Genomic DNA, 112,167 nt, shown 5'->3' on the forward strand with positions numbered 1-112,167 from the left:
CGGCGGCGTCGGCTCAGGGCCGCAAAGCCCCCATCCCAACCTTCCCCCGGCGGGGGAAGGAGCAACGCCACCCGACCGCTTCAAATCCGCCGCCGGCCTGCTTCGCACCGCCCTGTGCGTCGAGGCCCGCGACCCGCGTCGCGCCAACGGCCCCAAGGCGGAATCCACCGGTAGCAAGAGCGGCCAGCTCTATGTCTTCATGCCGCCGCTGGCCAACATCGAGGACTATCTCGATCTGCTGGCCGCCGTCGAAGCCACCGCCGCCGAACTCAAGGTCAAGGTGATCCTCGAAGGCTATCCGCCGCCACGCGATCCCCGCCTGAAGTTGCTGCAGGTCACGCCCGATCCGGGCGTCATCGAAGTCAACATCCATCCGGCGCACAACTGGTCCGAACTGGTCGAGCACACCGAGTTCCTCTACCAGGCGGCGTTCGAGACGCGCCTGTCGGCAGAGAAATTCATGACCGACGGCCGCCACACCGGCACCGGTGGCGGCAATCACTTCGTGATGGGCGGCGCGACGCCGGCCGACTCGCCGTTCCTGCGCAAGCCCGAACTGCTCGCCAGCCTGCTGCTGTACTGGCACAACCATCCGTCGCTCAGCTACCTGTTCTCGGGCATGTTCGTCGGCCCGACCAGCCAGGCCCCCCGCGTGGATGAAGCACGCAACGACCAGTTGTATGAACTGGAAATCGCGCTGCGCGAAATCGAGAAAAGCCGCGCCCTCCATGGCGAGCACATGCCGGCATGGATGGTGGACCGGACGCTGCGCAACATCCTGGTGGACGTCACAGGCAACACGCACCGCAGCGAGTTCTGCATCGACAAGATGTATTCGCCCGACTCGGCCACCGGTCGCCTGGGCCTGCTCGAATTGCGCGCATTCGAAATGCCGCCGCACGCGCGCATGAGCGTCGCGCAGCAGTTGCTCATTCGCGCACTCGTGGCGCGTTTCTGGAAAGAGCCCTATCGCGCACCAGCAGCCCGCTGGGGCACCGAGCTGCATGACCGGTTTCTCTTGCCGACGTTCGTGCAGATGGACTTGCACGATGTGCTGGCCGAAATGCGCGAAGCGGGCTACGCGTTCGACGACGCCTGGTTCGCGCCGCACTTCGAGTTCCGCTTTCCGTTGCTCGGCGCGGTGCAGTCGCACGGGGTCGAGCTCACGCTGCGCAACGCGCTGGAGCCGTGGCATGTGATGGGCGAAGAAGGCTCGGCCGGCGGCACGGTGCGCTATGTCGATTCTTCGCTGGAGCGCATCGAGGCGCGCGTGACCGGCATGAACCAGAGCCGCTATGTGGTCACGGTCAATGGCAAGGCCATGCCGATGCAACCTACTGGCACTGTTGGCGAATATGTATCGGGTGTCCGCTACAAGGCGTGGGCTCCGCCATCGGCGCTGCATCCGACGATTGGTGTGCATGTCCCGCTGGTGTTCGACATCGTCGATACCTGGATGAACCGTTCGCTGGGTGGATGCCAGTACCACGTCGCGCATCCGGGTGGGCGCAACTACGACACCTTCCCGGTGAATTCATACGAGGCCGAGAGCCGCAGGCTCGCGCGATTCTTCCGCATGGGTCACACGCCGGGCAAGCTCAAAGTGCCGCCTGCAACGATCCATGTACCGGGTAGCCGCGAGTTTCCCTACACGATGGATCTGCGGCAACCGCCTGGTGCATAAATAAATTTGCAAAAAAAATCGCGCCCGGTACGATAAAAAAATCGTGCCTCTGCGCGATATCTATCCACCGCGCCTGTGGATAAACCTGTTGGTTAATCCCATGAGTCATGCGGGGATGCAGCATTCATGCGGCCCGGAACACAGTGCCCGCGAAACGGGCAGCCGCGTTTCCAGACGGCATGGCGCTACTTGACAGACGAAAAACCGGGGCGTTTGGCCCGGTTGTCAAAGGGGCGAAATTCGCCGTCTGGCTTAACCGCCAGTCTTGCCCTGCTGCTTTTCCTTGGCCGTGGTGACGTCGATCGTCGGCACTTCGATGGTCTTCTTCTCGGTCTCGATGGTCGGCACGGTGACCGTGGCGTCCTTGCTACCGATCTTCACGTCAGGCGTGGTGACGTCGTACTTGGGCAGCGTGACATCGCCTTCAGCCTTCTTTTCGACTTCGTACTTCGGCACGGTGACGTTGCCTTCCTGGGTCTTCTTGACATCGCAGCCGGTGAGGCCGATGGCGCCGATTGCAACGAGGGTAGCTACGAGTGTGGTCTTGATCATTTGGGGCTCCGATTGGTTGGTGAATGACAGGACGAATTGTTGGGTGACTGACCCAAGCGCGGCTGTAGGAAATCGTCCTGACCCCGTGTGCGGTCCTGGCGTCTGGACGCGTCGCCCAAGCCCCCGCGAACTCATGCAGACGGATGTATTGCGGGCACTCTTTCCGTCGTCGCCCTGCAACATCGGCGACCCTGCCTGAGAGCACCGGGACAAATGGGGTGGACAATGCACAGCAGTGGAAACGCCTAACGACATTGCCGGCTCCCTCTTCGGGCGCGACCCCCAGGAAACCCCCGCCGCGCTGGCTGCCGCGCTGGCGCCACCTGCTGCCGTCGGTCACTTTGACGAACTGCGTGGCAGCGTCTCGGCGCCCGCAGGTGAAGTCGCCCGTCACGCGCAAGAGCCCAGCGCACTGCCCACAGAACACTGGACCCGTTTTTTCGACACGCTCGGGCTGGACGGCTTCAACGACCTGAACCGGCGCACGGTCAACCTGCAGCGGCAGGTCCGCGACAACGGCATCACCTACAACGTCTACGCCGATGCCAACGGCCCGCAGCGGCCCTGGTCGCTCGATCTCTTTCCGTTGCTGATCTCGCCCGAAAGCTGGCATCAACTGGAGGCGGGCGTGCTGCAGCGCGTCAAGCTGCTGGACCGCATCATGGCGGACGTCTACGGACCGCAAGAGCTGCTGTCGCGCAACCTCCTGCCGCCGGCGCTGGTACAAGGCCATCCCGGCTACCTGCGTGCCATGCACGGTGTCAAACCCGCTGGCGGCATGCACCTGCACATTGCCGCCTTCGACATGGCGCGCGACCCCAACGGCGACTGGTGGGTGGTGTCGCAGCGCACGCAGGCACCCTCGGGCCTGGGCTACCTGCTTGAAAACCGGCTGATCACCTCGCGCCTGTTTCCAGAAGCGTTTCGCGACCTCAAGGTGCAGCGGCTCGCGGCAACCTACCGCGCGCTCATGGAGAGCATGCGCGCCATGTGCCCGACAACCGACGAGCCGCGCATCGTGCTGCTGACGCCCGGCCCCTATAACGAAACCTATTTCGAGCACGCCTATCTCGCACGCTACCTGGGCCTGACCCTGGTCGAAGGCAGCGACCTCACCGTGCGTGGCGAGCGCTTGTACCTCAAGACCTTGCAGGGCCTGGAGCCGGTGCACGGCATCCTCAAGCGCCTGGACGACGAATTTCTCGACCCGCTGGAACTGAGGTCCGATTCACGGCTTGGCGTACCCGGCCTGCTGCAGGCGATACGCGCGGGCAATGTGCTCGTGGCCAATGCGCCCGGCTCTGCGTTCCTGGAATCGACCGCGCTGCTCGGCTTCCTGCCTGCACTGTCGCGCCATCTGCTGGGTGAAGAGATCAAGCTGCCGTCGCTACCCACCTGGTGGTGCGGCGAGCGTGCTGCGCTCGAAGCCGTGTTGCCGCACCTGGCCTCCAGCGTCATCAAGCACACCTATGCAGGCGCGGGTACCAGCGCCGTTCTGGGCCAGACGCTGTCCCGGCGCGAACTCGACGAAATGGCGGGGCGCATCGTGCGCGAAGCGCAGGAATACACCGTGCAGGCCTACCTGCCCCTGTCGCAGATGCCGACCTGGAAACAGGACCGCACCGCCGACCGCATCCTGCCCCGCTCGATGATGGTGCGGGTTTTTGCCGTGTCCGACGGCCAGCAATCGTGGCGCGTCCTGCCCGGAGGCCTCACGCGGATCGCAAGCGCCACGCTCGAGATCGCATCGATGCAGCGCGGCGGCAGCAGCGCGGACACCTGGGTGATCACCGATGGCGAGGTCGACGCGACCAGCCTGCTTCATTACGAACAGCCTGCCGTCGATATTGCGCATCGCACGCGCAGCGCGAGCAGCCGGGCCGCAGAAAACCTGTTCTGGCTGGGCCGCTACACCGAACGCACCGAAAACACCGCACGCCTGGCGCGCCTGTGCCTGGAATCGCTCAATGGCGAAGACCAGTCCTCGCAACCGCTCATGGCCTGGCTGAGCGAGATGGCCGTCGACAACGGCCTGGTCTTGCCCGCAGTGCCACCGGCCACACAGGCGCGCCGCGTCTTTGAACGATCGCTCATCGCGAGCCTGGGAAACACCGAAGAGTCCACCAGCGTCGGCTACAACCTGGGCGCGTTGCGCTCGGCCGCTTCGGCCTTGCGCGAGCGACTGTCGCAGGAACAGTGGAACGTCATCCTGCGTGCCGAGCAGAGCTTCATCAAGGGCTGCAAGGCGATGGCCGAAGATGGCGATTACTCCTCGGTCGAGGCACTTCGCGTTCTCGAAACGCTGTCCGGTGCCACGGCGGCGATGACCGGCGCGCAGACCGACCGCATGACGCGCGACGATGGCTGGCGCCTGCTTTCCAGCGGCCGCCACATCGAGCGGCTGGGGTTCCTGGCTTCGGCGCTGGGATGGGCATTCGAGACCGGCGCGGTTCTGGACGAAGGCGGCTTCGAAGCGCTGGTGGCGCTGTTCGACAGCACCATCACCTTCCATGCGCAATACCAGCAACGCCACGACATCCCTGCCCTGCTGGACCTGCTCGTGCTGGACCGCGACAACCCCCGCTCGCTCGGCTGGGTTGCGCAGACCTTGCGCGGGCGCCTGGCCAAGCTCGCCGGCAGCGCGCCGGGCGAAGTACCGGACATCGCGCTCACCGTTCCCAATCCGCAGGACTGGTCGCTGGAAGCCATGTGCGAACGCGATGCCGACGGCACCTACACCCGCCTGCTCGAACTGCTGCAGCAGTGCACCGACGCGGCATACCGGCTCTCGGATGACCTGGGCGCACGCTACTTCACCCACTCCACCGATTCACGGCGCAGTGTCGGCGCCTGAACGGCAGATTTCCCCATGCTGCTTCACGTCATCCACGAGACACGCTACCAGTATTCGCCTGCGGTCAAGACGGCGCAGCACATGGCGCACCTCAAGCCCGCGCACAACGCGCAGCAGCAACTGCTTCACCACGAACTCGTGATCGATCCCGAACCCGACCAATGCGTGGAAGCAGTCGACGTCTACGGCAACACGCGCGCCTTCTTCAGCCTGAAGGCGCGGCATGAGGCGCTCAAGGTGACCGCACGCAGCCTGGTCTCGACCAGCGCGCCGCCGATTCCCAAGTGCGACCTCACCTGGGAAGAAGCGCGCGAGCGGCTGCGTTATCACCGCGGTGCGGCCTACGACCCGGCATCGGAATTCGTCTTTGCATCGCCCTATGTGCCCCGGCATGAAAACTTCGTGGCCTATGCGCGCGAAAGCTTCACGCCCGGGCGCAACCTGCTCGATGCGGCGCGCGACCTCATGCACCGCATCTACGCAGATTTTGCGTACGAAACCGAGGCTACCGATGTGAGCACGCCGGCCATCGAAGCGCTCGCGCTGCGCAAGGGCGTGTGCCAGGACTTCGCGCATGTCATGCTCGCGTGCCTGCGCAGCCTGGGGCTGCCGGGGCGCTACGTCAGCGGCTACCTGCTGACCGAGCCGCCGCCCGGCAAGGCGCGCCTGATCGGAAGTGACGCATCGCATGCCTGGGTATCGGTCTACCTGCCGCGCGATGGCGGACCGGGGCAATGGGCAGACCTGGATCCAACCAACGACAGGGCGCCGGGCGAAGACTACGTCACGCTCGCGACCGGCCGCGATTATTCCGATGTGTCACCCGTTCGCGGCGTGCTGCACGGCGGCGCCAATCACAAGCTGCATGTGGCCGTCACCGTCATGCCGGCGGATGCGGCAGACGCCATCACTGCGCAGGCGCTCGCTCCTACAATCTGACGCTTCCCTGTGAGCCGTCCTGGAAGGAAACCGTCATGAGCGTTTACGACAAGCTGAAAGAACTCGGCATCACCCTGCCGCCCGTCGCCACACCTGCTGCGGCCTACGTGCCATTCGTGCAGACAGGCAACCTGGTATTCCTGTCCGGCCACATCGCCAGAAAAGACGGCAAGCCCTGGGTCGGACAGCTGGGCAAGAACATGACGACCGAAGAAGCCAAGGGCGCAGCGCGCGCGATTGCCATCGACCTGATGGGAACGCTGCATGCCGCAGTGGGCGATCTCAACAAGGTCAAGCGCATCGTCAAGCTGATGAGCCTGGTGAACTCGACCGGCGATTTCACGGAGCAGCACCTGGTCACCAATGGCGCGAGTGAGCTGATCGGCGAGGTGTTCGGCACGGCAGGCGCCCATGCGCGCAGTGCGTTCGGCGTGGCGCAGATCCCGTTGGGGGCTTGCGTGGAGATCGAGATGATTGCGGAGCTTTGAGCATGCGAGTCGAAGGGGTCGCCAGACGAAACTTCATTTTCGCGGGCGGCGTGACTCTTATCGGGTTGCCGGCAATGTCCCAGGCCCAGGCCCACCCTATCTGGATTTCCAATGAGCCGCCTTCCATGTGGCATCGGGCGATCAATCTCGTCCCAGCCCGCAAAAGCCAACTGGCGTTTGAAGGAAGAATTCAACTCGTCCCTGGTGGTGTCGGCCTGATGCCATCTGCCAGCCTATCCAGCAGCACCGGTGCATTGGTTGCGCATCCTTCGTTCCAGAACCTCACCTTTGAAACGGAGTTCCAACTCGCAGTTGCCGACTACTCGGCACTGCCCGGCGCGCACCCCATGGTAGCGGTTGCGCTCGACAAGCCGGGCGTGTCACGCATCATGCCGACTGTCGTGTTTCAGGAGTGGGCCCCGGGGCAGGCGCGACTCAAGTTGACGGCGCGGGCGGAGGTCGAGCATGCCCGCTCACGCAACACGTCGTGGGAGTGCCACTCCGAAACATTGACGGTACTTCCCGTCAGCGGACCTGGTAGCTGGACCGAAGAGGGAAGTCTGGCACTGAAGACGGCGGTGAGGCACCACGCCCGCGACATCGTTCAGTGCGTGGCCGTCGAGGCGGCGATGGCAGCTGGCGGCCTTTGGAAGGATCCTGTGGATCCTTCAACTCTGATTGAACTCAGGCTGAAGATATGGCCCGAAAACATGTACTACAGCTGTTTGCAACTGGGTGAGACCGCCGAATCTCTCATCATTGCAAGTGCGAACAAGAGCTTGGGACACTTGGGCCGGCGCGGTGTCTTTGACAAGCGCCTCATCGCAGACCTGCGCAAACCGTCGTAGAAGCACCCAAGTCTCACACCCTTTCTCGGCCTCAGGCCGATGACCAGCTGTCTCGCAGTTGCCGCTTCAGCACCTTGCCGATGTCACTGCGTGGCAGCTCATCGACATAGCGAATGGCCGAGAGGCGCTGGGTCTTGCCCAGTTGCGCGTTGGCCCACGCGCGCAGTTCATCTTCTTTCGGCGCGCCCGCGTTCGCAACGACGAAGGCAACCGGCGTCTCGCCCCACTCCTGGGATGCCACGCCCACCACCGCCGCATCGGAGACGAAGGGGTGCTGGCGCAGCACCGCTTCGAGATCGCTCGGGTAGATGTTGAAACCGCCCGAGATCACCATGTCCTTGCGGCGGTCCATCAACGTCAGAAATCCCTCTTCATCGAACCGCCCCACATCGCCCGTGCGGATGAAGCGATTGCCCTGGCCGTCATACCACTCGGCGTCGCGCGTCTTGGCCGGCTGCTTGTGATACGCGGTCATCATCGCGCCCGAACGCCCGACCACTTCGCCGATTTCTCCCCTTGCCACTTCGCGCTCGTCCTCATCGATGAGACGAATGTCGTGGCCTTCTACCGGCTTGCCGACGGTGTGCAGCTTGTCCGGAAAGTTATGCGCTTCCAGGATGCAGGTGCCACCGCCTTCGGTCATGCCGTAAAACTCGACCAGGCCGCCCGACCATCGGTCGAGGATGTCGCGTTTGAGCTGCGCATGGAATGGCGCACTCGTGCAGAACTTCATGTGGAATGAAGACAGGTCGTGCTGCGCAAAAGACGGCAGCGCCATGATGCGCTGGTACTGGACGGGCACGAGCATGGTGTGAGTGGCGCGCTCTTTCGCTGCAATTGCCAGATAGCGCGCGGCATCGAACTTCGGTGGCGCGAGCACCACGCAACCACCACGCGCAATCGTCGGAAAGACGCAGACCAGCGTCGTGTTGGAGCAGAGCGATGTCGCAATCAGCGTTGTGCTGCCCGGCCCATAGCCGTAACTTTCGGCGCGCGCCACATGGAGCCAGCGCATGCCGTGCGGCTGCACGATGCCCTTGGGTGTGCCGGTGGTGCCCGACGAATAGATGATGTTGAACGGCCACTCGGGTTTGACCGTGACCGGCTTGGGTTTTGCACCCTCGGGCAACAACCAGCTTTCGAGCGACGGGGCCGACGAGGCATCCATGAAGATGCGGCGCGCCTTTGTCTTGAACGCCGGTACTTGCGCATCGACGAAGAAATGCGATGCACCGCAGTCACTGACCATCGTTGCGATCTGCCCGGGCAGCGCGCCTGCGGGAAGAGGCGCCACGGCCACGCCCGCACGCAGGCCGCCGAGAAAGACCGCGACATATTCGAGCGAGTTGTGGCCGCAGATTGCGATGCTGGACTTGGGCTTGACGCCGTCGCGCTGCAAGGATGCCGCGATGCGGTCGACCATGGCGTCGAGCTGGGTCCATGTGACGCTTCGGTCTGCTTGCACGAGTGCGCGTTGGGTGGGGCGTGCGTGCGCGTGTTCGCGGATCAGATCGGAGATCGCGCGAAAGGCTGGCGCCGCTTGCCCCTCACCCCTGCCCTCTCCCCAGGGGGGCGAGGGAGAAAAAGCAGTTGTCGTTTTCATTCGACGCGCTCGATTGAAGTGGGTTTGAAGCCCAGATCAGCGGCCTTGCCCTTGCGGCCACGACCTGCCCTGGCGTTATTCAGCGAACGGATTTCCAGCGTCTCTTCGCGGTCCTTGCCACCTCGTCCGACGCCGGTGATCCTGATGCTGCGCGTGTATGCGGCCGCACCTGCGAGCGTGTCCTTGTCTTCCAGGTCGATCAGCATCAGGCCGCGACCGCCGTTGCTCATCGGCTTCAACTCGCTGATCTCGAAGGTGAGGATGCGGCCGTTGGCCGAAGCGCAGGCCACATGCGTCGCGGGAATCTGCGGCGGCACGTTGGCCGGTGACGGACGGCACACGGTCTCGCCCTCGCCCACGCTGATGAAGGCCTTGCCCGCTTTCAGGCGCGACATCATGTTCTCCACTGTCGCCAGGAATCCGTAGCCGCCCGATCCGGACAGCAGCAGCCACGCGCCCGGCGCACCAGCGAAGTAGTGCGACAGTTGCGTTCCGGCTTCAAGCTCGATCATCGTGGTGACTGGCTGGCCGTCACCGCGCGCACCCGGCAGCGTTGCAACGGGAACGGTGTACACCCGGCCATTGCTGCCGAAAGCCAGCAGCGTGTCGATGCTGCGGCACTCGAACGCGCCATACAGCCCATCACCCGCCTTGAAGACGTATTCCTGCGCGACCGAAGCCCCGGTCGCCTTGTCACGCGCCCAACCTTTCTGCGCACGCACCCAGCCCTTTTGCGAAACGATCACCGTGACAGGTTCATCGACGAGCTTGATCTCGGCCACGGCCCGCTTTTCGGCCTGGATCAGGGTGCGGCGTGCATCAGCAAACTGTTTGGCGTCTTGCTCGATCTCCCGGATCATCAGGCGGCGCAGCGCTGCGGGGCTGCCCAAAATCTCATCGAGCTTCTTCTGGTCTTCGCGCAGTTCCTTGAGCTCCTGCTCGATCTTGATCGCTTCCAGCCGCGCGAGCTGGCGCAAACGCAGGTCCAGAATGTCATCGGCCTGCCGCTCCGTCAGCCTGAACCGCTCGATCAGCGCGGGCTTGGGCTCGTCGCTCTGTCGAATGATGCGGATCACTTCATCGATATTGAGCAGCACCAGCTGCCGGCCTTCGAGGATGTGGATGCGGTCCAGCACCTTGGCCAGACGGTGCTGCGAGCGACGCTCTATCGTGGCATGGCGAAACTCGATCCATTCCAGCAGCATCTGGCGCAGCGACTTCTGCACCGGCTTGCCGTCCAGCCCGATCGATGTCAGGTTGATCGGCGACGAGCTTTCCAGGCTGGTTTGGGCCAGCAGCGTGGTGATGAGTTCCTGCTGCTCGATGCGGCTGGTCTTGGGCTCGAACACAAGGCGCACGGCTGCATCCTTGCTGGACTCGTCGCGCACGGCATCGAGCACGGCGAGCATGTTCTGCTTGAGCAGCACCTGGTCCTGGCTGAGCGCCTTCTTGCCGGCCTTGACCTTGGGGTTGGTGAGCTCCTCGATCTCTTCGAGCACGCGCTGCGAACTCACGCCGGGCGGCAACTCGGTCACGACCAGCTGCCACTGACCGCGGGCGAGTTCCTCGATCTTCCATCGAGCACGCACCTTGAGCGAGCCGCGCCCGGTGCGATACGCATCGGCGATATCGGCTGCGGGGCTGATGATCTGGCCGCCGCCCGGATAGTCGGGGCCGGGCAGGATTTCTGCAAGCTCGATGTCGGTGAGCTTGTGGTTCTTGATCAGGGCGACGCAAGCGTCCGCGACTTCACGCAGGTTGTGTGACGGGATCTCGGTGGCCAGGCCCACCGCAATGCCGCTCGCGCCATTGAGCAATGCAAAGGGCAGGCGCGCAGGCAGCTGCTGCGGCTCCTGCGTGCTGCCGTCGTAGTTGGGAATGAAGGTGACCGTGCCTTCGTCGATCTCGTCAAGCAGCAGGTTGGTGATGCGAGACAGCCGCGCTTCGGTGTAGCGCATGGCGGCGGCGCCATCACCATCGCGGCTGCCGAAGTTGCCATGCCCGTCGATCAGCGGGTAGCGCTGCGAGAAATCCTGGGCCATGCGCACCAGTGCGTCGTAAGCCGCCTGGTCACCGTGCGGGTGAAAACGACCCAGCACATCGCCCACCACGCGAGCGCTCTTGACCGGCCGCGCCCCATTGGCACCTGCAAAGCCCAGCCCCATGCGGGTCATCGAATAGAGAATGCGCCGCTGCACCGGTTTCTGGCCGTCGCATACATCGGGCAGCGCCCTGCCCTTCACGACAGAAAGGGCGTATTCCAGGTAGGCGCGCTGCGCGTATGCGGCGAGGTCGGGCTGGCCGTCGTCACCGTCTCCGGTGTCCAGGGGAATGAGTTCTTGCTCCATGATGCAGACTGTTTTTTTGCTTTGCGTGGGATGAAACGGGGATGGGTATCGCAGCCGATCAGGCGACCAGTTCTTCGTGGGTCAGCGTGATGATCCGCCGCTCGGTCGGCGAACGCACATGGTCATCGAGCCTGTCGGACATGCGCTGCAGCAGTGCCTTGGGCGGCAGGTCTTCCACCGGGACGGCCGCCAGCACGATGCGAAAGTGCAGGAATTCGGTGGGCGCCAGGGGCAAGGGCTCTTTCATCGCCGCCACCAGAAAGCGGCTGGCGACACTGCCGGCCGCCTCTGCAGGCGCCATGCCTTCGACGAGGACGGCAATGCGCGAATGGGACAGCCGGGCAGCGACATCGCCGTCCCGAAGCGCCTCGCGAATGCGGTTCGCTGCAAGCGGCAGCGCGGACTCTGCTGCCTCGGGACCGAATTCGGCCGCGAGCTTTTGCAGCTGTTCGATGTGGACGAGCACGATGACGCTGGGGTGTCCATAGCGCAGCATCAGGTTGCGCACGGCGCGCACGCGGTCATAGAAGATGACCGGCATCGACAGGCCAGTGAGCGGGTCGATGGTGTTGCGCGCGTCGATGCGCACCTTGGTGTCGCTGTAGATGCGGTTGCGCCAGGAGGTCGCCAGAAAAACGGTGGTTGACCACAGGGCAAGCAGCGCTGCCGTCGGCAAGATGGATCCCGTCTCCTCGACCAGATGACGCCAGCCGGTGTACAGGGCCGCCGCGGCGAGAGCGGCCTGGCCAGCGACGAGCCAGCGCGCCCACGGCTGGCTCTGCGGCCAGGCGCGGAACATGATCAGCACGAGGCAGATCATCCAGAACAGCGCGCCGGCCAGAAGCAGGTGGATCTTCAGCGCAAATCCGGCGACGGCCAGCAAGGGCAAGACCACCAGGCTCGTGCCGATCATCAGGCGTCGGGGCTGCCGCAAGGCACCGGCATGGCTGACCAGTTCGAGCAACTGAAGGCCATCGACGGCCAGCAGCATCAAGAGCGCCGATTGCGCGAGATAGGCATTGCCGCCGACGATGAGTTGAAGCGTGAGAAGCGCGAGCGTGGCCGCTGCGCCGTGGACCAGCAGCGCCCGCTCGCGGTAAGCATTGGCAATGACAACGCTCAGGCAGAGGATCAGCAGCTGGACACCGGCAAAAGCGCCCAGCGCAACCAGCTCGTCGGGATCGACCGGCAACACGGTCATCGACTGCGGCCCCCTAGCAGGCCGGTGGGTACTGCGAAAGGATGGATGGCGTCATTCACGCTCGATCTTGGAGTCGGATTGCTGCGCCGCCGCGATGGGCTGCGCGATGAAGCTTGCGGCAGGCAGATTGCCCCTGCCGACAGCACCCCCCGCAGGGATCTCCATGCGCACGCGCCCAGGCACTCGCCCGCCAGCGCCTGACATCATCGATGGCGGTTTGAGCAGCGTGTAGAGCTGCATCACCGTCTTGACGTAATTCTGCGTCTCGCGGTAGTTGGGGATCTTGTTGCCCGCGCGCTGCACTGCGCCCTCGCCTGCGTTGTAGGCGGCCAGGGCCAGTTCGATCTTGCCGGGGAACATGTCCAGCAGGTAGCGCAGGTAACGGGTCCCCGCCTTGATGTTGGTGCCGGGATCGGTGAGCTTCTTCACGGCCGCTGTCCTGGCATCACCCATGACGCCGTAGCGCTCTGCCGTCGCAGGCATCAACTGCATCAGCCCGATGGCGCCCTTGGGAGACACGGCCGACGCATCGAAACCCGATTCGGTGGCGATCAGCGCCTGCAGCAATTCGTAATCGACCGAGTGCTTGAGCGACGCTTCACGCAGGTGATGCTTGACGACCTTGTAGCTGGGCGAAACCTCGAAGAACGCGATCAGCTTGGGCGCGGAGGTCGGTACCGTGACAGCGCGCGCAGTCCCCAGTCCCCGCGCCGTATCGAAGCTCTCGCCGCCCCGAAAGAAAAGCTCATAGCGCTCGTCGACCTTCTCGGCCGAAAAGTGCGCAACACCCTTGGCATCAACATAGCCCCAGACCTCGGCGTGGGCCGCAGCGGTAAACGTCAACGCCATGAGCATCGCGCCAACCCAGCCAAATCCACCCAGTAATTTGAAGAACTTCACGCGCTCACCTCCAGGCCCAGGCTGCGACGCCCGGTGAATTCACTTCGCAGCATGGACATGACATGCAGCGACTCGAAGCCCTCGGCCTGCTTCACTGCGTCGCGCAAAGTACCTTCCATGACAAAGCCCTCGCTGTCATAGAGCGACTTCGCACGGGCATTGCGCGACTTCACGTCAAGCCAGAAACGGTGTGCATGCAGATCGTCGAATGCAATTTTCTTGGCGGCTCTCAAGGCCGCACGCCCAAAACCACCGCCCTTGCCCTGCACCACCATGCGCTTGAGCTCGATGGACTGGTTCTGGCTGCGGCAGCCGATCAGGATCAGGAACCCGGCTGCCTGCAGCTGCGGCCCGGCTTCGAGGATGAAATGCCGGAAATCCGGAAAGCGAATCGCCGCCTCGTGCTGGGTGCTTTCCCAGGGCGTGATGAAGGGCAGGTTTTCCGGGTCACGCTCCAGCGTCAGCACGAAGTCGATGTCGCTCGTCATGGTCGGGCGCAGCCGCACGCGCGCACTGGTGCGCTCGGTCGTCGTGGCGGAATCATTGGCAGCGGTCATCGGCGGGCGGTCAACAGTCGTGTGGTCCGGTTGTCTAGATATCGATTTCGACGGCGTCGCCGTGCAGTTCCATGAGCTCGCGGCGGGCAGCAGCTTCGCCCTTGCCCATGAGCTTGGTGATGAGGGCCTCGGTGGCCAGGAAGTCCGAGCGCCCCAGTTGAACAGGAAGCAGGCGGCGCGTGTCGGGATTGAGCGTGGTATCCCACAATTGTTCCGCACTCATTTCGCCCAGACCCTTGAAGCGGCTGATGTTCCAGGTGCCTTCGCGCACGCCTTCCTTGCGCAACTTGTCAAGAATAGCCACCAACTCGCCCTCATCGAGCGCGTACGTCTTGGAAGCAGGCTTTTTACCACGGGGCGGCGCGTCCACGCGAAACAGCGGGGGACGTGCCACATAAACATGGCCGGTCTCGATGAGCTTGGGAAAGTGGCGGAAAAACAGGGTCAGCAGCAGCACCTGGATATGCGAGCCGTCCACATCGGCGTCGGACAGGATGCAAACCTTGCCGTAACGCAGGCCCGAAAGGTCCGGCGTGTCGTCAGGCCCATGCGGATCGACGCCGATCGCGACCGCGATGTCGTGGATTTCGGTATTGGCAAACAGCCGATCGCGCTCGACCTCCCAGGTATTGAGCACCTTGCCGCGCAGCGGAAGAATCGCCTGGCATTCCTTGTCGCGGCCCATCTTGGCGCTTCCACCTGCCGAATCGCCCTCGACCAGAAACACCTCGTTGTGCGAGATGTCGCGGCTTTCGCAATCGGTGAGCTTGCCAGGCAGCACAGCCACGCCCGAGCCCTTGCGCTTTTCGACTTTCTGACCGGCCTTTTGCCGGCTCTGCGCGGCCTTGATCGCCAGTTCCGCGAGCTTGCGACCGTACTCCACGTGCTGGTTGAGCCACAGCTCCAGCGCAGGGCGCACGAAGCTGGACACCAGCCGGACGGCATCACGCGAATTCAGGCGCTCCTTGATCTGCCCCTGGAACTGCGGATCGAGCACCTTGGCCGACAACACATAGGAAGCCCGTGCAAAGACGTCTTCAGGCAGCAGCTTCACGCCCTTGGGCAACAGCGAATGCAGATCGACGAAGCTCTTGACCGCCGTGAACAGGCCGTCGCGCAAGCCGCTTTCATGCGTGCCGCCTGCGTTGGTGGGGATCAGGTTGACATAGCTTTCGCGCACCGGCTGGCCGTCTTCGGTGAAGGCCACGCACCACTGCGCCCCCTCGCCTTCGGCGAAGTTGTCATTGTTCTGGGCGAAGCCCTCGCCCTCGAAAAGTGGAATCACCGGCTCGCCATGGAGCGTCTGCATCAGGTAGTCGCGCAGGCCGCCCTTGTATTGCCAGCTCTGCGTTTCCCTGGACTTCTCGTTGACCAGCGACACCGTGACACCGGGCATCAGCACGGCCTTGCTTCGCAGCAGGTGCGCGAGTTCAGCCATCGGCAATTGCGCTGTCTCGAAATACTTTGCGTCGGGCCAGACGCGGACGGTGCTGCCCTGGCGGCGATCGCCTTCAACGGCCTTGCGCACGGTCAGTGGCTCCACCACGTCGCCGGCGGCGAACACGATGCGTGCAACTTGCCCCTCTCGATGGGTCGTGACTTCCAGCCGCTTGGCCAGCGCATTGGTCACCGACACGCCCACCCCGTGAAGACCCCCGGAGAAGCTGTAGGCCCCGCCCTTGCCCTTGTCGAACTTGCCGCCCGCGTGCAATCGGGTGAAGACCAGCTCGATCACCGGGGCGTTTTCTTCGGGGTGCATGCCGAACGGAATGCCGCGCCCGTCGTCTTCGATGCTGATCGAGCCGTCGCCGTGCAGCGTGGTCTTGATCCGTTTGCCGTGGTTGGCCAGCGCCTCGTCCGCCGCGTTGTCCAGCACTTCCTGGATGACGTGCAGCGGGTTGTCGGTGCGGGTGTACATGCCCGGCCGCTGCTTGACGGGCTCCAGCCCCTTGAGCACGCGGATGGAGCCTTCGGAATATTCGGGTGGTTGCTTGGTCGCCATGAGAGGGTCGGATTGTAGTCGCGGCGCGATTGAATACTGTGTTTATTTACAGATTGGCTGAAGGTGGGGTTGGCATACATGCGCAGCTCGCATCAATCGCCCGCAAAACTTTCACCGCCGCCGTCAGCCTCGCTACAAGCAATGCATGAGGTGTTTGGCTAAAGTCGGTGCATGCAGACCCAAGCCACGCAGATGACGACAACTCCCGGACTTTCAATGTGGCAGGTGCTTGCCTGTGGCGCCGCCATCGTGACCCTGTCGATGGGTATCCGGCACGGCTTCGGCCTGTGGCTGCAGCCGATCACGCAGGCGCAGGGCTGGACCCGCGAAACCTTCGCATTCGCCATCGCCATCCAGAACCTGGCGTGGGGGACCTTCGGCATCTTCGCCGGCATGGTGGCTGACCGGTTCGGCGCCTTTCGCGTCATCATCATCGGGGCGGTGCTCTACGGGCTGGGCCTGGTGGGCATGGCGCTTTCGCCCGATGCATTCACATTCACATTGACGGCCGGCGTGCTGATCGGCGCTGCGCAGGCAGGCACCACGTACGCCGTGATTTATGGGGTGATCGGCCGGCAGATCGATCCGGCCAGGCGGTCTTGGGCGATGGGCGTTGCCGCCGCCGCGGGCTCGTTCGGCCAGTTCCTGATGGTGCCGGTGGAAGGCTTTCTGATCCAGGGCTTCGGCTGGCAACAGGCGCTGCTGGTGTTGGCCATGGCGGTGCTCCTCATCACGCCACTGGCCTTCGGCCTTCGCGAGCCGGGCTTTGCAGGTGGCGCAGCGCCCGAACGCGACCAGACCATCATGCAGGCGCTGCGGGAAGCCCTCAAATATCCGAGCTTCCAGCTCCTGATGGCCGGGTACTTCGTGTGCGGCTTCCAGGTGGTTTTCATCGGCGTGCACATGCCCAGCTACCTGAAGGACAAAGGCCTGTCGCCCGAAGTCGCGAGCTACGCGCTGGCACTGATCGGCCTGTTCAATGTGTTGGGCACCTACATCGCGGGCAGCCTCGGCCAGAAGCTCGCCAAGCGCAAGATCCTGGCGGCGATCTACATTGGCCGCGCCGTCGCGATTTCGATCTTCCTGTGGGCACCGCTATCGCCGACGTCGGTGTATATCTTCTCCGGTGTCATGGGCCTGCTGTGGCTGTCGACAGTGCCGCCCACCAATGCCACGGTCGCGGGCATTTTCGGTGTCGCGCATCTCTCGATGCTGGGCGGGTTCGTGTTCTTCAGCCACCAGATCGGCTCATTCATGGGCGTCTGGCTAGGCGGCCTGCTGTATGACCGCACGGGCAGCTATGACATCGTCTGGTACATCTCGATTGCGCTGGGTATTTTTGCGGCACTGATCAACTTGCCGGTGCGCGAAACACCGATTCATCGCGGCCCTGCGCCAGTGGCGGCCTGACATGACGCAACAGGCGAAGAAGCTGCTGGCCTACGCAGGCGTTGTTGCCGTGTTGCTGGCCGTCTTCACCCTCTACTCCCATCCGACGGTGCTGGTGGCGCTTTCCGAGCAGATCTGGGCCTGCTTCAACTAGCCGGTTGACTGGCCCGTTCGCAGGTACAGTGCCCAGCCATGAAAGTCTTCATCATCACCGGCGGCTCCGACGGCATCGGCGCCGAGATGGCCCGCCAGCTGGCGGCCACGCACAAAGCCGACGCATCACTGGTGATTGCGGGGCGAAGCCAGGACAAGCTCGATGCCGTTGCAGCGCAATGCGAAGCGCTCGGCTCGCAGGTGCTCACAGTCGCCATGGATGTTTCCGACGAAGCGCAATGCCGCGACATGGTCGCGCAGGCGACAGCACGGTTCGGCCGCATCGACGCGCTCGTGAACAACGCAGGCATCTCGGCGCAAGCCCTTTTCGAAGACGTGACCGCCCAGGATCTGCACTGGTACGAGTCGCTGATGAAGGTCAACTTCTGGGGCGCGGTGTGGTGCACCCATGCGGCGCTGCCCCACATCAAGGCCGCCAGGGGCCACATCGTCGCCGTAGGTTCGCTGGCGGGCCTGGTTGGCGTACCGGGACGCACCGCCTACAGCGCAACCAAGTTCGCCATGACCGGGTTCTTTGAATCGCTGCGGATTGAAATGAAGGGCGCCGGCGTGAGCGTCACCACGGCATTTCCCGGCGTGGTCGCAACGCAGATTCGCTATCGCGGCTACAACGCAAAGGGCGAGCCTGCGGGCACAAGCGGCCTCAAGGAAGACAACGCCATGAGCGTGCAAGAATGCGCCCGCCTCATCATCGACGGCATGAATGCCCGCCAGCGCGAGGTGGTCATGACCGCGCAGGGCAAGGTCGGCCGCTTGCTGAAACTGATCGCACCGGGCGTTGTCGAGCAGCTCGCACTGAAGGCGCTCAAGAACGAGGTGCGCCCTCGGTGAGCGCACGCGTCATGCACGGAACCGAAGCGCCATCCACCTGGGTACAACGCTGGTCGCACCTGGTGGCGCCCGGCGCACGCGTGCTGGACGTCGCCTGCGGCGCGGGCCGTCACATGCGATGGTTTGCTTCGCGCGGCCATCCCGTGACCGGGGTCGATCGCTCGGCCGAAGCAATCGAACACCTGGCTTCCATCGGCGAGGTGCTGCAGGCAGACATCGAAAGCGGGCCGTGGCCGTTTGCAGGGCGCACGTTCGGAGCCGTCGTCGTCACCAATTACCTGTGGCGTCCGCTGCTTCCCCTGATCGTGCGAAGCGTCGCCCCCGGCGGCGTCCTGCTCTATGAAACCTTCGCCACCGGCAACGAGACCGTGGGCAAGCCATCGCGTCCCGACTTCCTGCTGAAGCCCGGTGAACTGCTGCGCGCGTGCGCCGATCTTCGCGTGGTTGCCTACGAAGACGGATTCATGGAGCAGCCATCCCGGTATGTGCAGCGGATCGCAGCGGTGCGGCCGCTGGCAGCGCAACCACCGGCGCGTTACGTCCTCTAGCTACAATCGCCCTTTCCAGCCAGATTCCACCCCCGACAATGACACCGATTACAGGCAGCATCGTGGCCCTCGTGACCCCGATGCACGAAGACGGCAGCGTGGACTATCCCACCCTGCGCAAGCTGATCGACTGGCACATCGCCGAGGGAACAGATTGCATCGGTGTCGTCGGCACCACCGGCGAATCGCCCACGGTCAGCGTGCAAGAGCACCAGGAGATCATCCGGGTCTCGGTCGAACAGGCCAACAAGCGCGTGCCTGTCATGGCTGGGTGCGGCGCCAACTCCACTTCCGAAGCCATTGAGCTCGCCCGTTACGCCAGGGCCGTGGGGGCAGATTGCCAGCTGCAGGTCGTCCCGTACTACAACAAGCCGACGCAAGAAGGCCAGTACCTGCACTTCAAGGCCATTGCTGAAGCGGTGGGCGACCTGCCCATCATTCTTTACAACGTGCCCGGCCGCACCGTCGCCGATATGGCGCATGACACGGTGCTGCGCCTGTCCGAGGTGCCAGGCATCGTCGGCATCAAGGAAGCCACCGGCAACATCGAGCGTGCGCAATGGCTGATCCGCGATGTGCACAAGGGCTTTTCAATTTACTCCGGCGACGACCCGACGGCTGTGGCGCTGATGCTGTGTGGCGGCCAGGGCAACGTGAGCGTGACGGCCAACGTGGCCCCTCGCCTCATGCATGAGCTGTGCGTTGCCGCGGTCAAGGGCGATGCCCGCTCGGCGATGGAAATCCAGCGCAAGCTGATGCCGGTGCACCGCCATCTGTTCGTGGAAGCCAATCCGATTCCGGTGAAATGGGCGATGGCGCGCATGGGCCTTTGCGGTCCGGCGATGCGTTTGCCAATGACTCCGCTGGCGGCGGGTTTTGAGGCAGGCGTCGAAGCGGCGCTGCGCTCGGCCGGCCTGGTTTCCTGATTCCTGAATTTTTCGACGTATCCAATCCTGAGGGGATGAAGTGAAGCAATCTGCAAAACTGGGCCTGCTGGCGATGTGCGCCGCGCTCTCGGCCTGTTCGGTCCTTGACGGCGACAAAGTCGACTACAAAAGCGCAGGCCGTGGCGTCGCGCTGGAAGTGCCGCCCGACCTGAACCAGCTCTCGCGCGATTCGCGCTACCAGGTGCCCGGCGGCGCTGTGACTGCCAGCGCATTCGCCGTTGGCCAGGCTGCGCCCGGCGCACCCACAGCCACCAACACGCTGGGCGATGTCCGTATCGAGCGTTCGGGTTCGCAGCGCTGGCTGGTGGTCAACCGCCCCGCCGACCAGCTGTGGGGCCCTGTGCGCGAGTTCTGGCTCGAAAACGGATTCCTGCTGACGCTCGACCAGTCGAGCCTGGGCATCATGGAAACCGACTGGGCTGAAAACCGCGCCAAGATTCCGACCGACTTCATTCGCAACACGCTGGGCAAGCTGATCGATTCGGCGTACTCGACGTCTGAGCGCGACCGCTTCCGCACGCGCCTGGAGCGTTCGGCCAATGGCGGCACCGAAATCTACGTGAGCCATCGGGGCATGGTCGAGGTCTACAACAACAAGGAAAAAGACCAGACGGTCTGGCAACCGCGTCCGAGCGACCCGGAAATCGAAACCGAGTTCCTGCGCCGCCTGATGGTTCGCCTGGGTGTGCCGCAAGAGCAGGCCAAGGCGCTTGCCGCGTCCGGACCCGCGAAGGCATCGTCGCGCATCGCAGTCGTGAACAACTCGCCTGTCGTGCAGATCGACGAAGGCTTCGATCGCGCCTGGCGCCGTGTCGGCCTGGCACTGGACCGCACTGGCTTCACGGTTGAAGACCGTGATCGCACGCAGGGCACCTACTTCGTGCGCTACGTTGAGCCGAGCGCGGACAAGAAAGAAGGCAGCTTCCTGTCCAAGCTGTTCAGGTCCGACAGCAGCGATCCGCCGCTCAAGTTCCGCATCACGCTGCGCAGCCAGGGCGAATCGACGACGGTGTCCGTGCTCAATTCGCAGGGCGCACCAGAAACCTCGGTCAATGCGCAGCGCATCGTGCAAGTCATTGCGGACGACCTGAAGTAACTCCGCGGGGCTAACACGAGCGCGATCCGATTCAAGAGCCTGGGCAGCGGCAGCAGCGGCAACGCCACTGTCGTCCAGGCGCGCAGCGGAACTTCGATCACGCACCTGCTCGTCGATTGCGGACTGGGTATACGCCAGTTGGATCTTCGGCTGGCCCAGGCCGGCATGATGGCCGACCAGCTGGATGCCATCTTCATCACGCATGAGCACGCCGACCACATCGGCTGCGCACGGCAAATCGCCTTGCGCGAGCGCATTCCGGTATGGATGAGCCACGGCACGTATGTCGCCATCGGTGAGCCCGACTTTGGCGGGTTGCTTCGAATTGCATGCGACTCCATCGCGATGGATCTCGGTGCAATGGAAGTCATGCCGTTCACCGTACCCCACGACGCGCGCGAGCCACTGCAGCTCACCTGCAACGATGGGGATTCGCGGTTGGGCTTGCTGACGGACCTGGGTCACGCAAGCACGCATGTCCTGGCACAGCTTGCGGGCTGCCGCACGCTGGTGCTGGAATGCAACCACGACCCGGCCAAACTCGCCGAGTCGAGCTACCCGGCTTTTCTCAAGCGCCGCGTGGGAGGCGCTTATGGCCACCTCTCGAACCAGGCGGCCGGGGAAATCGCTGCTGCGATGATTCCATCAGGCCTGAAGCAGGTAGTGGCGGCCCATCTGAGCGAACAAAACAACCGGCCGGAGCTCGCTCGACGCGCGCTTGCATCGGCGCTGTCTTGTGGTGACGATGACATCCATGTCGCCGATGGCCCTAGCGGTTGTGGCTGGCTGACCGCCTAGCGGCACACGCCGTGCAGACGCAAAAAAGCCGCCCGAGGGCGGCTTTTTTGCGATCGCTTGCCGAATTACTTCGATGCAGCGGCAGCAGCGCCAGAGGCAGCAGCAGCGGAGCTCGAAGCAGCAGCAGCGGAGCTGGATGCAGCAGCAGCAGCGCTGGAAGCAGCTGCAGCAGCAGCGTCAGCAGCAGGTGCGGGAGCCGGTGCAGGTGCCGGAGCAGGCACAACCACGGGAGCAGGAGCCGGTGCCGGAGCTTCGGTCTTGCTGCAAGCGCCGAGGGCTGCAGCGGCAATCAGGGTCGCCAGTACAAGCGATTTCTTCATTTCAAGGTTCCTTCTGTGGGAGATAAAACGTGGGATAACAATTTCCGGAAATTGTCAGCGCGGCAATCCTGTCCGCATGACAGAACAGCAAGCACTCGAGCTCTTACTGCTCAGCCCGCAATTATATGTCGTTTCCGTCAATGGGGTCGACCCGTAGCCAATAGCTACAACTGAATGCAATATGGCTACAGATGGGCACGGGCTACAGACCCAGAGTCACCGCAGGAAACGAAGGCGAACTCTTCTGAAGCCAGGTGTTGAGGTTCTCGCGCAGCAGTACGCGCCTGTCGGGCTCCCCCCCGCAAACACCGTTGCAGTGTTCGGGGTCCAGCCTGCGCAAGACCCACCCCGGGCTCCAGATGGCGCTGGGCAATTCGAGTGGGTCAGCCGATGAGCATGCACGCGCATCGATGATGTGCGACCACGTCCTTCGCCATGTCACAAACCTCGCATGGTTTCGCTGCACCACGTCGTACTTGCGTGCCAGCAGCGTCATGTGACGGCCGCTCGCAGACCACGCCTGCAGGGACTCGGCAACGGCGCGCTCGCCCAGCGGCCAGTCCGCAAAATCCGCGTCGCACAGGATGATCTGGCGCCAGCCTTCGTGCGCAGCGCAGGCCAGCGCATCGCGGATGAGTTGACGAAACTCTTCGCGGCCGGTGAAGCGGCGCGACGGCAGTTGCGGGGCGCTCTTGCTCGGGTCCTGTTCGGGTTCAGTCATGGTGATTTTTCCTTTCAGTCCCTGTCGGGCACAGGGATCACGAAACTTGCGCGTGCGCCCATCCTGCCTCGCACCACGATTGGATCAACGCCTGCGCGTCATCGCTGGCCCTGGCCAGCTGCGGCCCCGACAGCGACCTGCGGTCTGCGAGCATTCGCATCAAGGTCGCGTCGCGCCCCGATGCCAGATAGCTGTCGCCGTTGATGAAGACGTGTTTGTCGTCGTACATCATTCGCGTGCCCTGGTCGAGGGTCACACGCTGCAGGGGCCAATCAAACTCGCGCGCCTCGAACCACACATTGGCCTTGGGCTCGGTCAGGTACTCGCCCAGCGCGCATTCCAGCGCCAGCGGCTCCTTGAGCGCTTCGCGCACGGCATTCAGTGCGAATTCCTGCAGGTGCCCGGGGATGGAGCCGGGTGTTTCGGTCGCGTCCTGACGGGGGTCGCTGTAGATCGCTTCGCGGATGTTGTCGGCGGCATCTTCCGCCACGCGCTGGAGCAGCTCACGTGCGAGCTCACCGCGAGCCGGCGCCCGAAAACCGATCGAATAGGTCTGGCACTCGTTCATGGCTTCGCCGTCGTGCGCATAGCCCGGCGGCAAGTACAACATGTCGCCTGCCTCCAGCAGGTACTCGGCTTCCGGCTCGAACCGCGCAAGAATCTTCAGTGGCACGTCATCGCGCAGGCTGAGGTCTTTCTGCCTGCCGATGCGCCAGCGGCGCTGTCCCTGTGCCTGCAACAAAAACACGTCATAACTGTCGAAATGCGGGCCGACGCCGCCGCCCTGGGTGGCATAGCTCACCATCAGGTCGTCGAGCCGCGCATGGGGCACGAATGCAAACTGCTGCAGCAATTCGTGGCCGCGCGAGTCATGCAGGTCAACGCCCTGCACCAGCAGCGTCCACAGCGGCTTGGTCAGCGCGGGCAAGGCGCGGCGCGTGAACGGCCCCTGCCGCATCGTCCAGCGCTCGCCCTCGCGCATGACGAGGCGGGATTCGACCTCGTCGCGGGCGGCAAGCGCAAAGAGTTCGCTGCGCTCCAGCAGGGGTTGCAGGTGCGGCATGGCGCCGCGAACCAGCAGCGGCTTTTTCTGCCAGTGCCGTTTCATGAATTGGGCTGGCGTGAGGCCGCCGAGCAGGGGGAGCGGTATTGTTGTGTCCATGTGAGTGAGACAATTCTCCTATGGAAATCAAACCGCAATGCGTCGTCGCGCTGACATGGACGCTCAAGGACTCTTTGGGCGAAGTACTGGACGAACTGGAAGAACCCGTCGAATTCCTGGTCGGCGGAGGCGACCTGCTCGCCCGGATCGAGGAAGCCCTGCAGGGCCATGAAAAAGGCGCGGAACTCGACCTTCACCTGGAGCCCGAAGAAGCCTTCGGCGACTTCAACGACCAATTGATCTTCCTGGAGCCGCGCACGCTGTTCCCGAAAGAAATCGAAGAGGGAATGACGTTCGAGGGACTGCCGCCCGGCACCCATCCCGATGCGCCGAAAGACGTTCTGTACACAGTCACCGAAATTTATCCGGAGCATGTCGTGCTCGACGGAAATCACCCGCTCGCAGGCATCTCGATCCGCCTTCACGTGAAGGTCGAAGATGTGCGGGAGGCGACAGAAGAAGAAATCGGTGCCGGGTCAGCCGGCACCGGATTTTTCAAGCCGCCGGGCGGAGCCGGCGACTCGACGATCCACTAAAGGACCCAGGGGCTCAGCCCATGTAGATCACGCCGTTTTCGATACGGACGCGATCACCCACACGCAGGTCGCTGCTTGCGCTGACGTCGTACTCGCGAGTCATGCCCTGGTCGGTCGTCACCGAGACGCGATGAACCGGGCCGGCTGTGTTGTACATGCCGTTCTGGTTGGCTTGCAGGCGGCTACCGATGGCAGCGCCGCCGACAGCACCCAGGATGGTCGCCACGGCACGGCCGGAGCCGCCGCCGATGGTGCTGCCCAGCACGCCACCCACCACGGCTCCAGCGATGGTGCCTGCGGTCGTGTTGCCCGCAACGCGCGTGCCCGGGTTGATCATGCTCACGTTGGTGATGCGGCCGTACTCGACATAGCTGGACGGTGCGGACTGGATCGGCGTCACGCTGGACGTCGGGTAGTAGTTCGGGCCGTACGGGTCGGAGGCGCAGGCAGACAGGCCGGCGACGAGAACGGCGGAAGTAGCAAGAGTGGCGAGACGGAATTTCATGAGTGATCTCCTGATGGACATTTGGCGCAGCCGACAGGGCCGCCTTCGAATACCCATTAGAGATACAGGGCGCGCTCAAACACCCCGGCAATTGCCGCAGGTCCACGTAGGACCTGGCTGATCGCCTGTGTAATCAGCCCTTGCCGGTCGAGCCGTAACCGCCCTCGCCCCGCTGCGTGGCAGGGAACTCATCAACGACATTGAACTGGGCCTGCACCACGGGAACCACCACCAGCTGGGCAAGGCGCTCCATCGGTTGCAGCGTGAACTCGGTATCGCTGCGGTTCCATGCGCTGACCATCAGCTGGCCCTGGTAGTCGCTGTCGATCAGCCCCACCAGATTGCCCAGCACGATGCCGTGCTTGTGGCCCAGGCCCGAGCGCGGCAGGATCATCGCGGCGTAGCCTGGATCCTTCAGCCAGATCGCGATGCCCGTCGGCACGAGGCGCCACGCGTTGGGAGCGAGTGTCAGAGGCTCGTCGATGCACGCGCGCAGATCGAGTCCCGCGCTACCGGGCGTTGCATAGGCAGGCAACTGGTCCGCCATGCGGGGGTCAAGAATTCGAACGTCGATTTTCATAGTCGGCTGGAGATTTCGGTAACGAGCTGGCGTGCAAGATCCACTTTTGAAGCGCGCGGCATTTCAACAGCGCCTTTTGCATCCACCAGCAGCAGTGCATTGTCGTCGGCCCCAAAGGTTGCAGGCCCGATGTTGCCAACCAGCAGCGGCACACCCTTGCGGACGCGCTTGGCTTGCGCGTTGGCCAGCAGGTCGTGGCTTTCGGCGGCGAAGCCCACGCAGTAGAGCGCGCCCGATTGCGCACGCGGCGACTGCGCAATCGCAGCCAGGATGTCGGGGTTCTCGGTGAATTCGAGCTGCGGGGTTTTGCCCGAGCCATCCTTCTTGATCTTCTGGTCGGATGCATTCGCCGGGCGCCAGTCGGCAACAGCGGCTGTCGCAACAAAGATATCGGCCGACTGCGAAAGAGGTAGCGTGGCATCGTGCATCTGCTGCGCCGATTTCACGTCGACGCGCGTCACACCGCGAGGGGTCGCCAGGCTCACCGGCCCTGCGACCAGCGTGACGACAGCGCCCGCTTCACGAGCGGCTCGCGCAATGGCAAAACCCATCTTGCCGCTGGAAAGATTGGTGATGCCGCGCACCGGGTCTATCGCCTCGAATGTCGGCCCCGCCGTGATCAGCACGCGCTTGCCTTGCAGGCGTTTGGGCTGGAAGAACGCAACGATATCTTCGAGCAACTCATTGGGCTCCAGCATGCGTCCATCGCCCGTTTCGCCGCAGGCCTGGAACCCCGAACCCACGCCCAGGATATGCGCGCCGTCGGCAGTGAGTTGCATCATGTTGCGCTGTGTCGCCGGATGCGCCCACATCTCGCGATTCATCGCAGGGGCAAGCAGCAAGGGGACTGTGTCAATCGGTCTGGCCAGACACATCAGGCTGAGCAAGTCATCCGCGCGACCGTGGAGCAGCTTGGCCATGAAGTCCGCGCTGCATGGCGCAATCAGGATGCAATCAGCCTCGCGCGAGAGGTTGATGTGCGGCATGTTGTTGGGTTCGCGGCTGTCCCACTGCGAGGTGTACACCGTGCGGTTGGACAGCGCCTGCATGGTGACAGGCGTCATGAACTGTTCTGCCGCCTCGGTCATCACCACCTGCACGGTGGCGCCCTGCTTGATGAGGGCCCTGCACAGCTCGGCTGCCTTGTAGCAGGCGATGCCGCCAGAGAGTCCGAGGACAATATGCCTGCCGGCCAAGTCATTCATGCGCGCAATGTATCAGAGCAAGTACGAGGGCCCCAAAAGCCGACCCGTATAATCTCGCTTTACCACCTACCGGCAGCTCTGCTTGTCGGCCCTGACATGACCAAATTTGTCTTCGTCACCGGCGGTGTGGTGTCTTCCCTGGGCAAGGGAATCGCCTCAGCCTCCCTTGCAGCGATCCTCGAATCGCGAGGCCTCAAAGTCACTCTCATCAAGCTCGATCCGTACATCAACGTTGATCCGGGCACGATGTCGCCCTTCCAGCATGGCGAAGTGTTTGTGACCGACGACGGCGCCGAAACCGACCTCGACCTGGGCCACTACGAGCGATTCGTCACCACGCGCATGGCCAAGGTGAACAACTTCACCACCGGCAAGATCTACCAGTCCGTGCTCGAAAAAGAGCGCCGCGGCGACTACCTGGGCAAGACCGTGCAGGTCATCCCGCACATCACCAACGAAATCCAGGAATTCATCAAGCGCGGTGCGGGCTACGGTGAACCCGGCGCGGCTGATGTAGCCATCGTTGAAATCGGCGGCACGGTGGGTGACATCGAATCGCTCCCGTTCCTGGAAGCCGCGCGCCAGATGAGCCTGCGCATGGGCACGAATGCAACCGCGTTCGTCCACCTCACCTACGTGCCTTGGATCGCGGCCGCAGGCGAGCTCAAGACCAAGCCGACCCAGCACACCGCCAAGGAACTGCGCGCCATCGGTATCTCTGCAGACGCACTGCTGTGCCGCGCCGATCGCAAGATTCCCGACGACGAGCGCGCCAAGATTTCGCTGTTCACCAACGTGCCCGAATGGGGCGTGATCTCCATGTGGGACGTGAACACGATCTACAAGGTGCCGCGCATGCTGCACGAGCAGGGTCTGGACGGCCTCATCTGCGACAAGCTGCGCCTGAACACACCGCCTGCCAACCTCAAGCGCTGGGACGACTTGGTCTATGAGACCGAGCACCCGCAAGGCGAAGTCAACATCGCGATGGTCGGCAAGTACGTCGAGCTGTCCGACAGCTACAAGTCGCTCAACGAAGCGCTGCGCCACGCGGGCATGCGCAACCATGTGCACGTCAAGATCGATTACGTCGACTCCGAAACCATCACCACCGACAACGTTCGCCAGCTCACCAAGTACGACGCCGTGCTGGTGCCCGGTGGCTTCGGCAAGCGCGGCATCGAAGGCAAGATCGCCGCCGCGCGCTTTGCCCGCGAGAACAAGGTGCCCTACCTGGGCATCTGCCTGGGCATGCAGGTCGCGACGATCGAATACGCGCGCGACATGGCCGGCCTGAAAGACGCCAACAGCACCGAATTCGAGCCCGACACCCCGCACCCCGTCATCGCCCTCATCACCGAGTGGAAAGATGCGGACGGCACGATCAAGACACGCGACGAACACTCCGACCTGGGCGGCACCATGCGGCTCGGCGCGCAAAGCTCCGATGTGGCCAAGGGCACGCTGGCGCATCGCATCTATGGCGATGTCGTGACCGAGCGCCATCGCCATCGTTACGAAGCTAACGTCAATTACCTCAACAAGCTGCGGCAAGCCGGCCTGGTAATTTCCGCGTTGACGCAGCGCGAACAACTGACCGAAATCGTCGAGTTGCCGCAGGACGTGCATCCGTGGTTCATGGGCGTGCAGTTCCATCCTGAATTCAAGTCCACGCCGTGGGACGGCCACCCGCTTTTCAATTCCTTCATCAAGGCCGCCATCGACCATCAGGCGGCAGGCAAGAAGGCCTTGAAGGCTGTCGCATGAGGATCCACCCATGAAACTGTGCAACTTCGAGATCGGCCTGGACAAGCCCTTCTTTCTCATCGCAGGTCCCTGCGTGGTCGAGTCCGAGCAATTGCAAATGGACACGGCCGGCGCGCTCAAGGAAATCACGGCGGCGCTCGGTATACCGTTCATCTTCAAGAGCAGCTACGACAAGGCCAACCGCTCTTCGGGCACGAGCTTTCGCGGACCCGGCATGGAGCGCGGACTCGAAATCCTCGCGAAGGTGAAGAAGGACCTGGGCCTGCCCATCCTGACCGACGTGCACTCTGAAAGCGAAATCGCCCAGGTCGCCAAGGTCGTCGACGTGCTGCAGACCCCTGCGTTCCTGTGCCGCCAGACCGACTTCATCCGCGCGGTTGCGCAATCGGGCCGGCCTGTGAACATCAAGAAGGGCCAGTTCCTCGCCCCCGGCGACATGAAGAACGTGATCGACAAGGCGCGCGCTGCGGCGAAGGAAGCAGGCCTGCCCGAAGACAACTTCATGGCCTGCGAACGCGGCGCGAGCTTCGGCTACAACAACCTCGTGTCGGACATGCGCTCGCTCGCCATCATGCGAGAGACCGGCGCTCCAGTCGTTTTCGACGCGACGCATTCGGTGCAGTTGCCCGGCGGCCAGGGCACGACTTCCGGCGGTCAACGTGAGATGGTGCCGGTGCTGGCACGCGCTGCGGTCGCGGTCGGCATCTCGGGGCTCTTCATGGAAACCCACCCCGACCCTGCAAAGGCGATGAGCGATGGCCCCAATGCCGTGCCGCTCAAGCACATGAAGGCGCTGCTGGAGACGCTGGTGGCGCTGGATGCCGTGACGAAGAAGAATGGATACCTTGAAGACAACTTTTCGGCATGAAGACCTCTGTTCCCTCGCCCCTCTGAGGAGAGGGTTAGGGTGAGGGGCAGCGCATTGATCAGTCCCCTTCCCTGTGACACAAAACGAATACCAAACTTCTGAGAGAAACCTGCAATGAGCGCAATCGTTGACATCGTCGGCCGCGAAATCCTGGACTCGCGCGGCAACCCCACCGTGGAATGCGACGTCCTGCTGGAGTCGGGCACCATGGGCCGCGCCGCCGTGCCTTCGGGCGCATCGACCGGTGCGCGTGAAGCCATCGAACTGCGCGACGGCGACAAGAGCCGTTACGGCGGCAAGGGCGTGCTCAAGGCCGTCGAGCACATCAACACCGAGATCTCCGAATCGGTGCTCGGCCTGGACGCATCCGAGCAGGCTTTCCTGGACAAGACGCTGATCGACCTGGACGGTACCGACAACAAGGGCCGCCTGGGCGCCAACGCGACCCTGGCTGTGTCGATGGCTGTGGCCCGCGCGGCGGCAGAAGAGTCGGGCTTGCCCCTGTACCGCTACTTCGGCGGCATGGGCGGCATGCAATTGCCGGTGCCGATGATGAACGTGGTCAACGGCGGCGCGCACGCCAACAACAACCTCGACCTGCAAGAGCTGATGATCATCCCGGTCGGCGCACCGAGCTTTCGCGAAGCAGTCCGCTATGGCGCCGAGGTGTTTCATGCGCTCAAGAAAATCATCCACGACAAGGGCATGAGCGTCGCCGTCGGCGATGAAGGCGGTTTCGCGCCGAACGTGGAAAACCACGAGGCGGCGATCGGCATGATCCTGCAGGCGATCGAAGCTGCGGGCTTTCGTCCGGGCGAGCAGATCGCCCTGGGCCTGGACTGCGCCGCGAGCGAGTTCTACAAGGAAGGCCGCTACAACGTCGAGGCCGAAGGCAAGGTGCTGGACGCCGGCGAGTGGACCGACATGCTCGCAAGCTGGGTCGACAAGTACCCCATCATCAGCATCGAAGACGGCATGGGCGAAAGCGACTGGGACGGCTGGAAGACGCTGACCGAACGCCTGGGCAGCCGCATCCAGCTGGTGGGCGATGACCTGTTCGTCACCAACACCAAGATCCTGCAGGAAGGCATCAACAAGCGCATCGCCAACTCGATCCTGATCAAGATCAACCAGATCGGCACGCTGACCGAAACCTTTGCCGCCATCGAGATGGCCAAGCGCGCGGGCTACACCTCGGTCATCAGCCACCGTTCGGGCGAAACCGAAGACTCGACCATCGCCGACATCGCGGTGGGCACCAACGCCGGGCAGATCAAGACCGGCTCGCTGTCGCGTTCGGACCGCATGGCCAAGTACAACCAGCTGCTTCGCATTGAAGAAGACCTGGGCGACATCGCCAGCTACCCCGGTCGCGCTGCGTTCTACAACCTCAGGTAGCACGCATCTCGTGGGCTCCCGGCTCGTTCCACTACTGCTTCTTGCGCTGCTCCTCGTCGTTCATGCGCAGTTGTGGTCCGGCCGGGGATCGGTGGCAAACGTGACCGAGATGGAGCGCAAGCTAGAAGCCCAGAAGGCCGCCAACGCCCGGGCCCAGCAGGTCAACGATCGGCTTGCTTCCGAAGTGCGCGACCTCAAGGAAGGCCTGGAGACCGTGGAAGAAAAAGCGCGAAGCGAACTCGGCATGGTCAAGCCCAACGAGATCTTCGTCAACGTGCAGAAGTGACTCACCCCAGAAGCGCCTGAAGGTCGTTCATGCCGGAATTCCTGTTCGCCCAGGCGTTCACCCTCTGGGGAACGCCGACCACCTGGCTGGAGATCGCCGCCGTCGTCATTGCACTGGTAATGGTCGGCTGCAACATCCGCGAAATTCACTGGGGCTGGCCGCTCGCCATCATCAGCTCGCTGATGTACTTCGCAATCTTCTGGCGCAGCAAGATCTATGGTGATGCGTCACTGCAGATCTTCTTTGCGGCGGTGGCCTTGTGGGGCTGGTATCAATGGCTGCGAGGTGTGCGGCCCGATGGCACGGCGATCAAGGTCAGCCGGCTGTCTCGACGCGGGCTCGCATTGACCATCGCTGCCTGCGCCGTGCTCTGGCCGGTGACCGGCCTTTTCCTCAAGACCTTCACCGACACCGACGTGCCGTGGTGGGACGCGTTCCCCACGTCGGTCAGCCTCGTCGGCCAGTACCTGCTGGGCCGCAAGTACATCGAGAACTGGGCTGCGTGGATCGCGGTCAATGTCGTCAGTGTCGGCCTGTTTGCATACAAGGGCCTGTGGCTCACGCTCGGCCTCTACACCGTGTTCATCGCCTTGAGCGTGGTCGGCTGGCGCGAGTGGAGCAAGCGGCTGTGAAGATCGCGCTGCTAGGCGCCGAGAGCACAGGCAAGACGCAGCTCGCAAGCGACCTGGCTGCGCACTTTCGAGCGCAGGGCAAGAACGTGACCGTGGTCAGCGAGGTGCTGCGCACCTGGTGTGAGCGCGAGGGCCGCACGCCGCGTCCCGAAGAGCAGATGCCCATTGCGCAAGAACAGGAGCGGCTGGTCGATGAGGCCGCTGCGGTGTCCGACATCGTGATTGCCGACACGACTGCGGTCATGGTCGCGATCTACAGCGCGATGCTGTTCGAGGACGGAAGCCTGTATCAGTTCGCGCTGGCCCGGCTCAAGACCTACGACTTCACGCTGCTGACCGGGCTGGACCTGCCCTGGGTGGCCGATGGCTTGCAGCGCGACGGGCCGCATGTGAGGGAGCCGGTGGATGCGCTGGTGAGGGCAGCGCTGGCGAAGGCGGGGGTGGGGTATCGGGTGGTTTATGGGAGTGGCAGAGAGAGGCTGGACAACGCGTTGCGTGCGATTGGTGAAGCGGATGCCCTCACCCCCACCTCCACCCCAGAAAGCAAGCTTTCTGGGGACCCCGTTACCCTCTCCCAGAGGGAGAGGGAGAAAGTCAAGTGGCAATGGGTCTGCGACAAATGCAGTGACCCCGACTGCGAGCATCGGCTGTTCACCGGCCTGGGCAAGAGCTAGCACTCAGCTCGCGCGCCTGAACCTCGAAGTGGTTGTCCCAATACGGGCTGCGACCGCGAATCAACTGCCAGAGGCCGGACAGGCCATAGGCCACGAAGAACAGCGGTCCCCAACGCTCGTACTGCTGAACGTGAATGCGTTCGTGCGGGCCGATGCGTTCAAGCTCCTCGGCCGTCACGGCGAGGATGACGTGACCGAACACGATGCCGCGAAACGGCAGCTGTCGTGCAATAGCGCCGCAGCGGGCAAGGTCCGGGCGATACGTGACCTCCAGCGCACCCGCAGTCCACCGCGCCCTTGCGCCCAGGGCGACCGGCAGCGCAGCCAGCAGCAGGCCGATGAGCGAGCATGGCGCAGCCCACATCCATTTCAACAACCGGCACGCAGCAGGCATCCAGCTTCCTTTGCAGCTTGCGAAACAAGCAGATGAGGCAAACCCTGGACGTTGCAACGAGCAGGTAAGCGCAGCATCTTCCTACATTGCAACTGCGTGTGCGACCACATCGCCGTGAGGCGCGCCAGCTGTACGGTTTGCTGATACCCAGGAGCAATCCATGACTCAACCAGTTGACCTTCAGACAACCCCATCAATCGACCCGGACGTGGCCGATCAGGCCAAGCCAGGCTACGGCATTCCTTCGCAAGACCCTGATCCGGCTGCGCAGGTGCCCATCAGTCAAGCGGAAGCTGAGACCGAGGGCAAATCTGTGTTCGTAGGCGCTGGCGTGCTGGCCGGTGCTGCGACAGGCGCTGCCGTCGGGACCGCAATCGCCGGGCCAGTGGGCGTGGTGGTTGGCGGGACTATCGGAGCCGTGGCGGGCGCCGTCGGTGGGGCTGCTGCGGGGTCTGTGAGGCAGGCGGGCAAGTAGTTCAGCGGGCAATGAACTCCAGCACCTCATCACCGGCCTCGTCGAATGCCCCTGTCGATGTCCATCCCAGGTGACGGTAAAACCCATAGGACCGCGTCGCGGGATCGGCCGAGCAACCCAGAAAGAGGCGGCGGTGTCCGGCCGCGATGAGGCCGTTCACCACGAGATCCAGCAGGTGCTTGCCGGCTCCGCGCCTTTCGCAATCGGGCAAGAGCGCCAGAACAATCACTTCGCCGGATTGGGTGTCGCCGAAGCAATACCCGACGACGCGGTCATGCTCAGTGCAAACGTGGCCTGCAAGCTGGCCGGCGCGCACGCTGCTGGACCACGCTTGCACAGTGATCCCCATCGCGTCCAGCCGTTGGGCAGAAACAGCGTTCTCCCGAGTCTGGCCGCGCATCGCGTGACAGGCTGTGATGTCGGATGGAAGGGCTGGGCGAAAGTGCAGGGGCATGACTATCGGTTCCACTCCCGATCATCACCGCCCTGCGACACCAACTGCTCGCGCCGCTCGCGGTACCAATCCACCAGGCACTCGCGATCGCGGCATTCCGACTCGCGACGTCGCCATTCGCGGTCGCTCACGCGCTGGAAGGCCTGAGGGTCCGCGGCCGCGCGCTTGGCACGCGCATACACGCGGCCCAGGTCGCGGTCCATGCGTGCAAGCTGGGGATCGGCGCAGATGATCTTCTCGGGTTGGGAGCGAGCACGGGAGCAATCAAAGCTGGGGCGCTGATCAGACTGCGTGTCATTTTCGGCAGGCCTCTCGATCGGCTTTTCGGCAGTTCGCACAACGGGCTTTTCAACGGATGGTTCCACCGGCTCCTTTGCGACATTCGAGGGTGCCGTCACCGGTGTCGCGGCGGAAGGCCGGGACACGGCGGCGACCCGCTCCTTGCGACGCGCCGCTTCGCCATCCCCGTCGTTCAACAAAGCCAGCGCCTGGGTCGCAAAGCGCACCTTCTCATGCTCGCCGCCAAGCTGCGCTTTGTAAACCGCGAGGCTCTCGGAGAACAGCGACGACGCGCGTGAGTTCAACTCGTTGCGATTGGCCGCGCCCTCCTGCGCGAGGCTGGCGTAGTGCCGGGCCAGGTTGTATTTGGCGTCTGCGCGCAGGAGAACGGCAGCAGCATCCTTGGTCGGCGATTCCAGTTTGCATGCGGCGAGGAAGGCGGCTTCGGCATCCCGGTCTCGTCCAGCGGCGGCAGCTTCCTTGCCACGCACGATCAAAGCCGCGCCCGGCCCGGTCGATCCGAACGCAGCTGAGCCATCGGTCTTGTCTGCCGCCTTGACGATCGCGTTGAACCCGCACGGCTCATTGACGATGGGTTGAGGGACGGCAGCCGCCTCAGGACGCGAAGCTTGAGGCGTCTCGGGCCGCATGACAAAAACCAAAGCGATTGCGAGCGCAACACCGGCGACAAGGCCACCGGCAAATAACGGCATGCGTGACCGCGATGGCTCAGCCATGACGATGGGCGGGAGTGATGGACGGCATGGTGGGCACTGGAGTTGGCACGGTCCGTTGTACGCGTGAAGAACGCGTGATGCTGTCGGATGCAGCCCTGTCTGCGGTAGGACGGAGGCGGCGACTGTTGCTCAGGTCAGCAACCGTGCTCGGCCGCAGGCGTCGTTGCGGAACGACCCGTCAAATCGATGCATCCCGAAAGGCCCGAAGCACCGTATTGATACGCGTCTGGTAGCCGGGGCCTTGTGCCTTGAACCATTCGAGAACGTCTTGATCGACCCGCAGCGACACTGCGGCTTTCGACGGCAAAGGAGCGAGTCCTCGCCGCACGACTCCACGCACAACATGTCGAACCTGCGCCTCGGCATGGTCATCGCTTGGCACGGCGGCTTCGGCTTGAAGCCGCGCCCAGTCAGTTTTGGACTTCACTGAAATAGATTTGCGCTTCGCGCTTGGTGGCTTTGCGGAACGAGATGACGCGGATTTCATATTCACTCTCCGTATGAACTACTGAAACGGGAATGCCAGCGAGCAGGCCGAGTGTCACAAAGCGCTGCTCTGCATAGGAGAACCGGTCATCTTCAAAAGTGAATGTCACGCCTTCGAAAACCAACGGTGCATCGACGAAGTCGAGTCCATGCTTTTCCAGATTTGCATCCCGTTTCGCTTCAGACCAAATGAACTCCATGACGAAATGTATATACGTTTTGTATGTACGTCAATGGCGTCGCTCCAACCACACAGTGAGTGCGACTTCCCCTTCTCGACCGGACTACGTCTCTGGCGCTGACGAGGCCCGCTCGGCGAAGTTTCGCCGAGGCGCAGCAAGTCCTTCGTCGCACGCTAGACACCTCCCCCGATGTGGCGGGCCGGATCACGCCCGGCCCTACAGAGGTATAGGAGCGGCAACAGACGTGAACAACGCGGGTACAAAGGTTTGGCCCAGCGATGCTGGCATTCATCAAACCGAGGACCCAACCATGATTCCAGAGAGAACCATCCGCCCCGTCACTATTCACGGGCCAACCGAGACTGCACCAGGCACCCCTTCGCCGGTCATTGCGCAAGACACACTGTCGATCCCGCCCGCAGCACCCGCTGAATATGGCCACGAGCTGGCTCCATTGACGGCATCGACCCGCCCTCACTCCAAGCTGGAGCTTCTGCCGGAAGGGCCGATCTCAACGGTGGCCGACTTCCTGCAGGCGCGCGAAACAGTCGCACCGAGCCAAACCTCCCAAACGATGCACGCTGCGTTCGCACCGGAGATCCTGCGCCGCCGCAAAGAGGAATTGATCGCCAGGTGGGAGCGCGATTGCATGAAGCAAGTTGCGAAAGCACAGCATGCATTCGCTTCCCCATGGACGAGGAAGAGCCTGGACGTGATGCCAGGAATCCTGATGTCCCTTGGCATGTGCGCGCAAGCAGAGGCGTTTGTGAGTCAACTTCGTGCTCACCCGGTGGGGAGCAGACTCCCGACCACAGGCCAGCTGCTCAAGATTCTGATCCTTGCGGGGAAACATCAAGAAGCATTGGACATGTTCAAAAACCTGTCCTTCATCGATCGCGATATGTACGGCTTTCTAGCTGTGATTGCGAAGTTGCAGACGGGCGACCCGCGTGGCGCAGAAGCGCTCTCACGTTCGCAATCCGGCCTCTCCGGTCAAGCAGTTCTAGCGATGTCGCTCATCGCGCTTGGTGAAAAAGACAGGGGTCGTGCGCTGTTGATGAAATTGGATCAAATCAGCGCAGTTCATGGCACAGAGCTGGAAGGAGAAATCGTGGCCGCGGCCTGGGCCTATCTGGGTGATTCTGCTCGGGCGTTGAATCGCATTGACAACAAACTCGACGACAGGTTTGAGGACGAAGCTCTCAGGCTGCTTGCTCCCAGATGGATCGCTGCAACTTCTGTCCAAGCTGATGCTGACTGGCAAGCCGCGTTCCGTCGCGTGAGTGAGCACGCTTCACGCATCACCTGCCGAATGCCAACATCCAACGAAATCAGCGCAACGATAGAGGCGTTCGTTCCGGGAACCCGTGGCCGTGGAGTCGTGTTCCGCGACTAGTGGATCGAAGCCGCCCCCGACCTACTGCACCTTCGAAGTAGAAGGCGGCTGATCCCCCGCCGACGTGAAAATCTGCGCCGCATCAACCGCATCAAACCGGTACTGCTGCCCGCAGAAATCACATCCCACCTCGATATCTTCGCGCTCGGCAAGAATGCTCTCGGCCTCCTGCACGCCCAGCCCGCGGATCATGTTCGCGACGCGCGTGCGGCTGCAGGTGCATGCAAACTTCGGGGTCTGCGGCTCGAACCGCAGCACGCGTTCTTCCCAGAACAGGCGATGCAAGATCGTCTCTACATCCAGCTCCAGCAATTCCTCGCGCTTGAGGCTGCGCGAAAGAATGGAGATACGGTTGTAGTCTTCGTTCTTGCCGATCTCGTCTTCGTTCTCGCGGCTCACCATGCTGCCGGCCAGGTTGCCCTCGCCCTTCACAGGCAGGCGCTGGATCAGCAGGCCGGCAGCCACCTTGTTGTCCGCCGCCAGAATCAGCGTCGTATCGAGCTGCTCGGACTGCAGCATGTAGTGCTCCAGCACATCCGACAGCTTGTCGAGTTTTTCATTCTTGTCGCCGTGCAGCGGCACCACGCCCTGGTACGGCTGCTGACCGGGGAAACGGTCCTTGGGGTCTAGCGTGATCGCGCAGCGGCCCTTGTTGTCCACGTTCACCAGGTCAGGCAGGCGCGCATTCACGCCGACATCGCCCACCACCTTCGCGGTCACCCGCAGCCCCATGTCGTGCTGCACTTCGGCCACTGCAACCTTCACCGGTCCATCGCCGAATATCTGCAGCACCAGCGCGCCGTTGAACTTGATGTTCGACTGCATCAGCACACCAGCCGCAGCCATCTCGCCGAGCAGTTCGGCGACCGGTGGCGGCCATGCGCCGGTGTTGTTGTTGGCCTGGCGACGCGCGAGGATTTCGGTCCACGAGTCGGTCAGGCGCACGATGCTGCCGCGTACCGGCAGGCCGTCAAAAATAAACTTGTGCAGTTCAGACATTCAATCAATCCGTTTCAGGCTTTTGGCAAAAATCTTCGCATTGCCAACATAGTGTTCGGCCAGGTGAGACATCTGCTCGATCTGGGCTGCGTCCAGCGTGCGGATCGCGCGCGCGGGCGAGCCGACGATGAGCGTGTTGTCGGGGAATTCCTTGTTCTCGGTGACGATGCTGCCGGCGCCCACGATGCAGTTCCTGCCGATCTTTGCGCCGTTGAGCACCACCGCCTGTATGCCGATGAGCGCGCCGTCGCCGATGGTGCATCCGTGCAGCATGACCTGGTGGCCGATGGTCACGTTGTCCCCCAGTACCACCGGCGTGCCGAAGTCCGCATGAATGACCGACAGGTCCTGCACGTTGCTGTTGCGCCCTATCGTGATCTTGTCGCAGTCGCCGCGCACCACCGCGCCGCACCAGACGCTTGCGTTCTCGCCCATCGTGACTTCGCCGATCACTTCTGCGCTCTCGGCGACCCACGCGCCCGCGCCGATCTGCGGGCGCTTTCCATCCACTTCGTAAATCGCCATCTCGTGCTCTTTCGTCAGGTTTCGCGGGCGCTTGCCTGCGAGTTCTAGAATTGTAGGGATGGAGCTTCGTCAATGGGCGCTGCAGGCCCTGTGCATCGCCGACCCCGTACAAAAGGCCGCGCAAGCTCGCCTGATAGATGAGGCCGCCACGTCGATTTCAATAGCCCCGGTCGCGCCGATCCCAACAGTAGCACTGCCCGGCCGCCCCGCCCGCCCCGAACTCATCCACCCGAACAAGGTCGCCAAACGCTCGCCCTTCAAGCCCGAAGGTCTCGCCGCGCTATTGCATGCCATCGCCCACATCGAGTTCAACGCGATCAATCTCGCCCTCGATGCGGCATGGCGTTTCGATGGCATGCCGCGCGAGTTCTACCTCGACTGGATTCGCGTTGCGGCTGAGGAAGCGTTTCACTTCACGATGCTGCGCGAACACCTCCAATCGCTGGGCTACGCATACGGCGACTTCCCCGGCCATGACAACCTGTGGGCCATGTGCGAGAGAACCAGTGGCGATGTGGTCGCGCGCATGGCCCTGGTGCCACGCACACTGGAAGCGCGAGGCCTGGATGCCACGCCGCAAATCCAGGAACGGCTGCGCAGGGTCGCAACGCCTGCGGCGGAGCGCGCGGTGGAGATTCTCGACATCATCCTGCGCGATGAGATCGGGCATGTGGCGATTGGGAATCACTGGTATCGATGGCTGTGCGAGCGCGAATCCGCCGATCCTGAAGCGCTCTACCAGGTGCTGGCCGAGCGCTACAACGCCCCGCGCCTGTATCCACCGTTCAACGAGGATGCCAGGCGCCTCGCAGGTTTCAGCGAACTGGAACTGGCGCGCCTGCGAAGCTGAGGCACCGTGCCGTCACGCTGCCGGCCCCGGCACGAAAACATCACTGAAGAAGTGATGCGGGTCCAGCCCACGCTCTTGCACGCAGGCGCTCTTGACCGAAGCCACCATCCCCGGCGAGCCGCAGCAATACACCTCATGCCCCGCGAGTGACGGGCAGTTGGCACGCACCGCATCATCCACCCGCCCCGCAAATCCACCCAGCGCCGCGGCGTCGGCGGGGTCTTCGATGGCAGCGATGAAGTTGAAACCCGGCAGCATCTTTTTCCATTTTTCGACTGCCGGCATCAGGTAGAGACCCGCGCGGTTGCGTCCACCCCAGATCAGCGTGACAGGCCGCTTGATGCCCTTCTTCAGCATGTCGTCGAGCAGCGACTTCACCGGCGCAAACCCGGTGCCGCCAACCACGCACAGCATCGGACCCTGCGCTTTTTCCTTCAGCTCGAAACTCCCGTAAGGCAGTTCAACCTGCAGCAGGTCGCCGCTCTTGAGGTTGGGCACGATCTGAGTGAACCGCCCGCCCGCCACGTGACGGATGTGCAGCTGCAGCATGTCGCTCTCGTGCGGAGGATTTGCCATCGAATACGAGCGGCGGCTGCCGTCTGGCAGAGCTACCTGCAGGTACTGTCCTGCCTTGAAGCGCGCGCGCTGTCCAGCGGGCAACCGCAGCTGCAGCACGTTCACGTCTTGCGCCGCCAGCGTGTTGCGGAACACCTTGACGGTGAAGGTCTTGCGCGCGTCGGGGTCCACGCGATGCCAGGCCTCGGGCACGATTTCCAGGTCTGACTGTGGATGGCACTGGCAAAACAGCTGCTTACCAGGCGGCGTGACATCACCGGCGGGTGGGCACTCCACCTCCCCGGCGGAAACCGCTCCCGCGCAGTTGCCGCACACGCCCTTGCGGCACGAGTAAGGCATCTCGATGCCGGCCTTCAGCGCGGCGTCCAGGATGTTCTGGTTGCCTTCGCAGGCGAAGCTCACGTCAGTGCCGGCGATGCGGATTCGATAAGTCATGCGCTCACCCCGCCCAGCAACCGCAGGCTGCGCAAAAGGGCATCGGGCTTGGCCAGGCCCTTGCCGGCAATGTCCATGGCACTGCCATGCCCGGTACTCGCCAGCACGACTTCAGCCCCGATGGAGATTGCGCTGGCCGCCTGCGGCGCGAGCATCTTCACCGGAATATGCCCCTGGTCATGCAGCATCGCGACGTACAGGTCGTGCTTGCGGTCGGCCAGCAGCACGTCGGCGCCCAGGGGGCCGGTGATGTCAATGCCCGACTCCCGCAATTGCCGCGCGGCAGGGACCACCAGGTCTTCATCCTCGGGGCCGAACAGGCGTCCTTCAGAGGCGTGCGGATTGATGCCGAAAAGCGCCACTTTGGGCTGGTCCAATCCGAGCATGTGGCAAGCGCGCAGTCCGGCGTGTGTGGCCGCCATGACGAGTTCAGGTGTGATGCGAGCAAGCGCCGTGGAGACACTCTCATGCAGCGTGACATGCACGATGCGCAGCCCTCCACCCACCAACATCAGGAAAACGCTGTCCTGCGGCTGCCCGCACGCTCGCGCGAGCAGTGACGGATAGCCACTGAACTCGATGCCTGCCTGCGCGATTGCGGTTTCGTGGTGCGGCCCCGCGACGACCGCGTCGAACTCACCGCTGCGGCACGCCTGGATCGCGGCCGTGGCGGAAGCCACGGTGCTTTCGCCTGCGGCAGCGTTGATCTCACCTGGCTTGAATGCCGACGCCGGCAATTCGCCCGCCGGACGCACTCGCGCCTCGCGCAGCACCTCGCCCAGTCCCAGTCGCGTGGCTGTCTGCGCCAGCACGTCGGCAGGGCCGAACACGGTGATGCTCAACGCGCGCTCGTCTTTCAGCGCGGCCAGCGCCTTCAACACGATCTCGGGCCCGATCCCGTTGGGATCGCCGACCGAAAGCGCAATGCGGCGTGCAGGACCTGTCACAGCGGCAGCGCCAGCAGCGTGTCGGTCACCGTGCTGTCGCACACAGCGACGCGTTCGGCCAGCAGCAGCTGTCCATTGGTGAACACAAAGCGGTCCAGGTACTCGCCAGTGACGAACAGCGAAGTCTCCCCCGTGTGCATGATGCGCGCCACCATGAACGGCGTGCGAGCCGTGGCGGCCTTGTCGTCCGCGGTCTCGATCAGCGGGATGCCCAGCAGATGCCGGTAGCGGTGAGCCTCGTAAATGTTGGCTTCGCGCAGTGCTGCGATACGGTCTTCCAGCATGGCGCGCGAATCGGCATAGACGATGCCGGCAGGAAGGCCATCGCGCTCGTTCTCGACGTTGGTGATGCGGTACTTGCACTGCTCGCAGAAAAATCCTGGCCAGAGTTCAAGCGCGCCACTGTCGATCGCCTGCGCATAACGCGCATTGAAGGCGCAAAGGGACATGAGGTCGATCATGGTCATGCCTCCATGTGCGCGCGGTAGGCTTTCCAGAAGCCGCGCACGGATGTCTCGGTAGCGCGACCTTCGCTGGAACCCGTGTCGTCGCCACCCATTTCAACCACCGCGTCGCGGTCATGCGCGCCGGCGATGCCGCGCTGCACGAAGCCGCCCACGGCGCCGTCTTCCATCGAGATGAACCCTGCCGGTCCCACCAGGTTCAGCTGCTTGAGCCGCACGGTGCGCTGCTCGGGCGTGTCGTCCGTGTAGCCGATGTAAGTCCAGTTCAGCTCGGAACGCTCGACGCTCTTGGGCAGAAGCTGGCGCACCGCCAGGCAGTTCTGGATCTGCTGCAGCACGAAGCCGGGAAACACCGACAGGATCTGCAGCGTGATGCCGTCGTCGTACTCGGTAAAGCCGGCCAGCACACTGGGGTCCTTCAGCCGGTACTGCGCGTCATCCGAGCGCAACCCCTGCTCCTTGTACGAGGCATCGGCTGCGCCAGGATCGATCATCGAGAAGCTCACATGGTGGCCGCCCGACTCATCGACGATCACGCCACCTTTTTGCGAGAGTCGGTTGAGCTCGAATGTGGTGAAGAACAGGTGCAGCAGGCTCGCGTGGTAGCTGTCCTTGACGTTTTCGAAGTACAGCTTCCAGTTGTTGGGCAGCGCCTGCGTGAACCGGCCGATCACTTCCACCGGCTTGTGCAGCACGCGTTCGATGCGCGCGCAGATCTCAGGACCCAGATATTCCTCGATCGGCGCAACATCTTCGCTGAAGCTGCCGAACACCAGGCCGCAATAGACCGCCACCATCAGCTTGCGCGGGCCGTGTTCTTCCTTGCAGAAGGTTGCCGGCATGCCGCCCTGCCCCTTCACGCCCTTTTCGAATGCGACGCCGGTCAGGTCCCCCTGTCGGTTGTAGCTCCACGCGTGATACACGCACTGGAAATTCTCGGCCGCCTTCCCCGACTTTTCCAGCACGATCAGCGCGCCGCGGTGGGCGCAGCGGTTCTCGAACGCATAGATCTCGCCGTCGTCGTCCCTGACCACCACCACCGGCGTTTCGCCGACGAAAGTGGTCCGGTAGTCGCCAGGGCCGGGCAGTTCCGCGTCCAGGCAAAGGTAGTTCCAGGTCGCGCCGCGGTAGATGCGCTCCTGCTCGTCGTGCGCGGTCTGCCTGTCGCTGTAGAGCTCGAATGGCACGCGGGTCAGGCCCGGGCTCTTCCAATGGATGGTCTGTTCTTGCATATGGGGTTACTCCACGGTCACGCTGGCGCTCTTGACGACCTTGCTCCACTTGTCCGATTCATTGCGTATGAACTGCGCGGTCTTCTCGGGTGTCCAGCCGCCGGGAACCGCGCCCTGTTCGAGGAATCGCTGCCTCACGTCGGGCGCCGCGAGGGCCGACGAGAAATGCCGGTGCGCATATGCCACAGCGTCCTTGGGCGTGCCCGGTGGCGCCACCATGGTGAAGAACGTGACAGCTTCCATGTTCACCCCGGATTCGCGCAAGGTGGGCACTTGCGGCAGGATCGGCGAACGCTCCTCATCGGCCACTGCCAGTATCCGCAACTTGCCGGCGTTGTGGTGCTGCGCCGAGGAGCTGATGTTGTCGAAGAAGATGTCGACATTGCCGCCCAGGATGTCCACCAGCGCGGGTGCGGTGCCCTTGTAAGGCACGTGGATCATCTTCACGCCCGTCTGCTGCATGAACATGCTGGCCGTCAGGTGTGATGTGGACCCGTTGCCTTGCGATGCATAGCTCACCTTGTCGGGATTGGCCCTGGCGTACGCGACGAGTTCGGCCACGGTCTTGACCGGCAGCTTGTTGCTCACGGCCAGCACGTTCGGCACGGTGGCGATCACGGTCACCGGCACCCATTTGGTGGGATCGAACGCAAGTGACTTGTACAAGTGGTGATTGATAGCGATCGGGCCGGGCGGCGAGACCAGGAAGGTGGTGCCGTCCGGATCGGAACGGGCCACAAACTCTGCGCCGATATTGCCGCCTGCACCCGTCTTGTTCTCCACCACGACACCTGCGGGGAAGGCTGCGCGCACCTTTTCGGCCAGGATGCGCGGCAGCACGTCTGCCGTGCCTCCTGCGGGAAAGGGCACGATCAGCCTGACCGGCTTGGCCGGCTGTGCAAATGCAAATCGACCGATGGAAGCGGCTGCCACCGAGGCGCCAAGCGCCAGGATGGTTCGTCGCGGGAAGTATCGGTTCATGGTTGAGTCCTTTTCTTGATTGAATGTCCGGGTCATACGCCCAGGTGCTCGTTGAGCAATGCGGGCTGGGCGCGCAGCGTGATGGCGCGCCAGAGAGCCGCGAGTTTCCTTTCCGCTTTGATATAGGTCAATGAAAACGGTAGTATTGTTCGTATACCGAACTCTTAGATCGAAATGAACGATTCACAGTACCAAGAAGGTCCTCAATCCGTCAAAAGCGATGACAAGGAATATGTGATGGGGCTTGAGAAAGGTCTCGCGGTCATTGAAGCCTTTGGCATCAACAAGGGCCCGCTCACGCTGACGCAGGCATCGGAGATCACGGGTCACACCAAGGCCGCCGTGCGCCGCAGCCTGCTGACACTGTGCAAGCTCGGGTACGCGGTCCAGGCCGGACGGTATTTCCGGCTGGCGCCGCGGTCGCTGCGCCTGGGTCATGCCTACGTGGCTTCGGACCCACTGGCGAAAGTGGCACAGCCGATCCTGGAGATGACCAGCGAACGCACACAGGAATCCTCCTCGATCGCTGTGCTCGATTCACAGGACGCCGTGTTCATCGCACGGTCGACGCATCGGCGAAGCCTGTCGAGTGGTCTGGGCGTTGGTGCGCGACTGCCGGCGTATTGCAGTGCAACCGGCCGGGTGCTTCTGTCGGAGAAGGATCCGTCGGAAGTCGAGTTCATCCTCAACCGGATGTCGCGTCCCACGCTCACGCCGCACACGCAGACGCGCGTGCAGTCGGTCCTGGACGAAATCTCACTCGTTCAAACGCGCGGGTACTCGATCAATGACGAGGAACTGGAACTCGGCTTGCGGTCCATCGCAGTGCCGATCCGAAACGGGCAGGGCGAGCTGATCGCAGCCATGAGTCTGTCGGTGTCGACCAGCCGCATGACCAGGCAGGAGGTTGTGGACCGCCTGCTACCCGAGCTGGAAAATGCGCGCCGCAACTTCGCCACAATTTTGTAGCCGGGACCCGTTTCAGGCCGGCACATAACGCTGGCGCAGCACCCGATGCAGGATCTTGCCGGTAGCAGTGCGCGGCATCTCCGCGTCGCCGATAAAACTCACCACCACCGGACACTTGAAACTCGCCAGGCGCTGCTTGCACCACGCGCGCAACTCGTCCGCCGTGGCCGTCTGGCCTTCGTGCAGTACCACCACCGCCTGCACCGCCTCACCCCACTTCTCGTGCGGCACACCGATGACGGCCACGTCTTTCACCGCCGGATTCGCACCGAGCACGCCTTCCACTTCTGACGGATACACGTTCTCACCGCCGCTGATGATCATGTTGCTCTTGCGGTCCACCAGCCAGATGTAGCCGTCGGAATCGCGCCGCGCCATGTCGCCCACGGTGCACCAGTCGCCGCGAAACGCCTCTGCGCTTTTCTCGGGCAGCTTCCAGTAGCCGTCGAACACATACGAGGTGCGCGAATAAAGCTCACCGACTTCTCCGTCAGCGACTTCATTGCCTTCAGGGTCGAGCAGGCGGATCGCACCCGTGCCCGCCCACTCGCGTCCTACCGAACCCAGCTTTTCCAGCTGCTCGTGCGGACGCAGCAAGGTCACCCAGCCATGCTCGGTCGATCCGTACAGCTCGTAGAGCCGGCTGTTGCTGAAGTAGTTGAGGACGCCGCGCTTGGTGTCGGCCCGTGCCGGGGCCGATGAGATGAGCAGCTTGCCCACGCTGGACACGTCGTATTTGCTGCGCACCGCCTCGGGCAACGCCAGCACCATGATGTAGTGGGTCGGCACCAGCGATGTAAAAGTCACCTTCTCTTGCGCGAGCGTGCGCACCAGCGCTTCAGCGTCAAAGCTGCGCCTGTCGTCGATCACGATGGTCGCGCCCAGGTGCATGAATGTCGTGCCGAAGTACAGCGAATTCGCGTGGCACAGCGGCATCACGAGCAAGCCGGTGTCGTCGCGCGTGAATCCCATCTCGAGCGCAGTAGCCAGTGCGATCAGGCTGCTCCCGCCATGCTTGCGGATCGCGCCTTTGGGCCGACCTGTGGTGCCCGATGTGTACATCAGCGCGCACACGTCATCTTGCGTCACGGTCGGCAGCGCGCGCGCCACATCGCCTTGCGCGATCACCGACTCATAACTGCGCCAGCCGTCGTGAGGCGCATCGCCCAGCGCAATGAAGCGCTGCGTCGCCTGCCCAATCAGGTCGCGGCTCGCATCCACCGCCTCGCAGAACTCGATGCCGGCGATCACTGCTGCAGCTTCGGCGTCCTGCAGGATGTAGCCCATCTCCGGCGCGGAAAGCCGGAAGTTCACCGGCACCGCGACCAGGCCGGCACGCGCCAGCGCGACGTACATCTCCAGCCATTCGATGCTGTTTGCCGCGACCAGCCCCACGCGGTCGCCTTTGGCCAGGCCAAGCCCCAGCAGCCCGCGGGCCAGGCGGCTTGCGCGTGAATCCCACTCGGCAAAGGTCAGGCTGCGACGTGAATCGCGGCCGCCGAGCTTGTTCGGCGTGAGGCGTGCGTGGGCGGAAATGGCGTCGGCAATCGTGAGCAGGCGAGTCATTTGAAAAGTCGATCCACGGTTGAATTTATGGAACTCTGAATTCAGAGTTCGGTTATGATACGGGCCAGCCCGGCGTTCTGGCAAGTGCCGGCCATCGATCCACCCGAAGGAGACTTGCAGTGCCGCTGATGCCCATCCACGAACAGTCCGCCGCCGCCGTCATCGCGCGGTTCCTCAAGCAGCGCGGCGTCAAGCGCGTCTATGGTCTTTGCGGCGGGCACATCATGCCGATCTGGATGCGGCTGGACGCCGAAGGCATCCGCATCGTCGATGTGCGCGACGAGCGCGCTGCGGTCTACATGGCGCACGCCGAAGCACAACTCACGGGCGGATTCGGCGTGGTGCTGGTCACTGCCGGTCCTGGCGTGACCAACGCGATGACCGGCATTGCCAACGCGCACGTCGCGCGCGTGCCATTGCTCGTGCTCTCGGGCACGCCTCCCCGCCAGCAGGAAAATCGCGGGGCGCTGCAAGACATGGTGCACACGGACCTGGTGCGATCGGTGACGCGTTATGCGCGCACGGTTCGCGAGCCGTCGCTGGTCTTGCAGGAACTGGACGAGGCCGTCTCGCGTGCGCTTGGAAGCGGCGGCGAACCGGGCCCGGTTTACCTCGACTTCCCGGTAGACACACTGCGCGCCGAGGTGCCGCGCGCCGTACAGTTGCCCGAACACTTTGCGACCAAGCGGGCACCGCGCATCGCACCCGATCCGGCGCAGGTGCAAGCGGCTGTAGACCTGCTGTGGTCGGCCAAACGCCCGCTGTTCATCTCGGGGCGCGGGGCGCAGGGCGCGGGCGAACCACTCGCGCGACTGCTCACGGCGTTGAAGGCGCCCTACCTCGACACGGGTGAAAGCCGCGGCCTCGTGCCGGAAGATCATCCATCCGTCGTTGCAGCCATGCGCGGCTCGGTCATGAGCCAGGCCGATGTGGTGGTGACGGTCGGTCGCAGGCTGGATTTCCAGCTCGCTTACGGCTCGCCGGCTGTGTTCGGTGAAGCGAAATTCCTTCGCATTGCCGATGCCGCATCCGAGATTCGAGACAACCGGCGAGGGGCGGTGGAGCTGTTTGCCACACCCGCGCTCGCGCTCGAAGCCATCCTTGAAAAAGCGGGCGATCGCCAGGCGGCCACTGATGTGGAATGGTCAACACAACTGCGCCGCCAGCACGTGGAGCGATCGGACAAACTCGTCACCAGCATGCGCAACGCGCCTGCTGGCAACGACGGGCGCATGCATCCCAACCGCGCACTGGCTGCGCTGCGTGACGCGCTGCCATCGGATGCGATCGTGGTGGCCGATGGCGGTGATTTCCTGAGCTTCGCACGCGTCGGGCTTCCCGCTGCGACCTATCTCGATCCGGGCCCGCTCGGCTGCATTGGCGTGGGCACGCCGTTCGGTATCGCTGCATCGCTGGCCTGCCCTGATCGCACCGTCGTCGTGGCAACCGGCGATGGCGCATTCGGCTTCAACGCGATGGAGATCGACACCGCCGTGCGCCACAAGGCCCCGCTGCTGGTCGTGGTCGCAAACAATGGCTCCTGGGCCATCGAAGTGCGCGACCAGATCGAAACGCATGGCAAGGTGGTCGGCACGCGGCTGCAATTTGCCGACCATGCCGCCATGGCACGCGCGTTCGGCATGTATGCCGAGCGCGTTGAAAAACCCGAAGACCTGCCCGGCGCCATCAAGCGCGCGCTGGCAAACCGCCCTGCCCTGCTCGACGTGGTGGTCACGCCCGAGGCCGTGTCATCGGACGCGAAATCGGGCCTTGCCTGGGTGCCGGACCTGCAGCCGCTGCAGGCGTGGGACGAAGCCGAGCGCAAGTGGCGCGAAGCCGGCGCCGATCCAGTCAACTAGTATCGGGCGATGAAAATTCTCGCCGCCCAACCCAAGCTGGTCGAGCTGGTGCAAGGCGCAATCCTGGCCGAGATCGCGTCGGGCAAGCTGCCGCCAGGCGCGCGCATCATCCAGGAGCAGATCGCGCAGGAACTCGGCGTGTCACGCCAGCCGGTGCAACAGGCGCTGCTGGTGCTGCGCAACCTGGGCGTGCTGCGCGATGCGCCCGGACGTGGATTGCAGGTCGCGCCGCTGGACCTGGACCATGTGCGTAACATGTACGACATGCGCGCTGTGATTGAAGGCCTCGCCTTTCGCATGGCCGCCGAGCGCAACGCCAAGCGCGCCGCAAAGGAAGGCCCCGCCTTCATCAAGCAGGGTCGCGAAGCCGTGGCGCGCGGCGACGTCGCGCGCATGATCGAAATCGACATGGCGTTCCATGCATTCATCTATGAGTTGTCGGCCAATCCCTTGATCGCCCCGGCGATGGACACGCACTGGACCAACACCCAGCGAGTCATGGGCGAGGTGTTGATGCGCGATGAACGCCCCCGCGACATCTGGGACCAGCACGAAGCCTTGCTGGCTGCAGTCGCTGCGGGTGATGGCAAGAAGGCCGAGAAACTCGCCCGCGAGCACATCGCGCAGGCAGCGGATTTCATGTTCCACCGCTTGCAGCGCGAACGGGAGCCGGAGCCGGGTTGATCGTGTCGGCAGAGCCCGCAGGAGGCATGGATTGCGGATCAAGTCCAACGCATGGATTGCGGATCAAGTCCAACGCATGGATTGCGGATCAAGTCCAAGGCATGGATTGCGGATCAAGTCCGCAATGACAGCCGAAGAATGGATGTCATGCCGGACTCGATCCGGCATCCACCGCGCAGCGGCCCTCACCTTTTACGCGAACACCGACGCCAGCTTGCGCACCACCTCTTCCGACGACGCGCGATCGGGTCGCGTGTCGTCGTTGTTGTAGTCATTGGGCCCTTGCGCCTGCACCAGCAAGCCATCGCGGCGCGGCACCATCGATGCGTTCCTGCCGCGCAGGTACAGCATGTAATCCACATCGGGCTGGGGAATGAGTCTTGCGGTTTGACCGCGCACCGGCACGATGGTTGTGTCACCGAACAGCGCACGCGCACCGTACCCGGTGCAGTTGACGATTGTGCGTTCCCGCAGGCCGGCAAGTTGCCGCCTGTGCTCGAAATCGCGCCGCACGATCTCGCCGCCTTCGCGCAAAAAATCGTCCATCAGCAGGCGCTGGTAGCTGGCCAGGTTGAACACCATCTGCGTGAAGCGACGTGCATGCGCGACCTTGAACGGATGCTCGTCCGGTCGCAGGCTGACCGGACGCGGACGCAGGTCGCGGATGCGTGCTTCCAGTTCTGCATATTCAGGCTCGCCGTCGGGCCCGGAATCAGGCAAGTCCTGGTCGAAGGGAATGTCCGACAGGAAGTAGCCGTCGTGCCAGGCGACCGGATCGCCGGGCAGGCCCAGCATCGACTGCCAGGTCTTGAACGACGCACGCGCCATGGCCTCCCATACTGCAGCAACAGGCTCACTCGCGTGCTCCGCGGTGAGCAGGCGAGAGTCGGGCGTCCACACGCCGGTAGCCGCAGACGACGCCACGGAAGGGGGCCGCTCCTTGCAGTAGATTCGCACGCGAAGGCCCGCGCGCTGCGCCACGCGCGCTGTCGTGAGCCCAATCGCGCCGCAGCCGATCACGGCAATGTGTGACTCGCGCGTGGCAAGCACCAGCGGCATCGCGCGCATCGCAGAGCCCCACGACAGCGACCATCCGCTGCCGCCGTGACCGTAGTGATGCACCACGGTCCTGCCGAACATGCGCTGCGCCTCGATGCGCGGCCCGTTCGGCCTGAAGGGCCTCGTGCACACCGAAATATCGATGATGCGTTCAGGCTGCGCGCGCATCGGTGCAATCTGCGCTGGCGCGCGAAACGAAGGCCTTAAAGCAGCGCCCCCTTCATCGGCCCGAGCGGCCAGCGATGAAAGACCGCCGAACGCGAGCGGGATGGACTGGAGGAGTTGCCGGCGCTGCATGGACGGCGAGTTTATCTGCGCCGGATACGAAGTTGATGCCAATTCACCCTCTGGGATGATGCTGCGCATGCAACTGCTTGAGCCGCTCGCGCGCAACGTGCGTGTAGATCGTCGTCGTTGAAATGTCGGCATGCCCCAGCAGCATCTGCACCGCGCGCAAGTCAGCGCCGTGATTGAGCAGGTGCGTCGCAAACGCATGGCGCAAGGTGTGCGGCGACAGCGGCGCCGTGATGCCGGCTCGCGTGGCGTACTTCTTCACGATCACCCAGAACATCATCCGGGTCATGCCCTGTCCCCGCGCGGTGACGAACAGGTCTTCGGTCTGCTGGCCGCCCAATATCAGCGGACGTGAATGCGCGAGGTACTTCGTGATCCAGTCGCTTGCCACCTGGCCGAACGGAACCAGCCGCTCCTTGCTGCCCTTGCCCATCACACGCAGCACACCTTCGTTCATGCCGACGTTGAAGGTGCGCAGGCCGACCAGCTCGCTGACCCGCAGGCCGCTGGCGTAGATCAGTTCGAGCATGGTGCGATCTCGCAGCCCCAGCGGCGTATCGACATCGGGTGCATCGAGCAGCGCCTCGACTTGCGATTCGGTCAGTGTCTTGGGGACGCGCAGAGGTTGCCGCGCAGCCTGCAGGCGCAGCGTCGGATCAGCAGTGATCAGGCGTTCTCGCAAGGCCCATCTGAAATACCGCTTGAACACCGTGAGCCGCCGGTTGGCCGTGGTGGCGCGGCTCTCGGCGTGGCGCGCTGCGAAGTACGAATTGATGTCGTGCTCGGTCGTGCTGTCGATCGCGCGGCCCTGCGCTGCGAGCCACTCACCGAACAAGGTGAGGTCGCGCCGGTAGGCGGACAGGGTGTTGCGCGAGAGGCCCTCTTCGAGCCAGAGGGCATCGATGAAGGCGTCTACGCTGGTCTGGACGGCGGCGGGGGAGGTTTGACTCACCCCGCGAAGATAGCAAACCGGCATCCACTGCGCAGCGGCGACTGCGCCCGATCTCCCACGCCCCCCAGGCGAGATCAGTCGAGCTTGAGCTTGGCCTGGTCGACCACGCGCTTGTACACCGCGTACTCGGCCTTGATCTGGTCGGCGAACTGCTGAGGCGAGTTGGCCACGATGATCGAGCCGGTGTCTTCGATGCGCTTGCGCACCGCCGGGTCCTGCAGCGACTTCACGACCGCATCATGGATCTTGGCGACGACATCAGCCGGCATGCCCTTGGGCCCGTAGATGCCGTAGTACGCCATGCGATTCACCGGCTCCAGGCCGACTTCCTTGAAGGTCGGGACGTTGGGCAATGCGGCCAGTCGCTGCGGCGCGGCGACCACGATAGGCACGAGGCGGTTGTCCTTGATGAACGGCAGCGCGGACGGCAGGTTGTCAAAAATCATCGGGACCTGGCCGGCCACGGTGTCGTTCAGGGCCGGGCCTGCGCCGCGGTACGGGATGTGCGTCACGAAGACGCCCGACATGCTCTTGAACAGCTCCATCTGCAGGTGGCCGATGCCGCCCGTGCCCGACGACGAATACGAGTAGCGACCCGGCGAGCGCTTGAGTTCGGCGAGGAAGGCCTTGTAGTCGGCCTTGCCCGGATAACTCGGATGCACCGCAATGACGTTGGGCGTTGCGGCGATGTTGATGATGGGCGTGAAGTCCGTCAGCGGGTTGTACGGAATCTTCGGGTTGATGGCCGGATTGGCAGCGGTGGTGGACACCGTGGCCATGCCCAGCGAATAGCCGTCAGGTGCTGCGCGCGCCGTTTCGGTCGCGCCGATCACGCCGCCGCCACCGGCCTTGTTTTCAACGACCACCGGCTGGCCCAGGGCCTTGCCCAGCGCGTCGGAGATCACGCGGGCAATGATGTCCGTCGTGCCGCCCGGCGCAAACGGCACCTGCAGCTTGACGGGTTTGTTGGGATAGGCCTGCGCGAGCACGGAACCGGATGCCAGGGCCAGTGCAGCGACGGCCAGTATCGAACGAGTCTTCATAGAGTTCACTCCTTGAATTGAAGGGGCCTGCGGGCAGGCACTTGCCGAGCATCGTACAAGCGCGATGCCTGTGCTCCGGTGTGGAATACCCATAAGGGCTAACCCTGAAATTCCCCGCGAACTTCACGTATCCTCGCCCGGTGAATTTCGCGCAACTACTTTTCCCCGATTTCTCGCTCATCCTTTGCGGCTACCTGATCTGCCGCTACACGGCGCTCGATCGCACCGTCTGGGAGCAGGTCGAATCGCTGGTGTACTACGTCCTGTTTCCGGTGCTGCTCTTCCATTCGATTGCCAGGAGTCCGCTTGACTGGGGCGCGGCATCGGGACTCATCGCTGCCGGCTTGCTGCTGGGGCTGTCGGGTATCGCGATGGCGTATGTGCTGCCCTATCTGCCCTTTCTGGGCAAACACATCGACGCGCGCGAGCATGCGGGCAGCGCGCAGGTCGCTTTCCGGTTCAATTCCTACATCGCGCTTGCGCTGGCTGAGCGGCTGGCGGGCGCGCAGGGCCTGCTGCTGATCGCCGTGCTGATTGGCGTGTCGGTGCCGCTGCTCAATGTCGCGGCGGTATGGCCGATGGCGCGCCATGCCAACACCGGCTTCGCCAGGGCGCTGCTGAAGAATCCGCTGATCATCGCAACCGCATTGGGCCTGTGCGCCAACGTCGCGGGCCTGAAAATTCCGGTCTGGATCGATCCGACATTGGGGCGCATCGGCGCCGCCTCGCTCGCGCTGGGCCTGATGGCAGCCGGTGCGGGCATGCGCCTGGGTTCGCTGACCGAGAGCAAGGCGCTCAGCGTCAGCCTGTTGTGCATCAAGCACCTGTTCATGCCGCTGGTGGCGTTCGGGCTGTCGCGCGCGTTCAAGCTGGATGCCACGCAGACGACGGTGTTGCTGGCGTTTTCGGCATTGCCGACAGCGTCGAGCTGCTATGTGCTCGCCTCGCGGATGGGCTATCACGGGGCGTATGTGGCGGGGCTGGTGACGGTGTCGACGGTGCTGGGGGTGGCGAGCTTGAGTCTGGCGTTGGGGTTGCTGCGGTGATGCGTGCGCGCCGCTTCGCGATGGATGCCGGATCGAGTCCGGCATGACAGCCAAAGACCGGCTGTCATTGCGGGCTTGACCCGCAATCCATGTCTTCGACGGCCGTATCCGCTTCGCGGTGGATGCCGGATCAAGTCCGGCATTACAACCGGCACACATCCGCCCTCAAACCCGCGGCAGGCGATATCTGCTGGCGGCGAATTCTGCGGTGGCTGTGTGAATTGGCCCGGGGTCGGGCGCGCGAGTGCGCGCTTCGTGCTCTGACTCGCGAAAACTGTTTGAGCGCAGGGGCCTCAGGGCCCGGAGCGAGTTTTTTCGCGCCGACCCCGGGCTGATTCGCACAGCGAAGCCGTAGCAAAGCGAAGGCCGCCGCAGCATGAGCCGCCAGCAGATATCGCCTGCCGCGGCGCGCGCGCCCTGAACACAACAAAATGAAGTCATGGATGCCGGATCGAGTCCGGCATGACAGCCGTTTGAGACAGCGCCCAGCTCACATGCTCTCGCACCACTTCGCTGCCATGACCGGACCTTGCGTCCAATGCAGCACGAATGGCAACATCATCTGAAACCCGCAGCGCATTGCCCATCGCCACCGCAATATTGCGCAGCCACCGCTCATGCCCGATCCGCCGGATCGGGCTGCCTTCGGTGAACCGCAAGAACTCCTCTTCGGTCCAGCCGAACAACTGAACCATCTGACTGCCCGAAAGCCCCGCGCGCTCATCGAAATCAGGCAAGGCACTGCGCTGCGCAAACTTGTTCCAGGGACACACCAGCTGGCAATCGTCGCAGCCGTAGATCCGGTTACCCATGAGTGGCCGCAGCTCGACCGGAATCGACCCGTGATGCTCGATGGTCAGGTACGAAATGCACAAGCGCGCATCGAGCTTGCCCGGCGCCACGATGGCCTGCGTCGGGCAGATGGCTATGCACGCACTGCAACTGCCGCAATGCTCGGTCACGGCAGCGCTCTGCGGCAACGCGAGATCCACGAAGATCTCGCCCAGAAAAAACATCGACCCCGCCTCGCGCGACAGCACCAGCGTGTGCTTGCCCCGCCAGCCCTGACCGCTGCGCGCGGCAAGCTCCGCCTCCAGCACGGGCGCCGAATCGGTGAACACGCGATGCCCGAACGGGCCGACGCGCAATGCAATCCTGTCGCTGAGCGACTGCAGGCGCTGCCTCAGCACCTTGTGATAGTCGCGCCCCCGCGCATACAGCGAGACGATGCCTTCCTGCGGGCGCTGCAGCCGCGCAAACTCCAGTGATTGCCAGGCATCCGGCGTCCTGGCAGGCAGGTAATCCATGCGCGCGGTGATGACGCTCACGGTCCCCGGCACCAGCTCCGCGGGGCGGGCGCGCTTCATGCCGTGGGCCTGCATGTAGGTCATGCCGCCGTGGAATCCATCCGACAGCCAGGCGGAAAGTCCGGCCTCCGCAGAAGAAAGATCAACACCTGTCACGCCGATTTGGGAAAATCCCAGTTCACGGGCCCAGGCCTGTATTTCTGAGACCAGATGAGGACCGTCGATCTGACCGCTGTTGAACATCACCCGCCGATTGTAGAAAGGGCCAGCCGAACCCTCGCCTGGCGCACCGAGGACGACACGCGCGCCTTCGCTGCACGCCTGGCCTCACACCCGGCCATCAACAACGCTTTCATCGAACTGCACGGCGACCTGGGCGCCGGCAAGACAACACTGGTGCGGCACCTGCTGCACGCCCTGGGCGTACAGGGCCGCATCAAAAGCCCGACCTACGCGGTCGTCGAGCCCTATGAGTTGCCGGGGCTGTCGGCCTGGCATTTCGACTTCTACCGCTTCACCGACCCGCGCGAATGGGAAGACGCCGGTTTCCGCGACATCTTCGCAAGCCCAGGCCTCAAGATCGCCGAGTGGCCCGAAAAAGCAGCGGGCCTGCTGCCGGTGGCCGACCTGGTGATCCGCATAGGCGCAGACGCCGACGAAACGCGCCATGTCACGCTCCACGCCCACACGCCAATCGGCCAGGAGCTGCTCGGATGAAGCGGCGCGACATCGTTCGCGGCGGCTCGCTGGTGTTGCTGCTGGGCGCATCGCAGATCGCGCGGGGCGCAGGCATCGTAGCCGTGCGCGTCTGGCCCGCGCCGGAATATTCGCGGGTGACCATCGAATCAGACACGCAGCTCAAGACCAAACAACTGGTGATGATCGACCCGCCGCGCCTGGCCGTCGATATCGAAGGCCTGCAACTCAGCCCGGAGTTGCGCGAGCTGGTCGCCAAGGTCCGGGCCGACGATCCGTTCATCGCAGGCATTCGCGCTTCGCAGCAGCTGCCCGGTGTCGTGCGCCTGCTGGTCGAGCTCAAGCAACAGGCGGTGCCGCAGGTGTTCACGCTCGCGCCGGTCGCGGCATACCAGCACCGGCTCGTGTTCGACTTCTACCCGGTCAAGCAGGTGGACCCGCTGGAAGTGCTGATCAACGAGCGGCTCAGGGACTTCGACAAGCGGCCCTCGATCGCACAGACGCCCCCGTCAACACCCCCTCAAGTTCAAGTCGACCCCCTGGGCGACCTGATCGCACAGCGAGCGGACCGGCCCCGCGCTGCGCCAGCACCCGCACCTGTTGCAAGCACACCCCCCGCGGCCACAGCACGCGCGCCTGCGCCGCTGGCACCGCCCATCCCCGAACGCACCGACCGCCTCATCATCATCGCGCTCGACCCCGGCCATGGCGGCGAAGACCCCGGCGCTGTCGGCCCGGCCGGCACGCGCGAAAAAGACATCGTGCTGCAGGTCGCGCATCGCCTGCGCGACCGCATCAATGGCGCATCGGTCAATGGCAACCCGATGCGCGCCTATCTCACGCGCGATGCCGATTTCTTCGTGCCGCTGCAGGTGCGGGTGCAAAAGGCCAGGCGCGTGCAGGCCGACCTGTTCGTGAGCATCCATGCCGATGCATTCATCACCCCCACGGCTCGCGGCGCGAGCGTGTTTGCGCTCAGCCAGGGCGCCGCATCGAGCGCTGCGGCACGGTGGATGGCCGACAAGGAAAACCGCGCCGACCTGATCGGCGGCATCAACGTGCGCACGCAGGATGCGCAGGTCGCGCGAATGATGCTGGACATGAGCACCACCGCGCAGATCAACGACAGCATGAAGCTCGGCGGCGCGCTGCTGGGCGAAATCGGTCGCGTCGGCAAGTTGCACAAGGCGGCCGTCGAGCAGGCCGGCTTCGCCGTGCTCAAAGCGCCCGACATTCCAAGCGTGCTGGTGGAAACCGCCTTCATCAGCAACCCCGAAGAAGAGCAGCGCCTGCGCAGCGACGACTACCAGGAAAAGCTGGCCGACGCCCTCATGCGAGGCATTCAGCGTTACTTTGCGCGCAATCCGCCGCTGGCCCGCAGCCGTTCGGTCTGACCCCCGTAGATATTTCCATAGACGAGCTTCGCGGCTTTGGGTAGTGTCCAGTTGCTTTTGGCGCAACTTCTGGAACCCCGCATTGCCCTCCAATAACTCGAACATGGCCCTGCCTGCTGCGCCCGCCATTCCACCGCGCAGCTGGCGCGGCAGCGTCGGGTCCGCGATGGAAGGCTCGGCATTCCTCATCCCGGGGAGCATCGGCAGCGCGGTCCTGATCTTCAGCCATGTGTCGCCCGACATCCTGGGCAGCGCGGTACTGGCCCTGATGCTGGGCCTGCTGCTGATTCACCTGTCGCAGGCGTTCAGCACCCGCCCCATCCTGTATTCGGCCCGCTTTTTTGAATCGACAACCCTCGCGGCCATGATGGACCAGGTGGTGATTCACCTGCCGGTCTGGGGTGTCGCCGACACACCGGGCACGCGGCTCGCCTTGCTGTGCCTGATCGGCGGCTGCGCGGGCCTGTGGGTCGGGGCGCTCTACCTGATGCGGGCCGACCGGCTCACCCGCTACATTCCTGCACCCGTGTTCGCGGGCTTTTCCAACAGCATCGCGCTGGCCCTGCTGTTCAGCCAGACCGAGATGCTGCTGGACCTGGTGATGGAACCTAACGCGATCATGCCGGTGGTCACCATGGTGGCCGTTGTGCTGGCCACCGGCCTGGCACTGCGGCGCTGGCGGCCCCGATGGCCGGCTGCGGCGCTCGCCCTGAGCACGGGCGTGCTGGTGGGATTGGGGTGGAAATTTCTGGGCACGGCCATGCCGACGGTGGGGGCCGGCGGGACCCTCACCCTCGTGCTGCCCGTGGCGTTGGCCGACTTTCAGGCGCTGCGCCAATCGGGAGCGCTCTGGTCCATTGCGGTGTCGGTCGCAGGACACTCGGCCATCCTGGGCGCAGTGATCTTCATCAATACCACGATTGCCGCGCAAGTGATGACGCTGGCAGACGGCCGCAGGCGCGATTCGCGCGCGTCCACTGCGATCGGCACCGCCGCCTTGCAGTTCGTCATCGGCATGATCGGGTGCGCCCCGCTCTCCGGCGCACCGCAGGCCTCCACCGCCGCCACGCGCTACCAGCCCCTGGGCGCACAGGCCCTCGTCTTGTGCGGACTGGCTGCGGCCCTGGTGTACCTGAGCGGCGCAACGACCTGGCTTCCCGTCGCTGCCCTGTGCGCCGCGCTGCTGTGCGAAGCCTGGTTCATGGTCAATCCGCGCTCGCTCACCCTGATGGGCAACTGGATCATGCGCAGGCCGATGGATCCCAACTCGCGCGAGGACCTGGCCCTCATCACGGCAGTGACCGGGGCCGCTGTCCTGTTCAACATGGTCGCTGCGCTGCTGGTGGGGCTGATGCTGGGCCTGGTCCTGTTCGCGGTGCGCAATGCACGCAAGCCGGTGCGCAACGTGTGGACCGGCGCGCAGCTGCATTCGAACTGCGCGCGATCGACCGGCGACATGCGTGTGCTGGCCAGGCATGGCGGGGACATCCTGGTCTTCCAGCTGGAAGGCGACCTCTTTTTCGGGGCGGCGGACCAGCTCGAAACCGAAGTGATTGCGGGGCTCGCACCGGCGACATGCGCCGTGATCGACTGGACGCGCGTGCGCCATATCGACAGCAGCGTCGCGCACGCCGCGATGCGCATCCATCAGGCCGCGCAGGCCCGGTCCATGCCGCTGTGGCACGCGGGCGCTGACATGCATGGCGGCAATGTCGCCAGCGTGCTGGAGCGGCAACTGCCCGGCGCGCGCTTTGTCGACGACCTGGACCACGCGCTGGAGCAGGCAGAAAACCATGTGCTCCAGGTCAATACGCCGCAAGCTTCCGATGCCGAGGCCACTGCGTTCATCCAGGCGGTCAATCTCTTTCGCGGTCTTGACGAGAGGGAGCAATCGTTCCTGATGGACACCATGCAGCACCGCCAATACCAGCCCGGCGAGCGCATCGTGTCGGCGGGCGATCCGGGTGACGAGTTGCTGCTGGTGCTGCACGGCACGGCCAGCGTGATGGTGCAGGATGACGAGGGGCGGCATGTGCGACTGGCCGGTGTGCGACGTGGCGCGAGCCTGGGCGAGATCGCCTTCCTGGATCGTTCGCCGCGGTCGGCTTCGGTGGTTGCGCACGACCATGTCACCGTTGCATTCCTCAGTCGCGACGCATTCGACGCGATGTGGCTCAGCAGGCCCGAGCTGGTTCGCAAGCTGCTGGCGAACATTGCTGTGGACTTGGCGGCGCGCCTGCGATACACCAATCGGCTGGCGATAGCGCGTCAGGGCCAGCGTTGAATCGGGCCTTTTGTCCTCCATTACCGCCCTGCGCTCGCGCGTCGTGCCGACCCATCAGCGCAGGCTTCTCCTACAGCCGCGGCACGCTTCGATACCTACAGTGAGTTCACAGGTTAACCAAGGCGTCGCCATCCGGCAGACGCGCCTGCAGTCCAACACTAGAGGTATCAAAATGAACACCAAGATGATTGCTGCGGCCGCTCTCGCCGCTTCCCTGATCGGCCTGACTGGCTGCGCTTCGATGGATCGCAACACGGCCGGTACGGTCGGCGGTGCGGTGGTTGGCGGTGTGGTCGGCGACGCGCTGATCGGCGGCCCGGTCGGCGTGATCGGCGGCGCTGCTGCCGGTGCCTACATCGGCAACAAGGCCACCAAGTAAGCCTGAAGCTGTCATTGCGGGCTCGACCCGCAATCCATGTCTTCAACGGCTGTCGCCGCTGACGCGGCGATCAGACCGGGTAGATCAGCGAGTTGAGCACCATCTCGCTGTCATACACGCAACGCCGGCTGGATAGTTTCAATCCAGCCGGCGTTTGCACGAACTCATCGATATAGCGGCCCACGTTGTAAACCTCGGATGCGTCACCGGGACGCGTACGGAACACCGCGTAGTTGGCTTGCGCGCTCACCACGCCTTCAGCCTGCGCCACCACACGAGCCGGGCCAACCACATGCCGGGTGTAATACGGCGCGTGGTAGATCGTTTGCGTGATGCCATACACGCGATCCTTCATCATCCCCTTGCTTTCCAGCGCAATGAGCGACAGCGGCAAGTTGCGATCGAAGTTCTCGCGCGCCTGCACGAAGTAACGGCCATCGTCTGCAAAGAACTCAGGCCAGTCGTCAAAACGCTTTTCATCCAGCGCGGCAGCGTAGTCGGCGTTGAAGCGATCGATTTCCACCGCGAGCATCAGGACCGCAGTGGTCATAGCGACATCACCTTGCGCCAGTACGCGTACATGCTGCGAATCAGCGTCTCGGTCACCATATGCTCTGTGCCTCCGGTGCCGGTGCCACCCAGTTCGCACAAGGTGCTGCCGTCTTCGCCCCATTGATCAAAGCCCTGCTGGCTCAGCTCGATCACCTCGCCATCATCCGCACTCACAAAACCAGCAGGCCCGAACAGGTTGGCCTGGCGCAAGCGCCGCTGCGTCATCTCGGGCGAGTCGTGCGCAAACCCAAAATGCGTCCACACAAAATCGAACTCACCTTCGCCGCGCGGAACGATGTGCCGGGTGGACAGCGAGTTCACCTGCTGCTGGATGATGAGGCCGGGAAACAGCGTGATCATCGTTACCGTGGGCGTGATCTCTGCGCCGGGGTTGGAAGGATCAGCAATCTTCCACCACGGCTCGCCCACCACGTCGAGCAGGCGATCGTCATTGAGCGTCATGTTGGCCTTGAACGAGGTCACGCCCTCGGTCACTGCCGCGTTCTGCCCACCCTCGTTGCGGCGCGAAATCATCACCGCGTGACGCCCCTGGTCGTCCATCACCATGCGGCTTTTCTGGTCCGCACGCCACAGGCCGAAGGTGACGAACCAGGTGTGCAGCAGACCCGGGTGGTAGGGGTCCTTGATGTTTTCCATCATCAGCTTCCAGTTGCCCGGAATGCGTTGGCGGTTGTAGCCCAGCAGCGTCAGCTCGCGTCCCTTGAAGATCCGATCCAGCCACGGCATGACGTTGGGGCCGAGGTAATCCTGCAAAGGCTCCACCGTGTCGCTGAACGTCGCGAACACCAGGCCATGCAGCACGGCCACACGCAGCTTGGTCAGGCCGTGCTGCTTCAGGTCGAAGTCCGCAGGCATGCCGCCGTTGACACATTCAGCCCCGGCTTCGTCAAGCGCCTTCACACCCTCCTTGAAGGGCAGCCCCGCGAGGTCGCCGTTGAGCTTGTAGGTCCACTGGTGATAGGGGCACACGAAGCTGCGCGCATTGCCCTGCGGCTGCTGGCAGAAGCGCACACCACGGTGCGCGCAGCGGTTTTCGACCACGCGGATGCCGGTGTCCACGCCGCGATCTTTCGGCGCAACGCGATCGCGCACCATGATGACCTGACGCTCGCCAACAAAGGTGAGCTTGAAGTCGCCCGTGTTGGGAATTTCGACTTCGAGGCCGACGTAGTTCCAGTGCGCGCCGTAGAAGATTTTCTGCAACTCCTGCTGGTAGAGCTGCGCATCGGTGTAGGCCCAGAAGGGCACGCGGCTGGAACCCGGCTGGCTCCAGCGTGAAAGAGTGACAGGCGCGTTCATGGTGCTAGGCCGCCGACGCGTCGATCTCGATCACGGTGCGGCCCTTGATGCGGCCCGAAGCCACGGCATCGATCATCGCGGGCAGCTCGTTAAAGGGCTTGACTTGCGCAATGCGCGCAAGGTGCCGCGGTCGCAGGTCGGTGCCAAGACGCTTCCACAGATGGTCACGCAAGGCTTCATCGTTGTCAGAGTTGACGCCCACCAGACGCACTCCGCGCAGGATGAACGGCATCACCGTGGTGGTGAACTCGACACCCAGCGCATTGCCCAGGCTGGCGATCACGCCGTCGCGCTGCATGGTGCGGGTCAGCGCCGCCAGCGCTTCGCCACCCAGCGAATCGACTGCGCCTTGCCAGAGCGCTTTCTCCAGCGGGCGGGTGCCGGCATTGAGTCCATTGGCGTCAACCACTTCGGCGGCGCCCAGACCCATCAAATAGTCGCGCTCATTCATCTTGCGGGTGGCCGCGACCACCTGAAAGCCACGCTGCGACAGCATGTCGATCGCGACGCTGGCCACGCCTCCCGATGCGCCGTTGACCAGCACTTTTCCGTTGGCGGGTTTCAGGCCGTTCAGCTCCATCAGTTCCACCGCCAATGCTGCTGTGTAGCCCGCAACACCGATGGTGATGGCTTCGAGTGTGCTCATGCCATCGGGCACGCGGTTGACCCAGGCAGCCGGCGCTCGCAGGCGCGTTGCATAGCCGCCGTGGTGCGAGACGCCAAAGCCGTGGCTGTGCACGATGACCTTGTCGCCTGCCTTGAATCGCGGTGAGGTCGAGCTTTCGACCGTGCCCGACGCGTCGATGCCACCCACGCATGGAAACCGCCGGATGATCGGCGCCTTGCCGGTGGCTGCCAGCGCATCCTTGAAGTTGATGCTGGCGTAGGCGGTCCTGACGACGACATCGCCGGCGTCGAGCGCTGCGTCGTCCATCTCTTCGAACCCGGCGCCGATGGCACCGTCTTTTTGCGAAACAACGTATGCACGAATCATGTGGATTGCCCCGTCTGCAAAATTGTTGGACTCAAGCCTAGAGCGCGCCTGCAGCCGCCTTGCGCCTGCCCTTCCAGGCGCCGAACAGCACCAGCACGCCCGGCAGCAGGATCATGGCCCAGATGATCTTGTCCAGATTGGCCTTGACCCACGGCACGCTGCCGAAAAAGTAACCCGCCGTGATGATGCCGCCCACCCAGAGCGCACCACCGGTCACGTCATAGAAAGTGAACTTGCTGCGCGTCATCTGCGCCACGCCTGCCACGAACGGCGCAAAGGTCCGCAGGAAAGGCATGAAGCGCGCAGCCACGATGGTGATGCCGCCGTACTTTTCATAGAAATCGTGCGCCTGGTTGAAGGCCCGCTTGTTGAAAAAGCGCGAGTCCTCCCACTGGAACACCTTGGGCCCGAAGTAGCGGCCTATCGTGTAGTTGCTCTGGTTGCCCAGCACGGCCGCAACAAACAGCAGGCCCACCGTCAGGGGATAGCTCATGAGCCCCACACCGCACATGGCGCCCACCACAAAGAGCAGCGAGTCGCCCGGCAGGAACGGCATGACCACCACGCCCGTCTCGACAAAGATGATCGCGAACAGCAGGGCGTAAACCCAGGGGCCGTAAGCGACAACAAAAGCTTCCAGGTGCTTGTCGACATGCAGGATGAAGTCGATCAGGTAGGCAATGATTTCCATGCGGGCGATTATCCGGCAGGCGGGGTGCTCATCCCTACAATCAACCTCGTGAACGCCGTGCTTTCCCCCCTCCCCCATCGCCCCATCCGGGACCTGCCTGATGAGCTGGTCAGCCAGATCGCCGCAGGCGAAGTCGTCGAGCGGCCTGCCTCTGTCGTGCGGGAACTCGTGGACAACGCGCTCGATGCCGGTGCGACCCAGGTCACCGTGCGATTGCTGGCGGGTGGCGTTCGCTTGATCTCGGTCGAAGACGACGGCAGCGGCATCGCTCGCGAAGAGATGCCGCTGGCCTTGCGCCGCCATGCCACCAGCAAGATCACGTCGCTGGCCGACCTGGAATCGGTGGGCACCATGGGTTTTCGTGGCGAGGCGCTCGCTGCGATCGGCTCGGTTTCGGAGATGGGGCTGCTGTCGCGCACACAGTCTCAGGCCAACGCATTTCACCTGGACGCCCGCACCGGTGAGCTGCGTCCTGCGGCGCGGGCGATCGGCACGACGGTGGAGGTCAAGGAGCTGTTTTTCGCCACGCCTGCGCGCCGCAAGTTCCTCAAGACCGACGCGACCGAGCTGGCCCATTGCATCGAAGCTGTGCGCCGCCATGCGCTCGCGCGGCCGGATGTGGGCTTTGCGATCTGGCACGAGGGACGGCTCGTCGAACAGTGGCGAGTCGCCACACGAGAGCAGCGCCTGGCCGATGTGCTGGGCGAAGAGTTGCTGGAGCAAAGCGTCGCCATCGACCACACGGCCGGGCCGATTCGCGTGACGGGTCGTGCGGGGGTTCCCGATGCGGCGCGTTCGCGTGCGGACCAGCAGTTCGCCTACGTCAACGGCCGCTACGTGCGCGACAAGGTCATCACCCATGCGGCCCGCAGTGCGTACGAAGATGTGCTGCACGGCCATCGCCAGCCGGTGTATGCGATCTACATCGACATCGACCCGACGCGCGTCGATGTGAATGTGCATCCGACCAAGATCGAGGTGCGCTTCAGGGACAGCCGCGAGGTGCATCAGGCGGTGCGTCATGCGGTGGAGAACGCGCTGGCTGCGCCACGGGCTGGGGTGATGGCGGCGGGGTTGTTGCCGGCTGCTGCCCATCCTGTCGGTGCCGCTGCTGCCGCCCCTGCCTTTGCCGAACCCGGTGCCGGCAAGCCGCAGTCATTCACCTGGTCTCAACCCGCGATGGATTTGCGCCCGGCGGGGCATGCGGTCTCGGACCTGGGTGCGCTGTGGCAACCGTCCACCGTGCGCCCTGAGTCATTGCCAACCGTTCGCCCTGAGCTCTCCTCGACCGTTCGTCCTGAGCTTGTCGAAGGACTTCCCGCTCATCACTCCCCCCACGACTGGCCCCTGGGCCGGGCCATCGCCCAGATCCAGGGCATCTACATCCTGGCCGAGAACACCCACGGCCTGGTCATCGTCGACATGCACGCCGCTCATGAGCGGATCGTCTACGAACGCCTGAAGCGCCAGCTCGACCAGACCCAGGCCGAGTCGGGTGTGTCTCGCATTGCCAGCCAGCCCTTGCTGATCCCCGCGACATTCGCCGCGACACCGCAGGAAGTCGCAACAGCTGAAGCCAGCACCGAAGTGCTCGAAACGCTGGGCCTGGACATCACGCCGTTCTCGGCAAAAACACTGGCCGTGCGAGCGGTTCCGACCAGCCTGGCGCAAGGCGATGCTGTCGAGCTGGCCCGCAGCGTCCTGGCAGAGCTGGCGCTGCATGACGCCAGCACGGTGATCCAGCGCGCGCAAAACGAAATCCTGGGCACGATGGCCTGCCACGGCGCCGTGCGCGCCAATCGCAGGCTCACGATCGACGAAATGAATGCGCTGCTGCGCCAGATGGAAGACACCGAGCGGTCGGACCAGTGCAACCACGGAAGGCCGACGTGGCGGCAGCTGACCGTGCGCGAGCTCGATGCGCTGTTCATGCGGGGACGGTGACCGGCCTGTCATTGCGGGCCGAGACCGGAGGAATCCTGCGAATCCCCCGCAATCCATCTTCGATCAAACGCAGCAGCCGCTTCGCGGTGGATGCCGGTTCGAGTCCGGCATGACAACCTGAAACTTCACAAATACGGGGTCTTTGCCTGCGCGCAACAATGCAGCCTGAACTTTTTCGAGCTCAACCGATCAGTCACCCGATGAAGCGCTGGACCCTCCTCACCGCCGCCGCACTGAGCCTGGCGGCACTCGTCAACGTGGGTTGCACCTCCCTGGACGAGCGGCAGCGCGCCTGGATCTTCCAGCCGAGCGACCGCAGCTGGGGTGGATCGGCCGACCTGGCGCGCGACATGACCGATGTCTGGATCGAGTTCGACTCCAAAGTCACTTCCCAGCCTACCAAGGTTCACGGCCTCTGGGCCGCAACCGGCAAGGCCGCCGCGGACGGCCCCATCCTGCTCTACCTGCACGGCGCGCGCTGGAACGTAGCAGGCTCCGCCCCACGCATCCGCCGCATGCAGGAACTGGGTTTCTCGGTGCTGGCCATCGACTACCGCGGTTTCGGCAAGAGCACCCCCGGCCTGCCGTCCGAAGAGATGGCGTATGAAGACGCCCGTGCCGCCTGGGACTGGCTGGCCCGCACCTACCCCGACCGGCCACGCTACATCTTCGGCCATTCGCTGGGCGGCGCAGTCGCCATCGACCTGGCAGCCAACGTGGACGACGAGCGCGGCACCATCGTCGAAGGCACTTTCACCTCCATCCCCGATGTCGCGAGCAGCATGAAGTGGGGGTGGCTCCCGGTCGGGCCGCTCATCACGCAGCGCTTCGAGTCGATTCGCAAGGTCGCCAAGGTCGGCTCGCCCCTGCTGGTGGTCCACGGCGAAGACGACAACCTGATCAACAACGCACTGGGGCGCAAGCTGTACGAAGCAGCCACCGGACAAAAACGCTTCCTGCTGGTGGAAGGCGGCTCGCACCACAGCACGATGAGCGTGGGCCTGGCCAAATACCGCGAAGCGCTGGCCGACCTGTTCAGCTTGCGGCCGCTGGTGCGCTGAACCTGCGACTGTCATTGCGGACTTGATCCGCAATCCATGTTTGATCAAGCGTCGTCGCCGCTTCGCGGTGGATGCCGGATCGAGTCCGGCATGACAGTCATGGGGAGGCTGTCGCGTGTCGTGGATCGGCGTGACAACCCCCGGTGGCTGTCATTGCGGGCTTGACCCGCAATCCATGTTCGATCGAGAGCAGCAGCAGCTTCGTCCGCAATTGCGTCATCACAGGGACGCAGGAACCTGCGCAAACGTTTCGTTGACGATCTTGCGATCCTCTTCGTCGGCTATCGCGGCAATCGCCTTGACTGCCTCCTGATACGCCGAGCGATGCGCAGCCTCATCGCCCGCCACATGCGCAGCGTGCGCATAAATCGCATGGGTGAATGCCAGCTCCCAGTCGGGCGTATCTGCACGTGGCAGGAAGTAGTCGCGCATCTCTTGCGCCATCGCGAGCGCCGTCTTGCCGTGACCGAGCAAGGCATGAACCAGCGCCAGGCACATCGTGGCCCGCATCCAGTTCTGTTCGACGCCGACCTGGCCCCAGTGATACGCCGACGCATGCGCCGCGTTGAGCATCTCGCGATCTTGCGCAGGCGTCCGGCCGGCCTGCGCTGTCAGGGCCCACGCGCGGTTGTTGCAACGCATCGCAAACTTCTTTGCCAGTGCGAGTTCATCAGGGGTGAGGTCCGGAGTCGTCATCTCAAAGCACCTTGGTCATGAAAACACTGTGAGGGTCCTCGGTGTAGTTGCCGAACGGCCCGCAGTATTCAAAGCCGAAACTTTCATAGAGTTTTTGCGCAGGATAGAACGCATCGCCCGAGCCCGTCTCCAGGCTGAGCCGGGTGTAGCCGCGCTTCTTGGCGACCTCGATGATGTGCTTGAGCACCGCGCGCCCTGCGCCCGTACGGCGCATCACGGCAGGCGTGCGCATCGATTTCACCTCGCCGTGGTCGGGCGAGAGTTCCTTGAGCGCGCCGCAGCCGAGCAATGCGCCGGGGCGGCCCTCGTGATCGTCATCCCACACCGTCCAGAACGTGATGTCGGGCGACTTCAGCTTGGACACGTCGAGTGCATGCACGCTCTCTGGCGGCGACAGCTCGTACATGTTGGTCAGGTGTTCGTTGAGCAGCGCCAGGATGGCCGGGCGCGTCAGGTCGTCGATTTCAATCTTCATGTGTGCTTGCAATGGGCGTGTCAGTCGTCGTTGAATTACTTTAACGCAGGGAAACTCAAGCAGGTCGAGTCTGCGTTCCGGCGCCGAGTGTCACATGCAGCATCCGGCTGGGCTCGTGAATTTTTGCGGTGTGCCAGATGCCTCGCGGCACGATGACCGCAGCGCTGCCACGCAATTGCAGGGTTCGCACACCCCCCGGTTCATCGAGCAGCAGATCGGCGCAACCCGACAGCAGATAAACAAACTCATCGCCGTCAGGGTGCATCTCCCACGTCGGCCAGTCGGCCGCGAATTCGTATTCCGAAATCAGCCAGCCACTTCCTGCCGCCTCGACCTCTTGCGGGGGCAGCAACCAGAAGGCATCGCCGCCGGGCACTGCGGTTGCGACCCCGCTGGACTGAAGCTGCACGTAGGTGGACAGGGGATCGAACGGCATGCGCGGGGTTCCTTGGCGCAGGGATGCGCTGCGGCGTTTATACCCGCGCTTCTGCTACCCTCCCCGGCACACCATGCCCGCGCCAATCGTCGTCCTCATCCTGTCCCTTCTGCTGGGCATACAGCCTGTCACCACGGATCTCTACCTGCCGGCCCTGCCCTCGCTGACCGAGGGCTTTGGCGCGCCGGTCTCGCAGGCACAGCTGACGTTGACGGTGTTGCTGCTTGCATTCGGCACGTCGCAGCTGGTGTGGGGACCTTTATCGGATCGATTTGGCAGGCGGCCGATCCTGCTGCTCGGGCTGGGCGCTTACGCCCTCGCATCGATCGCCTGCGCGCTCGCGCCTTCGATGCTCATGCTGATCGCGGGACGCATGGTGCAGGGCGCGGCGATGGGCGCGGCCGTGATGGGCGCACGCGCGATCGTCCGCGATCTCTACACCCCGGAAATCGGCGCCCGCATGATGTCCAAGGGCCTCACGGGCCTGGGCATCATTGCCTGCACCTGCGCGCCCATGGGCGGCTTGCTGTCGGACCTGCTGGGATGGCGCTACACACTGGGTGCGACGGCCGTGTTCGGCGTCGTTGCGTTCACCGTGGTCGCCCTGCGATTCCAGGAAACCGTGCCGCGGAAGAACCCGCTCGCGCTGCAACCTCGCACGCTGGTTTCGACCTGGCTCACCATCTTGCGGCATCCGACGTTCCTGGCGTGGTCTGCGCTATCGACGGCTTCGTATGCCGGCCTGTTCACCTTCCTCGCATCGTCATCGTTCATCTTCATCCAGGTGCTGGATTTCACGCGCACGCAATACGGCCTGGCGATGTTCTCGATGGCCTTCATCTACATCCTGGGCACGTTCTGGTGCCGCTGGCTGCTGCCACGGCGCGGCGTCAAACGATCCGTGGCGATCGCAGGCGGCTTGACGCTTGCAGGCGGCACGCTGATGGGCGTGCTGGCACTGGCCGGCATGCACAACACCTGGGCCATCCTGGTGCCGTTCTGGATCTTCATGTTCGCCCACGGCGTGCACCAGCCCTGCGGGCAAAGCGGTGCGGTGGCGCCGTTTCCGCATGCAGCGGGCGCGGCTTCTGCGCTCAATGGATTCCTGATGATGGTCGCCGCGTTCATCGTGGGCGGATGGATGGGCGGGCGGCTGGACGGCACCGTCTTCCCCATGGCCAACGGCGTGTGGTTCTGGAGCGTCTGCATCGCGGTTGCGTCGTGGACGCTGGTGCAGCGATACGGTGATCCGCGGCATGCCTGAGGTGAAGTCATCTACGCTGCGAGCGATTGCGCTGGCGGGGCCCACCGCATCGGGCAAGACGGCTGCCGCACTGGCCATTGCACAAGAGCACCCGTGCGAAATCATCAGCGTCGATTCCGCGCTGGTGTATCGCGGGATGGACATCGGCACCGCAAAGCCCTCTGCGCAGGAGCTGGCGCAGGTGCCGCATCACCTGGTCGACATCCGCGACCCGCTGCAGGCGTACAGCGCGGCTGAGTTTGTCCAGGATGCGAAAGCGCTGATCGACGAGATCAACTCGCGCGGCAAGCTCGCGCTGCTGGTGGGCGGCACGATGCTGTACTTCAAGGCGCTGTTCGAGGGCCTGGATGCGATGCCGCCTGCCGACCCTGAAGTGCGTGCGCAGATCGAAGCGCGGGCCTTCGATGAAGGCTGGCCTGCCTTGCATGCCGAGCTGGCGAAGGTTGACGCCCCGACCGCCGCGAGACTGAGCCCGAACGACTCGCAGCGCATACAACGGGCGCTGGAGGTGTATCGCATCTCGGGGCGCGCGCTGTCGTCGTTCCATGCCTCGCCAGACAAGCAGGTGCAGGGCGTTGCAGGCATTGCGCTGGTCTCGCTGGAGCCGATGAATCGGGCGTGGCTGCATGAGCGCATCGCGCAGCGTTTTGACGCGATGCTTTCGGCGGGGTTTCTCGATGAGGTCAGGGCCCTGCGCGCGCGCGGTGACCTGCATGCCGACCTGCCCAGCATGCGCTGCGTCGGTTATCGGCAGGCGTGGGAACTGCTGGACCGGCAAGAGGCGAATCCGGGCTCGGCGTTTGCGCATTCGTTATTGCGTGAGCTGGGCATCAATGCCACTCGCCAGTTGGCCAAGCGCCAGATCACATGGCTGCGCAGCATGCCGCAGCGCCGCGTGATTGCCTGCGACGCGCCGGATGCGCTGGACCAGGTCCTGCGCGCCGTGCGGGAGTCGCTGTGAGCATCGCCCTGAAGGACCTGGGCAAGCGCTACGGCGATGTGCCGGTGTTCTCCCATGTTTCGCTCGATGTCGCACCGGGCGAGTTCGTGGCGATCGTCGGGGAATCGGGTGTGGGCAAGTCCACGATTCTCAATTGCATGGCGGGGCTCGACACCTGGGACGAAGGCACGGTGACGCTGGCCGGACACGACCTCGGATCGCTGGATGCCGACCAACGCGCGATCTTGCGGCGCTCCTGCACCGGCTTCGTGTTCCAGGCGTTTCATGTGCTGCCTCACCTGGATGTGGCGCAGAACATCGGGCTGCCGCTGATGCTGCTGAAGCAGGCGGACAACGGGCGTGTTGCAGCCATGATGAAAGCCGTGGGACTGGAGGGGCTGGGCGCGCGATTGCCGCAGCAGTTATCCGGTGGGCAACTTCAGCGCGTGGCGATTGCGCGGGCGTTGATCCACAGACCCGCGCTGCTGCTGGCCGATGAGCCGACGGGTAACCTCGACCCGACAACGGCGGCGATGGTGATGGATGCGCTGCTCGCGCAAACGCGCGAACACGGCGCGTCGCTGGTGCTGGTCACGCACTCGGAAGCGGCAGCGGCGCGGGCGGATCGGGTGATGACGTTGACTTCTAGAGGCCTGTCATTGCGGGCTTGACCCGCAATCCATGACTTCGGTGGCGCTGTAGCCGCTTCGCGGTGGATGCCGGATCGAGTCCGGCATGACAGCCGGGGGGGCAAGCGCCATGACGGCATGACATCCGCAAGAGGCTGTCATCGCGGACTTGATCCGCAATCCATCGGCGATAGCGCGCGGCGCAACATGGCAATCCCCGCCTCCACATCCCCAATCGGCATCTGCCCCGGCGCGGAGCTGCTCTGTCCCACGGCGAATGTCATGGCTGATCCGAAGGTCCAGCCGCACAGGCGGCTCACTGCGCCATAGCCGCCCATCGCCATGCTCACCACCGGAATCTTCAGCGTGCGGCTCGCATCCAGCGTGGCCTTGAACAGCACCAGCACATCGTCCATGCACTGCGGCATCACCGCGATCTTCGCGACATCGGCGCCCAGCCGTTGCGCCATGGCGAATCGCATCGCCAATTCTTCAGCAGCAGGCGTCTTGCCGAAGTCGTGGAACGACAGCACCAGCTGCACGCCATGCGCCTTCGAGAACGCGCGCACCTGCGCGACGTTCGCCGCGTCATTGCTCATCTCATAGTCGATGAGATCGATATGCCCGCTCTCACACGCGGCGCGATAGGTCGCCAGCACCTGCTCTTCGGTGATGCCAATCTTCTCGCCGCCCTCGCGCATCGAACGGCGCGTGAGCAGCAGCGGGATGCCGGGCGCGGCCTTGCGGATCGCGGCAGCGACTTCGACCACCGCCTGCGCATCGCCAATGCCTTCAAAGAAATCGACGCGCCACTCCAGGATGTCGGGCTGCTTCAGACCCACCACCCTCGCCTCTTCAATGATCGCCTCGCGCGTACGCGCAACCAGCGGCGCGCAAATCGCCGGAAACTTCGCTTGCCCAACCTGGATGGCTTTTGAACCATTCATCACGCAAGCCCCTGCCCGATCAGTTGCGCATAGCGAGGAAGGTCCACATTGCCGCCGCTGATGATCACGCCCACCCGCTTGCCCGCCAGGTCAATGCCCGCATGCCGCGCAGCCGCAAAGCCCAGGCAACCCGTCGGCTCGACCACCATCTTCATCCGCTCCGCAAAAAACCGCATCGCCTCGACCAATTGCTCATCGGTGGCAGTGAGGATGCCGGTGACATCGCGCCTGATCACTTCAAAGGTGTAGCGACCCAGATGCTGCGTCTGCGCGCCATCGGCAATCGTTCGGGGCGTTTCGATATGCACGATTTCGCCTTTGGCCATCGACTGCTGCGCATCGTTGCCGGCTTCGGGTTCCACGCCATAAATCTGGCAGCGCGGCGACAGCGCGCGCGTGGCCAGCGCCGAGCCGCTGAGCAGCCCTCCACCGCCCAGGCACACGAACAGCACATCAAGCTCGCCGACTTCCTCGATCAGCTCCATCGCCGCCGTGCCCTGCCCTGCGATCACATCCGGGTGGTCGAATGGCGGGATCAAGGTCATCTCGCGTTGCTGCGCGACCTTCTTGGTAAGCGCCTCGCGGTCTTCCTTGTAGCGGTCAAACAAAATCACCTCTGCGCCATAGCCGCGTGTCGCATCGATCTTGGATTGCGGCGCGTCCATCGGCATGAGGATCACGGCAGGCATTCCCAGCAAGCGCGCAGACAGGGCAATGGCTTGCGCATGATTGCCGGACGAAAACGCGATCGCGCCTTTGCTCTTTTGCTGCGCGTTGAATTGCGACAGCGCATTGAACGCGCCACGGAACTTGAACGCGCCCATGCGCTGGAAGTTCTCGCATTTGAAAAACACTTCCGCGCCGAGCAGCTGGTTGGCGGTCGTGGACCGGTTGACCGGCGTGCGGTGGGCGTGGCCTTGCAGGCGCCGCGCGGCAGCGGCGACATCGTCGAAAGTAGGTAGCTGGAGCATCGCGCAACTTTAGCGCACTGATCGCCGCCCACTCACAATGCGGGGATGCTCGCTTTGCTTCGCACCTTCTCCCTGCAGGAATTGCGCCATCACCCCTGGCGCAACGCCGCTGCCGTGGTGGCGGTCATGCTGGGCGTGGCGCTCGCGTTCTCGGTGCACCTGATCAATGCATCAGCGCTGAGCGAATTCTCCAGCGCCGTGCGTTCCGCTGGCGGCCAGCCCGACCTGGAAGTGCGCGCGGTGCAAGGCTCGTTCGACGAAGCGCTGTACGCACGCATCGCCAGTCATCCACAGGTGAGCATCGCCAGCCCGGTGCTGGAGCTTTCCACGATTGCCGTGGCTGGTGCCAAGCCACCCCTGCAACTGCGCATTGTGGGCATGGACGCGCTGGTTGTTGCTGCGGTCGCGCCGTCCCTCATGCCCGTGCCGGCAAAGAATGCAGATCGCTTCGCCCTGTTTGCGCCGGGGCAGGTGTTCCTCAACCCTGCCGCGCGGCTCGCGTTTGGCGATGCGCAGGTGGTGCAACTGCAAAACGGCAGCGCTCGCGTCCAGGCCAACATCGCGGGTACCGTTACCGCCCAGGGCAGCGCGCTGGCCGTGATGGACCTGGGCGCCGCGCAAGACTTCTTCGCACGGCAAGGCCAGCTGACGCGCATCGATGTGCGGCTGCGCGCCGGCAGTGATCGCGCGTCGTTCCTTGGCTCGATGGAGATGCCCGCCGGTGTCGTTGTCGCTGAACCTGCAGACGCCGCAAGCCGCGTCAACAGCCTGTCGCGTGCCTACCGCGTCAACCTCACCGTGCTGGCGCTGGTCGCGCTTTTCACGGGCGCATTCCTGGTGTATTCGGTGCTGGCGCTCAGCGTCGCGCGCCGCTCGCAGCAGTTTGCGCTGCTGGGGGTGCTGGGCGTGACCGCACCGCAGCGCAGGCGGCTGGTGCTCGCCGAATCGCTGCTGCTCGGCGTGATCGGCAGCGCATTGGGAATCGCACTGGGTACTGCGCTCGCCGCGCTGGGCTTGCGCTGGCTGGGCGGCGACCTGGGGGGCGGGTATTTCTCGGGGGTCGCGCCGCAGTTGCAGTGGACGACGCCAGCGGCCCTCCTGTATGCGGCGCTGGGCATCGCGGCGGCCGCTGCCGGTGGCTGGCTGCCCGCGCTCGCCGCGCAGCGCCTGCCGCTGGCGCAGACGCTCAAGGGGCTGGGCACCGGCCTGCCCGCCTCGCGCAAACACTGGCTCGGCATGGCGATGGTGTTGGCAGGCGGGGCACTCGCGCTGCTGCCGCCGGTGCAAGGAATTCCGCTGGGCGCCTACCTGTCGGTGGGCCTGTTGCTGGTGGGCGGCATCTCGGTGTTGCCGTGGTTGATCGCGGGCATCTACGACGCGATTGCTCCGGCGCTTGGTGCCATGCTGCTGCCGATGCTGGCTGTCGAGCGCGCGAGACGGGTGCGCGAAAGCGCAGCGATTGCGGTGAGCGGCGTGGTGGCATCGCTCAGCCTGGCTGTCGCATTGACGGTGATGGTCGCGAGCTTTCGGGCGTCGGTGTCGCAGTGGCTGGATGTGGTGTTGCCTGCCGATCTGTATTCGCGCACATCGACCTCCGCATCTGCTGGCGACACCGTGTTCTTCCCGGCGTCGTTCATCCGGTCCGTGGAGCAGGTGCCCGGTGTTCGCCGCGTGTCGACACAACGCACTCGCCCTTTGCTGCTTGACGCGTCGCTTCCCGCCGTAGCGCTGCTGGCGCGCACGCTGGACGATCCGGGCAAGGCGCTTCCGCTCGTGGGTGAACTGCATCCAGCGCCCGCAGGGCAGATCGCGATCTACGTCAGCGAAGCCGTGGTGGACCTGTACGGCGCCAGGCCAGGTTCGCCCTTCCCCTTGCTGGAAAAAGCCTTCCCCGGATCGAACGCCAGATTCCATGTGGCAGGCGTGTGGCGCGATTACGTGCGTCAAAGCGGAGCCATTGCCATGTCACGCGCCGACTACGAGCGCCTGACCGGTGACAGCCGATTCAATGACTTCCAGCTCTGGCTCGAAACAGGCGCCGATCCGGCAAAGGTCCAGGGCGCGATACGCGAACTGGCCCAACGCGAAGCCGGCCTGGGCGGCATCGTCGAATTCGCCTCCGCGCAGGAGCTGCGAGCCGTGTCGCTGCGCATTTTTGATCGGAGCTTTGCGGTCACCTACTGGCTGCAGGCAGTGGCCATTGGCATCGGATTGTTTGGCGTGGCTGCGAGCTTCAGCGCGCAGGTGCTGGCAAGGCGAAAGGAGTTCGGCCTGCTCTCGCACCTGGGCCTGACGCGCCGCCAGATCCTGGGTGTGGTTGCAGGCGAGGGTGCAGCCTGGACGGTGATCGGCTCCATCGCAGGGCTTGTGCTGGGGCTTGCGGTTGCGGTGGTGCTGGTGCATGTGGTCAATCCGCAGAGTTTTCACTGGACCATGGATCTGCTCGTGCCGTGGATACGCCTGCTGGCGCTGTGCGCTGCCGTCATTGCAGCGGGCACGATCACCGCCTGGCTCGCGGGCCGCGCCGCCGCAGGGCGCGACGCGGTGCTGGCCGTGAAAGAAGACTGGTGATGCGCCGCCGCGAAACACTCTTTGCCCTGCCGCTGCTGATGCATGCGCGGCCGCTGCTTGCACAAGCCGCGCGTCCTGCGCTCGGGCCGATGACGCTTGCCTTTCCGCGCGATCACGGCGCGCATCCCGAGTTGCGCACCGAGTGGTGGTACATCACCGGTCATGCGACATCAAAGGGGCGCGAGTTCGGCTTCCAGGTCACGTTCTTCAGGACGCGGGTCGATGCCACGCAGGCCATGACATCGAAGTTCGCCGCGAAGCAACTCGTGTTCGCACATGCGGCAGTGACCGACGTGCAAGGCGCGAAGCTGTGGCACGACCAGCGCATCGCGCGCGAGGGATTCGAGGTTGCGTTGGCCGCGCAAGGTGACACCCGCGTGCGGCTTCGCGATTGGTCGCTGCAACGCATGGGCGGGGCCTATCGCGCGGTGCTGCCGGGTGCCGACTTCTCGCTCGACATCGAGTGCACGCCCACCCAGCCCGTCTTGCTTCAGGGCGCGCAAGGTCTGTCGCGCAAGGGGCCGCAAGAGGCGCAGGCGAGCTACTACTACAGCCAGCCGCAACTCGCGGTGACCGGTGCCATCGTGCTGCGCGGCCAGCGGTTCGCGATCACGGGCAAGGCCTGGCTCGACCATGAGTGGAGTGAAGAAGTCCTGCATCCCGAAGCCGTCGGCTGGGACTGGATCGGCATGAACCTGGATGACGGGTCGGCGCTGACGGCGTTTCGCCTGCGCCGCGCGGATGGCTCGGCACTGTGGCATGGCGGATCATTCCGCGCCGCGGGCGGTGCGACGCGATCGTTCGGGCCGGATGAGGTGTCATTCGCGGCGAAACGCAGCTGGACCAGTGCGGTGTCGCGCGCCGCCTATCCGGTCGAATGGACAGTCCGCACGCCGTCGGGAACCTACACCGTCAAGGCCGCGCTGGACAACCAGGAACTCGACAGCCGCGCCTCGACTGGGGCGATTTACTGGGAAGGCCTGAGTGATCTGTTCGACAACGCGGGACGACGCGTGGGGCGCGGCTACCTGGAGATGACCGGCTACGCGCAGCGGTTGAGGTTGTAGGCGCCGTTGCCGCTTCGCGGTGGATGCCGGATCAAGTCCGGCATGACAGCCAGCAAACGCACGAAACTCGCTATCCGTGGTCGAATAGCGCGCTAACCATGCCTACAGCCAACACCATCCACGGTCACATCCTCACGCCGCTGGGCTTTGTCCACGGCACGCTTGCCTGCGGCCCCGACGGGCGCATCACCGGCATCGACGGCACGCCGGTTGCCGATGAGCGCGCCGTGCGTGACTCGCCGCTTCCCATCGTGCTGCCGGGATTCATCGACCTGCATGTTCATGGCGGCGGCGGGCGCGACATCATGGAAGGCGGCGATGCGGCGCTGCATGTGGCGCGCACGCATGCCGCGCACGGCACCACGACGCTGCTCGCGACCACGATGACTGCGCCGTTCGAGGACTTGCAGGCAGCTTTCAACGGTCTCGCTTCGCTCTGCGCACAGCGGGCAACGCAAGCTGCGCATGTGCTGGGCGTGCATCTCGAAGGACCCTACATCAACGCCGGCAAGCTGGGCGCGCAGCCAGGCTATGCACGGCCCGTCTCACTCGACGAGCTGTCCCGCCTGAACGACATCGCGCCGGTGCGACTGCTGACCCTCGCGCCGGAAGTCCCGGGCAACATGGCGCACATACAGGCGCTGGCGCACGCCGGGTATCGCGTGCAGATCGGGCACACCCTGGGCACCTACGAAGACGGCATCGAAGCGATGGCATGCGGCGCGAGCGGCTTCACGCATCTGTTCAATGCGATGACGCCGCTCAACCACCGGATGCCGGGCATGGTCGGTGCGGCGCTGGCTCATGCGCAGTTCGCAGAGATCATTCCCGACCTGCTGCATGTCCACCCCGGCGCTATCAAGGTCGCCTTGCGTTCGATCCCGGGTCTGTATTGCGTCACCGATTCCACTTCGGCCACCGGCATGCCCGATGGCGACTACATGCTCGGCCGGCAGACTGTCACCAAGTGCCTGGGCGGTGTGCGCCTGGCCGATGGCACGCTGGCGGGCTCGACGCTGACGATGGACAAGGCCTTGCGCAACCTGGTGGACAAGCTGGGGCTGACGCTGGCCGATGCATCCAATCGTGTGTCCACCCACGCCGCGAACTACCTGGGCCTCGCCGATCGCGGCAGGCTGGATGCGGGCGCATGGGCCGATGCGGTGGTGCTCGACCGCGACCTGAAACTGCTGTCGGTCCATGCGCAGGGCGAACGCATCGAAGGGCAAGGCGTGTGATCTCGCACATGCTGCTTGAAGCGCGCGAAGCACCGGCATGCGTCGCGCGCCAGCTCGCGCATGACGCGCTGGCCTACGACGATTTCGGCGAGCTGCTGCGAAGCGAGTCGCCGCAGTCGCTGCTGACGATCGCGCGTGGCAGCTCGGACCACGCGGCGCATTACGCGGCGTATCTCATCATGGCGCGATTGGGCCGCCTGGTGACATCACTGCCGATGTCGCTGGTGACGCTGTATCAATCGCAGATCGCGTGCAAGAGCCTTGCCTGCTTTGCGTTCTCTCAATCGGGGCAGAGCCCGGACCTGGTCGAGCCGACGCGCTACTTTCGCAAGTGCGAAGCAATCACCGCGTGCTTCGTCAATGCGGCCGAGTCTCCGCTCGCGCAGGCCGCGCAATGGGTGTTTCCGCTGCATGCCGGGCGCGAGCAAAGCGTGGCCGCGACCAAGAGCTTCATCGCGCAACTGGTGGCCGGTGCGCGAGTCGTCGCTGCATGGCAGGGCAATGACGATCTGTCGCGCGCGCTTCATGCGCTGCCCGATGTGCTGTCTCGCGCCGCAACCATCGATTGGTCGCTCGCCGTGCCTCAGCTCATGGACGCAGAACGCCTGTTCGTGATCGGGCGCGGCCTGGGCTTGCCTGTCGCGCAGGAAGCAGCGCTCAAGTTCAAGGAAACCTGCGGCATCCAGGCCGAGGCATTCTCTGGCGCCGAAGTGCAGCACGGGCCGATGGCGCTGATCGATGAGGGCTATCCGCTTCTCATCTTCGCGCCGCGCGGGCCGGCCCAGGCGGGACTGCTCGCACTGGCCGCTGCCATGCGTGAGCGCGGTGCAAATGTGCTGCTCGCCGCACCTGAAGGCACGCCGGGCAGCATGTTGCCCATCTGCGCCACCGCCTCGGAAGATCTCGATGCGATCTCGATGGTGCAAAGCTTCTACCCGTTGGTCGAAGCGTTGTCGCGCGCGCGTGGCTTCGACCCCGACAGGCCGCCTCACCTGAACAAGGTCACCCGCACGAGCTGACGGCAGTGCCTTTGCCGGGCTGTCATGCCGCATTCGGCGGCGACTTGATCTACCTCAAGCGACGGCGTGACGCCGCTTCCTAGACTGCATCATGCAACTTCAATTCCTGGGCGCGACCGATACGGTCACCGGCTCGAAGTACCTGGTGCGAGAGGGCACGAGCAAGGTGCTCGTCGACTGCGGGCTCTTTCAGGGCTACAAGCAGCTGCGGCTTCGCAACTGGTCCGCACTGCCGGTGCGACCCGACCAGATCGACGCGGTGATCCTCACCCATGCGCACATCGATCACAGCGGCTACCTGCCGCTGCTGGTGCGCGATGGCTTCAAGGGACCCATCTACTGCACGCCCGCCACCAAGGATCTGTGCTCCATCCTGCTGCCCGACTGCGGACACCTGCTCGAAGAAGAGGCCGAGCACGCGAACCAATACGGCCTGTCCAGGCATCACCCCGCCCTGCCGCTCTACACGCGCAATGACGCGATGGCTTCGCTGAAGCGATTCAAGGCCGTGGCTCCTTCAAAACCGTGGCAGCCGGTCCCGGGCCTGACCGCGCACCTCACGCCATCGGGCCACATGCCGGGGTCGGCATTCGTCAGGCTGGACAACGGCAAGCGCAGCATTGTGTTTTCGGGTGACCTGGGCCGGCCCAATGACCTGGTGCTGGGCGCGCCGGTGCCATTCGAGGGCGCGGACTACCTGGTGGTCGAATCGACCTATGGCGATCGCCTGCACGACAACTCCGACCCGCTCGTGGCGCTGGCTGCCATCATCAACCGCACCGTCAAGCGCGGCGGCATGGTGCTGATCCCTGCGTTTGCGGTGGGCCGCGCGCAAACCGTGCTGCACTGCCTGCGCCTGCTGATGGACCGGGGCGACATTGCGCATCTGCCCGTGTTCCTGAACAGTCCGATGGCAGCGAGCGCAACGCAGGCCTATCTGAAGCACGGCGACCAGCTGCGCCTGTCGGACCATGACAGGAAGGCGATGGCCGCGCTGCCCAAGATCGTGGGCACGCCGCAAGAGTCAGAAAAGCTCAATTCGCGCAAGGGCCCGATGATCGTGATTGCCGCCAGCGGCATGGCGACTGGCGGGCGTGTGGTTCATCACCTGAAGGCGTTCGCACCCGATGCCCGCAACACGATTTTGTTCACCGGCTTCCAGGCCGGTGGTACGCGCGGCGCGACGATTGTGAGCGGCAGCCCGACGGTGCGGATTCACGGACAGGATGTTCCGGTTCGGGCTGAAGTCGCGAGTATCGATCACCTGTCGGCGCACGCCGATTCCAATGAAATCCTGCAGTGGCTGAGCAGTGCAAAGACTCCGCCCAAGACCACGTTCATCACGCATGGCGAACCTCACGCCGCCGACGCGCTGCGCCAGCGGATCGAGCGCGAGCTGCACTGGGATGTCTACATGCCGACGTGGCTGGAGACGGTGAAGCTGCGCTGAGTTTGAGCGGCGCGGCTGTCCGGAAATCCGGCTGTCATACCGGGCTTGACCCGGTATCCATGCGGCGATTGATCAGGCGCGGCTGCCGCTTCGCGGTGGATTGCGGATCAAGTCCGCAATGACAGCCTCACAAGTCAGCAATGACATCCTTCAAACCAGGCCGCACCACACCGCCACGCGGTGAACCATATCGCTCCACAGCGCCCAGATCGCGACCAGGGCCAGCATCAATCCGGCCAATCGCGTTCCCAGGTCCTTGAACCGGCCATTGCCTGCATCACGCAGTCGCAGGAACAACCACGGCGCGGCCGTCAGCGACAGCCCGCTGCCCAGCGCAAACAGCGCCATCGCAATCGCGCCATCGAGCGGCCCGCCGCTGAGCGAAGCCACCAGCAGCGCGGAATACAGCAGGCCGCACGGCATCAGCGCCCATAGCGTGCCGGCCACCAGCACGCCGCCCTGCCGACTCGCCAGCGGCCGCACGCGGGTCCATGCGAGCCGACCCGCACGCCCCGCCCACATCGGCTGCCGGGCCAGCACCAGCAGCGCCAGGCCCCACGCCAGCACCGCCAGATGAAAGAACATCCAGATCGGCCGCAACGCAGCCGCATTGGACGTGAGCCAGGCCAGGCTTTGCACCGCGCCAGCCGCAGCCGCGCCAGCGGCCGTGTAACCCGCGAGGCGTCCCAGCTGGAACAAGGCGGCGCGCTGGAACGCCGGATGGCTTGCAGGGCTCGCGGGCCGCGAAGGGATCGCAGTTGCAAACGTGATCGGATGGGTCATCACCTGCGCGCCGCCTGAGGCATCCCGTGCATCGCCCACACCCCGTTCACCCCCTGCACCCTGCCCATCCGACCGATCCCCAGGCCTCGTGATGGCGCCGCATGCAGCGCCGCACATGGCGATGCAATGTGGCCCGCCCGCCAGGCCCATGAGCAGCGCCGAGAACGCAAGCGCGGTGGACAAGGTCGTGCCTTCAGATGATGCGCGAGAACTTCGCGCGGTTGCGGTCGGCCTGCAGGTAGCGGTCGAACACCATCGCGACCGCCCGCACCAGGTACCAGCCGCTTTCAGTCACTTCGATGCCGGTGTCGGTGACGCGCACGAGGCCCTGCTCGACCAGCTGGTCCATCTGCGCGAGTTCCGGCGCGAAGTACCTGCGAAAGTCGATGAGCCATGCCACTTCGATCGACTCGAACATCACCTGGCCCTGGCACATCAGCACCATGATGACCGCGCGGCGCACCAGGTCGTCACGGTTGAGCGCAAGGCCGCGCACCACCGGCAGGCGCCCCTGGTCCAGGTGGTCGCAATACTCTTCCATCGTCTTGGCGTTCTGGCTGTAGGTCGCGCCGATACGGCCGATGGCAGAAACACCCAGCCCGATCAGGTCGCAGTCGGGCTGCGTGCTGTAGCCCTGGAAGTTGCGGTGCAACCGCCCCTGGCGCTTGGCCACGGCGAGCGAGTCCGTGGGCAATGCAAAGTGATCCATGCCGATGTATTCATAGCCTGCCTTGATGAAGCCATCGATCGACTGAGACAGCATCGCCAGCTTGGAACTCGCACCGGGCAGATCGGCCGACACGATGCGCCGCTGCGGCTTGAAGCGCTCGGGCAGGTGCGCGTAGCCATACATTGCCACGCGGTCGGGCCGCAAGGCGCAGACCTGCTCCAGCGTCTGCGCGAATGATTCGGGCGTCTGTTTGGGCAGGCCGTAAATCAGGTCGACATTGATGGAATCGAAACCGATGGCGCGTGCCTGCTGCATCAAGGCGGCAACCTGTTCCAGCGGCTGGATGCGGTGCACCGCCTTCTGCACCTCCGGATTGAAGTCCTGCACCCCAAAGCTGATCCGGTTGAAGCCGAGCGCGGCGAGCGCGTCGAGCCGCTTGCCATCGACCGTGCGCGGATCGACCTCAATCGATCGCTCGCCACCGGCGGCAAGGTTGAAGGTGCGGCCCAGCATGTCCATGAGCTGGCGCAGCTCGGCATCGGAGAAGAAGGTGGGCGTGCCACCACCCAGATGCAGCTGCGTCACCGTCTGGCCGTTGCCGAGCGCAGCGCCATGCAGATCGATTTCGCGCGCCAGATAGGCCAGGTAGCCCGTGCTGCGCGAATGGTGCTTGGTGATGATCTTGTTGCAGGCGCAGTAGTAGCACAGCGACTCGCAAAACGGGATGTGAACGTAGATCGACAGGGGCGCCGCTGCCGCCGCGCCCTGCTGCCTCTGCACGAGCGCCTGGGAGTAGTCGGGCGCAGCGAACGCCTCGACGAACCGGTCGGCCGTCGGGTAGGAGGTATAGCGCGGGCCGGAGATATCGAATCGGCGCAGCAGGTCGGATGAAACTACGGTCATGGACAAGACGTTTTTTTAGTTCGCCGACTTTGCACCGCCAGACGCCGCTGCGACTTGATCCATGTCACGAACCAGCGTCATCCGCAGTGCGAATCCGTCATCGCCTTCGGTGACGGCAAATCCGACGCTGCGAGCCAGCGCCAGCATCGCCGCGTTCTCGCGCAGGCACTGCCCGATGACTTCTGTCGTGCCGCGCGCACGCAGGTAGTTGAGCAGCTTGTCCATCATCACCCGGCCCAGCCCGTGCCCCTGCCATGCCGATGCCACCTGTATCGCAAACTCCGCGCGGATGTTGTCCGGGTCACACACCGCGCGCACCTCACCTGCCATGCGCTGGTTGCCGAATTCATCAGCCGGTGTGAGCGCGATGAAAGTCATCTCGCGGTCGTAGTCGATCTGGCTGAAGCGCGCGAGTTCCGAGGTCGGCACTTCGCGCCTGGCCATGAAAAACCGCAGCCGCATGTCTTGCGGCGAACACTTCGCATAGAAAGCCTTCAGCCGGTTTCCGTCTTCGGGGCGTATAGGTCGCAGCAGCAGCTGCGTGCTGTTGACGGTGACGCGTTCTTCCAGCTTCTGCGGATACGGCCGCAGGGCAAGCTGCGCACCAGCGGCCGTGCCGCGCAGCCGTACGCGCACGCGTGCATCGAGCGAGATCGCGCCCTGCGCATCGACCACCAGCGGGTTGATGTCCAGCTCGGCCAGGGACGCGAGGTCGCAGGCCATCTGCGACAGCCGCACCAGCGCATCGACAACCGCCTGTTCGCTCTTGGCCGGTGCGCCGCGATGGGCAGCGAGCATGGTGCGCACACCGCTGCGATCGATCAGGTCGCGCGCCAGCAGGTCGTTCAGGGGCGGCAATGCAATGGCGTGGTCCTTCGACAGCTCGACATCGGTGCCACCCCGGCCAAACAGCAGCACCGGCCCGAACACCGGGTCGCTCGCGATGCCAGCAATCAGTTCGCGGCCATGCGGGCGCTTGACCATGCCCTGCACCGCGAAACCCGCGATCTGGGCACCGGGCACCAGGCGCGCGGCTTGCTGGCGCATGCGAACGGTGGTGTTGCGCACCTCGTCGGATGAATCCAGTCCCAGCGCGACGCCGCCCACATCCGACTTGTGCACGATCTGCTGCGAGACCAGCTTCACCGCGACCGGAAACCCGATGTCCACTGCTGCCTGCGCAGCCTCGTCACCGGTGCGCGCCATTCTTGTCGGCGCTGTCTCGATGCCGTACGCACGCAGCAAGGCATGCGCTTCTTCCGGATCCAGCCATTCGTGGCCGGCATCGACGGCCCGGCGCACGATGGCCAGTGCGCGATCGCGTTCCGGGGCAGGCCCGGTTTCGCGGTCGTCAGGCACCTGGTGCAACGATTCCTGGTTGCGGTGGTAGTCGGCCAGCTGCAGCCATGCGCCCACTGCGCGTTCGGGTGTGCTGTACCAGGGCAGGCCCTGATACGAGAAAGAGCTGCGGGCACCTGCTACCGCGTTGCCTCCCATCCAGCAACTGAGTACCAGCTTGGACGCATTGCGGATATGCGGCAGGCATTCGAGCGCGATGTCGGAAGCCGGCACGATGGCCGTCGGCGCATGCATGAAGATGACGCCATCGACTTCCTGCGCCGACAGCAGCACGTCGAGCGCCTGCGAATACCGCTGCGTGGGTGCATCGCCCACGATATCCACCGGATTGCCATGCGACCAGCTCGGCGGCAGGCAGGCATCGAGCGCCTTCATCGTCGCATCCGACAACTGCGCGAGATTGCCGCCGGCCAGGGCCAGTGCGTCGGCAGCGAGCACGCCCGCACCACCGCCGTTGGTGAGCAAGGCCACCCGCTCGCCACGCCAGCTGTGGGGATGGGCCAGCGTGCCTGCTGCATCGAACAGGGCCTCCAGCGTGTCCACCCGCAACATGCCCGCCCGGCGCGCTGCGGCGTCGAAGACCGCATCGGAGCCGGCCAGCGCACCGGTATGCGAGGCGGCTGCCTTCGCCGCAGTGGGCGAACGGCCCGCCTTCACGACGATGACCGGCTTGTTGCGCGACGCCGCGCGCGCGGCCGACATGAACTTGCGGGCCGCCTTCACGGATTCGACGTACAGCAAGATGGCGCGCGTGTTCGGATCGCTGGCCAGATAGTCGAGCACATCGCCGAAATCGACATCGGAGCTGTCGCCCAGCGAGATGAAGTGAGAAAAACCGATGCCGCGTTCGTTGGCCCAGTCGAGCATGGTGGTCGCAAGCGCTCCCGACTGCGTGACGAATGCGAGCGAACCGGCCAGTGCATTGCCCGGCGCAAAGCTGGCGTTCAGGCCGATGCCCGGGACCAGCGCGCCAATGCAGTTGGGGCCGAGGATTCGCAGCAGATACGGCTTGGCCGCCGTGAGCATCGCCTGCTCCAGGGTGATGCCACTTTCTTGCGCCGGCTCCCGAAGTCCCGCCGCAAAGACGATGGCCGCGCGCGTGCCCTTCGCGCCCAGCTGCGCAATCACCGACGGCACCGAGGCGGCAGGCGTGCAGACGATCGCAAGGTCGGGCGCTGCCGGCAACGATGCGACATCGGGCCAGGCCTTCTCGCCGCCGACCAGCTCATGGTTCTTGTTGACAGCCCACACCGGCCCGGTCAGGCCGCCTGAGCGCGCATTGCGCAACACGACGTTGCCCACACTGCCGGGCCGGTCCGATGCGCCGATGACGGCGACAGACCGGGGCTGGAACAACGACTCCAGGTTGCGAACGCTCATGAGGACGACTTCTCTTGCGGCGTCCGCACGAGCAGCACCGGCACGGGTGCATGACGCACGATCTGTTCGGCATCGCTGCCCATCAACAACCGGTCCACGCCGTGGCGGGCGTGCGTGCCGACCACGATGAGGTCGGCGTCCCAGCCGGTCGCTTCCGATGCGATCAGCTCGCAGACTCGGCCTGTGACGCCGATGATCAAGGCACCTTCGGCCAGCACCTGCTTTTGCGCTGCGCGGGCGCAGGCCGCTGCCAGCAGCTTTTCGCCAGCCTCGCGCATGCGCGGCACGATGTCGCGCATCAGCGCCACTGCGGGCTCGAACCCATTGGTCCAGGTCAGCTCATCCATGACGTGCACGATCCGCAGCCGGGAGCCGCTGACCTCGCCCAGCGCGATGGCTTCGTCCAGCGCCCGCCAGGAAGCTGCGCTGTCGTCAAACGGAACGAGAATTCGGTGAAAGCGTGTCATGTCTTGCGTCTCCATCTGCGATGCGGTTTCACGATATCGTGCCAGCTGGCGCCTGGGTTTGACACAGGTCAATCGAAAGCCGCCGCAACGGGCAAACACTAGGCTGTCTGGGTTCATTGTTCTGGAGAGAGATATGTACAAGCGATTCCTCGTCCCGGTCGACGGCAGCGAGACATCCAACAAGGCGCTGGTGACGGCGCTGCAGATGGCGCGTGACGCCGGCGGTGCCATGCGCCTGGTTCACCTCGAAAACGAGCTGGCCGCGTTAGGCATTGGCGACGTGGACCCGAGCATCGTCGAAGAGCTTCTGGAACTGGGGCACCAGGCTGCGCAGAAAGTCATCGCAGACGCGACGGCCATAGCCGAATCGGCCGGCGTGGCGGTTGAAAGCCACCTGGTCACCGCGATGGGCGAGCGCCTGGGCGATGTGGTCGCGCGCGAGGCCACCGACTGGAACGCCGACCTCATCGTGGTGGGCAGCCACGGCAGGCGAGGCATCGGACGCGTGCTGCTGGGCAGCGGCGCCGAGCAGATCATGCGCATGGCGCCGGTGCCGGTGCTGGTGATCCGCTGAACGGCTGGTCAGCGCGGCTTCTCGCGCCGGTAGATCAGGTGGTAGGCCAGGCTCACCAGCCCCGCCCCACCGACCAGGTTGCCCGCAATCACCACCGCGAGATTCGCGGCCATGCCGCCCACCGTCACTGCCGCATCGACAGACCCAACCCCAACCCCAACCCCAGCCCCAGCCCCCGACTGGATCAGCATCGCCAGTGGCATCAGGTACATGTTGGCGATGCTGTGCTCGAATCCGGCGGCAACAAACGCGCTAACCGGAAGCACCACCGCAATCGCCTTGTCGATCACGCTGCGACCCGCCATCGCCATCCACACCGCCATGCAGACCAGCACGTTGCACAGCACGCCGCGCACGAAGGCCTGCTCCCACGGCAGGTCTTGCTTGGCAAGGGCGATCTTCACGACCGTACGGCCGATCGCGCCGTTGCCCATCTCGGTGTGCCCGCTCAGGTAGACGGCCAGCGCGAGCGAGGCGGCGCCGGCAAAGTTCGCCAGGCAGACCACGATCCAGTTGCGGGCCACTGCGCGCCAGCCGATCAGCCCGTCGGCCCAGGCCATGACCAGCAGGTTGTTGCCGGTGAACAGCTCCGCGCCGGCGACCACAACCAGCACCAGACCCAGCGAGAACACAGCCCCACCCAGCAGTTGCGACGTGGCCAGGCCCAGGGAGGCGTCGGCCTTCACGATGACAAACAGCAAGGAGCCAAAGCCGATGAATACCCCCGCCAGCAACCCCAGCATGGCGAGGGGCACCAGGGCCATGCGCGCCTTGGCGACGCCAGCCTCCTCCACCCTTCTCGCGATCTGTGCGGGCGCGTACGCATCGGAGCCAAAAAGTTCGGTGCTCATGGGCAGAGTGTGCGTGGTCACGGTCGCCCGCGGTTGACAAGGATCAAACCGGGCAGCGCCTAACGCTCCAACAATGCGGGTGTAACCAGAGGAGCCCTCATGAACACCAACACCGATCCCGCCCGCAAACGCATCGTCATGGCCTTGCTGCAACGCGAAGCCGAACTGCGCGCCGTCCTGCAGTCGGAAACCGCCGCCATTTCACAGGCAGGAGGCGCTCCGGGCGAGGTGACTGACTTCAAGGACCTGGCCTCCAGTGAATCGCTCACCGCGATCGACGCGATCCAGGGTGACCATGCGGCCACAGAACTCGCGCAGGTCGGCGCTGCGATGCGCAGGCTGCAGGATGGCACCTACGGCACCTGCACGGACTGCGGCGTTGCCATCGACGAAAAACGCCTGCTGGCGATGCCGGCCGCGCCGCGCTGCACGGCTTGCCAGGCGATCGCCGAACAGGCGAGCGGGCACGGACACACGCATTGACAAGACAGCAGGAGGCATGACATGTACCAGCGAATCCTCGTGCCGATTGACGGCAGCACCACCTCCAACCGAGCGCTCACTGCGGCCATCGGCATGGCCCAGGCGTTCAGGGGGCGGCTGCGGCTGATCTACGTGGTGGACGAAGCCGCGTACGTCACCGGTTACGACCCATCGGGCGGCTATTCGGGTGAGTTGATCCGCGTGATGCGCGAATCGGGCGAGAAGATTCTCAACGAGGGCATGTCACTCGCAAAAGCTGCAGGCATTGAAGCCGACAGCATGCTGTTCGACACGTTTGGCGAACGGCTCGGAGAAGTTGTGGCCAAGGCCGCCAAGCTGTGGAACGCCGACCTGGTGGTGGTGGGCACGCACGGCAGGCGCGGGTTCAGCCGGCTGCTGCTGGGCAGTGGCGCGGAACAGGTCATCCGGCTTGCGCCGGTGCCGGTGCTGGCGATACGGGCGGCTGAGGAGGATGTGGACGGGCACGGGGGTTAAAACGCGGCTGTCATGCCGGACTCGATCCGGCATCCACCGCGAAGCGGACGCTGCGCCTGGTCGACGATGGATTGCGGATCAAGTCCGCAATGACAGCCTCTTTTTCAAGTGCGCGATGACGGCCTGTCTTCAGATCTCCGATGACAGCTCAGTTGGCACACGCGCATTGAGCGCCCGCAGCTGCGCCTGCAACTCCTCGATCGTGCGCAGGTAGTCCACCAGCAGTCCCATCGTGAAGATGTCCAGGTCGAAGATCGCGCGCTGCCTGGCGGCTTCACGCAGCGGCCACAGGGCTTGCGCGTTGAAGCCTTCAGGCGCCTCGCGCGAAACGCAAAATTGCAGCACGCCGTAGTCCAGCAACTCGCTGAGCTCTTCCAGCGTCAGGCCGCAGGCGAGCGAAAGCTCCGTGGCGTCGAGCACGCCCGGTTCATGCAGATGCGCGTTCATGGGCGGTGTCCTTGTCGTTGTCCTTGCCGCTGCCAGCGCGGGCATGGAATGTTGATACCTTGGCGAGCTGTTCGAAAAGATCGCGCTCGGCAGGTGTGAGCGTGGCTGGCACATCGATGTGCGCGACCGCATACAAATCGCCACGACCGCCTTTGCCATCGGCAAGGCCCCGTCCACGCAGGCGAAGCTTTCGCCCGGCGCGCGTGCCAGCCGCCACCGTGAGCACCACCGCGCCGTCGAGCGTCGGCACTTCAACTTCGGCGCCGAGCGCGGCTTCCCAGGGCGCGAGCATCAGGTCGAACTGCAGGTCGCGGCCATCGACCCGGAACACGCGATGCGGCAACAGGTGGATGTGCAGATAGATGTCGCCATCCGCGCCGCCATGCACGCCCTTGCCACCCTTGCCGCGTAGCCGCACCCGCTGGCCGTCGGCCACACCGGCGGGCACCGTTACCTCCAGCGTGCTGGTGCCGCCCTCTTCGCGTGCCAGGTCCAGGTTGAGCGTGGTGCCCCGATGCGCCTGCTCCAGCGTGAGCTTGACCACGGTTTCGTAATCACGGCCGCGCTGCGGATGGGTTGCACCTCGGCCACCATGCCCGCCGCGCGCCCTGCGGCCCAGTGACGCGAGCAGGTCGGCCAGGTCGGCGTCGTCGAAGCTGTGCGTATCGAACCCCCCGCCGTTCCAGTTGGGCGGCGGCGAAAAATCCGCGCCGGGTTCACGCTGGCCCAACTGGTCGTAGGCGGCGCGTTTTTCGGGGTCCTTGAGGGTGGCATAGGCCTCGCCGATGTCCTTGAAGCGTTCCTCGGCACCGCTGGCCTTTGACACATCGGGGTGGTGTTCGCGGGCCAGCTTGCGATAGGCCTTCTTGATGGCGTCGGCGTCCGCGTCGCGGGCCACGCCGAGCACGGCGTAGTAGTCCTTGTATTTCACGGCGGCATTTCCTTGGGGCTCGGGTTCTTTTTGCACTATGCGCGCGGCGCAGGGGCATGCAGTTGAGAAAGATCAAGCCCGCCGCACGCCCTGCTGCCTACAGTCGCAGCAACATGAACTCTGCAGCCACCGCCGAGCCCATCCTGCACATCCACGGGTTGACGCGCACGTACGGACAAGGCGACACGCAGGTGCGTGCATTGAGCGACGTGAGCCTGGACATCCGCAAGGGCGAGTTCATCGTGCTGCTGGGCGCTTCGGGCAGCGGCAAATCGACGCTGCTCAACATCCTGGGCGGGCTGGACCTGCCCACTTCAGGCGAAGTCGATTTCGACGGACACCGGCTCACCGGCGCGACCGATGCCGAACTCACCCGCTACCGCCGCGAGCATGTGGGCTTCGTGTTCCAGTTCTACAACCTCATTCCCAGCCTGACCGTCGCCGAAAACGTGGCGCTGGTGACCGATATCGCGAGCGATCCGATGCCGGTGGACGAAGCGCTGGCACTGGTCGCGCTCATGCCGCGGCGCGATCACTTTCCGTCGCAGCTCTCTGGCGGCGAACAGCAGCGGGTCGCCATCGCGCGCGCGATCGCCAAGCGGCCGCAGCTCTTGCTGTGCGACGAACCCACCGGCGCGCTCGACTACGCCACCGGCAAGCTGGTGCTGGAAGTCATCGCGCGCATCAACGCAGAGCTGGGCACCACGGCCATCGTCATCACCCACAACGCGGCCATCGCAGGCATGGCAGACCGGGTCGTGCGGCTGGCCGACGGGCGCGTCGCCAGCATCGAGAAGCCCGAACGCCGTCTCACGCCGGCAGAGCTTTCCTGGTGATTGCATGAAGGCGCTCGACCGCAAGGTGCTGCGCGACCTGCGCCTGCTGTGGAGCCAGGCACTCACGATTGCGCTGGTGGTGGCCAGCGGCATCGGCGGCTTTCTGGCGATGCTGTCGGCGGTCGATTCGCTGGCCCATGCGCGCGACAGTTTCTATGCGCAAGGACACTTTGCCGACGTGTTCGCATCGGTGCGCCGCGCGCCCGATTCAATGGCGCAGCGGCTGGCCGAACTACCTGGCGTCGTTGACGTGCAGACCACGGTGGAGTCGATGGCGCGCGTGAGCGTGCCCGGCAGCACCGACCCTGTCATCGGCCAGCTGATCGGGCTCGACACGCTGCGGCCGCAACGCCTGAACCTGGTGCTGCTGCGATCCGGCCGCCTGCCCGAAGGCGGCTCGCGCGGCGGCGAACTGGAGACGCTGGTGACCGAAAGCTTTGCGCAGGCGCACAAGCTGCGCCCCGGCGCGACCGTGACGGCGCTGGTCAATGGCAAGCGCCGCACCTTGCGCATCACCGGCACCGCCCTGTCCCCCGAGTTCATCTTTGGCGGCCAGATGGGCGTGCCCGACCTGCGATCGTTCGGCGTGTTCTGGCTCGACAAGGCAGAGCTCGCTGCGGCCACCGACATGACCGGCGCATTCACGCGCGTTGCCTTGAAGCTCGCACCCGGCGCATCGCAGCCCGCAGTGATCGATGCCGTCACGCGGCAACTCGCGTCGCTGGGCGGATCGCAGGCGCATGGACGCGACGAGCAGGCCTCGCACGCGATGCTCGACAACGAGATCAAGGAGCAGCGCGTACTGGGCACGGTGCTTCCTGCGATCTTTCTCGCGGTCGCCGGGTTCCTCTTGCATGTGGTCACCGCGCGGCTGGTCGCCACGCAACGCGAACAGGTGGCCGCGCTCAAGGCGCTGGGCTACGACAACACCGCGATCGCGATGCACTATCTCAAGCTTGTCACGCCAATGGTGCTGGGGGGCTACCTGCTGGGCGTGGCGCTGGGCAACTGGCTGGGCACCGGCATGACCCACCTGTATGCGGACTTCTTTCACTTCCCGAGTTTCGAGCACAGCATCCCGTTGACGCTGGCGTTGATTGCGCTGCTCATCGTGGGGCTCACGGCCGTGCTGGGCACGCTCACGGCCATCGCTGCGACGGTGCGGCTGTCTCCTGCGGAAGCGATGCGCCCGCCGTCACCGGGCAACTACCGCCGTGCCCTGCTCGAACGCGTGCCGCGCCTGCCCGTGGGCCCTGCCCTGCGCATGATCCTGCGCAACATCGAGCGCAGGCCGCTGCGCGCAGCGGTGACAACCGGCGGCATTGCCGCTGCTGTCGCTGTCGTGGTGATGGGCAACTTCTTTAGGGACGCGATGGATGCCATCGTGCACACGCAGTTCAATGTGGCGATGCGCGGCGACCTGATCGTGTGGGCGACTGACGCGGTCGATGCGAGCGCGGCGCGTGAACTGGCACGGCTGCCGGGCGTGACGCAGGTGGAAACCGGCCGGCGCATTGCGGTGCGCTTCATCAAGGGATCGCGCAGCGAGAACAGCGTGGTCGATGGGCAGGCCGCCGTGCCGGTGTTGCAGCGCGTGGTCGATGTGGACAGCCAGATTGCACTGGCAGGCACGCACGGCGTACTCATGACCGATCGCCTGGCCGACAAGCTGCGCGTCAAGCCCGGAGACACGGTGACAATGCAGGTGCGAGACGGCAAACGGCAGGAGCGCGAGGTGGTGATCGAGCGGACCGTGCGCGACATGATGGGCCTGAACGCCTTCATGGAGCGTGATGCGCTCAACCGCCTGCTCGGCGATGGCGACCTGGCCAACAACTTCAGCCTGCGGGTGGAAAAGGATTCGCTGCCGCGCGTGCTCGAAGCCACGCAGCAATTGCCGCGCATTGCAGGCGCTTTCAGCAAGTCGACCCTGCTGCGCAACATGCAGGAAGTGACCGCGCGCAACATCCTCATCATGAGTTCCATCCTCACTGCGTTCGCCGTGGTGATTGCGGTGGGCGTGGTCTACAACAACGCGCGCATCGCGCTGGCTGAACGCACCTGGGAACTCGCAAGCCTGCGCGTGCTGGGTTTCACCAAGGCCGAAGTGTCGATGCTGCTGCTGGGCGAACTCGCGCTGGGTATCGCCATCGCCCTGCCGCTGGGCATGTTGCTCGGGTGGTCGCTGACCCACACCGTGGTCGCGCTGATGCGGTCTGACCAGTTTCTGTTTCCGGTCGTGATTCAGGCACGCACCTACGCATGGGCAGCGATTGCAGTGGTAACGGCAGGTGTGGCCAGCGCGCTGGTCGTGCGCAGGCGCATCAACGGGCTGGACATGGTCGCAGCCTTGAAGACAAGGGAGTGATCCGCATGATGAACAAAAAGACATGGGCCGGCGCTGCCGCAGGCGTTGCAGTGGTGGCGGCGCTCGTATGGGCCTTCGCGCCCAAACCGGTCGAAGTGGAGACCGCAGCAGTGGAGCGAGGACGCTTCGAGCAGAGCATCGACGAGGACGGCCGCACGCGGCTGCGCGACCGATACGTGGTCTCGGCTCCGGTGACCGCGCGCGTCTCGCGCATCTCGATGCGCGAGGGCGACCGGGTCGCGGCTGGCGATGTCATTGCGGTGCTGACGCCGGTGATGGCGTCGCTGTACGACGAGCGCAGCATGCGCGAGGCCACCGCGCGCGCCAGGGCCGCGCAGGCAGGGGTCGCGGGTGCCGATGCGCACGTGGAGCGGGCGCGGGTTTCGCAGGAAGAGGCGCGGCTGGAGCTGCAACGCACCGCGCGGCTGGCCAGCGAAGGTTTTCTCTCGGCATCGCGGCTGGACAGCGCGCGCCTGGCGTTGAGCGGCGCGCAGCGTGAGTTGCAGGCCGCTCAAGCTGCGCGCGAGGTCGCTGTGTACGAGCGCGCACAGGCCCAGGCCGCCGTGCAGCCCGCCTCGCCGCAATCACCTGCGGGGCAGCCGCTGTCGATCCGCGCGCCGATCTCGGGCGTGGTGCTGCGGTTGCCGGTGCAAAGCGAAGGCACGATCGCTGCTGGCGCAGCACTGATGGACATCGGTGATCCGTCGCGCATGGAGGTGGTGGCGCAACTGCTCACGACCGATGCGGTGAGGGCTGTGCCCGGCACGCGGGCCGTCATCGAGCGCTGGGGTGGACCGGCACTGGAAGGCCGCGTGCGCCGCGTGGAACCGGCTGCGTTCACCAAGGTTTCTGCGCTGGGCATCGAGGAGCAGCGCGTCAATGTGCTGGTGGACGTGACAGACCCACCGCCCGCGTGGCTGCAAATGGGAGACGGCTTTCGTGTCACGGTGCGCGTCGTCGTGGTCAGCGCCGCAGATGCAACCCTGGTGCCCATAGGCGCGCTGTTTCCGAACGCCGACGGCGGCATGGCCGCTTACGTGATTGACGGCTCGCGCGCACGCCTCGCGCCTGTGGATCTGGCCGCGCGCAACGCCAGCATGGGCTGGATTCGCAGCGGGCTCAAGCCGGGTGAGCGGGTGGTGGTTTACGCACCGCCTTCGGTCTCGGACGGCAGGCGCATCAAGTTGCGCAAGCCCTGACCGCCCTCAGTTCAGGCGAACGATCCAGCCTTCGGCCACGCCTTGCGGATTGATGCCAGTGCCCGCGATCGCGCGGCCGTCCGGAGAGATCGCATTGGCGCGCTGCAATGTCCAGCCGGAAAGCGTCAGGCGGCGTTCGTCAGTCAAAGCCTGTGCAAGTGTGCGCAGGCCGCGCGCCTGGTCCCAGATCACCGCCGATTCGACGCCGCCGCGCGTCCATCCGCCCACCAGCACCGCGCCACTCGCCGAAAGCGCGCGGACATTCATGGCCGTGACATCAGAAGGCGCGCCTGTGATGGCGGTCACTCCACTTGCTACGGTCCAGCGAAACATGCGCGCTGCGCCCGTACTGCCAATCGACACACCGGCAGCGACCCCGCCATCGGCCGACAGGGCACTGACGGAGGCGAAGGTGTCGCCCGTTGCAAGATGCCCGAGCGTCACCGGCGGCTGGCCGAAGGGCCACAGCATCGCGCCCCTGAGCACCGGGCTTCCCGCGCCGCCAATCACCTGGCCGTCACTGGAAATGGCAGAGGCAGTGCTGGCCGCGCTCAGGCCGCCGCCAAACTGCCCCAGGCTGACAGGACCCGTTGCCTCGGTCCATCTGAACGCGGTGTTGTTGGTGCCCAGGCAGGTGCCGACGACAACTTGTCCGTCGCCAGACACCGCCGTGCCGTTGCAAAGCACGGTGGAAGGCAAGGGCGCGACGCGCTGCATGCCGCCAGTTGCAGTCCACCGGAAAGCGGTGAGCGACGAGGTCGGCATGGCGCTGGTGTCTGCGCTGCCAACAACCACGGAACCGTCACTGGACATATCGGCGCCGGTGCTTCGCGTGCCGCCGGGCAGGAAGCCGAGCGCTGTGAATCCCGCGCCGACCGTCCATCGAAAGGCCTGCTCGCGTCCGGTTGCATCCTTGGCCGTTCCAGCAACTGCAAGGCCATCGGCCGAGATCGCGGTGGCCTCACTCGTCACATGCCCCGCAGGCGCGCCCAGCGGCAGGAAGCTCGCGGTGGGCGCATCAGGCCGCGCCGGCTCGTCGCCCGCGCTGCCCCCGCCGCCGCAACCCGACATGAAGCCGATTGAAACAAGTGCTGCCGAAAGCAACACAAGTGATACGGCACGACGGCGCGGGCCACGGGTGCGGGAGTGTGCGATGTTCATGCTTTCACTCTGCGCGCCCTGCCGCTGCCTCGCATTGATCTTCGTCAAGCGTGGGCAGCTCGCGCATGCCTAGAGTGCGTAGGTGGAAACTTCAACACATCACCATCTGCGCCTGCGCCGGATGGGCATCGACACCTACCAGGAGCCGGTGCTCTACATGCGCAAGGACTGCCCTGTGTGCGTGTCCGAGGGCTTCGAGGCGCAATCGCGGGTCGAGCTGACGCTGGGCACTCGCACCATCGTCGCAACCCTGAACGTCGTGGACGGCGACTACCTCACCAACGGCGAGACCGGGCTATCTGAAGCCGCGTGGCGAATGCTGGGCGCAAAGGACGGTGACGAAGCCATTGCGCGTCACCCTCGCCCCCTGGAGTCGCTGGGTCATGTACGGGCCAAGGTGTACGGCAAGCGATTGAGCGGCTCGGCTTTTGACGCCGTCATCGAGGACGTGGCCGCAGGCCGCTACTCGGACCTGCAGCTTGCCGCTTTCGTCACCGCGTGCGCGGGCGACGGCCTGGACACCGAAGAGACGATCGCGCTGACCCGCTCGATGGTCAAGGCCGGCGACCGCATGCAATGGGGCGACGGCAGCATCATGGACAAGCACTGCGTGGGCGGCCTGCCCGGCAACCGCACCAGCATGATCATCGTGCCCATCGTCGCCGCGTGCGGCCTGCGCATGCCAAAGACTTCGTCGCGCGCGATCACCTCGCCCGCAGGCACCGCCGACACCATGGAGACGATTGCGCCGGTCGAACTCGACACCACCCAGATACGGCGTGTGGTCGACACCACCGGCGGCTGCGTCGTGTGGGGCGGGGCCGTGCGCCTGAGTCCTGCCGATGATGTGCTGATACGGGTGGAGCGTCCGCTCGACCTCGACAGCCAGGGCCAGCTGGTCGCCTCCATCCTTTCCAAGAAGGCGGCCGCGGGCGCGACCCATGTGCTGATCGACATGCCCGTGGGGCCCACCGCCAAGATTCGCAGCCAGAAAGCTGCGCGCGACCTGACCGAACAACTGCGCGTGGTGGGCGAAGCCCTGGGACTGCGGGTCGAGGTCATGCAGACCGACGGCCTGATGCCGGTGGGTCGCGGCATAGGTCCGGCGCTCGAAGCACACGACGTGCTCGCCGTGCTGGAGCAGACGCCCGGGTTCCCGCAGGACCTGGCCGAGCGCAGCCTGCAGCTGGCGGCGCGCTTGCTCGAGATCGGCGGCGCTGCCGCGCCTGGCATGGGCATGCAGCTGGCTGGCCCCGTGCTGGCTGACGGCCGTGCGTGGCGCAAGTTCCAGGAAATCTGCGAGGCGCAGGGCGGCATGCGCGAGCCACCGGTCGCACCCTTCACGCGCGAGATCGTGGCGGGCCGCAGCGGCTCGGTCGTGTCGATGCACAACCGCCGTCTTGCACGCATCGCCAAGCTCGCAGGCGCACCCAAGTCGCCCAGCGCAGGCATCTACCTGCATGTGCGGGCCGGTGAATTCGTGGAACGCGGCCAGCCGCTCTACACGCTGCACGCCGCATCGCCGGGCGCCCTCGCCTACGCCGCCGAATACGCGCAGTCGCAAGCCGATGCGGTGTTCGTGATCGAGGACGAGCCATGCTGATCGTCGCCCTGCCCGGTGGCATCCGGCTGGCGGCGGCGCTGTCGGGCCTGCTCGGCTGTGAATGCAGCCCGCTGGCGGTTCACACATTTCCCGATGGGGAAACCTCCGTGCGCATCGACGCGCCCGTCGCGGGCCGCCGCGTGGTCTTTGCGGGCAGCCTGCACCACCCCGATGCCAGAACGCTGCCCCTGCTGTTTGCCGCCGATGCTGCGCGCGAACTCGGAGCCACATCGACAGGCCTGGTTGCGCCCTACCTGGCCTACATGCGGCAGGACGCGCGGTTCAGGCCCGGCGAGGCCATCACATCGCGAACCTATGCGCGCATGCTGAGCCAGTCGCTGGACTTGCTCATCACCGTCGATCCGCACCTGCACCGCTGGCACGCGCTGGGCGAGATCTATTCGATTCCCACGCAGGCCGTTGCGGCAGCGCCCGCGATCGCGGCCTGGCTGGTGGAGCATGTTCGCCACCCGCTCATCGTCGGTCCCGATGCAGAAAGTGAGCAGTGGGTATCTGAGGTCGCCCGGCTTGCCGGCGCTCCCTGGACGGTGCTGTCCAAGAAGCGCCATGGCGACCGCGATGTTTCGGTGTACGCACTCGACCAGGCGGCAGTGGAAAGCGGCGCGTGGCACGGACACACGCCCGTTTTGCTGGACGATATCGTGTCGTCGGGTGAGACGCTGGTGGCGGCCAGCGCCGCGTTGCAGCATGCCGGGCTCGGCGCGACCATTTGCATCGCGGTGCATGCGCTGTTCGCCACAGGTGCGCTCGAGCGCATGCGCGGCGCCGGCATCGCACGCATCGTGTCGTGCGACACGATTGAACATGAAACCAATGCCATCGAACTCGCGCCCCTGTTGGCCGATGCATTGACCCAGGCGCTGGCAAGCCCCTGAATCCTCAGCGCCCCTGCCGGTCGACCGGGATGTAGAGCGAAAACCCGGCCCGGGCCACCAAGAGTGCCACCACCGGTGCATTGCCCAGCGCCTTGAGCGCCGCATCGAATTCGGCATGGCTGGAAACCGGCGTGCCGTTGACGGCCATGATGCGATCTCCCTGCTCGATGCCCGCGACCAGGCTGGAACCCGAGGCGCTGTCCACATAGACGCCGGCCGGCATCTTTGCGGTGGTGCTGATCGGCGCCAGACGCAGGCCCAGCTGGACCTCAGGCGGCGCCGTGCGTTGGCCGGCCATGGACAGGTTCGAGGCCGCCGGGACCTCGGGGCGCACGACAACGCCAAATGTCGACTTGCCGCGCCGCACCTCCAGTGCAAGCTGCGAATGCGGGGCCGCCTGCGCGATGACGTCTCCGATATCCATCGCACCAGCAGCGCCGTTCGCGGTGAGGATGTCACCGATGCGAAGGCCCGCTCGCTCGGCCGGACCTTTGGGGCTGACCTGGGTGACCAGCACCCCGCGCAGGTCGCGAAGGTCGCTCATGCCAAAGGCAGTGGCCAGGTCGCGCGTGACCGGCTGCGTGAGGACGCCTATCGTGCTGCGCGAAGCGACGCCGTTGGTGCGCAGTTCCTGCGCGATGCGCAACACCCGGTCGATCGGCAAGGCGAATGAGACACCCATGTAGATGCCGCTGTTGGAATAGACCATCGAGTTCATCCCGATGACCCGACCCTGGTCGTTGAACAGCGGTCCGCCCGAGCTGCCGGGATTGAGGGCCGCGTCGGTCTGGATCAGCGGCATGCCGCCCCCACCCGGCAGGAACCGGGGATTGGCGCTGACCACACCCACGGTGAGGGTCTGGTCGAAGCCGAACGGGGCGCCGATGGCGGCCACCCAATCGCCGGGGCATGCGGGTCGCGCCAGCTCCACCGGTGCGGCTGGCATGTCGCCGCCGGTGACCTGCAGCAGGGCCACGTCCGATCGCCTGTCGTATCCCATCACACGTGTGGGCAGGCGGCGGCCATCGGCGGCCACCACCCAGACCTCGCGCGCGTCGTGGACCACATGGGCATTGGTGAGCACTGCGCCGTCGGCGCTGATCGCAAAGCCCGAGGCGGTGGTGCGGTCCAGCGCAACCGCGTCCGATTCCCGGCCTGGCAATGGCAGGCCCGCCAGCGCCTGGAAGAATTCGGGGCCTGTGTCTTCGTCGAGCAATGAACGGCGGGGCCGCACCACGATCACGCTGACGACCGAGCCCGATTGGGCGGCGGCTGCTCGCGCGAACGAAGACGATGTACTGGTGGGCGGGGCCTGCTGGCACTCAGGGGCAGGTGCCGCCGCGCCGTGAACCGCAAACGCAAGCAGTGCACATGCCAGGCCCAGCCGCAACTTCATGCGGCCGTGGCCACCGCGTCCCGGGGACCGACGCCGATGGGTGCCGGTGCGGCCATCACGATTCGGGTGAACAGGCGTTCGTACACCGGGTCGCGCACGCCGCCGGCCAGCGGATCGAGCGACGTGAGGAAGGCCTTGTCCATGGCAGCCCACTCGGCCTCGGAGAGCGCCTGCTCTGCGGCAGGCAGCAGTTCGCGCTCTTCGGTGCGCATGTGGTCCAGGTAGAACGCAACATACTCGTTGGCCGCTTCGCAAAAGGCGTCCCGCCGTGTTTCGCCGAGCAGCTCCCAGGCCAGCAGCAGATGCTGGAGCGCACGCGCCCTGCCTTCGCCGCTCATGTGGTCCGACTCCAGGCGCCGTATCACCGGCATGAGGTGCGGAACCGCCCGTGCCAGGGCCGGGAACAGCAGGTCCGACTCCTTGGGGTGGTGGCGTTTTTCGGGGAACTCGTCGATGTAGAACAGCATGGCACGCACGACATCGAAGAACTGGTCGGGAGATTCGCCCGGCCCTTGCCGGATCATCATCGTCATCGAGCGCAGCATGGCAGCGAGCGCGGCATGTTCATCACGGATCACACGAAGGGTGGGTCGGGTCATGGCTTGGGTCTCTTGAAAAAATTCAGTGCACTCTCAGTTCGAACGCGCGCGTCATCGCCGGCACGTCCACGATGCGGATGTGGCGCTTGTCCACTTCGAGCAGGCCCTGCTGCTGGAAAGCAGAAAACGTGCGGCTCACGGTTTCGAGCTTCATGCCCAGGTAGCTGCCGATCTCCTGGCGTGACATGCGCAGGTGGAACTCGGTTGGCGAGTAGCCGCGCGCCTTCAGGCGTTGCGAGAGGTTCAGCAGGAAAGCGGCAAGGCGCTCTTCGGCGTTCATGCTGCCCAGCAGCAGCATCAGGCTGTGTTCGCGCACGATTTCGCGGCTCATGAGGCGGCTCACGATGTGCTGCAGGTTGCTGGATGTGGCGGCCAGTTCATTCAAGTGCGAATACGGAATCGCGCAGACTTCGGCGTCTTCCAGTGCCACGGCCGTGCTGGCGTGCTTGCCGTGCGCCACGCCGTCCAGGCCCATCAGTTCACCAGCCATGTGAAAGCCGCTGACCTGGTCGCGGCCATCGGCCAGCACCAGGCTGGACTTGAAGGTGCCCATTCGCACCGCATAGATGAAGTGGAAGGCCTCGCCCTCGTGGTAAATCGCCTGGCCGGCTGCGATGCGGCGGCGCGCGAACTTCAGGCCGTCAAGGCGCTCGATGTCGTTGCCGGCCAGTCCGCAGGGCAGGCAGATCTCGCGCAGGTGGCAGCTGGAGCACGAAGTCTTCAGCGGTGCAACCGGCGAAGTCTCGACCGGGGCCGTGGTGGCGGTCTTGGTCGCGGCCTTGGGGGCAGTCGTCGCAGGCACGAGCCGGAAAACGCGTTCACGCGGCATCGAGGCAGTAGCGGACATGGTGATTCCTCCTGGGGTTTTTATTCGCGGTGACGCGGCGCGGCGGCGATGGCGCCGGCGAGCTGGTCGAACTGGGTGGACTTGTCGAGAAAGACGTGAGCGCCTTCCGCGAGATAGCGCTTGCGGTAAGCGTCTTCGGCGTTGTTGCTGAAGACGATGAACTCGGGCAACGACCCGGCGCCAGCGGCACCAGCTGCTTCGCGCACGCCGCGCAGCACGTCGATGCCGGTGCCGCCTTCGAGCTGCACATCGAGCACCACCACGTCGGGACGCGACGCGCGAATGCCGTCGATGCAGGCGCGCGGCGTGGAGCCTTGCCCGACGATCGTCATGGCAGGCGCGGCGAGCATCGCTGCGACGCGGGTGCGTATCAGCGCTGAATCGTCAGCAAGAAAAACCTTGAGGGATGAATCGGTGCGGGCCATGACTCGAATGTCGCTTTTCGAGCGGCTGCGCACCATCGGCGGGCACTGAGACCAGGGATCGGCGGTTTCCGGTTCGCAGCTTCCGTCACACCGAGGGCGGCTAGGAATATTCCTAGGACACTGGCCTGACTGCCTTAAACGCTCTCTTCGTCGAGACCGTGGCGCATGCAATAGCGCACCAGGTCGGCCTGGTTGTCCAGACCCATCTTCTGCATCATGTTCGACTTGTGCGTGCTCACCGTCTTGACCGAAAGTTTCAGCCGGGCGGCGATGTCGGTGACCGAGGCTCCCGCGACCAGCAGGCTCATCACCTCGAATTCACGGTCGGAGAGCGCTTCGTGCGGCGCAGCAGACGCACCGCCGGGCATTGCGCCCAGGGCGAGCTGCTGCGCGACTTCGGCGGTGACGAAGGCGCCGCCACCCGCGATCTTGCGAATCGCATCGACCAGTTGGGCCGGCGCGCTTTCCTTGGTGAGATAGCCACTTGCGCCCGACTTGATCGCGCGCACGGCGTACTGCAGTTCCTGGTGCATGCTCAGCACGAGGATGCGCAGCTTGGGCCGCGTGGCCTTCACCAGCTTGATCAACTCCATGCCGCTGCGACCGGGCATCGACAGATCGAGCACCAGCACGTCGAACTCGTGTTCGCGCACGACTTCCATCACGCGGTTGCCGTCGGCCGCTTCATCAACGACTTCCAGGTCGGTGGCCTCCGAGACGATGCGCTTCAAGCCCTCGCGAACGATCGCGTGGTCATCGGCAATGACGATCCGGGTCAAGCTCTGTCTCCTTCGATGCGGACCGGAATGTGTGCCTCGACCCGCGTTCCGCCGCCGGGGCTGCTGGAGACAGTCACGGTGCCGCGCAGCAGTTGCGCGCGCTCGCGCACGCCCACGAGCCCGAGCGAGTTCTGCTGCCGGGGCCGGGTGGGATCGAAACCTACCCCGTCGTCCTCGACGCACAGGGTCACTTCATCGTCCGAGCTTTCGACCGCCACATGTGCGCGCGTTGCGCGGGCATGCTTTGCAACATTGGCGAGCGACTCCTGGACGATGCGAAAGATGGCGGTGGCATAGGGCTCGCGAAACTCGATGGCCTCGTCCATCACCAGGTCGCATGGCACGCCGGTGCGCCGGGTGAAGTTCTGCACCACCCACTCGATGGCCGGCGCAAGACCGAGGTCGTCGAGCATCAGCGGGCGCAGGTCCGCAGCGATGCGTCTTGTGGCGGCGACGGTTGCGTCGAGCATGACGAGCATCTGGGAAAGCTTGGCCGAGCCTTCGTCGGTTGCGGGCAGGTTGTCGCGCAACCAGATCGTGTCCATCTTGAGCGCCGTGAGCGACTGGGCCAGTTCGTCATGCAATTCGCGTGCGACGCGGGTTTTTTCCTGCTCGCGGATGGCGCTGGCCTCGGCGGCAAAGGATGCGAGGTCTTCCTGCGCCCGTACGCGCTCGGTGACGTCGCGCATGATGACCGTGTAGAGCTTGCCCTCGGGGGTGTCGAGCTGCGAGATCGCGGCATCCACCGGGAACTCCTGGCCGTTGGCGCGCAGCGCATACACAACGGCGCTGCCACCCATGCGCCGGGATGTCGTGCCGGTCGCACCGAACCGCCTGACGTGGTTCGCATGTCCGCCCTGGAAGCGTTGCGGAATCAGTTTGGTCAGCGGCTGCCCCAGCACCTGGTCCCCGGACCAGCCGAAGATCTTCTCGGCGGCGCGGTTGTACAGCACGATGCTCTGCGCCTCGTCGACAGTGACGATGGCGTCCATGGCGGAATCGAGCAGGCCCGCCAGCCTGGCGGCTGAGTTCTCGGTCGACAGCTTGTTCGGCATGGCCGCACTGTACTAGAGCCCGATGACGGGCTCCGGACATATCCCTAATCGGCGGGGCGCGACTCCTGCCTGCCCAGCACCGCCGTGAGGGTGCTCGCCACCACGCAGATGGCCCAGAAAACGAAAAAGCCCCCGGCGTAGACGGCCTGGCGCGACCACCCTGGCGATCGCCCCATCCATTGCACCTCGGCCGGGTCCACCATGGCGAACACCACCAGTTCCAGCAGGCAGGCCGCGATGAAGGCAGGCCACACCACCTGCATCAGGCGCTCGCTCCAGCGTATCTTGGACATGCCGTTCGCCCCTTTAAGGAGCGCTCCCAGGAGCGCTCCCGGCCGGCACGGTCGCGGCATGGTTGCGGCCCTGCAAGGCAGGCGCCAGCGCCGGCTGCACGGTCTTGATGCGGGTGTCGGCCCGCTTGAAATAGTCTCCGGTGAGCACCGGGTCCGGATTGTTGACTGCAATGAACGCAGTCACGAAGCCGGCCACCACGACGATGGCAGGTCCTGCGATCACCAGCCAGACATGACCGAATTTCCACCAGGGCGGCGCGGTCGCAGGCTGGGTCTGTGAGTTGGTTTTCATCGGGTGTCCCCTGTTTTTAGCGCGGCACAAGAAATACGGACTTCTCGCTCACATGGGCATCGCCCGAAGCGGTCGCGACATCGAAATGAATCGGATGGGAGCCCGGCGTCGCCGATCCGTACGGAATCTGCAGCCGCACGGCCAGCCAGCGCGACTCTGCAGGGCCGACCTCGACCTGTGCCTCGGACGCCACGACCAGCCCCTGCAGCCCGCTGACCTTCACGACATATCGCTGCGGCTCTTCGGTGGCATTCATCACCTGCAGCCGGTACACGTTCTCCAGCTTGCCCCCGGCGACGATGCGCGACAGCATGCCCCGGTCGCGGATCACATCGACCTTCAATGGCGTGCGCGTGGCCAGGCTGGCCAGCAATGCAAAACAAAGGGCAAGCAGGATTGCGCCATAGGCCAGCACACGCGGGCGCAAGGTCCGGCGCACCAGGTCCTTGCCCTCCAGGCCCAGGGCCAGCGCGTTCTGCGTGGTGAACCGGATGAGCCCGCGCGGATAGTTCATCTTGTCCATCACGCCGTTGCAGACATCGACGCAGCCCGCGCAGCCGATGCACTCGTACTGCAGGCCCTCCCGGATGTCGATGCCTGTCGGACACACATGAACACACAGGTTGCAGTCGACGCAGGCACCGAGCGCGAGCGTGGACAGCTCAGCCTTGCGCGAGCGTGCACCGCGCGGCTCGCCACGCTCTGCGTCGTAGCTCACGATGAGCGTGTCCTTGTCGAACATCGCGCTCTGGAAGCGGGCGTAGGGACACATGTACTTGCACACCTGCTCGCGCAGGAAACCGGCGTTGCCGTAAGTGGCAAAGCCGTAGAAAAAGACCCAGAACACTTCCCACGAACCCATGCGGGTCTGCAGAAACTCCATGCCCAGTTCACGGATCGGCGTGAAGTAGCCCACGAAGGTGAAGCCCGTCCACATCGCAAGCGCAATCCACAGCACATGCTTGAACCACTTCTTGACGAGCTTCTCTAGGGACATGGGCGATGCGTCCAGGCGCATGCGCGCGGCGCGCTCGCCTTCGACCTTGCGCTCTATCCACAGGAACATCTCGGTGTAGACGGTCTGGGGGCAGGCAAAGCCGCACCACAGGCGTCCGGCCAGCGCGGTGAACAGGAACAGCGCCAGTGCACTGACGACCAGCAGGCCGGTGAGATAGATGAAGTCCTGCGGGTACAGCACGAACCCGAAGATGTAGAAGCGCCGCGCCGCCAGGTCGAACAGCACCGACTGGCGCTGTCCCCATTCGATCCACGGCATGCCGTAGAACACCAACTGGGTGAGCCACACCATGGCCCAGCGCCAGCGGGCGTACTTGCCCGTCACCTGGCGCGGATAGATCTTTTTCTGCGCTTCGTAGAGGGATTCGCTGCCCGACTCCGCAGCGATGATCGGTATGACTTTCACAATATTATGGTTTTACCACCGCCGTATTGACCGCACGGTTGGACAGGCCCCAGATGTAGGAGCCCAGGACGTGGATCTGCGCTTCGGTCAGCTTGCCGTTTTGCGAAGGCATCGCGTTGGTCTTGCCGCTGTTGACGATGTTGATGATGGCCTGCTCGCCCCAGCCGTGCAGCCAGATGTCGTCGGCCAGGTTCGGCGCGCCGACCGCCGTGTTGCCCTTGCCGTCAACGCCGTGGCAGGCAGCGCAGGCGGTGAACTTCGACTTGCCCAGTTGCGCGCGCAGCGAGTCGTGCGGGCTGCCCGACAGCGACAGCACGTAGTTGGCGACGTTCTTCACATCGTCGGGCGTGCCGACTGCTGCGGCCATGGGGGGCATGACGCCCACGCGGCCCGCCGTGATCGTCTCGACGATCTTTTGCGGCGATCCGCCGTGCATCCAGTCGGCATCGGTCAGGTTGGGAAAGCCCTTGCTGCCGCGTGCGTCGGAGCCGTGGCACTGCGCGCAGTTGTTCATGAACAGGCGCTCGCCGATGGCCATCGCGCTGGCGTCGCCTGCCAGCGCCTCTGCCGGTTTTGCGCTGTACTGCGCATAGAGCGGCCCCAGCTCCTTGTTGGCCTGCGCCATCTCTTCGCTGTGCTCGCCACGGGTGCTCCACTGCAGTTGCCCTTCGTAGCTGCCCAGGCCCGGATAGGCCACCAGGTACATCAGCGAAAAGACAATCGAGATCACGAACAGCCACATCCACCAGCGTGGCATGGGGTTGTTCATTTCACGCAGGTCGCCGTCCCAGACGTGGCCGGTGGTGTTGTCGGCCGAAGACTCGACCTTCTTGCGCGCCGTGACCCACAGCAGCAGCAGGCACGCCGCGATGCTGATCAGCGTGAAGGCCGCTACATAGATCGACCAGAAACTGTTGTTGAAATCGCTCATTTGCGTGATCCCTCAGTCCTGCTCGAACGGAATGCGTGCGGCTTCATCGAAGCCGCCCTTGTTACGGCGGGCATAAGCCCACCAGACGATGCCGAGAAACGTTGCAAGCGAGACCAGCGTGGCCGCGATGCGCATGGTGGTGATGTCCATTGTTGTTGCTCCTCGGGGTTCACTTGAGCGCCAGGCCCATGGCCTGCAGGTACGCGATGAGTGCTTCCATTTCGGTCTTGTCTTTCACTGCCTTTTCGGCAGCGCCGATCTCGGCGTCGGTGTACGGCACGCCGGCCACACGCAGTGCCTTCATGTGGGCCGGCATGGCGGCTGCATCGACGACAGCCTTTTCCAGCCAGGGGTACGCGGGCATGTTCGATTCAGGCACCACGTCGCGCGGGTTGACCAGGTGGATGCGATGCCAGTCGTCGCTGTACTTGCCGCCCACGCGGTGCAGGTCGGGACCGGTGCGCTTGCTGCCCCACTGGAACGGGTGGTCATAGATGAACTCACCGGCTACCGAGTAGTGGCCGTAGCGCAGCGTCTCGGCGCGAAACGGCCGGATCATCTGCGAGTGGCAGTTGTAGCAGCCCTCGCGCACATAGATGTCACGTCCCGCCAGTTGCAGCGCGGTGTAGGGCTTGACCCCTGCGATCGGCTGCGTGGTCGACTTCTGGAAGAACAGGGGCACGATCTCGATCAGGCCGCCTACGGCCACGACCAGAAGGATCAGCACGATCATCAGGAAGTTGTTGGTCTCGATCTTCTCGTGCGAGAAGCCGGCAGTCTTGGTGTTGTCGCTCATGATTTTTTATTACCTTGTCATGCCGCTGCAGGAACAGCCACCGGCACGCGCGCCGCACGTCCCTGGGTTGCCGTCATCCAGGTGTTCCAGGCCATGATCAGCATGCCGCCGAGGTACAGCACACCGCCCAGGAAGCGCACCACATAGAAGGGGTACGTGGCCTTCACCGATTCGACGAAGGTGTAGGTGAGCGAGCCGTCTGCGTTGACCGCGCGCCACATCAGGCCCTGCATCACACCGGCGATCCACATGGCGGCGATGTACAGCACGATGCCGATCGTCGCCATCCAGAAGTGCAGCTCGATGGCAGGCACCGAATGCATCTTCTTCTGGCCGAACAGGCGGGGAATCAGGTAGTAGAGCGAGCCCATCGAGATCAGGCCCACCCAGCCGAGCGCGCCGGAGTGCACATGGCCCACGGTCCAGTCGGTGTAGTGCGACAGGGCGTTGACGGTCTTGATCGACATCATCGGACCTTCGAACGTGCTCATGCCGTAGAACGAAAGCGACACGATCAGAAAGCGCAGGATCGGGTCGTCACGCAGCTTGTGCCATGCGCCCGAGAGCGTCATCACGCCGTTGATCATGCCGCCCCAGCTGGGCGCGAGCAGGATCAGCGAGAACACCATGCCGATGGACTGCGTCCAGTCGGGCAGCGCGGTGTAGTGCAGGTGGTGCGGACCCGCCCACATGTAGGTGAAGATCAGCGCCCAGAAGTGAACGATGGACAGGCGGTAGCTGTAGACCGGCCGCTCGGCCTGCTTGGGGATGAAGTAATACATCATGCCCAGGAAGCCTGCGGTGAGAAAGAAGCCGACCGCGTTGTGGCCGTACCACCACTGGATCATCGCGTCTTGTACACCGGCGAATGCCGAGTACGACTTCATCCAGCCCGCAGGAATCGCGGCGCTGTTGACGATGTGCAGGATGGCGACGGCCAGGATGAAGGAGCCGTAGAACCAGTTGGCCACGTAGATGTGGCGCACCTTGCGGATACCGATGGTGCCGAAGAACACGATGGCATACGCAATCCACGACACGGCGATCAACAGGTCGATCGGCCATTCGAGTTCCGCGTATTCCTTGCCTTGCGTGTAACCCAGCGGCAGGCTGATCGCTGCGGCGACGATCACCAGCTGCCATGACCAGAAGTGGAACTGCGCCAGCTTGCCCAGAAAGAGCGGCACGTGGCAGGTGCGCTGCACGACGTAGTAGCTGGTGCCAAAGAGCGCGCAGCCGCCAAAGGCGAAGATCACGGCGTTGGTATGCAGGGGACGAAGCCGCCCGTAACTGAGCCAGGAAATGCCGAAGTTGAGTTCGGGCCAGGCCAGTTGCGCCGCAATCAGCAGCCCCACCAGCATGCCAACCACGCCCCAGACAACGGCCATGATGGAGAACTGTCGCACCACCGTGTCGTCGTAGATCGCTGGCTGCGCAGGGTTTTCAGTCATGGTTACACCTTTTTGTTCGATGCTCCCAGTGTCCCGCGCGCGACCTCGTGGTCACTTGATGAATATCAATCGGACTTGAGAATGCGCTCGCCTTCTGCCTCGACTGACTCAAACTGACCACGCCAGACAGCCCACGCCAGCGCTCCCAGGATCAACAGGCCCAGCCCGACGGAAAGGGGAATGAGAAGAAAGAGGATGTCCATGTGCTGCGCTTTCAGTCTTTGTTCACGCTCAGTCCCGATTGACGCTCAGGCGGGCGGAATTGGCCACCACGAGCAGCGAACTCGCCGCCATGCCCAACCCTGCGAGCCACGGCGGCATCGCGCCAATCACTGCAAGGGGCACGCAGACGGCGTTGTAGATGGCGGCCCACGCGAGGTTCTGTCGGACCACGCGACGCGTGCGACGTGCAAGACGCAGCAATTGAGGAATCGCCGTCAGCTGGCCGCCAGGAACCGTGAAGTCGGCGCGGGCCTGCGCAAGCGGTGCGCCCTGCCCCATCGCCACCGATGCGTCGGCGCGCGCCAGCACCGGCCCATCGTTCACACCGTCGCCCACCATCAACACGCGATGGCCGAGCACCTGCTCATGGGCGACATGATCGAGCTTGGCCTCGGGCGAACAGCCACCGATGGCAGTTGCCAGGCCAGCCCGCTGGGCGATGCGGTGCACCGCAGTTTCGTTGTCGCCCGATAGCAGTTGCAGCCGCAGGGAGCTTCCGCGCAGCGCGCCCAGCGCAGAGGCGCTGTCGCTGCGCAGCACCTCTTCCAGCTCGAAGGTCGCCAGCCAGCCGTTGTCATCGGCCATGTGGACCTGGGTCGCAGACGCGGCGTTTTGAATGCCGATCACGCCGCAAAACACCGCTGAGCCCAGGCGCAACGACTTCGCGCCTTGCGCTTCCTGCAGTTGCGCCAGCACGCCACTGCCGGCGATTTCATGGCAGCCGCGCAGGTGGTAGGTCACAGCGTGGACCTCGCCTGGGGCCTTTGCGGCGCTTGCTATTGCCCGCGACGCCGGATGCAGGGAGTGGCTTGCCAGCGCGCCGGCAAGCGCCATCACGCGAGCGCGGTCTGCGCCGGGGCGCAAGTGCACAGCCGAGACGGTGAGGTCTTCGTGCGTGAGCGTGCCGGTCTTGTCGAACACCACCGTGTCGATGGCCGCGCATGCGTCGAGCGCCTGCAGCCGCCGCACCAGGATGCCGCGTCGTGCCAGCGAACCTGCAGCGGCCAGCGTTGCTGCAGGCGTTGCCAGCGAGAGCGCGCAGGGGCAGGTCACCACCAGCACGGCAATCGCAACGCTGATCGCGTGGCGCGGATCGGTGGGCCACCAGTACATCGCAGCCGCTGCTGCCGCTGCAATCACCGCAATGATGAAAGGACCGGCAATGCGATCGGCAGCCTGCGCCAGCAGCGGCTTGTCGAGCGCCGCCTGTTCCATCAGGGCCACGATGCCTGCATAGCGCGTCTTCGAGCCGGTCTGCTCCACCCGCATCGTGATCACGCCGGTGACGTTGTGGGTTCCGGCGATGACGGCATCGCCCTTGCGCCGCGAAACGGGATTGGATTCTCCGGTGAGGAGCGCCTCGTCGAGGTCGCTCACGCCTTCGGTCACGACGCCGTCAGCAGGAACCGTCTCGCCGGGCAGGAGGCGCACGATGTCCCCGGGCTGGAGCCGGTTCGCCGGCACATGCTCGAAAGACCCATCGGCCGCCTGGCGCAGCACCGCCCTGGGCAGGCGGCGCATCAGCGCTTCGAGCGAGCCCGCCGTGCGGTCGCGCAGGCGCTGCTCCAGCAGGCGGCCCGACAACAGGAAGAAGACAAACATCGTGACCGAGTCGTACCAGACTTCGCCCCCGAGCGGACCCTTGGCGTCGAAGGTGGCTGCGCTGCTCGCGGCAAAGGCGATGGCGATGCCGAGCGCGACCGGCACATCCATGCCCACCCGGAGCCGGCTGAGGTCCTTGAAGGCCGCGCGAAAGAACGGCCACGCCGAAAACACGATCACCGGTAGCGTGAGGACCCAGGATGCCCATGCCAGCAGCGCGATGATGTCGGGCGTGATCTCGCCGGGTGCAGCCGTATAGGACGGCGTGGCATACATCATCACCTGCATCATGCAAAAACCCGCCACCAGCCAGCGCCACAGCAGCAGCCTGCGCTCCTGCACGCGTGGCAGGGCCGTGAGCAGGTCGCCCGCCGGCGTGGCGCCGTAACCTGCCCGCTGCAAGGCGTTCAACCACTGGGACGGAACGCTTGCCTGCGGCGACCACTGCAAGCGGGCCGCATGCGTGGCGCCATTGACGTGCACGCGCTCCACGCCGGGCAGAACGCGCAGGGCGTCTTCCACGTCGAGCGCGCAGGCGGCGCAATGCATGCCCTCGATTGCCAGGAACGATTCGAGCCAGCCTTCGCGGCCGGGGACGGCGCGGCTGAACGACTCCCACTCGCGCGGGTCGTCCAGGGCGATGGAGGCCGGATTCATGCCTGCGAGCCTAACGCGCGCGCCAAACCCCGCGATTGACATGGATCAACCGGGCCGAAGCGATAGCTGACTAAGCTGTGCGCTGGAATCCAACCAACCGGAGAGAGCCATGTACAAGAAGATCCTGGTAGCCACCGACGGCAGCACGCTGTCGAAGAAGGCCGTGCGCGGTGCCATTGGGCTGGCTGCGGCCACCGGTGGATCGGTCGTCGCGCTATACGTCGTGCCGCGATACCCCGTGAGCTATTTCGAGGGCTCGATCACGCTGGACAGCACCGAAATCTCCCGCGTCGAAAAGCAGTGGACCGACAAGGGCCGCGAAGTGGTCGAGCGTGCCCAGCGCGAGGCCGAGGCGGCCGGCGTGCAGCTCAAGGCTGTCACGGCGCAATCGGACCTGGTCGCAGAGGCCATCGTGTCGGCTGCCAAAAAGCACAAGTGCGACCTCATCACCATGGCTTCGCATGGCCGCAAGGGCATCAAACGCCTTCTTTTGGGCAGCGAAACGCAGCATGTGCTGGCAAACAGTACAGTCCCGGTGTTGGTCCTGCGTTAAAACTCAATTGATGGAAGAGGAAGACAACCCATGAAGATCCTGCTCGCTGCAGACGGAAGCAAGTACACCAAGAAGGCCCTGGCCTTTCTCACGACGCACGAGAGCATGTGCGGCCCCAACGATGAACTGGTGGTGCTCCACGTGCAGCCCATCGTGCCGCCGGGCGTGAAGTCGATGGTCGGCGCCAGTGTGGTCACCGACTATTACCGCGAAGAAGCCGACAAGGTGCTCGCGCCGATCAAGACCTACCTGGCACGCCACAAGATCGACGCGCGCTGCATCTGGAAGGCTGCGCCCGTGGTCGATGAGATCCTCAAGGTCGCTGCCTCAGAAAAGGTCCACATGGTGGTGATGGGCACCCACGGCCACGGCCTGCTGGCTCGCGCCGTGATGGGCAGCATCGCCCAGCGGGTGATCGCGCAGTGCGATGTGCCGGTGCTGCTGGTCAAGTAATCCAGCCGCAGTCCTGCCGCTGAAACTGGCCTACCTGCAACCCTCGGGGCCTGCCCGCGTGAACGACTGGCCCTGAGCAAGGGTCAGCGGTCCGCCGGCGGCCACGAGACGCATCTGGGAGCCGCTGACCTCCAGCACCAGCTCACCAGCCTTTTCGGTCACGCTGCGAAGCGTTGACCCTTCTACCGTGCCCTTGAGTTCGCGCGCCCGGTTGCGATGGCGCAGCGTGCCTTCGAATCGCTGGAACTTCTGCGCGAGTTCCAGGCTCGCTCCGCGCAGCAAGCCTGCTCCGCACCACAGGCCAGCGACCTTCGCAGGCACCGTCCACAGGTGGATCTTGCTGGATTTCTCCAGGCCCACCTTCTTGTCGGGAACGGCAACGACCGTGGTGCGGTCGGGTGCCCAGTCGCCCATGTCCCAGTCGTGCGAGACGACGCGCGTGCCCGGCTTGAGGCCCAGGATGGCCGGACGCAGTTGCAGGTTCACTTCCTGCAGCAGGTACATGGTGATCACCGTTGCCTGCGCGAGGTCGGTCTTGAACAGGTCCTGCACCCGAAAGCTCACCCGGTCGGCAACGCCCGCATCCTTCGCACTGCGGTTGCTGCGCTCCACCAGGTCGGGCACGATTTCCACGCCCATGCCAGAAGCCCCGAAGCGTTTCGCAGCCGTGATGACGATGCGCCCATCGCCTGAACCCAGGTCGAGCACATGATCTTTTGGACCGACCCTGGCGGCGCTGAGCATTTCAAGCGTGACGTTGTCGGGGGATGTGATGAACGGCACGTCTTCTCCTGACTGGAGCGCGCTGGCATTGGCGCAAGCCAGCGCAACGGACAAGGCGGCGATGCGGTGAACGTGCTTGAAATTCATGAGGTACTGCTTTCGAAATTCAGGGGTGGGCATGTGAGCGGCGCTCGCGCGCCGCTGCTGCGAGTTGCTCGATGACGGCGACGGTGCTCTCCCAGCCGATGCAGCCGTCGGTCACGCTCTGGCCGTAGCGCAGGCCCGAGCGGCCTTGCGTGATGTCCTGGCGGCCCTCGACCAGGTGGCTTTCGAGCAGCACGCCGCAGATCGCAGTGGAGCGATTGGCGACCTGCCTTGCAAGATCAGCGGCCACCTCGGGCTGGCGGCGGTAGTCCTTGGCGCTGTTGCCGTGGCTGCAGTCCACCAGAAGACGCGGCTGCAACCCGGATTTCTCAAGCGCGGCTGCGGCCTGCGCGATATGTTTTTCGTCGTAGTTCGGGCCGCTGTGGGAGCCCCGCAGCACAAGGTGCGCATCGGGGTTGCCGGTGGTGCTCACCACAATCGCGCGGCCTTCTTGCGAAACGCTGGGAAAGCGATGCGGCTGCGCAGCAACGTGGATGG

114 protein-coding genes (1 of these 114 only partly in view) are annotated in these 112,167 nt (G+C 64.6%); 50 read left to right on the forward strand and 64 right to left on the reverse strand.

Annotated elements, in window-relative coordinates; translation table 11 throughout:
- The coding region (locus AQ12_RS07595) for a transglutaminase family protein (protein ID WP_048439292.1) at positions 1-1,684 on the forward strand (1,684 nt) is incomplete at its 5' end.
- 252 nt (positions 1,685-1,936) lie between these two features.
- Here AQ12_RS07595 and AQ12_RS07600 read toward each other — a convergent pair.
- Positions 1,937-2,236 carry a hypothetical protein gene (locus tag AQ12_RS07600; protein ID WP_048439293.1) on the reverse strand — a complete coding sequence of 100 codons (300 nt, stop codon included), beginning with the start codon at positions 2,234-2,236 and terminating at the stop codon, positions 1,937-1,939.
- 235 nt (positions 2,237-2,471) lie between these two features.
- On the opposite strand from AQ12_RS07600, the gene AQ12_RS07605 reads away from it, so the two are divergent.
- The 4 genes from AQ12_RS07605 to AQ12_RS07620 are packed head-to-tail and all read left to right on the forward strand — an operon-like array spanning position 2,472 to position 7,365.
- Positions 2,472-5,090, forward strand: coding sequence for a circularly permuted type 2 ATP-grasp protein (locus AQ12_RS07605; RefSeq protein ID WP_048439294.1), 2,619 nt, complete (start codon positions 2,472-2,474; stop codon positions 5,088-5,090).
- Positions 5,091-5,105: 15 nt separating this feature from the next.
- Positions 5,106-6,029, forward strand: coding sequence for a transglutaminase family protein (locus AQ12_RS07610; protein ID WP_048439295.1), 924 nt, complete (start codon positions 5,106-5,108; stop codon positions 6,027-6,029).
- Between the two features lie 35 nt (positions 6,030-6,064).
- On the forward strand, positions 6,065-6,517 hold the full coding sequence (locus tag AQ12_RS07615; RefSeq protein ID WP_048439296.1) for a RidA family protein: 453 nt from the start codon (positions 6,065-6,067) through the stop codon (positions 6,515-6,517).
- A 2-nt stretch (positions 6,518-6,519) separates the two neighbouring features.
- Complete coding sequence (locus tag AQ12_RS07620) at positions 6,520-7,365, forward strand: hypothetical protein (RefSeq protein ID WP_152682720.1); 846 nt, start codon at positions 6,520-6,522, stop codon at positions 7,363-7,365.
- A 31-nt stretch (positions 7,366-7,396) separates the two neighbouring features.
- Here the strand turns inward: AQ12_RS07620 and AQ12_RS07625 are convergent, their stop codons facing one another.
- The 6 genes from AQ12_RS07625 to AQ12_RS07650 are packed head-to-tail and all read right to left on the reverse strand — an operon-like array spanning position 7,397 to position 15,976.
- On the reverse strand, positions 7,397-8,968 hold the full coding sequence (locus AQ12_RS07625) for a class I adenylate-forming enzyme family protein (RefSeq protein WP_082151461.1): 1,572 nt from the start codon (positions 8,966-8,968) through the stop codon (positions 7,397-7,399).
- Complete coding sequence (parC, locus tag AQ12_RS07630; protein WP_048439298.1) at positions 8,965-11,316, reverse strand: DNA topoisomerase IV subunit A; 2,352 nt, start codon at positions 11,314-11,316, stop codon at positions 8,965-8,967. Before parC ends, AQ12_RS07625 begins: the two co-directional genes overlap by 4 nt.
- Before the next feature lie 58 nt (positions 11,317-11,374).
- Positions 11,375-12,517, reverse strand: coding sequence for a diguanylate cyclase domain-containing protein (locus AQ12_RS07635; RefSeq protein ID WP_048439299.1), 1,143 nt, complete (start codon positions 12,515-12,517; stop codon positions 11,375-11,377).
- A 51-nt stretch (positions 12,518-12,568) separates the two neighbouring features.
- Positions 12,569-13,372, reverse strand: coding sequence for a lytic transglycosylase domain-containing protein (locus tag AQ12_RS07640; protein WP_048439401.1), 804 nt, complete (start codon positions 13,370-13,372; stop codon positions 12,569-12,571).
- Between the two features lie 41 nt (positions 13,373-13,413).
- Positions 13,414-13,974: a GNAT family N-acetyltransferase gene (locus tag AQ12_RS07645; RefSeq protein WP_048439300.1), complete on the reverse strand. Its 561-nt coding sequence runs from the start codon at positions 13,972-13,974 to the stop codon at positions 13,414-13,416.
- A 34-nt stretch (positions 13,975-14,008) separates the two neighbouring features.
- Positions 14,009-15,976, reverse strand: a complete 1,968-nt coding sequence (locus AQ12_RS07650) for a DNA topoisomerase IV subunit B (RefSeq protein WP_048439301.1) — start codon at positions 15,974-15,976, stop codon at positions 14,009-14,011.
- A gap of 171 nt (positions 15,977-16,147) precedes the next feature.
- On the opposite strand from AQ12_RS07650, the gene AQ12_RS07655 reads away from it, so the two are divergent.
- From AQ12_RS07655 to AQ12_RS07680, 7 genes are all read left to right on the forward strand, one after another.
- Entirely contained in the window at positions 16,148-17,386 is a 1,239-nt protein-coding gene (locus AQ12_RS07655) for an MFS transporter (protein ID WP_238587676.1), read from the forward strand.
- A gap of 1 nt (position 17,387) precedes the next feature.
- Positions 17,388-17,519: a hypothetical protein gene (locus AQ12_RS23405; protein ID WP_255352447.1), complete on the forward strand. Its 132-nt coding sequence runs from the start codon at positions 17,388-17,390 to the stop codon at positions 17,517-17,519.
- A gap of 38 nt (positions 17,520-17,557) precedes the next feature.
- Positions 17,558-18,370 (forward strand): SDR family oxidoreductase, encoded by an 813-nt coding sequence (locus tag AQ12_RS07660; RefSeq protein ID WP_048439303.1) that lies wholly within the window; start codon positions 17,558-17,560, stop codon positions 18,368-18,370.
- An 11-nt stretch (positions 18,371-18,381) separates the two neighbouring features.
- Complete coding sequence (locus AQ12_RS07665) at positions 18,382-18,918, forward strand: bifunctional 2-polyprenyl-6-hydroxyphenol methylase/3-demethylubiquinol 3-O-methyltransferase UbiG (RefSeq protein ID WP_048439402.1); 537 nt, start codon at positions 18,382-18,384, stop codon at positions 18,916-18,918.
- Positions 18,919-18,956: 38 nt separating this feature from the next.
- A complete protein-coding gene (dapA, locus tag AQ12_RS07670) occupies positions 18,957-19,844 on the forward strand; it encodes a 4-hydroxy-tetrahydrodipicolinate synthase (protein WP_048439304.1) in 888 nt (295 codons plus the stop codon).
- A 73-nt stretch (positions 19,845-19,917) separates the two neighbouring features.
- Entirely contained in the window at positions 19,918-20,961 is a 1,044-nt protein-coding gene (gene bamC, locus AQ12_RS07675; protein WP_048439403.1) for an outer membrane protein assembly factor BamC, read from the forward strand.
- A 24-nt stretch (positions 20,962-20,985) separates the two neighbouring features.
- On the forward strand, positions 20,986-21,759 hold the full coding sequence (locus AQ12_RS07680; protein ID WP_048439305.1) for an MBL fold metallo-hydrolase: 774 nt from the start codon (positions 20,986-20,988) through the stop codon (positions 21,757-21,759).
- Positions 21,760-21,824: 65 nt separating this feature from the next.
- On the opposite strand, the gene AQ12_RS22960 is transcribed toward AQ12_RS07680, so the two are convergent.
- From AQ12_RS22960 to AQ12_RS07695, 3 genes are all read right to left on the reverse strand, one after another.
- On the reverse strand, positions 21,825-22,079 hold the full coding sequence (locus tag AQ12_RS22960; RefSeq protein WP_082151462.1) for a hypothetical protein: 255 nt from the start codon (positions 22,077-22,079) through the stop codon (positions 21,825-21,827).
- A 202-nt stretch (positions 22,080-22,281) separates the two neighbouring features.
- Positions 22,282-22,800: a hypothetical protein gene (locus tag AQ12_RS07690; RefSeq protein ID WP_048439307.1), complete on the reverse strand. Its 519-nt coding sequence runs from the start codon at positions 22,798-22,800 to the stop codon at positions 22,282-22,284.
- Between the two features lie 37 nt (positions 22,801-22,837).
- Positions 22,838-23,962, reverse strand: coding sequence for a cupin domain-containing protein (locus tag AQ12_RS07695; protein WP_048439308.1), 1,125 nt, complete (start codon positions 23,960-23,962; stop codon positions 22,838-22,840).
- A gap of 20 nt (positions 23,963-23,982) precedes the next feature.
- Between AQ12_RS07695 and AQ12_RS07700 the strand changes: the two genes are divergently transcribed.
- Positions 23,983-24,498 (forward strand): peptidylprolyl isomerase, encoded by a 516-nt coding sequence (locus tag AQ12_RS07700; RefSeq protein WP_048439309.1) that lies wholly within the window; start codon positions 23,983-23,985, stop codon positions 24,496-24,498.
- A 13-nt stretch (positions 24,499-24,511) separates the two neighbouring features.
- Here AQ12_RS07700 and AQ12_RS23410 read toward each other — a convergent pair whose 3' ends face one another.
- The 3 genes from AQ12_RS23410 to coaBC form a co-directional block, all read right to left on the reverse strand.
- Positions 24,512-25,003 (reverse strand): glycine zipper 2TM domain-containing protein, encoded by a 492-nt coding sequence (locus AQ12_RS23410; RefSeq protein ID WP_048439310.1) that lies wholly within the window; start codon positions 25,001-25,003, stop codon positions 24,512-24,514.
- Positions 25,004-25,136: 133 nt separating this feature from the next.
- Entirely contained in the window at positions 25,137-25,583 is a 447-nt protein-coding gene (gene dut / locus AQ12_RS07710) for a dUTP diphosphatase (protein ID WP_048439311.1), read from the reverse strand.
- On the reverse strand, positions 25,580-26,788 hold the full coding sequence (coaBC, locus tag AQ12_RS07715) for a bifunctional phosphopantothenoylcysteine decarboxylase/phosphopantothenate--cysteine ligase CoaBC (RefSeq protein ID WP_048439312.1): 1,209 nt from the start codon (positions 26,786-26,788) through the stop codon (positions 25,580-25,582). Before coaBC ends, dut begins: the two co-directional genes overlap by 4 nt.
- Before the next feature lie 96 nt (positions 26,789-26,884).
- On the opposite strand from coaBC, the gene AQ12_RS07720 reads away from it, so the two are divergent.
- The 6 genes from AQ12_RS07720 (at position 26,885) to AQ12_RS07745 (ending at position 32,413) form a co-directional block, all read left to right on the forward strand.
- Positions 26,885-28,555 carry a CTP synthase gene (locus AQ12_RS07720; protein WP_048439313.1) on the forward strand — a complete coding sequence of 557 codons (1,671 nt, stop codon included), beginning with the start codon at positions 26,885-26,887 and terminating at the stop codon, positions 28,553-28,555.
- Between the two features lie 10 nt (positions 28,556-28,565).
- Complete coding sequence (gene kdsA, locus AQ12_RS07725; protein WP_048439314.1) at positions 28,566-29,423, forward strand: 3-deoxy-8-phosphooctulonate synthase; 858 nt, start codon at positions 28,566-28,568, stop codon at positions 29,421-29,423.
- 114 nt (positions 29,424-29,537) lie between these two features.
- On the forward strand, positions 29,538-30,821 hold the full coding sequence (eno, locus tag AQ12_RS07730) for a phosphopyruvate hydratase (protein WP_048439315.1): 1,284 nt from the start codon (positions 29,538-29,540) through the stop codon (positions 30,819-30,821).
- A gap of 10 nt (positions 30,822-30,831) precedes the next feature.
- Positions 30,832-31,107 carry a septum formation initiator family protein gene (locus tag AQ12_RS07735; protein ID WP_048439316.1) on the forward strand — a complete coding sequence of 92 codons (276 nt, stop codon included), beginning with the start codon at positions 30,832-30,834 and terminating at the stop codon, positions 31,105-31,107.
- A 29-nt stretch (positions 31,108-31,136) separates the two neighbouring features.
- Positions 31,137-31,739 (forward strand): nicotinamide riboside transporter PnuC, encoded by a 603-nt coding sequence (gene pnuC / locus AQ12_RS07740; protein WP_048439317.1) that lies wholly within the window; start codon positions 31,137-31,139, stop codon positions 31,737-31,739.
- The gene (locus tag AQ12_RS07745) at positions 31,736-32,413 is read left to right on the forward strand and encodes an AAA family ATPase (RefSeq protein ID WP_082151479.1); all 678 of its coding nucleotides are present in this window, start codon (positions 31,736-31,738) and stop codon (positions 32,411-32,413) included. Before pnuC ends, AQ12_RS07745 begins: the two co-directional genes overlap by 4 nt.
- Here AQ12_RS07745 and AQ12_RS07750 read toward each other — a convergent pair.
- Positions 32,391-32,807, reverse strand: a complete 417-nt coding sequence (locus AQ12_RS07750) for a hypothetical protein (protein ID WP_048439319.1) — start codon at positions 32,805-32,807, stop codon at positions 32,391-32,393. The two genes, AQ12_RS07745 and AQ12_RS07750, sit on opposite strands and share 23 nt — an antisense overlap.
- 160 nt (positions 32,808-32,967) lie before the next feature.
- On the opposite strand from AQ12_RS07750, the gene AQ12_RS07755 reads away from it, so the two are divergent.
- Entirely contained in the window at positions 32,968-33,282 is a 315-nt protein-coding gene (locus AQ12_RS07755; protein WP_048439320.1) for a hypothetical protein, read from the forward strand.
- Between the two features lies 1 nt (position 33,283).
- Here AQ12_RS07755 and AQ12_RS07760 read toward each other — a convergent pair whose 3' ends face one another.
- The 4 genes from AQ12_RS07760 to AQ12_RS07775 all read right to left on the reverse strand — a co-directional run bounded on the left by AQ12_RS07760 (position 33,284) and on the right by AQ12_RS07775 (position 35,438).
- Positions 33,284-33,736: a GNAT family N-acetyltransferase gene (locus tag AQ12_RS07760; protein WP_048439321.1), complete on the reverse strand. Its 453-nt coding sequence runs from the start codon at positions 33,734-33,736 to the stop codon at positions 33,284-33,286.
- A 2-nt stretch (positions 33,737-33,738) separates the two neighbouring features.
- Positions 33,739-34,728 carry a lysozyme inhibitor LprI family protein gene (locus tag AQ12_RS22035; protein WP_053076617.1) on the reverse strand — a complete coding sequence of 330 codons (990 nt, stop codon included), beginning with the start codon at positions 34,726-34,728 and terminating at the stop codon, positions 33,739-33,741.
- A gap of 202 nt (positions 34,729-34,930) precedes the next feature.
- Entirely contained in the window at positions 34,931-35,179 is a 249-nt protein-coding gene (locus AQ12_RS07770) for a BrnA antitoxin family protein (protein ID WP_238587678.1), read from the reverse strand.
- The gene (locus AQ12_RS07775; RefSeq protein WP_048439322.1) at positions 35,163-35,438 is read right to left on the reverse strand and encodes a BrnT family toxin; all 276 of its coding nucleotides are present in this window, start codon (positions 35,436-35,438) and stop codon (positions 35,163-35,165) included. Before AQ12_RS07775 ends, AQ12_RS07770 begins: the two co-directional genes overlap by 17 nt.
- Positions 35,439-35,730: 292 nt before the next feature.
- Here AQ12_RS07775 and AQ12_RS07780 point away from each other — a divergent pair, with 292 nt between their 5' ends.
- Positions 35,731-36,816 carry a hypothetical protein gene (locus tag AQ12_RS07780; RefSeq protein ID WP_048439323.1) on the forward strand — a complete coding sequence of 362 codons (1,086 nt, stop codon included), beginning with the start codon at positions 35,731-35,733 and terminating at the stop codon, positions 36,814-36,816.
- 21 nt (positions 36,817-36,837) lie between these two features.
- Here the strand turns inward: AQ12_RS07780 and AQ12_RS07785 are convergent, their stop codons facing one another.
- Positions 36,838-37,815: an Hsp33 family molecular chaperone HslO gene (locus AQ12_RS07785; protein WP_048439324.1), complete on the reverse strand. Its 978-nt coding sequence runs from the start codon at positions 37,813-37,815 to the stop codon at positions 36,838-36,840.
- Positions 37,816-38,340 carry a gamma carbonic anhydrase family protein gene (locus tag AQ12_RS07790; protein ID WP_048439325.1) on the reverse strand — a complete coding sequence of 175 codons (525 nt, stop codon included), beginning with the start codon at positions 38,338-38,340 and terminating at the stop codon, positions 37,816-37,818.
- A 58-nt stretch (positions 38,341-38,398) separates the two neighbouring features.
- Between AQ12_RS07790 and AQ12_RS07795 the strand changes: the two genes are divergently transcribed.
- Positions 38,399-39,190, forward strand: coding sequence for a ferritin-like domain-containing protein (locus tag AQ12_RS07795; protein WP_048439326.1), 792 nt, complete (start codon positions 38,399-38,401; stop codon positions 39,188-39,190).
- Positions 39,191-39,202: 12 nt separating this feature from the next.
- Here AQ12_RS07795 and AQ12_RS07800 read toward each other — a convergent pair whose 3' ends face one another.
- From AQ12_RS07800 to AQ12_RS22710, 5 genes are read right to left on the reverse strand one after another with little or no spacing between them, the layout of a single operon-like run.
- The gene (locus AQ12_RS07800; RefSeq protein ID WP_048439327.1) at positions 39,203-40,201 is read right to left on the reverse strand and encodes an FAD-binding oxidoreductase; all 999 of its coding nucleotides are present in this window, start codon (positions 40,199-40,201) and stop codon (positions 39,203-39,205) included.
- Positions 40,198-41,148 carry a PdxA family protein gene (locus AQ12_RS07805; RefSeq protein ID WP_048439406.1) on the reverse strand — a complete coding sequence of 317 codons (951 nt, stop codon included), beginning with the start codon at positions 41,146-41,148 and terminating at the stop codon, positions 40,198-40,200. Before AQ12_RS07805 ends, AQ12_RS07800 begins: the two co-directional genes overlap by 4 nt.
- A complete protein-coding gene (locus tag AQ12_RS07810) occupies positions 41,145-41,609 on the reverse strand; it encodes a nuclear transport factor 2 family protein (protein WP_082151480.1) in 465 nt (154 codons plus the stop codon). The genes AQ12_RS07805 and AQ12_RS07810 overlap by 4 nt, the downstream gene beginning before the upstream one ends.
- Before the next feature lie 2 nt (positions 41,610-41,611).
- Positions 41,612-42,844, reverse strand: coding sequence for an aromatic ring-hydroxylating dioxygenase subunit alpha (locus AQ12_RS22705; protein ID WP_048439329.1), 1,233 nt, complete (start codon positions 42,842-42,844; stop codon positions 41,612-41,614).
- 6 nt (positions 42,845-42,850) lie between these two features.
- Entirely contained in the window at positions 42,851-43,825 is a 975-nt protein-coding gene (locus AQ12_RS22710; protein ID WP_048439330.1) for a tripartite tricarboxylate transporter substrate binding protein, read from the reverse strand.
- Positions 43,826-44,062: 237 nt separating this feature from the next.
- Between AQ12_RS22710 and AQ12_RS07825 the strand changes: the two genes are divergently transcribed.
- Positions 44,063-44,794 (forward strand): IclR family transcriptional regulator C-terminal domain-containing protein, encoded by a 732-nt coding sequence (locus AQ12_RS07825; protein ID WP_053076623.1) that lies wholly within the window; start codon positions 44,063-44,065, stop codon positions 44,792-44,794.
- A gap of 12 nt (positions 44,795-44,806) precedes the next feature.
- Here AQ12_RS07825 and AQ12_RS07830 read toward each other — a convergent pair whose 3' ends face one another.
- Positions 44,807-46,360 carry a class I adenylate-forming enzyme family protein gene (locus tag AQ12_RS07830; protein WP_048439332.1) on the reverse strand — a complete coding sequence of 518 codons (1,554 nt, stop codon included), beginning with the start codon at positions 46,358-46,360 and terminating at the stop codon, positions 44,807-44,809.
- A gap of 128 nt (positions 46,361-46,488) precedes the next feature.
- Between AQ12_RS07830 and AQ12_RS07835 the strand changes: the two genes are divergently transcribed.
- Together AQ12_RS07835 and AQ12_RS07840 are read left to right on the forward strand one after the other, a co-directional pair.
- Positions 46,489-48,219, forward strand: a complete 1,731-nt coding sequence (locus tag AQ12_RS07835; RefSeq protein WP_048439407.1) for a thiamine pyrophosphate-binding protein — start codon at positions 46,489-46,491, stop codon at positions 48,217-48,219.
- Positions 48,220-48,228: 9 nt separating this feature from the next.
- Positions 48,229-48,903, forward strand: a complete 675-nt coding sequence (locus AQ12_RS07840; RefSeq protein WP_048439333.1) for a GntR family transcriptional regulator — start codon at positions 48,229-48,231, stop codon at positions 48,901-48,903.
- Positions 48,904-49,095: 192 nt separating this feature from the next.
- Here the strand turns inward: AQ12_RS07840 and AQ12_RS07845 are convergent, their stop codons facing one another.
- From AQ12_RS07845 to AQ12_RS07855, 3 genes are all read right to left on the reverse strand, one after another.
- Positions 49,096-50,259, reverse strand: coding sequence for an FAD-dependent oxidoreductase (locus AQ12_RS07845; protein WP_082151465.1), 1,164 nt, complete (start codon positions 50,257-50,259; stop codon positions 49,096-49,098).
- 43 nt (positions 50,260-50,302) lie between these two features.
- Positions 50,303-51,208, reverse strand: coding sequence for a site-specific tyrosine recombinase XerD (gene xerD, locus AQ12_RS07850; protein WP_238587679.1), 906 nt, complete (start codon positions 51,206-51,208; stop codon positions 50,303-50,305).
- A gap of 74 nt (positions 51,209-51,282) precedes the next feature.
- Positions 51,283-52,251: a tripartite tricarboxylate transporter substrate binding protein BugE gene (locus tag AQ12_RS07855; RefSeq protein ID WP_048439336.1), complete on the reverse strand. Its 969-nt coding sequence runs from the start codon at positions 52,249-52,251 to the stop codon at positions 51,283-51,285.
- A gap of 140 nt (positions 52,252-52,391) precedes the next feature.
- Between AQ12_RS07855 and AQ12_RS07860 the strand changes: the two genes are divergently transcribed.
- Complete coding sequence (locus AQ12_RS07860; RefSeq protein WP_048439337.1) at positions 52,392-53,297, forward strand: AEC family transporter; 906 nt, start codon at positions 52,392-52,394, stop codon at positions 53,295-53,297.
- Positions 53,298-53,734: 437 nt separating this feature from the next.
- Here the strand turns inward: AQ12_RS07860 and queG are convergent, their stop codons facing one another.
- Positions 53,735-54,847, reverse strand: a complete 1,113-nt coding sequence (gene queG, locus AQ12_RS07865) for a tRNA epoxyqueuosine(34) reductase QueG (protein WP_082151466.1) — start codon at positions 54,845-54,847, stop codon at positions 53,735-53,737.
- Here queG and tsaE point away from each other — a divergent pair.
- The 4 genes from tsaE (at position 54,830) to AQ12_RS07885 (ending at position 59,357) form a co-directional block, all read left to right on the forward strand.
- Positions 54,830-55,321: a tRNA (adenosine(37)-N6)-threonylcarbamoyltransferase complex ATPase subunit type 1 TsaE gene (tsaE, locus tag AQ12_RS07870; RefSeq protein ID WP_048439409.1), complete on the forward strand. Its 492-nt coding sequence runs from the start codon at positions 54,830-54,832 to the stop codon at positions 55,319-55,321. The two genes, queG and tsaE, sit on opposite strands and share 18 nt — an antisense overlap.
- Positions 55,318-56,694, forward strand: a complete 1,377-nt coding sequence (locus tag AQ12_RS07875) for an N-acetylmuramoyl-L-alanine amidase (protein WP_048439338.1) — start codon at positions 55,318-55,320, stop codon at positions 56,692-56,694. The genes tsaE and AQ12_RS07875 overlap by 4 nt, the downstream gene beginning before the upstream one ends.
- Before the next feature lie 103 nt (positions 56,695-56,797).
- Positions 56,798-58,978, forward strand: a complete 2,181-nt coding sequence (locus AQ12_RS07880; protein ID WP_048439339.1) for a cyclic nucleotide-binding domain-containing protein — start codon at positions 56,798-56,800, stop codon at positions 58,976-58,978.
- A 172-nt stretch (positions 58,979-59,150) separates the two neighbouring features.
- On the forward strand, positions 59,151-59,357 hold the full coding sequence (locus AQ12_RS07885; RefSeq protein ID WP_048439340.1) for a glycine zipper 2TM domain-containing protein: 207 nt from the start codon (positions 59,151-59,153) through the stop codon (positions 59,355-59,357).
- Between the two features lie 70 nt (positions 59,358-59,427).
- Here the strand turns inward: AQ12_RS07885 and AQ12_RS07890 are convergent, their stop codons facing one another.
- Genes AQ12_RS07890 through AQ12_RS07905 form a run of 4 tightly spaced genes read right to left on the reverse strand, consistent with a single transcriptional unit; the run spans position 59,428 to position 62,914 of the window.
- Complete coding sequence (locus tag AQ12_RS07890; protein WP_082151468.1) at positions 59,428-59,907, reverse strand: aromatic-ring-hydroxylating dioxygenase subunit beta; 480 nt, start codon at positions 59,905-59,907, stop codon at positions 59,428-59,430.
- Complete coding sequence (locus AQ12_RS07895; protein WP_048439341.1) at positions 59,904-61,229, reverse strand: aromatic ring-hydroxylating dioxygenase subunit alpha; 1,326 nt, start codon at positions 61,227-61,229, stop codon at positions 59,904-59,906. Before AQ12_RS07895 ends, AQ12_RS07890 begins: the two co-directional genes overlap by 4 nt.
- A 4-nt stretch (positions 61,230-61,233) precedes the next feature.
- A complete protein-coding gene (locus tag AQ12_RS07900; RefSeq protein ID WP_082151469.1) occupies positions 61,234-62,223 on the reverse strand; it encodes an acryloyl-CoA reductase in 990 nt (329 codons plus the stop codon).
- 37 nt (positions 62,224-62,260) lie between these two features.
- Complete coding sequence (locus AQ12_RS07905; RefSeq protein ID WP_048439343.1) at positions 62,261-62,914, reverse strand: VTT domain-containing protein; 654 nt, start codon at positions 62,912-62,914, stop codon at positions 62,261-62,263.
- Positions 62,915-62,962: 48 nt separating this feature from the next.
- Between AQ12_RS07905 and mutL the strand changes: the two genes are divergently transcribed.
- Together mutL and AQ12_RS07915 are read left to right on the forward strand one after the other, a co-directional pair.
- A complete protein-coding gene (gene mutL / locus AQ12_RS07910; protein ID WP_238587680.1) occupies positions 62,963-64,858 on the forward strand; it encodes a DNA mismatch repair endonuclease MutL in 1,896 nt (631 codons plus the stop codon).
- A 200-nt stretch (positions 64,859-65,058) separates the two neighbouring features.
- Positions 65,059-65,919 (forward strand): alpha/beta hydrolase, encoded by an 861-nt coding sequence (locus tag AQ12_RS07915; protein WP_048439344.1) that lies wholly within the window; start codon positions 65,059-65,061, stop codon positions 65,917-65,919.
- A 219-nt stretch (positions 65,920-66,138) separates the two neighbouring features.
- On the opposite strand, the gene AQ12_RS22040 is transcribed toward AQ12_RS07915, so the two are convergent.
- Genes AQ12_RS22040 through AQ12_RS07930 form a run of 3 tightly spaced genes read right to left on the reverse strand, consistent with a single transcriptional unit; the run spans position 66,139 to position 67,526 of the window.
- Positions 66,139-66,615: a hypothetical protein gene (locus AQ12_RS22040; RefSeq protein WP_053076618.1), complete on the reverse strand. Its 477-nt coding sequence runs from the start codon at positions 66,613-66,615 to the stop codon at positions 66,139-66,141.
- A gap of 1 nt (position 66,616) precedes the next feature.
- Entirely contained in the window at positions 66,617-67,090 is a 474-nt protein-coding gene (locus tag AQ12_RS07925) for a GNAT family N-acetyltransferase (RefSeq protein WP_048439345.1), read from the reverse strand.
- A 55-nt stretch (positions 67,091-67,145) separates the two neighbouring features.
- Positions 67,146-67,526 (reverse strand): cupin, encoded by a 381-nt coding sequence (locus tag AQ12_RS07930; RefSeq protein ID WP_048439346.1) that lies wholly within the window; start codon positions 67,524-67,526, stop codon positions 67,146-67,148.
- A gap of 73 nt (positions 67,527-67,599) precedes the next feature.
- On the opposite strand from AQ12_RS07930, the gene AQ12_RS07935 reads away from it, so the two are divergent.
- The 3 genes from AQ12_RS07935 to AQ12_RS07945 are packed head-to-tail and all read left to right on the forward strand — an operon-like array spanning position 67,600 to position 70,401.
- Complete coding sequence (locus AQ12_RS07935) at positions 67,600-68,790, forward strand: multidrug effflux MFS transporter (RefSeq protein ID WP_048439347.1); 1,191 nt, start codon at positions 67,600-67,602, stop codon at positions 68,788-68,790.
- Positions 68,783-69,751 (forward strand): tRNA (adenosine(37)-N6)-dimethylallyltransferase MiaA, encoded by a 969-nt coding sequence (gene miaA, locus AQ12_RS07940; protein WP_048439413.1) that lies wholly within the window; start codon positions 68,783-68,785, stop codon positions 69,749-69,751. The genes AQ12_RS07935 and miaA overlap by 8 nt, the downstream gene beginning before the upstream one ends.
- Positions 69,748-70,401: an ABC transporter ATP-binding protein gene (locus AQ12_RS07945; protein WP_048439348.1), complete on the forward strand. Its 654-nt coding sequence runs from the start codon at positions 69,748-69,750 to the stop codon at positions 70,399-70,401. The genes miaA and AQ12_RS07945 overlap by 4 nt, the downstream gene beginning before the upstream one ends.
- 116 nt (positions 70,402-70,517) lie before the next feature.
- On the opposite strand, the gene aroD is transcribed toward AQ12_RS07945, so the two are convergent.
- Together aroD and AQ12_RS07955 are read right to left on the reverse strand one after the other, a co-directional pair.
- A complete protein-coding gene (gene aroD / locus AQ12_RS07950) occupies positions 70,518-71,306 on the reverse strand; it encodes a type I 3-dehydroquinate dehydratase (protein WP_048439349.1) in 789 nt (262 codons plus the stop codon).
- The gene (locus AQ12_RS07955) at positions 71,306-72,277 is read right to left on the reverse strand and encodes a threo-3-hydroxy-L-aspartate ammonia-lyase (protein ID WP_048439350.1); all 972 of its coding nucleotides are present in this window, start codon (positions 72,275-72,277) and stop codon (positions 71,306-71,308) included. Before AQ12_RS07955 ends, aroD begins: the two co-directional genes overlap by 1 nt.
- 45 nt (positions 72,278-72,322) lie before the next feature.
- Between AQ12_RS07955 and AQ12_RS07960 the strand changes: the two genes are divergently transcribed.
- From AQ12_RS07960 to AQ12_RS07980, 5 genes are all read left to right on the forward strand, one after another.
- On the forward strand, positions 72,323-74,848 hold the full coding sequence (locus tag AQ12_RS07960) for an FtsX-like permease family protein (protein WP_048439351.1): 2,526 nt from the start codon (positions 72,323-72,325) through the stop codon (positions 74,846-74,848).
- Complete coding sequence (locus AQ12_RS07965) at positions 74,848-75,915, forward strand: carotenoid 1,2-hydratase (RefSeq protein WP_082151471.1); 1,068 nt, start codon at positions 74,848-74,850, stop codon at positions 75,913-75,915. The genes AQ12_RS07960 and AQ12_RS07965 overlap by 1 nt, the downstream gene beginning before the upstream one ends.
- Before the next feature lie 98 nt (positions 75,916-76,013).
- Complete coding sequence (nagA, locus tag AQ12_RS07970) at positions 76,014-77,153, forward strand: N-acetylglucosamine-6-phosphate deacetylase (RefSeq protein ID WP_048439352.1); 1,140 nt, start codon at positions 76,014-76,016, stop codon at positions 77,151-77,153.
- An 8-nt stretch (positions 77,154-77,161) separates the two neighbouring features.
- Positions 77,162-78,172 (forward strand): SIS domain-containing protein, encoded by a 1,011-nt coding sequence (locus AQ12_RS07975; RefSeq protein ID WP_048439415.1) that lies wholly within the window; start codon positions 77,162-77,164, stop codon positions 78,170-78,172.
- 91 nt (positions 78,173-78,263) lie between these two features.
- Entirely contained in the window at positions 78,264-79,622 is a 1,359-nt protein-coding gene (locus tag AQ12_RS07980; RefSeq protein ID WP_048439353.1) for an MBL fold metallo-hydrolase RNA specificity domain-containing protein, read from the forward strand.
- Positions 79,623-79,772: 150 nt separating this feature from the next.
- On the opposite strand, the gene AQ12_RS07985 is transcribed toward AQ12_RS07980, so the two are convergent.
- The 4 genes from AQ12_RS07985 to AQ12_RS08000 are packed head-to-tail and all read right to left on the reverse strand — an operon-like array spanning position 79,773 to position 85,184.
- On the reverse strand, positions 79,773-80,588 hold the full coding sequence (locus AQ12_RS07985; RefSeq protein ID WP_152682722.1) for a sulfite exporter TauE/SafE family protein: 816 nt from the start codon (positions 80,586-80,588) through the stop codon (positions 79,773-79,775).
- Positions 80,589-80,598: 10 nt separating this feature from the next.
- Positions 80,599-81,978 carry an oxygen-independent coproporphyrinogen III oxidase gene (gene hemN, locus AQ12_RS07990; RefSeq protein ID WP_048439354.1) on the reverse strand — a complete coding sequence of 460 codons (1,380 nt, stop codon included), beginning with the start codon at positions 81,976-81,978 and terminating at the stop codon, positions 80,599-80,601.
- Positions 81,979-81,993: 15 nt separating this feature from the next.
- On the reverse strand, positions 81,994-84,717 hold the full coding sequence (locus tag AQ12_RS07995) for a bifunctional acetate--CoA ligase family protein/GNAT family N-acetyltransferase (protein WP_048439355.1): 2,724 nt from the start codon (positions 84,715-84,717) through the stop codon (positions 81,994-81,996).
- The gene (locus AQ12_RS08000) at positions 84,714-85,184 is read right to left on the reverse strand and encodes a universal stress protein (protein ID WP_048439417.1); all 471 of its coding nucleotides are present in this window, start codon (positions 85,182-85,184) and stop codon (positions 84,714-84,716) included. The genes AQ12_RS07995 and AQ12_RS08000 overlap by 4 nt, the downstream gene beginning before the upstream one ends.
- 133 nt (positions 85,185-85,317) lie before the next feature.
- On the opposite strand from AQ12_RS08000, the gene AQ12_RS08005 reads away from it, so the two are divergent.
- The gene (locus AQ12_RS08005) at positions 85,318-85,758 is read left to right on the forward strand and encodes a universal stress protein (protein ID WP_048439356.1); all 441 of its coding nucleotides are present in this window, start codon (positions 85,318-85,320) and stop codon (positions 85,756-85,758) included.
- An 8-nt stretch (positions 85,759-85,766) separates the two neighbouring features.
- On the opposite strand, the gene AQ12_RS08010 is transcribed toward AQ12_RS08005, so the two are convergent.
- Positions 85,767-86,609 (reverse strand): formate/nitrite transporter family protein, encoded by an 843-nt coding sequence (locus tag AQ12_RS08010; RefSeq protein WP_048439418.1) that lies wholly within the window; start codon positions 86,607-86,609, stop codon positions 85,767-85,769.
- 99 nt (positions 86,610-86,708) lie between these two features.
- Here AQ12_RS08010 and AQ12_RS08015 point away from each other — a divergent pair, with 99 nt between their 5' ends.
- Together AQ12_RS08015 and AQ12_RS08020 are read left to right on the forward strand one after the other, a co-directional pair.
- Positions 86,709-87,092 (forward strand): TraR/DksA family transcriptional regulator, encoded by a 384-nt coding sequence (locus AQ12_RS08015; protein ID WP_048439357.1) that lies wholly within the window; start codon positions 86,709-86,711, stop codon positions 87,090-87,092.
- A gap of 21 nt (positions 87,093-87,113) precedes the next feature.
- Positions 87,114-87,587, forward strand: a complete 474-nt coding sequence (locus tag AQ12_RS08020) for a universal stress protein (protein WP_048439358.1) — start codon at positions 87,114-87,116, stop codon at positions 87,585-87,587.
- Positions 87,588-87,716: 129 nt separating this feature from the next.
- On the opposite strand, the gene AQ12_RS08025 is transcribed toward AQ12_RS08020, so the two are convergent.
- Positions 87,717-88,034 carry a hypothetical protein gene (locus tag AQ12_RS08025; RefSeq protein ID WP_048439359.1) on the reverse strand — a complete coding sequence of 106 codons (318 nt, stop codon included), beginning with the start codon at positions 88,032-88,034 and terminating at the stop codon, positions 87,717-87,719.
- Positions 88,015-88,965 (reverse strand): DnaJ C-terminal domain-containing protein, encoded by a 951-nt coding sequence (locus AQ12_RS08030; RefSeq protein WP_048439419.1) that lies wholly within the window; start codon positions 88,963-88,965, stop codon positions 88,015-88,017. Before AQ12_RS08030 ends, AQ12_RS08025 begins: the two co-directional genes overlap by 20 nt.
- Positions 88,966-89,078: 113 nt before the next feature.
- On the opposite strand from AQ12_RS08030, the gene AQ12_RS08035 reads away from it, so the two are divergent.
- From AQ12_RS08035 to AQ12_RS08045, 3 genes are read left to right on the forward strand one after another with little or no spacing between them, the layout of a single operon-like run.
- On the forward strand, positions 89,079-89,801 hold the full coding sequence (locus AQ12_RS08035; RefSeq protein ID WP_048439420.1) for an ABC transporter ATP-binding protein: 723 nt from the start codon (positions 89,079-89,081) through the stop codon (positions 89,799-89,801).
- Positions 89,802-89,805: 4 nt separating this feature from the next.
- Positions 89,806-92,169 (forward strand): FtsX-like permease family protein, encoded by a 2,364-nt coding sequence (locus AQ12_RS08040; protein ID WP_048439360.1) that lies wholly within the window; start codon positions 89,806-89,808, stop codon positions 92,167-92,169.
- Between the two features lie 5 nt (positions 92,170-92,174).
- Complete coding sequence (locus tag AQ12_RS08045; RefSeq protein WP_082151472.1) at positions 92,175-93,368, forward strand: efflux RND transporter periplasmic adaptor subunit; 1,194 nt, start codon at positions 92,175-92,177, stop codon at positions 93,366-93,368.
- A gap of 6 nt (positions 93,369-93,374) precedes the next feature.
- Here the strand turns inward: AQ12_RS08045 and AQ12_RS08050 are convergent, their stop codons facing one another.
- On the reverse strand, positions 93,375-94,529 hold the full coding sequence (locus tag AQ12_RS08050; RefSeq protein ID WP_152682723.1) for a PEP-CTERM sorting domain-containing protein: 1,155 nt from the start codon (positions 94,527-94,529) through the stop codon (positions 93,375-93,377).
- An 82-nt stretch (positions 94,530-94,611) separates the two neighbouring features.
- Between AQ12_RS08050 and AQ12_RS08055 the strand changes: the two genes are divergently transcribed.
- Positions 94,612-96,132 carry a thymidine phosphorylase family protein gene (locus AQ12_RS08055; RefSeq protein WP_048439361.1) on the forward strand — a complete coding sequence of 507 codons (1,521 nt, stop codon included), beginning with the start codon at positions 94,612-94,614 and terminating at the stop codon, positions 96,130-96,132.
- A complete protein-coding gene (locus AQ12_RS08060; RefSeq protein ID WP_048439362.1) occupies positions 96,126-97,028 on the forward strand; it encodes a ribose-phosphate diphosphokinase in 903 nt (300 codons plus the stop codon). Before AQ12_RS08055 ends, AQ12_RS08060 begins: the two co-directional genes overlap by 7 nt.
- A gap of 4 nt (positions 97,029-97,032) precedes the next feature.
- Here AQ12_RS08060 and AQ12_RS08065 read toward each other — a convergent pair whose 3' ends face one another.
- From AQ12_RS08065 to AQ12_RS08135, 15 genes are all read right to left on the reverse strand, one after another.
- The gene (locus AQ12_RS08065; protein ID WP_048439363.1) at positions 97,033-98,424 is read right to left on the reverse strand and encodes a trypsin-like peptidase domain-containing protein; all 1,392 of its coding nucleotides are present in this window, start codon (positions 98,422-98,424) and stop codon (positions 97,033-97,035) included.
- On the reverse strand, positions 98,421-99,023 hold the full coding sequence (locus AQ12_RS08070; RefSeq protein ID WP_048439364.1) for a hemerythrin domain-containing protein: 603 nt from the start codon (positions 99,021-99,023) through the stop codon (positions 98,421-98,423). Before AQ12_RS08070 ends, AQ12_RS08065 begins: the two co-directional genes overlap by 4 nt.
- A 22-nt stretch (positions 99,024-99,045) precedes the next feature.
- Positions 99,046-99,870, reverse strand: coding sequence for a helix-turn-helix domain-containing protein (locus AQ12_RS08075; RefSeq protein WP_238587681.1), 825 nt, complete (start codon positions 99,868-99,870; stop codon positions 99,046-99,048).
- Between the two features lie 20 nt (positions 99,871-99,890).
- Positions 99,891-100,295, reverse strand: a complete 405-nt coding sequence (locus AQ12_RS08080; RefSeq protein ID WP_048439424.1) for a response regulator transcription factor — start codon at positions 100,293-100,295, stop codon at positions 99,891-99,893.
- A 134-nt stretch (positions 100,296-100,429) separates the two neighbouring features.
- A complete protein-coding gene (locus AQ12_RS08085) occupies positions 100,430-101,074 on the reverse strand; it encodes a response regulator transcription factor (RefSeq protein WP_048439365.1) in 645 nt (214 codons plus the stop codon).
- Entirely contained in the window at positions 101,071-102,129 is a 1,059-nt protein-coding gene (locus AQ12_RS08090; protein ID WP_048439366.1) for a PAS domain-containing sensor histidine kinase, read from the reverse strand. Before AQ12_RS08090 ends, AQ12_RS08085 begins: the two co-directional genes overlap by 4 nt.
- 44 nt (positions 102,130-102,173) lie before the next feature.
- On the reverse strand, positions 102,174-102,422 hold the full coding sequence (locus AQ12_RS08095; protein WP_048439367.1) for a hypothetical protein: 249 nt from the start codon (positions 102,420-102,422) through the stop codon (positions 102,174-102,176).
- 13 nt (positions 102,423-102,435) lie between these two features.
- Positions 102,436-102,714, reverse strand: a complete 279-nt coding sequence (locus tag AQ12_RS08100) for a FixH family protein (RefSeq protein ID WP_048439368.1) — start codon at positions 102,712-102,714, stop codon at positions 102,436-102,438.
- 16 nt (positions 102,715-102,730) lie between these two features.
- Positions 102,731-104,137 carry a cytochrome c oxidase accessory protein CcoG gene (gene ccoG / locus AQ12_RS08105; protein WP_369799000.1) on the reverse strand — a complete coding sequence of 469 codons (1,407 nt, stop codon included), beginning with the start codon at positions 104,135-104,137 and terminating at the stop codon, positions 102,731-102,733.
- 4 nt (positions 104,138-104,141) lie between these two features.
- Positions 104,142-105,068: a cytochrome-c oxidase, cbb3-type subunit III gene (ccoP, locus tag AQ12_RS08110; protein WP_048439370.1), complete on the reverse strand. Its 927-nt coding sequence runs from the start codon at positions 105,066-105,068 to the stop codon at positions 104,142-104,144.
- A gap of 12 nt (positions 105,069-105,080) precedes the next feature.
- A complete protein-coding gene (locus AQ12_RS08115) occupies positions 105,081-105,218 on the reverse strand; it encodes a CcoQ/FixQ family Cbb3-type cytochrome c oxidase assembly chaperone (RefSeq protein ID WP_048439371.1) in 138 nt (45 codons plus the stop codon).
- Between the two features lie 19 nt (positions 105,219-105,237).
- A complete protein-coding gene (gene ccoO, locus AQ12_RS08120; RefSeq protein WP_048439372.1) occupies positions 105,238-105,864 on the reverse strand; it encodes a cytochrome-c oxidase, cbb3-type subunit II in 627 nt (208 codons plus the stop codon).
- A 17-nt stretch (positions 105,865-105,881) separates the two neighbouring features.
- Entirely contained in the window at positions 105,882-107,315 is a 1,434-nt protein-coding gene (ccoN, locus tag AQ12_RS08125) for a cytochrome-c oxidase, cbb3-type subunit I (RefSeq protein WP_048439373.1), read from the reverse strand.
- Between the two features lie 65 nt (positions 107,316-107,380).
- Positions 107,381-107,518, reverse strand: a complete 138-nt coding sequence (gene ccoS, locus AQ12_RS08130) for a cbb3-type cytochrome oxidase assembly protein CcoS (RefSeq protein WP_048439374.1) — start codon at positions 107,516-107,518, stop codon at positions 107,381-107,383.
- Positions 107,519-107,546: 28 nt separating this feature from the next.
- Positions 107,547-109,796 (reverse strand): cation-translocating P-type ATPase, encoded by a 2,250-nt coding sequence (locus tag AQ12_RS08135; RefSeq protein ID WP_048439375.1) that lies wholly within the window; start codon positions 109,794-109,796, stop codon positions 107,547-107,549.
- 109 nt (positions 109,797-109,905) lie between these two features.
- Between AQ12_RS08135 and AQ12_RS08140 the strand changes: the two genes are divergently transcribed.
- Positions 109,906-110,349 (forward strand): universal stress protein, encoded by a 444-nt coding sequence (locus AQ12_RS08140; RefSeq protein WP_048439376.1) that lies wholly within the window; start codon positions 109,906-109,908, stop codon positions 110,347-110,349.
- A gap of 30 nt (positions 110,350-110,379) precedes the next feature.
- The gene (locus AQ12_RS08145) at positions 110,380-110,802 is read left to right on the forward strand and encodes a universal stress protein (protein WP_048439377.1); all 423 of its coding nucleotides are present in this window, start codon (positions 110,380-110,382) and stop codon (positions 110,800-110,802) included.
- A gap of 30 nt (positions 110,803-110,832) precedes the next feature.
- Here the strand turns inward: AQ12_RS08145 and AQ12_RS08150 are convergent, their stop codons facing one another.
- Together AQ12_RS08150 and AQ12_RS08155 are read right to left on the reverse strand one after the other, a co-directional pair.
- Positions 110,833-111,672, reverse strand: coding sequence for a cyclopropane-fatty-acyl-phospholipid synthase family protein (locus AQ12_RS08150; protein WP_053076621.1), 840 nt, complete (start codon positions 111,670-111,672; stop codon positions 110,833-110,835).
- A 19-nt stretch (positions 111,673-111,691) separates the two neighbouring features.
- Positions 111,692-112,167, reverse strand: the end of a protein-coding gene (locus AQ12_RS08155) for a 3-deoxy-7-phosphoheptulonate synthase (protein ID WP_152682724.1). It continues 595 nt past the right edge of the window; only the last 476 of its 1,071 coding nucleotides appear in the window; the start codon falls outside the window, past its right edge; it ends in the stop codon at positions 111,692-111,694.

The sequence above is a fragment of the Caenimonas sp. SL110 genome, from assembly GCF_001044395.1.
Classification (GTDB): domain Bacteria; phylum Pseudomonadota; class Gammaproteobacteria; order Burkholderiales; family Burkholderiaceae_C; genus Ramlibacter.

Coding starts and splice junctions, on each gene's coding strand:
- AQ12_RS07600 (WP_048439293.1), bottom strand. CDS start 2,236: ATGATCAAGACCACACTCGTAGCTACCCTCGTTGCAATCGGCGCCATC.
- AQ12_RS07610 (WP_048439295.1), top strand. CDS start 5,106: ATGCTGCTTCACGTCATCCACGAGACACGCTACCAGTATTCGCCTGCG.
- AQ12_RS07615 (WP_048439296.1), top strand. CDS start 6,065: ATGAGCGTTTACGACAAGCTGAAAGAACTCGGCATCACCCTGCCGCCC.
- AQ12_RS07620 (WP_152682720.1), top strand. CDS start 6,520: ATGCGAGTCGAAGGGGTCGCCAGACGAAACTTCATTTTCGCGGGCGGC.
- AQ12_RS07625 (WP_082151461.1), bottom strand. CDS start 8,968: ATGAAAACGACAACTGCTTTTTCTCCCTCGCCCCCCTGGGGAGAGGGC.
- parC (WP_048439298.1), bottom strand. CDS start 11,316: ATGGAGCAAGAACTCATTCCCCTGGACACCGGAGACGGTGACGACGGC.
- AQ12_RS07635 (WP_048439299.1), bottom strand. CDS start 12,517: ATGACCGTGTTGCCGGTCGATCCCGACGAGCTGGTTGCGCTGGGCGCT.
- AQ12_RS07640 (WP_048439401.1), bottom strand. CDS start 13,372: ATGCTCATGGCGTTGACGTTTACCGCTGCGGCCCACGCCGAGGTCTGG.
- AQ12_RS07645 (WP_048439300.1), bottom strand. CDS start 13,974: ATGACCGCTGCCAATGATTCCGCCACGACGACCGAGCGCACCAGTGCG.
- AQ12_RS07650 (WP_048439301.1), bottom strand. CDS start 15,976: ATGGCGACCAAGCAACCACCCGAATATTCCGAAGGCTCCATCCGCGTG.
- AQ12_RS07655 (WP_238587676.1), top strand. CDS start 16,148: ATGCAGACCCAAGCCACGCAGATGACGACAACTCCCGGACTTTCAATG.
- AQ12_RS23405 (WP_255352447.1), top strand. CDS start 17,388: ATGACGCAACAGGCGAAGAAGCTGCTGGCCTACGCAGGCGTTGTTGCC.
- AQ12_RS07660 (WP_048439303.1), top strand. CDS start 17,558: ATGAAAGTCTTCATCATCACCGGCGGCTCCGACGGCATCGGCGCCGAG.
- AQ12_RS07665 (WP_048439402.1), top strand. CDS start 18,382: ATGCACGGAACCGAAGCGCCATCCACCTGGGTACAACGCTGGTCGCAC.
- dapA (WP_048439304.1), top strand. CDS start 18,957: ATGACACCGATTACAGGCAGCATCGTGGCCCTCGTGACCCCGATGCAC.
- bamC (WP_048439403.1), top strand. CDS start 19,918: ATGTGCGCCGCGCTCTCGGCCTGTTCGGTCCTTGACGGCGACAAAGTC.
- AQ12_RS22960 (WP_082151462.1), bottom strand. CDS start 22,079: ATGAAGAAATCGCTTGTACTGGCGACCCTGATTGCCGCTGCAGCCCTC.
- AQ12_RS07690 (WP_048439307.1), bottom strand. CDS start 22,800: ATGACTGAACCCGAACAGGACCCGAGCAAGAGCGCCCCGCAACTGCCG.
- AQ12_RS07695 (WP_048439308.1), bottom strand. CDS start 23,962: ATGGACACAACAATACCGCTCCCCCTGCTCGGCGGCCTCACGCCAGCC.
- AQ12_RS07700 (WP_048439309.1), top strand. CDS start 23,983: ATGGAAATCAAACCGCAATGCGTCGTCGCGCTGACATGGACGCTCAAG.
- AQ12_RS23410 (WP_048439310.1), bottom strand. CDS start 25,003: ATGAAATTCCGTCTCGCCACTCTTGCTACTTCCGCCGTTCTCGTCGCC.
- dut (WP_048439311.1), bottom strand. CDS start 25,583: ATGAAAATCGACGTTCGAATTCTTGACCCCCGCATGGCGGACCAGTTG.
- coaBC (WP_048439312.1), bottom strand. CDS start 26,788: ATGAATGACTTGGCCGGCAGGCATATTGTCCTCGGACTCTCTGGCGGC.
- AQ12_RS07720 (WP_048439313.1), top strand. CDS start 26,885: ATGACCAAATTTGTCTTCGTCACCGGCGGTGTGGTGTCTTCCCTGGGC.
- kdsA (WP_048439314.1), top strand. CDS start 28,566: ATGAAACTGTGCAACTTCGAGATCGGCCTGGACAAGCCCTTCTTTCTC.
- eno (WP_048439315.1), top strand. CDS start 29,538: ATGAGCGCAATCGTTGACATCGTCGGCCGCGAAATCCTGGACTCGCGC.
- pnuC (WP_048439317.1), top strand. CDS start 31,137: ATGCCGGAATTCCTGTTCGCCCAGGCGTTCACCCTCTGGGGAACGCCG.
- AQ12_RS07750 (WP_048439319.1), bottom strand. CDS start 32,807: ATGCCTGCTGCGTGCCGGTTGTTGAAATGGATGTGGGCTGCGCCATGC.
- AQ12_RS07755 (WP_048439320.1), top strand. CDS start 32,968: ATGACTCAACCAGTTGACCTTCAGACAACCCCATCAATCGACCCGGAC.
- AQ12_RS07760 (WP_048439321.1), bottom strand. CDS start 33,736: ATGCCCCTGCACTTTCGCCCAGCCCTTCCATCCGACATCACAGCCTGT.
- AQ12_RS22035 (WP_053076617.1), bottom strand. CDS start 34,728: ATGCCGTTATTTGCCGGTGGCCTTGTCGCCGGTGTTGCGCTCGCAATC.
- AQ12_RS07775 (WP_048439322.1), bottom strand. CDS start 35,438: ATGGAGTTCATTTGGTCTGAAGCGAAACGGGATGCAAATCTGGAAAAG.
- AQ12_RS07780 (WP_048439323.1), top strand. CDS start 35,731: ATGATTCCAGAGAGAACCATCCGCCCCGTCACTATTCACGGGCCAACC.
- AQ12_RS07785 (WP_048439324.1), bottom strand. CDS start 37,815: ATGTCTGAACTGCACAAGTTTATTTTTGACGGCCTGCCGGTACGCGGC.
- AQ12_RS07790 (WP_048439325.1), bottom strand. CDS start 38,340: ATGGCGATTTACGAAGTGGATGGAAAGCGCCCGCAGATCGGCGCGGGC.
- AQ12_RS07795 (WP_048439326.1), top strand. CDS start 38,399: ATGGAGCTTCGTCAATGGGCGCTGCAGGCCCTGTGCATCGCCGACCCC.
- AQ12_RS07800 (WP_048439327.1), bottom strand. CDS start 40,201: ATGACTTATCGAATCCGCATCGCCGGCACTGACGTGAGCTTCGCCTGC.
- AQ12_RS07810 (WP_082151480.1), bottom strand. CDS start 41,609: ATGATCGACCTCATGTCCCTTTGCGCCTTCAATGCGCGTTATGCGCAG.
- AQ12_RS22705 (WP_048439329.1), bottom strand. CDS start 42,844: ATGCAAGAACAGACCATCCATTGGAAGAGCCCGGGCCTGACCCGCGTG.
- AQ12_RS22710 (WP_048439330.1), bottom strand. CDS start 43,825: ATGAACCGATACTTCCCGCGACGAACCATCCTGGCGCTTGGCGCCTCG.
- AQ12_RS07825 (WP_053076623.1), top strand. CDS start 44,063: ATGGGGCTTGAGAAAGGTCTCGCGGTCATTGAAGCCTTTGGCATCAAC.
- AQ12_RS07830 (WP_048439332.1), bottom strand. CDS start 46,360: ATGACTCGCCTGCTCACGATTGCCGACGCCATTTCCGCCCACGCACGC.
- AQ12_RS07835 (WP_048439407.1), top strand. CDS start 46,489: ATGCCCATCCACGAACAGTCCGCCGCCGCCGTCATCGCGCGGTTCCTC.
- AQ12_RS07840 (WP_048439333.1), top strand. CDS start 48,229: ATGAAAATTCTCGCCGCCCAACCCAAGCTGGTCGAGCTGGTGCAAGGC.
- AQ12_RS07845 (WP_082151465.1), bottom strand. CDS start 50,259: ATGCAGCGCCGGCAACTCCTCCAGTCCATCCCGCTCGCGTTCGGCGGT.
- AQ12_RS07855 (WP_048439336.1), bottom strand. CDS start 52,251: ATGAAGACTCGTTCGATACTGGCCGTCGCTGCACTGGCCCTGGCATCC.
- queG (WP_082151466.1), bottom strand. CDS start 54,847: ATGTTCAACAGCGGTCAGATCGACGGTCCTCATCTGGTCTCAGAAATA.
- AQ12_RS07875 (WP_048439338.1), top strand. CDS start 55,318: ATGAAGCGGCGCGACATCGTTCGCGGCGGCTCGCTGGTGTTGCTGCTG.
- AQ12_RS07880 (WP_048439339.1), top strand. CDS start 56,798: ATGGCCCTGCCTGCTGCGCCCGCCATTCCACCGCGCAGCTGGCGCGGC.
- AQ12_RS07885 (WP_048439340.1), top strand. CDS start 59,151: ATGAACACCAAGATGATTGCTGCGGCCGCTCTCGCCGCTTCCCTGATC.
- AQ12_RS07890 (WP_082151468.1), bottom strand. CDS start 59,907: ATGACCACTGCGGTCCTGATGCTCGCGGTGGAAATCGATCGCTTCAAC.
- AQ12_RS07895 (WP_048439341.1), bottom strand. CDS start 61,229: ATGAACGCGCCTGTCACTCTTTCACGCTGGAGCCAGCCGGGTTCCAGC.
- AQ12_RS07900 (WP_082151469.1), bottom strand. CDS start 62,223: ATGATTCGTGCATACGTTGTTTCGCAAAAAGACGGTGCCATCGGCGCC.
- AQ12_RS07905 (WP_048439343.1), bottom strand. CDS start 62,914: ATGGAAATCATTGCCTACCTGATCGACTTCATCCTGCATGTCGACAAG.
- AQ12_RS07915 (WP_048439344.1), top strand. CDS start 65,059: ATGAAGCGCTGGACCCTCCTCACCGCCGCCGCACTGAGCCTGGCGGCA.
- AQ12_RS22040 (WP_053076618.1), bottom strand. CDS start 66,615: ATGACGACTCCGGACCTCACCCCTGATGAACTCGCACTGGCAAAGAAG.
- AQ12_RS07925 (WP_048439345.1), bottom strand. CDS start 67,090: ATGAAGATTGAAATCGACGACCTGACGCGCCCGGCCATCCTGGCGCTG.
- AQ12_RS07930 (WP_048439346.1), bottom strand. CDS start 67,526: ATGCCGTTCGATCCCCTGTCCACCTACGTGCAGCTTCAGTCCAGCGGG.
- AQ12_RS07935 (WP_048439347.1), top strand. CDS start 67,600: ATGCCCGCGCCAATCGTCGTCCTCATCCTGTCCCTTCTGCTGGGCATA.
- miaA (WP_048439413.1), top strand. CDS start 68,783: ATGCCTGAGGTGAAGTCATCTACGCTGCGAGCGATTGCGCTGGCGGGG.
- aroD (WP_048439349.1), bottom strand. CDS start 71,306: ATGAATGGTTCAAAAGCCATCCAGGTTGGGCAAGCGAAGTTTCCGGCG.
- AQ12_RS07955 (WP_048439350.1), bottom strand. CDS start 72,277: ATGCTCCAGCTACCTACTTTCGACGATGTCGCCGCTGCCGCGCGGCGC.
- AQ12_RS07960 (WP_048439351.1), top strand. CDS start 72,323: ATGCTCGCTTTGCTTCGCACCTTCTCCCTGCAGGAATTGCGCCATCAC.
- AQ12_RS07965 (WP_082151471.1), top strand. CDS start 74,848: ATGCGCCGCCGCGAAACACTCTTTGCCCTGCCGCTGCTGATGCATGCG.
- nagA (WP_048439352.1), top strand. CDS start 76,014: ATGCCTACAGCCAACACCATCCACGGTCACATCCTCACGCCGCTGGGC.
- AQ12_RS07975 (WP_048439415.1), top strand. CDS start 77,162: ATGCTGCTTGAAGCGCGCGAAGCACCGGCATGCGTCGCGCGCCAGCTC.
- AQ12_RS07980 (WP_048439353.1), top strand. CDS start 78,264: ATGCAACTTCAATTCCTGGGCGCGACCGATACGGTCACCGGCTCGAAG.
- hemN (WP_048439354.1), bottom strand. CDS start 81,978: ATGACCGTAGTTTCATCCGACCTGCTGCGCCGATTCGATATCTCCGGC.
- AQ12_RS07995 (WP_048439355.1), bottom strand. CDS start 84,717: ATGAGCGTTCGCAACCTGGAGTCGTTGTTCCAGCCCCGGTCTGTCGCC.
- AQ12_RS08000 (WP_048439417.1), bottom strand. CDS start 85,184: ATGACACGCTTTCACCGAATTCTCGTTCCGTTTGACGACAGCGCAGCT.
- AQ12_RS08005 (WP_048439356.1), top strand. CDS start 85,318: ATGTACAAGCGATTCCTCGTCCCGGTCGACGGCAGCGAGACATCCAAC.
- AQ12_RS08010 (WP_048439418.1), bottom strand. CDS start 86,609: ATGAGCACCGAACTTTTTGGCTCCGATGCGTACGCGCCCGCACAGATC.
- AQ12_RS08015 (WP_048439357.1), top strand. CDS start 86,709: ATGAACACCAACACCGATCCCGCCCGCAAACGCATCGTCATGGCCTTG.
- AQ12_RS08020 (WP_048439358.1), top strand. CDS start 87,114: ATGTACCAGCGAATCCTCGTGCCGATTGACGGCAGCACCACCTCCAAC.
- AQ12_RS08025 (WP_048439359.1), bottom strand. CDS start 88,034: ATGAACGCGCATCTGCATGAACCGGGCGTGCTCGACGCCACGGAGCTT.
- AQ12_RS08035 (WP_048439420.1), top strand. CDS start 89,079: ATGAACTCTGCAGCCACCGCCGAGCCCATCCTGCACATCCACGGGTTG.
- AQ12_RS08040 (WP_048439360.1), top strand. CDS start 89,806: ATGAAGGCGCTCGACCGCAAGGTGCTGCGCGACCTGCGCCTGCTGTGG.
- AQ12_RS08045 (WP_082151472.1), top strand. CDS start 92,175: ATGATGAACAAAAAGACATGGGCCGGCGCTGCCGCAGGCGTTGCAGTG.
- AQ12_RS08050 (WP_152682723.1), bottom strand. CDS start 94,529: ATGAACATCGCACACTCCCGCACCCGTGGCCCGCGCCGTCGTGCCGTA.
- AQ12_RS08060 (WP_048439362.1), top strand. CDS start 96,126: ATGCTGATCGTCGCCCTGCCCGGTGGCATCCGGCTGGCGGCGGCGCTG.
- AQ12_RS08065 (WP_048439363.1), bottom strand. CDS start 98,424: ATGAAGTTGCGGCTGGGCCTGGCATGTGCACTGCTTGCGTTTGCGGTT.
- AQ12_RS08070 (WP_048439364.1), bottom strand. CDS start 99,023: ATGACCCGACCCACCCTTCGTGTGATCCGTGATGAACATGCCGCGCTC.
- AQ12_RS08075 (WP_238587681.1), bottom strand. CDS start 99,870: ATGTCCGCTACTGCCTCGATGCCGCGTGAACGCGTTTTCCGGCTCGTG.
- AQ12_RS08080 (WP_048439424.1), bottom strand. CDS start 100,295: ATGGCCCGCACCGATTCATCCCTCAAGGTTTTTCTTGCTGACGATTCA.
- AQ12_RS08090 (WP_048439366.1), bottom strand. CDS start 102,129: ATGCCGAACAAGCTGTCGACCGAGAACTCAGCCGCCAGGCTGGCGGGC.
- AQ12_RS08095 (WP_048439367.1), bottom strand. CDS start 102,422: ATGTCCAAGATACGCTGGAGCGAGCGCCTGATGCAGGTGGTGTGGCCT.
- AQ12_RS08100 (WP_048439368.1), bottom strand. CDS start 102,714: ATGAAAACCAACTCACAGACCCAGCCTGCGACCGCGCCGCCCTGGTGG.
- ccoP (WP_048439370.1), bottom strand. CDS start 105,068: ATGAGCGATTTCAACAACAGTTTCTGGTCGATCTATGTAGCGGCCTTC.
- AQ12_RS08115 (WP_048439371.1), bottom strand. CDS start 105,218: ATGGACATCACCACCATGCGCATCGCGGCCACGCTGGTCTCGCTTGCA.
- ccoO (WP_048439372.1), bottom strand. CDS start 105,864: ATGAGCGACAACACCAAGACTGCCGGCTTCTCGCACGAGAAGATCGAG.
- ccoN (WP_048439373.1), bottom strand. CDS start 107,315: ATGACTGAAAACCCTGCGCAGCCAGCGATCTACGACGACACGGTGGTG.
- ccoS (WP_048439374.1), bottom strand. CDS start 107,518: ATGGACATCCTCTTTCTTCTCATTCCCCTTTCCGTCGGGCTGGGCCTG.
- AQ12_RS08135 (WP_048439375.1), bottom strand. CDS start 109,796: ATGAATCCGGCCTCCATCGCCCTGGACGACCCGCGCGAGTGGGAGTCG.
- AQ12_RS08140 (WP_048439376.1), top strand. CDS start 109,906: ATGTACAAGAAGATCCTGGTAGCCACCGACGGCAGCACGCTGTCGAAG.
- AQ12_RS08145 (WP_048439377.1), top strand. CDS start 110,380: ATGAAGATCCTGCTCGCTGCAGACGGAAGCAAGTACACCAAGAAGGCC.
- AQ12_RS08150 (WP_053076621.1), bottom strand. CDS start 111,672: ATGAATTTCAAGCACGTTCACCGCATCGCCGCCTTGTCCGTTGCGCTG.